Origin of the sequence: Edaphobacter sp. (assembly GCF_028283685.1) — a bacterium.
GTDB lineage: Bacteria > Acidobacteriota > Terriglobia > Terriglobales > Acidobacteriaceae > Edaphobacter.
The window spans coordinates 230,686-346,028 of record NZ_JAPWKF010000001.1 but is presented as its reverse complement, the minus strand read 5'-3'; the positions used below and the strand labels follow the sequence as shown (position 1 = coordinate 346,028).

Annotated in this window: 77 protein-coding genes, 1 tRNA gene and 2 pseudogenes (2 of these 80 only partly in view); 36 read left to right on the top strand and 44 right to left on the bottom strand. The window is 57.3% G+C overall.

Annotated elements, in window-relative coordinates; translation table 11 throughout:
* A protein-coding gene (locus PW789_RS01390) for a tagaturonate epimerase family protein (protein WP_299370485.1) crosses the window boundary here: on the bottom strand, positions 1 to 256 show its beginning. Its footprint begins 1,001 nt before the window's first position; the window shows 256 of its 1,257 coding nt (coding positions 1-256); its start codon is at positions 254 to 256; its stop codon lies off the left edge, out of view.
* A gap of 153 nt (positions 257 to 409) precedes the next feature.
* Complete coding sequence (locus PW789_RS01385; RefSeq protein WP_299370483.1) at positions 410 to 1,684, bottom strand: lactate racemase domain-containing protein; 1,275 nt, start codon at positions 1,682 to 1,684, stop codon at positions 410 to 412.
* 59 nt (positions 1,685 to 1,743) lie between these two features.
* Between PW789_RS01385 and PW789_RS01380 the strand changes: the two genes are divergently transcribed.
* A complete protein-coding gene (locus PW789_RS01380) occupies positions 1,744 to 2,490 on the top strand; it encodes a dienelactone hydrolase family protein (protein WP_299370481.1) in 747 nt (248 codons plus the stop codon).
* A gap of 66 nt (positions 2,491 to 2,556) precedes the next feature.
* Here PW789_RS01380 and uxaC read toward each other — a convergent pair whose 3' ends face one another.
* On the bottom strand, positions 2,557 to 3,954 hold the full coding sequence (uxaC, locus tag PW789_RS01375) for a glucuronate isomerase (protein WP_299370479.1): 1,398 nt from the start codon (positions 3,952 to 3,954) through the stop codon (positions 2,557 to 2,559).
* Positions 3,955 to 4,165: 211 nt separating this feature from the next.
* On the opposite strand from uxaC, the gene PW789_RS01370 reads away from it, so the two are divergent.
* The 4 genes from PW789_RS01370 to phoU all read left to right on the top strand — a co-directional run bounded on the left by PW789_RS01370 (position 4,166) and on the right by phoU (position 12,662).
* On the top strand, positions 4,166 to 6,289 hold the full coding sequence (locus PW789_RS01370; protein ID WP_299370477.1) for a glycoside hydrolase family 20 zincin-like fold domain-containing protein: 2,124 nt from the start codon (positions 4,166 to 4,168) through the stop codon (positions 6,287 to 6,289).
* Between the two features lie 125 nt (positions 6,290 to 6,414).
* Positions 6,415 to 7,569 (top strand): N-acetylglucosamine-6-phosphate deacetylase, encoded by a 1,155-nt coding sequence (gene nagA, locus PW789_RS01365; RefSeq protein WP_299370475.1) that lies wholly within the window; start codon positions 6,415 to 6,417, stop codon positions 7,567 to 7,569.
* Positions 7,570 to 7,659: 90 nt separating this feature from the next.
* Positions 7,660 to 11,874, top strand: coding sequence for a sodium/solute symporter (locus PW789_RS01360; RefSeq protein ID WP_299370473.1), 4,215 nt, complete (start codon positions 7,660 to 7,662; stop codon positions 11,872 to 11,874).
* A gap of 113 nt (positions 11,875 to 11,987) precedes the next feature.
* Positions 11,988 to 12,662: a phosphate signaling complex protein PhoU gene (phoU, locus tag PW789_RS01355; protein WP_299370471.1), complete on the top strand. Its 675-nt coding sequence runs from the start codon at positions 11,988 to 11,990 to the stop codon at positions 12,660 to 12,662.
* Positions 12,663 to 12,666: 4 nt separating this feature from the next.
* Here the strand turns inward: phoU and PW789_RS01350 are convergent, their stop codons facing one another.
* Complete coding sequence (locus tag PW789_RS01350; RefSeq protein ID WP_299370469.1) at positions 12,667 to 13,338, bottom strand: SGNH/GDSL hydrolase family protein; 672 nt, start codon at positions 13,336 to 13,338, stop codon at positions 12,667 to 12,669.
* Positions 13,339 to 13,654: 316 nt separating this feature from the next.
* Between PW789_RS01350 and PW789_RS01345 the strand changes: the two genes are divergently transcribed.
* The 3 genes from PW789_RS01345 (at position 13,655) to cobA (ending at position 17,176) form a co-directional block, all read left to right on the top strand.
* Positions 13,655 to 15,379: a nitrite/sulfite reductase gene (locus PW789_RS01345; RefSeq protein WP_299370467.1), complete on the top strand. Its 1,725-nt coding sequence runs from the start codon at positions 13,655 to 13,657 to the stop codon at positions 15,377 to 15,379.
* A 373-nt stretch (positions 15,380 to 15,752) separates the two neighbouring features.
* Positions 15,753 to 16,394 carry a bifunctional precorrin-2 dehydrogenase/sirohydrochlorin ferrochelatase gene (locus PW789_RS01340; protein ID WP_299370465.1) on the top strand — a complete coding sequence of 214 codons (642 nt, stop codon included), beginning with the start codon at positions 15,753 to 15,755 and terminating at the stop codon, positions 16,392 to 16,394.
* Positions 16,391 to 17,176, top strand: coding sequence for a uroporphyrinogen-III C-methyltransferase (cobA, locus tag PW789_RS01335; RefSeq protein ID WP_299370463.1), 786 nt, complete (start codon positions 16,391 to 16,393; stop codon positions 17,174 to 17,176). Before PW789_RS01340 ends, cobA begins: the two co-directional genes overlap by 4 nt.
* On the opposite strand, the gene PW789_RS01330 is transcribed toward cobA, so the two are convergent.
* Positions 17,163 to 18,200 (bottom strand): alpha/beta fold hydrolase, encoded by a 1,038-nt coding sequence (locus PW789_RS01330; protein WP_299370461.1) that lies wholly within the window; start codon positions 18,198 to 18,200, stop codon positions 17,163 to 17,165. The two genes, cobA and PW789_RS01330, sit on opposite strands and share 14 nt — an antisense overlap.
* A gap of 180 nt (positions 18,201 to 18,380) precedes the next feature.
* On the opposite strand from PW789_RS01330, the gene PW789_RS01325 reads away from it, so the two are divergent.
* Entirely contained in the window at positions 18,381 to 18,896 is a 516-nt protein-coding gene (locus tag PW789_RS01325; protein WP_299370459.1) for a TlpA disulfide reductase family protein, read from the top strand.
* A 30-nt stretch (positions 18,897 to 18,926) separates the two neighbouring features.
* On the opposite strand, the gene PW789_RS01320 is transcribed toward PW789_RS01325, so the two are convergent.
* The gene (locus PW789_RS01320; RefSeq protein WP_299370457.1) at positions 18,927 to 20,225 is read right to left on the bottom strand and encodes an MFS transporter; all 1,299 of its coding nucleotides are present in this window, start codon (positions 20,223 to 20,225) and stop codon (positions 18,927 to 18,929) included.
* A 188-nt stretch (positions 20,226 to 20,413) separates the two neighbouring features.
* Here PW789_RS01320 and PW789_RS01315 point away from each other — a divergent pair, with 188 nt between their 5' ends.
* A complete protein-coding gene (locus PW789_RS01315) occupies positions 20,414 to 20,998 on the top strand; it encodes a YceI family protein (protein WP_299370455.1) in 585 nt (194 codons plus the stop codon).
* Between the two features lie 70 nt (positions 20,999 to 21,068).
* On the opposite strand, the gene PW789_RS01310 is transcribed toward PW789_RS01315, so the two are convergent.
* Together PW789_RS01310 and PW789_RS01305 are read right to left on the bottom strand one after the other, a co-directional pair.
* Entirely contained in the window at positions 21,069 to 21,851 is a 783-nt protein-coding gene (locus PW789_RS01310; RefSeq protein WP_299370453.1) for a response regulator transcription factor, read from the bottom strand.
* A gap of 3 nt (positions 21,852 to 21,854) precedes the next feature.
* Entirely contained in the window at positions 21,855 to 22,181 is a 327-nt protein-coding gene (locus PW789_RS01305) for a PilZ domain-containing protein (RefSeq protein WP_299370451.1), read from the bottom strand.
* A gap of 296 nt (positions 22,182 to 22,477) precedes the next feature.
* On the opposite strand from PW789_RS01305, the gene rpsP reads away from it, so the two are divergent.
* The 3 genes from rpsP (at position 22,478) to rimM (ending at position 23,946) form a co-directional block, all read left to right on the top strand.
* Complete coding sequence (rpsP, locus tag PW789_RS01300; RefSeq protein WP_299370449.1) at positions 22,478 to 22,717, top strand: 30S ribosomal protein S16; 240 nt, start codon at positions 22,478 to 22,480, stop codon at positions 22,715 to 22,717.
* A gap of 272 nt (positions 22,718 to 22,989) precedes the next feature.
* The gene (locus PW789_RS01295; protein ID WP_299370447.1) at positions 22,990 to 23,292 is read left to right on the top strand and encodes a KH domain-containing protein; all 303 of its coding nucleotides are present in this window, start codon (positions 22,990 to 22,992) and stop codon (positions 23,290 to 23,292) included.
* A 48-nt stretch (positions 23,293 to 23,340) separates the two neighbouring features.
* Positions 23,341 to 23,946 carry a ribosome maturation factor RimM gene (gene rimM / locus PW789_RS01290; RefSeq protein WP_299370445.1) on the top strand — a complete coding sequence of 202 codons (606 nt, stop codon included), beginning with the start codon at positions 23,341 to 23,343 and terminating at the stop codon, positions 23,944 to 23,946.
* Here rimM and PW789_RS01285 read toward each other — a convergent pair.
* Positions 23,921 to 24,841, bottom strand: coding sequence for a hypothetical protein (locus tag PW789_RS01285; protein WP_299370443.1), 921 nt, complete (start codon positions 24,839 to 24,841; stop codon positions 23,921 to 23,923). The two genes, rimM and PW789_RS01285, sit on opposite strands and share 26 nt — an antisense overlap.
* A 176-nt stretch (positions 24,842 to 25,017) precedes the next feature.
* Between PW789_RS01285 and trmD the strand changes: the two genes are divergently transcribed.
* From trmD to PW789_RS01255, 6 genes are all read left to right on the top strand, one after another.
* Positions 25,018 to 25,839 (top strand): tRNA (guanosine(37)-N1)-methyltransferase TrmD, encoded by an 822-nt coding sequence (trmD, locus tag PW789_RS01280; RefSeq protein ID WP_299370441.1) that lies wholly within the window; start codon positions 25,018 to 25,020, stop codon positions 25,837 to 25,839.
* Between the two features lie 77 nt (positions 25,840 to 25,916).
* Positions 25,917 to 26,273 carry a 50S ribosomal protein L19 gene (rplS, locus tag PW789_RS01275; RefSeq protein WP_367182457.1) on the top strand — a complete coding sequence of 119 codons (357 nt, stop codon included), beginning with the start codon at positions 25,917 to 25,919 and terminating at the stop codon, positions 26,271 to 26,273.
* A gap of 90 nt (positions 26,274 to 26,363) precedes the next feature.
* Positions 26,364 to 27,137 (top strand): ribonuclease HII, encoded by a 774-nt coding sequence (locus PW789_RS01270; RefSeq protein ID WP_299370439.1) that lies wholly within the window; start codon positions 26,364 to 26,366, stop codon positions 27,135 to 27,137.
* Positions 27,137 to 27,850: a PIG-L family deacetylase gene (locus PW789_RS01265; RefSeq protein ID WP_299371578.1), complete on the top strand. Its 714-nt coding sequence runs from the start codon at positions 27,137 to 27,139 to the stop codon at positions 27,848 to 27,850. Before PW789_RS01270 ends, PW789_RS01265 begins: the two co-directional genes overlap by 1 nt.
* Entirely contained in the window at positions 27,847 to 28,455 is a 609-nt protein-coding gene (pdxH, locus tag PW789_RS01260) for a pyridoxamine 5'-phosphate oxidase (RefSeq protein WP_299370437.1), read from the top strand. Before PW789_RS01265 ends, pdxH begins: the two co-directional genes overlap by 4 nt.
* 82 nt (positions 28,456 to 28,537) lie before the next feature.
* Positions 28,538 to 29,734, top strand: coding sequence for a Gfo/Idh/MocA family oxidoreductase (locus PW789_RS01255; RefSeq protein WP_299370435.1), 1,197 nt, complete (start codon positions 28,538 to 28,540; stop codon positions 29,732 to 29,734).
* A 62-nt stretch (positions 29,735 to 29,796) separates the two neighbouring features.
* On the opposite strand, the gene PW789_RS01250 is transcribed toward PW789_RS01255, so the two are convergent.
* Both PW789_RS01250 and msrP read right to left on the bottom strand, forming a co-directional pair.
* Positions 29,797 to 30,501 carry a sulfite oxidase heme-binding subunit YedZ gene (locus PW789_RS01250; protein WP_299370433.1) on the bottom strand — a complete coding sequence of 235 codons (705 nt, stop codon included), beginning with the start codon at positions 30,499 to 30,501 and terminating at the stop codon, positions 29,797 to 29,799.
* 5 nt (positions 30,502 to 30,506) lie between these two features.
* The gene (gene msrP, locus PW789_RS01245; protein WP_299370431.1) at positions 30,507 to 31,496 is read right to left on the bottom strand and encodes a protein-methionine-sulfoxide reductase catalytic subunit MsrP; all 990 of its coding nucleotides are present in this window, start codon (positions 31,494 to 31,496) and stop codon (positions 30,507 to 30,509) included.
* A gap of 148 nt (positions 31,497 to 31,644) precedes the next feature.
* Here msrP and PW789_RS01240 point away from each other — a divergent pair, with 148 nt between their 5' ends.
* The 3 genes from PW789_RS01240 (at position 31,645) to ligD (ending at position 36,282) form a co-directional block, all read left to right on the top strand.
* Positions 31,645 to 32,415, top strand: a complete 771-nt coding sequence (locus PW789_RS01240; protein WP_367182456.1) for a 2-keto-4-pentenoate hydratase — start codon at positions 31,645 to 31,647, stop codon at positions 32,413 to 32,415.
* 191 nt (positions 32,416 to 32,606) lie between these two features.
* A complete protein-coding gene (locus tag PW789_RS01235; RefSeq protein ID WP_367182455.1) occupies positions 32,607 to 33,548 on the top strand; it encodes a Ku protein in 942 nt (313 codons plus the stop codon).
* A 28-nt stretch (positions 33,549 to 33,576) separates the two neighbouring features.
* Positions 33,577 to 36,282: a DNA ligase D gene (ligD, locus tag PW789_RS01230; RefSeq protein WP_299370429.1), complete on the top strand. Its 2,706-nt coding sequence runs from the start codon at positions 33,577 to 33,579 to the stop codon at positions 36,280 to 36,282.
* Positions 36,283 to 36,300: 18 nt separating this feature from the next.
* On the opposite strand, the gene PW789_RS01225 is transcribed toward ligD, so the two are convergent.
* The 8 genes from PW789_RS01225 to PW789_RS01190 form a co-directional block, all read right to left on the bottom strand.
* Positions 36,301 to 36,978, bottom strand: coding sequence for a queuosine precursor transporter (locus PW789_RS01225; protein WP_299370427.1), 678 nt, complete (start codon positions 36,976 to 36,978; stop codon positions 36,301 to 36,303).
* 42 nt (positions 36,979 to 37,020) lie between these two features.
* Positions 37,021 to 37,098: transfer RNA gene (locus tag PW789_RS01220), tRNA-Glu, on the bottom strand.
* Positions 37,099 to 37,216: 118 nt separating this feature from the next.
* On the bottom strand, positions 37,217 to 40,390 hold the full coding sequence (locus PW789_RS01215) for an efflux RND transporter permease subunit (RefSeq protein ID WP_299370425.1): 3,174 nt from the start codon (positions 40,388 to 40,390) through the stop codon (positions 37,217 to 37,219).
* A 32-nt stretch (positions 40,391 to 40,422) separates the two neighbouring features.
* Positions 40,423 to 41,640, bottom strand: coding sequence for an efflux RND transporter periplasmic adaptor subunit (locus PW789_RS01210; RefSeq protein WP_299370423.1), 1,218 nt, complete (start codon positions 41,638 to 41,640; stop codon positions 40,423 to 40,425).
* A 15-nt stretch (positions 41,641 to 41,655) separates the two neighbouring features.
* Positions 41,656 to 42,972 carry a TolC family protein gene (locus PW789_RS01205; RefSeq protein ID WP_299370421.1) on the bottom strand — a complete coding sequence of 439 codons (1,317 nt, stop codon included), beginning with the start codon at positions 42,970 to 42,972 and terminating at the stop codon, positions 41,656 to 41,658.
* The gene (locus tag PW789_RS01200; protein WP_299370419.1) at positions 42,972 to 43,331 is read right to left on the bottom strand and encodes a DUF190 domain-containing protein; all 360 of its coding nucleotides are present in this window, start codon (positions 43,329 to 43,331) and stop codon (positions 42,972 to 42,974) included. The genes PW789_RS01205 and PW789_RS01200 overlap by 1 nt, the downstream gene beginning before the upstream one ends.
* Positions 43,332 to 43,352: 21 nt before the next feature.
* On the bottom strand, positions 43,353 to 44,135 hold the full coding sequence (locus PW789_RS01195; RefSeq protein WP_299370417.1) for a hypothetical protein: 783 nt from the start codon (positions 44,133 to 44,135) through the stop codon (positions 43,353 to 43,355).
* 346 nt (positions 44,136 to 44,481) lie between these two features.
* Positions 44,482 to 44,757, bottom strand: a complete 276-nt coding sequence (locus tag PW789_RS01190; RefSeq protein WP_299370415.1) for a hypothetical protein — start codon at positions 44,755 to 44,757, stop codon at positions 44,482 to 44,484.
* A gap of 33 nt (positions 44,758 to 44,790) precedes the next feature.
* Between PW789_RS01190 and PW789_RS01185 the strand changes: the two genes are divergently transcribed.
* A complete protein-coding gene (locus PW789_RS01185; protein WP_299370413.1) occupies positions 44,791 to 45,126 on the top strand; it encodes a hypothetical protein in 336 nt (111 codons plus the stop codon).
* Positions 45,127 to 45,290: 164 nt separating this feature from the next.
* A complete protein-coding gene (locus PW789_RS01180) occupies positions 45,291 to 47,987 on the top strand; it encodes a glycosyl hydrolase (protein ID WP_299370411.1) in 2,697 nt (898 codons plus the stop codon).
* On the opposite strand, the gene PW789_RS01175 is transcribed toward PW789_RS01180, so the two are convergent.
* Both PW789_RS01175 and PW789_RS01170 read right to left on the bottom strand, forming a co-directional pair.
* A complete protein-coding gene (locus tag PW789_RS01175; protein ID WP_299370409.1) occupies positions 47,974 to 48,567 on the bottom strand; it encodes an acyltransferase in 594 nt (197 codons plus the stop codon). The genes PW789_RS01180 and PW789_RS01175 overlap by 14 nt on opposite strands.
* Positions 48,568 to 48,576: 9 nt before the next feature.
* Entirely contained in the window at positions 48,577 to 49,584 is a 1,008-nt protein-coding gene (locus PW789_RS01170) for a glycosyltransferase family 2 protein (RefSeq protein WP_299370407.1), read from the bottom strand.
* A gap of 245 nt (positions 49,585 to 49,829) precedes the next feature.
* Between PW789_RS01170 and PW789_RS01165 the strand changes: the two genes are divergently transcribed.
* The 5 genes and pseudogenes from PW789_RS01165 to PW789_RS01145 all read left to right on the top strand — a co-directional run bounded on the left by PW789_RS01165 (position 49,830) and on the right by PW789_RS01145 (position 65,749).
* Positions 49,830 to 51,074, top strand: a complete 1,245-nt coding sequence (locus PW789_RS01165) for a glycosyltransferase family 4 protein (RefSeq protein WP_299370405.1) — start codon at positions 49,830 to 49,832, stop codon at positions 51,072 to 51,074.
* Positions 51,075 to 51,745: 671 nt separating this feature from the next.
* Positions 51,746 to 53,746, top strand: coding sequence for an amino acid adenylation domain-containing protein (locus PW789_RS01160; protein WP_299370403.1), 2,001 nt, complete (start codon positions 51,746 to 51,748; stop codon positions 53,744 to 53,746).
* Entirely contained in the window at positions 53,743 to 61,857 is an 8,115-nt protein-coding gene (locus tag PW789_RS01155; RefSeq protein WP_299370401.1) for a non-ribosomal peptide synthetase/type I polyketide synthase, read from the top strand. Before PW789_RS01160 ends, PW789_RS01155 begins: the two co-directional genes overlap by 4 nt.
* Positions 61,854 to 63,172: pseudogene (locus PW789_RS20020) on the top strand (condensation domain-containing protein); the annotation flags it as partial. The gene PW789_RS01155 and the pseudogene PW789_RS20020, both read left to right, overlap by 4 nt.
* Positions 63,173 to 63,265: 93 nt before the next feature.
* A complete protein-coding gene (locus PW789_RS01145) occupies positions 63,266 to 65,749 on the top strand; it encodes an alpha/beta fold hydrolase (RefSeq protein ID WP_367182471.1) in 2,484 nt (827 codons plus the stop codon).
* Here PW789_RS01145 and PW789_RS01140 read toward each other — a convergent pair.
* Positions 65,700 to 66,872, bottom strand: coding sequence for a hypothetical protein (locus PW789_RS01140; protein ID WP_299370397.1), 1,173 nt, complete (start codon positions 66,870 to 66,872; stop codon positions 65,700 to 65,702). The genes PW789_RS01145 and PW789_RS01140 overlap by 50 nt on opposite strands.
* Positions 66,873 to 67,388: 516 nt before the next feature.
* Here PW789_RS01140 and PW789_RS01135 point away from each other — a divergent pair.
* Both PW789_RS01135 and PW789_RS01130 read left to right on the top strand, forming a co-directional pair.
* Positions 67,389 to 68,585 carry a SpoIIE family protein phosphatase gene (locus PW789_RS01135; protein WP_299370395.1) on the top strand — a complete coding sequence of 399 codons (1,197 nt, stop codon included), beginning with the start codon at positions 67,389 to 67,391 and terminating at the stop codon, positions 68,583 to 68,585.
* Between the two features lie 61 nt (positions 68,586 to 68,646).
* The gene (locus tag PW789_RS01130; RefSeq protein ID WP_299370393.1) at positions 68,647 to 69,102 is read left to right on the top strand and encodes an ATP-binding protein; all 456 of its coding nucleotides are present in this window, start codon (positions 68,647 to 68,649) and stop codon (positions 69,100 to 69,102) included.
* A gap of 9 nt (positions 69,103 to 69,111) precedes the next feature.
* On the opposite strand, the gene PW789_RS01125 is transcribed toward PW789_RS01130, so the two are convergent.
* Genes PW789_RS01125 through PW789_RS01115 form a run of 3 tightly spaced genes read right to left on the bottom strand, consistent with a single transcriptional unit; the run spans position 69,112 to position 72,857 of the window.
* Positions 69,112 to 70,608, bottom strand: coding sequence for an NDP-sugar synthase (locus PW789_RS01125; protein WP_299370390.1), 1,497 nt, complete (start codon positions 70,606 to 70,608; stop codon positions 69,112 to 69,114).
* Positions 70,605 to 72,044: a WecB/TagA/CpsF family glycosyltransferase gene (locus PW789_RS01120; protein ID WP_299370388.1), complete on the bottom strand. Its 1,440-nt coding sequence runs from the start codon at positions 72,042 to 72,044 to the stop codon at positions 70,605 to 70,607. Before PW789_RS01120 ends, PW789_RS01125 begins: the two co-directional genes overlap by 4 nt.
* A 3-nt stretch (positions 72,045 to 72,047) precedes the next feature.
* The gene (locus tag PW789_RS01115; RefSeq protein ID WP_299370386.1) at positions 72,048 to 72,857 is read right to left on the bottom strand and encodes a sugar transferase; all 810 of its coding nucleotides are present in this window, start codon (positions 72,855 to 72,857) and stop codon (positions 72,048 to 72,050) included.
* 376 nt (positions 72,858 to 73,233) lie between these two features.
* Between PW789_RS01115 and PW789_RS20015 the strand changes: the two genes are divergently transcribed.
* From PW789_RS20015 to PW789_RS01100, 3 genes are all read left to right on the top strand, one after another.
* Complete coding sequence (locus PW789_RS20015; RefSeq protein ID WP_367182454.1) at positions 73,234 to 73,575, top strand: STAS domain-containing protein; 342 nt, start codon at positions 73,234 to 73,236, stop codon at positions 73,573 to 73,575.
* Between the two features lie 495 nt (positions 73,576 to 74,070).
* On the top strand, positions 74,071 to 74,877 hold the full coding sequence (locus tag PW789_RS01105; protein WP_299370382.1) for a glycosyltransferase family 4 protein: 807 nt from the start codon (positions 74,071 to 74,073) through the stop codon (positions 74,875 to 74,877).
* On the top strand, positions 74,874 to 76,097 hold the full coding sequence (locus PW789_RS01100; RefSeq protein WP_299370380.1) for a glycosyltransferase family 2 protein: 1,224 nt from the start codon (positions 74,874 to 74,876) through the stop codon (positions 76,095 to 76,097). Before PW789_RS01105 ends, PW789_RS01100 begins: the two co-directional genes overlap by 4 nt.
* Before the next feature lie 22 nt (positions 76,098 to 76,119).
* On the opposite strand, the gene PW789_RS01095 is transcribed toward PW789_RS01100, so the two are convergent.
* From PW789_RS01095 to PW789_RS01045, 11 genes and pseudogenes are all read right to left on the bottom strand, one after another.
* Entirely contained in the window at positions 76,120 to 77,145 is a 1,026-nt protein-coding gene (locus PW789_RS01095; protein WP_299370378.1) for a glycosyltransferase, read from the bottom strand.
* Positions 77,142 to 77,681, bottom strand: coding sequence for a serine O-acetyltransferase (locus PW789_RS01090; protein ID WP_299370376.1), 540 nt, complete (start codon positions 77,679 to 77,681; stop codon positions 77,142 to 77,144). The genes PW789_RS01095 and PW789_RS01090 overlap by 4 nt, the downstream gene beginning before the upstream one ends.
* A gap of 90 nt (positions 77,682 to 77,771) precedes the next feature.
* A complete protein-coding gene (locus tag PW789_RS01085) occupies positions 77,772 to 78,749 on the bottom strand; it encodes a polysaccharide biosynthesis/export family protein (RefSeq protein WP_299370374.1) in 978 nt (325 codons plus the stop codon).
* A 176-nt stretch (positions 78,750 to 78,925) separates the two neighbouring features.
* Entirely contained in the window at positions 78,926 to 79,678 is a 753-nt protein-coding gene (locus PW789_RS01080) for a 4'-phosphopantetheinyl transferase superfamily protein (protein WP_299370372.1), read from the bottom strand.
* A gap of 166 nt (positions 79,679 to 79,844) precedes the next feature.
* The gene (locus PW789_RS01075; RefSeq protein WP_299370370.1) at positions 79,845 to 81,074 is read right to left on the bottom strand and encodes a glycosyltransferase family 39 protein; all 1,230 of its coding nucleotides are present in this window, start codon (positions 81,072 to 81,074) and stop codon (positions 79,845 to 79,847) included.
* A gap of 36 nt (positions 81,075 to 81,110) precedes the next feature.
* Positions 81,111 to 81,896: an alpha/beta fold hydrolase gene (locus PW789_RS01070; protein ID WP_299370368.1), complete on the bottom strand. Its 786-nt coding sequence runs from the start codon at positions 81,894 to 81,896 to the stop codon at positions 81,111 to 81,113.
* A 44-nt stretch (positions 81,897 to 81,940) separates the two neighbouring features.
* Positions 81,941 to 84,793, bottom strand: a complete 2,853-nt coding sequence (locus tag PW789_RS01065; RefSeq protein WP_299370366.1) for an amino acid adenylation domain-containing protein — start codon at positions 84,791 to 84,793, stop codon at positions 81,941 to 81,943.
* Between the two features lie 60 nt (positions 84,794 to 84,853).
* On the bottom strand, positions 84,854 to 86,242 hold the full coding sequence (locus PW789_RS01060; RefSeq protein WP_299370364.1) for a condensation domain-containing protein: 1,389 nt from the start codon (positions 86,240 to 86,242) through the stop codon (positions 84,854 to 84,856).
* A gap of 25 nt (positions 86,243 to 86,267) precedes the next feature.
* Positions 86,268 to 93,041 carry an SDR family NAD(P)-dependent oxidoreductase gene (locus tag PW789_RS01055; protein WP_299370362.1) on the bottom strand — a complete coding sequence of 2,258 codons (6,774 nt, stop codon included), beginning with the start codon at positions 93,039 to 93,041 and terminating at the stop codon, positions 86,268 to 86,270.
* A gap of 90 nt (positions 93,042 to 93,131) precedes the next feature.
* Positions 93,132 to 93,788: pseudogene (locus PW789_RS20010) on the bottom strand (polyketide synthase); the annotation flags it as partial.
* Positions 93,789 to 94,039: 251 nt separating this feature from the next.
* Positions 94,040 to 96,232: a hypothetical protein gene (locus tag PW789_RS01045; RefSeq protein ID WP_299370358.1), complete on the bottom strand. Its 2,193-nt coding sequence runs from the start codon at positions 96,230 to 96,232 to the stop codon at positions 94,040 to 94,042.
* Positions 96,233 to 96,635: 403 nt separating this feature from the next.
* On the opposite strand from PW789_RS01045, the gene PW789_RS01040 reads away from it, so the two are divergent.
* On the top strand, positions 96,636 to 98,006 hold the full coding sequence (locus tag PW789_RS01040) for an O-antigen ligase family protein (RefSeq protein WP_299370356.1): 1,371 nt from the start codon (positions 96,636 to 96,638) through the stop codon (positions 98,004 to 98,006).
* Between the two features lie 17 nt (positions 98,007 to 98,023).
* On the opposite strand, the gene PW789_RS01035 is transcribed toward PW789_RS01040, so the two are convergent.
* The 8 genes from PW789_RS01035 to PW789_RS01000 form a co-directional block, all read right to left on the bottom strand.
* Positions 98,024 to 99,379 carry an oligosaccharide flippase family protein gene (locus tag PW789_RS01035; protein WP_299370354.1) on the bottom strand — a complete coding sequence of 452 codons (1,356 nt, stop codon included), beginning with the start codon at positions 99,377 to 99,379 and terminating at the stop codon, positions 98,024 to 98,026.
* Between the two features lie 216 nt (positions 99,380 to 99,595).
* Positions 99,596 to 101,548 carry a carbohydrate binding domain-containing protein gene (locus PW789_RS01030; protein WP_299370352.1) on the bottom strand — a complete coding sequence of 651 codons (1,953 nt, stop codon included), beginning with the start codon at positions 101,546 to 101,548 and terminating at the stop codon, positions 99,596 to 99,598.
* A gap of 14 nt (positions 101,549 to 101,562) precedes the next feature.
* Positions 101,563 to 102,357, bottom strand: coding sequence for a hypothetical protein (locus PW789_RS01025; protein WP_299370350.1), 795 nt, complete (start codon positions 102,355 to 102,357; stop codon positions 101,563 to 101,565).
* Positions 102,358 to 102,463: 106 nt separating this feature from the next.
* Positions 102,464 to 107,695 carry a hypothetical protein gene (locus PW789_RS01020; RefSeq protein ID WP_299370348.1) on the bottom strand — a complete coding sequence of 1,744 codons (5,232 nt, stop codon included), beginning with the start codon at positions 107,693 to 107,695 and terminating at the stop codon, positions 102,464 to 102,466.
* Between the two features lie 223 nt (positions 107,696 to 107,918).
* On the bottom strand, positions 107,919 to 108,188 hold the full coding sequence (locus PW789_RS01015; protein ID WP_299370346.1) for a hypothetical protein: 270 nt from the start codon (positions 108,186 to 108,188) through the stop codon (positions 107,919 to 107,921).
* Positions 108,189 to 108,727: 539 nt separating this feature from the next.
* Positions 108,728 to 110,173, bottom strand: coding sequence for an efflux transporter outer membrane subunit (locus tag PW789_RS01010; protein WP_299370344.1), 1,446 nt, complete (start codon positions 110,171 to 110,173; stop codon positions 108,728 to 108,730).
* Positions 110,174 to 110,217: 44 nt separating this feature from the next.
* A complete protein-coding gene (locus PW789_RS01005) occupies positions 110,218 to 111,480 on the bottom strand; it encodes an efflux RND transporter periplasmic adaptor subunit (protein WP_299370342.1) in 1,263 nt (420 codons plus the stop codon).
* Positions 111,477 to 114,668: an efflux RND transporter permease subunit gene (locus PW789_RS01000; RefSeq protein WP_299370340.1), complete on the bottom strand. Its 3,192-nt coding sequence runs from the start codon at positions 114,666 to 114,668 to the stop codon at positions 111,477 to 111,479. Before PW789_RS01000 ends, PW789_RS01005 begins: the two co-directional genes overlap by 4 nt.
* A 136-nt stretch (positions 114,669 to 114,804) precedes the next feature.
* On the opposite strand from PW789_RS01000, the gene PW789_RS00995 reads away from it, so the two are divergent.
* On the top strand, positions 114,805 to 115,343 hold the 5' portion of the coding sequence (locus tag PW789_RS00995) for a LysR substrate-binding domain-containing protein (protein ID WP_299370338.1). It continues 373 nt past the right edge of the window; the window shows 539 of its 912 coding nt (coding positions 1-539); its start codon is at positions 114,805 to 114,807; its stop codon lies off the right edge, out of view.

Here is a 115,343-nt window from a genome sequence, read left to right as displayed (position 1 = left end):
TCGCCAGCGTAATGTGGTCGGCGTCCAGAAAGTACGGCTTCGTCCAACCCAGCTCCTTGATCGCCGCGTCCACCGCCTCGCGCGTCTGCACCGGCTCGCTGCCGATGATATTGTGCTCGCGGTTGGACTTGTTCCACACCGGTGAGATCTCGACACCCGCCTTGGCCGCCAGGATCGACGCCGCCAGCTGCGCCTTTGCCTGGTGCGCGAAGCGATCACCCGTGCCAACAGAAAATCTAGAGAGCTGCACTGCCATACCTGTCACCTGTTCTTTCGTGTTTGCCGCGTAAAATGGTCCAACCAATTCGCACTCAACAGCATACCCAACGCTTTAAGTTCGCGCAAATAACAAAACATCCACGGCAGAGTCGATACCGTGGATGTTCCTTACTCGTTACCGGTTCAGAGGCTAATCCTTGAACCTGCCGCTGTACGCCCAAAGGCCCAGCCCGGGATTCGAGATGTAGAAGATCTCCTCGCCGTCGACCGTGTTCCAGCCGTCCTTCAGCGTCTCAGGGTTGTACTTTGCCGTGTACTCGGCCAGGTCGCCGTACTCGAAGTGAACGCCCTCGATCTCCTCGCGCGTCAGATGCCCCGGGCAGTAGCGGATTGTGAATCGCCCCTCGCTTGAGCCGTGAATCAGGTGGGCGGCAGCACTCAGGTTTCCCGCCAGCGCCGGATCTTCCTTCACATACTCCAGTGTCTTCGGTGTGCCGCAATACCCATACTTGCGGATCAGCACATCGATGGCGGAGTCCTCGCCGAACTCATGCACCGCAGGTGCCAGAACAATCAGCTCGGCATCGTCTGCGAGTGCCATGCGCGTGCGATACACGCTCTTGTTTCCCAGCCAGGTCGAGCGGAACTCATGCGGGTCGAGAAACACCACTGCTTTGTGGATCTCGCGGTCCAGCATCTGGAAGTTGACCTTCAGCGCCAGCGCCGCCGCCAGCTCGAAGCACTCCACGTCATCGCCGATGTAGAGCCCGCGCAACACCAGCTTCCCTTCTGCGTTCTTGCCCACCACCGTCTGCACGTAGATGATCGGCAGCTCCTTGGCGAAGTGGTCGCTGGCATAGTTCAGCACCTTGCGAACCGGCGTATCCGCGCGTCCCATCATGCGTTCCATGCCATACACCGCGCCCAGGAAGTGCGAGCGATGAATGCCGATCGAGCCGCCCGTGCCCACAAAGATGTTCTTGTTGTAGTTCGCCATGCCGACGACCTCGTGCGGCACCACCTGTCCGATCGACAGGATCAGGTCATGGCCACCGTCACGCAGCAGCTTGTTCACCTGAGCGGGCCAGCCGTAATCGACCTTGCCCTCCGACACCTCGTAGAGAAACTCCCCCGGAACCTCGCCCAGCGTCACCACATCGTTGCGCCAGTCGTGAACCCGAAAGATCTCCCGCGGCGTCTCGCCGAACATCGTTGCGATCTCCGCGTCCGTCATGCCCTTATGCGTACCCAGGGCCGGAAGCACATCCGTCATCTGATCGCCGTAGTACTGCCACGCAAGCTCGGTAATCACTCCCGCCTTCGAGTGAAACCGCGTAAAGTCCGGCGGCACCGCGAGGACTTTGTTCTTCTGGCCCAGCGCATCCAGCGCGGAGAAGAGATTGGCGCGAAGTTCTTCGGCCGACATCTCGGTGGTCGGACTTCCAGCAGCAAAGTAGAGGCTCATGTCACGCCATTTTACGCTGTCATGCAAAATGCCTAAGCTGAGATTCAGGAGAAATCAGCATGAATCAACAGGAACTCAAGCTCGCGATGCCCGACGGCATCACCGATGCCGTCCTCTACACCTCCGACGATGGCAAGCCGCTCCCCGGCGTTCTCTTCATCCCCGATGTCTGGAGCCTTCGCGACACGATGGACCAGATGGCCTCGCGCGTCGCCGCCGAAGGCTACACCGTGCTCCTGCCCAATCCCTTCTACCGCACCAGTCCCCCGCCGGTCTTCCCCTTCAAGCGCGAGGACGCCACCCAGGAACAGGTCATGCAGCGTATCGGCGAGCTCGCTGCTCCCCTCACGCCACAAGCCATCGCCGCCGACACCGGCACCTACGTCGACTTCCTCACCTCGCAGTCCACTACTGCCCCCGTAGGCATAGGCATCGTCGGACTCTGCATGGGCGGCATGATCGCCTTCCACGCCGCAGCCGCACGCCCCGACAAGATCAGTGCCGCAGCCTCCTTCCACGGCGGTGGACTCTATAAAGCCGACAACCCGGCCAGCCCGCACCTCGGCCTGCACAAGATCAAGGCCCGCCTCTACTTCGGCCACGCCTTTGAGGACAAGAGTATGAACGCCGACGCCATCACCGAGCTGGTCAAGGCGCTCAAAGACTGGGGCGGACACTTCGAGAGCGAGATCTACGAAGGAGCCCGTCACGGCTGGACCGTGCCCGATAATCCCTCCTACAACCAGCCCCAGGCCGAGCGTGCCTATCAGAAGCTCATCGCCCTCTTCAAAGAAGAGCTCGTCTGAATCCGCCTTCATCGCAAGAAGAAGGGCGTGGCCAGAGCCACGCCCTCTTGCTTTTCGTGACATGCGCTATAGCTTGTAAGCCTTCTTCACCAGGTTCACCGTCAGGTCCTGCACCACCTCGAAGGCCTCGTCCTCATCCAGCCGGTGTTCGGCGACCATCCTTCCCAGGAAAGCGCAGTCGACACGCCGCGCCACGTCATGCCGCGACGGAATCGACAGGAACGCCCGCGTATCGTCGTTGAAGCCGACCGTGTTGTAGAAGCCCGCCGTCTCCGTCGCCGTCTCACGGAAGCGCATCATGCCCTCCGGCGAATCGTGGAACCACCACGGCGGCCCCAGCCGCAGCACCGGATAGTGCCCCGCCAGAGGAGCCAGCTCGCGCGAGAACGTCGACTCATCCAGCGTGAACAGGATCAGATTGAACTTCGTCGAGTTGCCATACTTCGAAAGCAGTGGCCGCAGCGAACGCACATACTCCGTCGGCGACGGGATATCCGCGCCCTTGTCGCGCCCGAACTTCTCGTACACCTGCTTGTTGTGGTTGCGGATGCTCCCCGGATGAATCTGCATCGTCAGGCCGTCATCGTTCGACATGCCCGCCATCTCCGTCAGCATCTGCGCCTGGAACAGCTGCTGCTCTTCGGGATTCGACTTGCCGGACAGAATCCTCTGGTACAGAGCCTCTGCCGCACCCGGATCAAGGTCCGCCGTCATCGCCGTCAGGTGGCCGTGATCGGTCGCCGTCGCACCCAGCGAGATAAAGTAGTCGCGCCGCTTGCGTAGAGCATTCAGGTAGCCCTTGTAGCTCACGATGCTCTCATGCGTCATCGCTCCCAGATTTTCGATGTTCTGGATAAACCCCTTGAACTCGGCATCGATCACGGAGTCCGGACGGAACGTCGGCAGCACCCGCCCCTTCCATCCCGACTCGCGGATCGCAATGTGATGCTCCAGCGAATCCAGCGGCGAGTCCGTCGTCGAGAGCACCTCGATGTTGAACTTCTCAAACAGCGCCCTTGGCCGGAACTCCGGCGTCTCCAGCTTCTTTGAGAGGATCTCGTAGTATTCATCCGCGTTCTCGGGCGTCAGGCGATCCTTCAGACCGAAGTTCTCCTGCATCGCGTAGTCGAACCACAGGCGCGTCGGCGTTCCCCGGAACAGGTAGTAGTGCTTCGCGAAGATCCGCCACACCTCGCGCGGATCGGCCTGCTGCTTCCCATTGTTCTGCGGAATCCCCAGCGACTCCAGCGTGATGCCCTGTGAATACAACATGCGGAAGATGTAATGGTCCGGCTGGATGAACAGCGCCGCCGGGTTGGGAAACGCCTCATCCTTCGCGAACCACGCCGGATCGGTGTGACCGTGGGGAGAGATGAGGGGTAGGTCGCGCACCGTATCGTAGAGCTTCTCCGCGATCGCGCGCGCCGTCGGTTCAGAGGGAAACAACCGCATAGGATCAAGCATGCAACACCTCGATGTGTAGACCAAACCATGTCGAACAACACAAAAAACTGGGTCTTGCCGAGCGTCGAACGCGAATAGGTTTCGACTCCGAACAAAACGTGACCAAAGAAGCCTAACAAAGAAATGCAAAATTGGTCGACCACTTGCCGGGCAGGTCGCCCGGCACCTCACCCGTCGCCCGATCCCAACCCCTTGGTTTACCGTAAGGACTATGCGTTGCTTTCGCGTCGTCTCCCTGCTGCTTGCGGCCCTGCCTGCCACTGTCTATTCGCAGTCCCTCAAACTCATCCCGGTTCCCCGGGAGGTTCGCGCCGGTGCCGTCCAGCCCCTGACGCAGGGCATCCAGCTCCTCTGCGCCTCTCCCTGCTCCGCGGAAGACAGCTTCGCCATCGACGACTTCAAGGAAGCGCTCGCCACCCGCGGCATCGCCATCAACCCAGCCTCTCCCGTCAACATCCTCGTGGCGCACTACGGCTCGGCGAACTCACGCTCCATCCTGACCGAAGCCTCCTCCGGGAAGGCCACCACCGACTTCCCTGCCGAGATGAAGGCCGAAGGCTACGCCATCATCCCCGACGGCAAGGGACTCGCGCTGACGGCAGCCAGTGACAGCGGCATCTTCTACGCCCTGCAAACCGTCAAGCAGATGATCGTCGGCAACGGAACCTCCGCCGTCCTCACCACGGCTACCATCCGCGACTGGCCGGCGATGCGCTATCGCGGCCTCTCCGACGATCTCTCCCGCGGCCCCTTCCCCACCTTTGAGTTTCAGAAGAAGCAGATCCGCATCTTCGCCGCCTACAAGATCAACATCTACTCGCCCTACTTCGAACACACCATGCAGTACAGCGGCCATCCGCTGATGGCGCCTCCCGGCGGCAGCCTTAGCCAGGCGCAGGCCCGCGAGCTGGTCGCTTACGCGGCGAAATATCACATCACCGTCATCCCCGAGCAGGAGGCCTTCGGCCATCTCCACTACCTGCTCAACTGGGAGCAGTACTCGCCCATCGCCGAGACGCCGCACGGCCACGTCCTCGCTCCGGCTCAGGCTGATGGCCAGAAGCTCACGCACGACATGTTCGCCGAACTGGCCGCGGTCTATCCCGGACCCTTCCTGCACCTCGGTGCCGACGAGACCGTTGAACTCGGCAAGGGACAGACCAAGGCCGACGTCGACGCCAAGGGGCTGGGCAAGGTCTACATCGACTACCTCGTCAAGATCGTCGACGACCTCAAGCCGCTCAACCGCAAGCTCCTCTTCTGGGGCGACATCGCCTACAAGGAGCCCGACCTCCTCAAACAGGTTCCTGATTCCTTCAAGAAGGCCACCATCGCCGTGCCGTGGGAGTACAACCCGCAGCCCAAAGGCTTCACCCGCTACATCAAGCCCTTCACCGATGCTGGCTATGAGACCTGGGTCGCTCCCGGCATCAACAACTGGTCGCGCGTCTATCCCAACTGGAACAACGCCTTCTCCAACATCCAGCAGTTCACCCTCGACGGTCAGAAGCTCGGCGCCACCGGCCAGCTCAACACCATCTGGAACGATGATGGCGAAGCGCTCGTCAACGCCGACTGGTATGGCATCCTCTTCGGCGCTGAAGCCGCATGGCACCAGGGTGAGGCCTCCGTTCCCACCTTCGAGTCCAGCTTCGGTCAGGTCTTCCACGGCGACACCACCGGCAAAATCGACGACGCGCAGCGCGAGATCATGGCCGCCCATCAGCTGCTGAAGGACTCGCCCTACCAGGTCGACGCCCAGGACCTCCTCTTCTGGCAGGACCCCTGGAACGCAGACGGACAGCGTATCGCCGGCATGATCCGCCCCATACTGCCCGAGCTGCGCCGCCACGCCGAGCGCGCCCTCGTCCTTGTCGCCGAGGCTCGCAACGCCAATCCCAGCCTGCGCGAGCAGGACGCACTCGATGTGCTCGATCTTGGCGCCCGCCGCATGGATCTCATCGGCCTCAAGTTCCAGATCGCCGACGAGATCGCCGCCAGCTATGCCCAGGCCTTTGCCCTGCAGTCCTCGAAGAACAAGGACGACCGGATCGAGGTCTCCCGCCAACTGAACTCCATCAACGGAGTCAACGGCCGCCTGCAGGACCTTCGCAACAACTACTCCCTGCTGCGCGATCTCTATGAGCAGGCATGGCTCAGGAGCAACCGCCCCTACTTCCTCCGCAACAACCTCGAGCGCTACGACTTCACCATCCAGCTCTGGCTCAGCCGCATCGACCGCATGCGCATCGCCCAGCGCCAGTGGACCAACGCGCAGACCGTCTCCCCGGCTTCCGATCTTGGAATTCCGGCTCCCTTCGTTCCCGCCCACTGAGCCACTCTCCGCGCTGCCAATCCCCGCGGCGCGGAGAGTAGTCTAGACACAGGCATTCGCTGAAATCGCGCGCATCCAGTTCAAGCGCAGTCCAAATCGGACAGAAGAGACAAGAGAACGCAATCATGTACCAGACCCTCCCTGCACGTCGTCTCATCACCGCCACCGAAGTCATCGAGTCGCCCGTCATCACCATCGACAACGAGGGCCTCATCGCCGCCATCGAGCCGAACGCCGCCCCCGCAGGTGAGCAGGCCATCCTGACCGCGACCTTCCTCGACGTGCACACTCACGGCGGTGCCAACCACGACGTCATGGAGGGCACGCCGCAGGCGATCGCTGCCGTCAGTCATCATCACGCAGTCCACGGTGTTGGCCACTACCTGCCCACCACCGTCACCGCGCCGATCGACACGACCCTCCGCTCGCTTGAAGGCATCGCCAACGCCATCGAAGCCCCTCAAGACCTTCACACGGCCCGGCCCATCGGTATCCATCTCGAAGGCCCCTTCATCTCGCACGCCAAGCGCGGCGTCCATCCGCCTGCCGATATTCTTCCGCCCGACATCGCTCTCTTTGACCGCTTCCAGCAGGCCGCCCGCGGACACATCAAGCTGATCACTATCGCACCCGAGATCCCCGGCGCCCTCGACCTCATCCGCCACTGCACCGCGCGGGGCGTCCGCGTCAGCATCGGCCACACCAACGCCGTTGCCTCCGAGGCACGCGCAGGCATCGAGGCCGGAGCTCGCTCCGCCACCCACACCTACAACGCCATGCGTCCCCTCGATCACCGCGAGCCCGGCGTCCTCGGCGAGGTCCTCGACGACGACAACCTCTTCGCCGAGCTCATCTGCGACGGCATCCACGTCGCGCCCGAGCTCGTCCGCCTCTGGCTCAAGGCCAAGGGCGTTCATCGCGCTCTCCTCGTCACCGACAGCATGGCCGCCGCCGGCATGCCCGAAGGCAACTACACCCTCGGCACCTTCCCCGTGACGGTCACCAACGGCCGCGCCCTCGCCACCGAAGACCTCGCCAACGGCAAGGAGACCCTCGCCGGAAGCGTCCTCACCCTCGGCCGAGCCGTCGAAAACCTGCAGCAGTTTACCGGCGCACCGCTGGAGATCGCCTCGCGACTCGCCTCCCGCAACCCCGCCGCCATGCTCGGACTCGAAGCCACCACTGCCGCAGTCGCTCCCGGACTTCCGGCCAACTTCAACGTCTTCGACGCCTCCGGCAAGCTCCAGAAGACCCTGCTGCACGGAGTTGCCGTTCTCTAAGGCGCATCCTCAACAAACACCGCGAGCATACTGGTAGTAAATGGCTTCCACCGTTACAGGACGCCCCTTCCACGCTATACACTCGCTACCATGCCCTTTGCCGCGACCGCTTCGCATCTGCACGCCTTTGACCTAGCCCTGATCGTCGCCTATCTGGCCGGCATCACTCTCTTCGGCCTGCGCTTTGGCGGCAAGAAGGAGGCAGGCGGCGGCAAATCGCTCAAGAGCTACTTTCTCGCCGACCGCAGCGCACCCTGGTGGGCCATCGCTCTCTCCATCGTCTCCGCCGAGACCAGCACCCTCACCATCATCAGCGTCCCAGGCGTCGCCTTCACCGGCGACTTCGGCTTCCTCCAGATCGTCCTCGGCTACATGGTCGGCCGTGTCCTCGTCGCCGCCCTCTTCCTCCCCCGCTACTTTCAGGGCGAGATGCTCACCGCCTACCAGCTCATCGACCAGCGCTTCGGCCATACGCTCCACAAAGTCACCGCAGGCCTCTTCCTCATCACCCGTTGCGCCGCCGAGGGTGTTCGCGTCTTCGCCGTCTCCATCGTCGTCGCCATCGCCATCGGCACCGGCGACGTGCTCTCCATCGCCATCATCTCGCTGCTCACCCTGCTCTACACCTTCGAAGGCGGCATGACCGCGGTCATCTGGACCGACGTCGTTCAGATGTTCCTCTACATCGCAGGCACCATCGTTGCCATCATCACCCTGGGCACTCACGTCCCCGGCGGTTGGAGCCACATCCACGCTGCCGCCTCAGCCGCAGGCAAACTCAACCTGTTCGACTTCGCCTTCAACCTCACCCAGACCTACACCTTCTGGGCCGGTCTGCTCGGCGGAAGCTTCCTCACCATGGCCTCCCACGGCACCGACCAGCTGATGGTCCAGCGCCTCCTCGCCGGAAAGAACCTCGCCGAATCCCGGCTTGCGCTCCTCTCCTCCGGTGTCGTCATCCTGGTGCAGTTCACCCTCTTCCTGCTCATCGGTGCGGGCCTCTGGGTCTTCTACGGAACAGCGCCCGCAAGCGGCATCGCCCCGGACCGTCTCTTCCCCTCCTTCATCGTCTCCGAGATGCCGACCGGAATCGCCGGGCTTCTGGTCGCCGCCATCCTCGCCGCCGCCATGTCCAACCTCTCGGCTGCGCTCAACTCTCTCTCTTCCACCACCGTGGTCGACTTCTACATGCATTGGCGGCCTGACGCCGACGAGCGCGAGCGCATGATGATCTCGCGTTCCTCCACCGTCATCTGGGCGCTGGTTCTCTTCGCCATCGCCGTCTACAGCATCAAGGTTGGCGGCAAGGGCCATGTCGTCGAGATCGGCCTCTCCATCGCCTCCGTCGCCTACGGCTCGATGCTGGGCGTCTTCCTCCTTGGAACCCTCACGCGACGCGCCACACAGGGCGGCGCCATCATCGGCCTCATCGCCGGATTTGCGCTCAACGTCGCGCTCTGGCTGCAGACCGAGCCCATCCATCTCTCCAATCTCCCCCTCATCGGCGACATGACGATCCCTCGCGTCGCCTGGACCTGGTACGTCCTCATCGGCTCGATTCTGACCTTCGCCGTGGGCTACCTTGCGAGTCTCCTTATGCCGAAATCGACAAAGTCTACTGGCGCGAAGATCGCAACTGCCGCCATCGTCATCTCTCTCTTTGCCTTGTCGTCCCGTGGCCAGGCAGAAGATTCTGTCTTCCTCTCTGCCGCCTCGCATCAATCCCGGGCAACAGCGCCGGCGCCTGACTTCTCGCAGATCACCACGCTCGTCGATAACGCCATCGCGCAGCACAAGCTGCCTGGAGCCGTGATCGTCGTCGGTCACGACGGCAAGGTCCTCTTCCATCAGGCCTACGGCAACCGCAAGATCGAGGGTGAGCCCAGCCCCGACGGCTCTACTGCCGCAGAGCCCATGACCGAAGACACCGTCTTCGACATGGCCTCGCTCACCAAGTGTCTCGCCACAACCACAGCCATGATGCAGCTCTACGACGAGGGCAAATATCAGTTCGACGATCCCGTCGCAAAGTACCTCCCCGAGTTTGCTGCCAACGGCAAAGAGCACGTCACCATCCGCGAACTGCTGACGCACTACTCCGGCCTCGCACCCGACGTCTCCCTCAAAGATCCCTGGGGCCTCACCGCACCCGACAAGGCCGAAGGCATCAAACGCGCCATGGAGTCGTCTCTCGCAGGCACGCCCGGAACGAAGTTCGTCTACTCCGACATCAACTTCATCACCCTCGGCGCCCTCGTCGAGAAGCTCTCCGGCCAGCCCCTCGACGTCTACGCGCAGGAACACGTCTTCAAGCCGCTCGGCATGATGTCGACCTCCTTCCATCCCTTCGACAAGACCTGCGGTCCGGTCTCTCGCATCGGTGCCGCCGTCTATCCCGGGCCAGTCCCGCGCACCGCTATCCACATGGTCTGCCCCGCGCATACCTGGAGCCCCAACGTCGTCATCCCCGAGACCGCGCCCACCGCTCACGACGACGAATCCAAAGACAACCCCTCCGCCAATCCCGACTACGACCACCTCCTCCGCGGCACCGTCCACGATCCCACCACGCGCCGCATGGGCGGAGTCGCCGGGCACGCAGGCGTCTTTTCGACGGCCCACGATGTCTCGCTCTTTGCCGATGCCCTGCTCGAAAAGCTCGTACACAACAAGGGTCCGTTCCCGGTCAAGCAGTCCACGCTTGAGCTGATGTCCAGGCCCGAGCAGCCCGCCACCGCTGAGGACACCGCCACCATCTACACCGCTGACCTCAAGCCCACCAAGGGCGTTGCTCTGCGCGGCTTCGGCTGGGACATTAACACAGCCTTCTCCCGTCCGCGTGGCTCCGTCTTTCCTACCGCCGGGGCTGGGAATGTAGCCAGCTTCGGCCACACCGGCTTCACCGGCACCACCCTCTGGATGGACCCCGGCTCCGACACCTACGTCGTCCTGCTCTCCAACGCCGTACATCCTCACGTCGGCGCGGGTTCAGTGCTTGCGTTACGCGCAGACGTCGCCACCGCCGCAGCAAAGGCGCTTCATCTCTACGGCACCACTCCGCCGGTAAAGGTTCTCACCGGCATCGACGTCCTCGAAGCTACCCACTATACGGACCTCGCCGAAGCCGAAAAGCGGCACGGAGGTCACCTCCGCCTCGGAATCCTCACCAATCAGTGCGGCGTCGACGCCCACGGCCATCGCACCATCGACCTGCTCGCCACCGAGGCACCCAAAGCTGTCCCCGGCGTCGAACTCAAAGCCATCTTCTCTCCAGAGCATGGACTCTTCGGCACCAAAGACGAGATGGGCATCTCCGGCGAGGTCGACCCTGCGACTCACATCACCGTCACCTCTCTTTATGGAGCGAAGGCCGATTCGCGCCATCCCACCCATGACCAGCTCAAGGACCTCGACGCTGTCGTCGTCGATCTGCAGGACGCCGGCGTCCGCTTCTACACCTACGAGGCCCAGACCGGCTACTTCATCGAGGCTGCCGCCGCTGAAAAGAAGCTCGGCCACAACCTCGAGATCATCGTCCTCGACCGCCCCAACCTCATCGGCGGCGTCGCCGTGCAGGGGCCCGTCTCCGACCCCAACCGCGACTCCTACGTCAACTACATGCAGATGCCGATCCGTCACGGCATGACACTCGGTGAACTGGCTCGCTACATCAACAACGAGCGCCGCATCTCGAGCCCGACCTCGCCCAACATGCAGGTCCCGCTCGGCGCTCTCGTCACCGTGATCAAGATGCAGAACTGGCAGCGCAGCATGTACTACGACGACACCGGCCTGCCCTGGATCAACCCCAGCCCCAACCTGCGCTCCGTCGGCGCCGCCACGCTCTACCCCGGCGTCGAGCTTCTCCAGCACACCAACGTCTCCGTCGGCCGCGGAACCCCGATGCCCTTCGAGAACATCGCCGCACCTTTCTTCAACGCGTCTGAGCTCGCCGCCGCGCTTACCGCGCGCAACATCCCCGGCGTCACCTTCTCCGCCTCCACCGTCACCATCGAAGAAGACGCAAACCACTCTCCCTACCATGGCCAGACTATCCCCGCCGTCCACCTCACGCTGACCGACCGCAGCGTCCTCGACTCACCCGCCATGGGCGTCGAGCTGATGTCCGCCATCCGCCGCCTCTACCCGCGTCAGCTCAATCTCGACCGCGGCGACAGCCTCCTGCTCAGCGTCAACAGCATGCTCGCCATCAAGAACGGCGACGATCCGCGCACCATCGTCAAATCCTGGCAGCAGGATCTCGATGCCTTCAAGGCGCGCCGCGCGAATTACCTGCTCTACTGAACCGTCCTTCCACGAAAGACGTACCGTATTCCGCAACAACGTTTCACAAATTCATCACACTGGCGCTATCTCTGCGTCACAATAGAAGACCAACAGCCAAAGGAGGTCGCCCGATGCCGCGTATTCACTTTCATCAGCAGCTGCTGACGCTCAAAGACAAGCTTCTCGCCATGGCTGCGCTCTCGCAGCAGGCACTCTCGCTGGCCCTGGAGGCCTATCTCACCGGCGATCTCTCGCTCTGTGATCACGTCGCCGTCATCGAAGCAGCCATCAACGCCGCCGAGAGCGATGTCGACGAATTCGCTTACGACCTGCTCGCCAAGGAGCAGCCCATGGCCATCGACCTCCGATTCATCCTCGCCGTCATCAAGATCAACGGCGACCTCGAGCGCATCGGCGACCAGGCCGCCAACATCGCCCAGCGCACCAAGACCCTCTCGCAGGTTCCGCTCATCGAGCTCCCCATCGACATCCCCGATATGGGAGAGAAGGTCGGCGTCATGATCCGCCGTGCCGTCCAGTCCCTGCTCGAAGCCGACGCCCGCATGGCCGAAGAGGTCCTCGCCATGGACGACGAGGTCGACACCATCAATCGCACCATAGCCGCAGACATGGTCGATATCATGCAGAGCCAGCCCGGGATCAGCGAACAGGCCCTCAACGCCATCATCGTCTCCCGCAACCTCGAGCGCTCCGCCGACCACGCCACCAACATCGCCGAAGACGTCATCTTCTGGGTGCGCGGCTCCGACGTCCGCCACAAGTACTCCCTCGCCGGCGCAGAGTAAGCCGCTATTTTAGCGGTAGCAGCTTCTCGATTGATCCCGCCACCTGCTCCCCCTGGATCGCCGCCCCCGCTGACGTGAAGTGCACATCGTCGGCGTGCAGGTCCTGGTGTCCCAGCATCAGCGCATGCTGATCGTCCACCGGAATCCCCTCGGCCTTCACCTGCTCGGCGGCGATCGCATTCCGTGCGTCGATCCGCGCATTCGTCGCGCCGCCGTCCTTGTCCTTCCGCACCGGCGTCACCGTCGCCCACACCAGCTTCGCCCCGGGAGCACCTGTCTTCACCGCGGCAACCAGCTCCGGAAAATATCTTCTGAACTCCGCCTCGCTGTAGCCCCAGCCATGCATGCCGTTGTTGAAGTGCACCACGGCAAACTTCACGCTCATCATCTTGAAGTACTCCGCCAGCTGCGGCTTCAACCGCTCATCGCCCACCGAGCACGACGTCGCGAAGTAATACACATTCGCCTTCCCCTCCAGATCCTTGGCCGTAGCCGCATAGTAGGCGCGTGTAATGGAGTCGCCCACCAGCAGCACATTCGCCAGCGCCGCATCAGGCTTCTCCGGACGATCCGTATACGTCCACTCGATCTTTTCCGTCACGCTATGCCGCGCATTCTCCGCAAACCCATGAATCGCAAGCCCCAACACAATCCCAACCAGCACCAATCGCTTCAATCCTGCCTCCTGGACTCATCGACCTCGCGGCCATCATCGCACTCGCGGCCATCATACTTCGGTTCAGCAGGATGCAGGCTTAGCCTTGACGTTCCCCGCGGTGGCGATTAGCCTTTAAGCATGGTTTACAAGTACGCCAACTCGCTCGACTGTCGCATGTGTTGTTGCGGCCGGGTGTTTGGTGTCTCTGCCTTTCTTCTGCGCTAAGTGCAGGAATCATCAAGGCAAGCCAGCCAAATGACCCCACTCCCGAATGAGTGGGTTTTTCTTTATCGCCACAAACTAATCTCCGTTTCGGAAAAGGATCCGCACCACGATGTCCACCACACCGGCCGCCACCCCCAAAGAGACCAAAGCCCAGCGTTCTGAACGCCTGAAGATCGCCAAGAATCCCTGGGAGGCATGGGACGAGGTCCGCGAATTCGCACGTAACGGACGCGATAACGTTCTTCCCGAGTGGACCGGTCTCTACTTCAAGTGGTGGGGCGTCTACACCCAGGGTGACGGCAAAGGGGTCACCGGCGGCGTTGGCGGCGAAGGCAAGGAGAGCGAGTACTTCATGATGCGCATCGGCATGCCCAACGGCCTGCTCACTGCCCATCAGACCCGTGTTATCGGCGAACTGGCCAAGAAGTACGCCAACAATCTCGCCGACATCACCACGCGTCAGAACATCCAGTTCCACTGGCTCACCATCGGTGGTCTCGTCGATGTCGTCGACGCCCTCACCGCAATTGGACTCTCCCCCAAGGGTGCCTGCGGCGACGTCGTGCGTAACGTCACCGGCTGCCCCATCGCCGGTCTCGACCACACCGAGCTCCTCGACGCCTCACCGCTCGCTCTCGAGATCGCGCATCTTCTGACCGCGAATCCAGAGTTCTACAACCTGCCGCGCAAGTTCAAGATCACCGTCACCGGCTGCCCCGTCTGGTGCTCCTTCCCCGAGATCAACGACGTCGCCCTCACCGCCATCAAGCGTACCGTCGATGGCAAGGACGAGATCGGCTACACCCTCCGCGTCGGCGGCGGCCTCTCCACCGAGCCGCACATCGCCGAGCGCATCCCGGCCTTCATCCCGCAGTCCAAGGCCATTGAGGTCGTCACCGCCGTCGTCCGCATCTTCAAGGAGCAGACCGACCTCCGCGAGAACCGCACCCGCGCCCGCATCAAATACCTCTTCATGAAGCACGGCTGGACACCCGAGTCCATGCTCGCCGCCATCGAGGAGAAGCTCGGCTACAAGCTCGACCCCAGCCCGCTCTCCATGGAAGCGCTTCCCGCCGACATCTACCGCGACCACGTCGGCATCACGCCGCAGCGTCAGCCCGGCCTCTCCGCCGTCGGCGCCACCGTCATCAACGGACGTCTCTCCGGCGACGACCTCATCAAGCTCGCCGATCTGTCGGAGAAGTACGGCGACGGCCACCTCCGCGCCACCATCGGCCAGAACATCCTCATCGTCAACGTACCCGACCGCGAGACCGCAGCCCTCGTCCTCGAACTCGGCACCCTCGGCCTGCACGTCGATAGCTCCGCCTTCTTCCGCGGTGCCATCGCCTGCACCGGCACCGAGTTCTGCAAGCTCGCCATCGCCGAGACCAAGGCCTTCAACAAGTGGCTCGTCGCCGAGCTGGAAGACCGCCTGCCCGCCTTCGACCAGCAGATCCGCATCCACGTCACCGGCTGCACCAACTCCTGCGGCCAAAGCTGGATCGCCGACATCGGCCTCGAAGGCAAGAAGATGAAGAAGGACGGCCAGATGGTCGACGCCTTCTACTTCTGCGTCGGCGGCTCCGTCGGCAAGTACGCCGGTATCGCCCGCCAGATCGGCTACCGCGCCGCCGCCGAGGACTGCCCCGACGCCATCGCTCGCCTTCTGCGCGGCTATCTCGATCTGCGCGAGCCCGGCGAAGACCTGCGCAGCTACTTCAGCCGCACCGACAACGCCACGCTTCTGGCCCATCTGGCAGGCGAGGTCGTCGAACCGGTCGAGCGTGACGCTCCTCCCGTCGGCGCCGGTCGTCTCGCCCTCGGAGAATAACCTGTCTTAAGCTGTCTGCGGATCGTCGAGAATCAACCGACATCCGCAGGCGGTCTTGAGAATCCGCTGTCAACCCGCAGATGGAGTCATGTCGCTTGTATTCAACAACCTGCCGCGCGCCGATAAGATAGAGCATTCCTGCTACTCTTAAGTTGGTCGTCCTTGTATCCCATGACCGATGGCGCTGGTTGAAGGTAGCTCATGAAAGAAACGCGAAAGATGATTGATCTGGAATGCTTTAGGCGCGAACAGGCGTAAGACATTAGCTTCCTGTATCACCCATTGGTAACCGCGCCAATATCGCCATTGTTTTGAAGATTTTGCGCAAATATGTACCGGGTACCCTCCCGGTGACCTGATCCCGGAGCCATCGATGTCGTTGTTCCCCATCTTCCTCAAGCTGACCAATCGCCCCTGCGTCGTCATCGGTGCCGGTCATCTCGCCGAGTCGAAGATCGCATCCCTCCGCGCTGCCGACGCCAGCGTCACAGTGATCGCGCCTCGCGCAAACGAGGTCATCTCCGAGCTGGCTGCCAACGGCGAGATCACCCTCGATCGCCGCCCGTACCGGCAGGGCGACCTCGCCGGAGCCTTCCTCGTCGTTGCGGCCACCGACGATCCCGCCGTTAACCGCGCCGTCTTCGCCGAAGCCACCGCAACCGGCGTCCTCTGCAACGCCGTCGACGACCCACCCTTCTGCGACTTCTACTTCCCTTCCATCGTCCGTCGCGGCGATCTTCAGATCGCCATCTCGACCGCCGGAAACTCGCCTGCTCTGGCCCAGCAGCTGCGCAAAGACCTGAACGAACAGCTGCCGCTCGACCTCGGCGAATGGCTCGCCGATCTCGGTAATCTTCGCCGCGAGGTCGTCGCCGCAGAACCCCTCAACGAGCAGCGCCGCCTCATCCTGCACGAGCTCGCCCAGCGTCAGGTCTGCGCCTACGATCAGTGCCCGTCGCGCCTGCTCGCCCGCGAGCACGCCCTCACGAACCCGCAGCAAACGGAGAAGCCGTGATCTCGATCCCCGATGCCGCTGCCGGTCACGTCTATCTCGTCGGCGCTGGACCCGGTGACCCGGCGCTGCTGACACTTCGCGCCGCTCATCTTCTCAAGACTGCCGACGTCATCCTTCCCGACGACCTCGTCTCTGACGAGATTCTCTCGCTCGCCAGCCCGACCGCGAACATCATCTCCGTCGGCAAGCGCTGCGGCCAGCCACGCATCACGCAGGCCGGCATCCACGAACTTCTTCTGGAACACGCCAGCGCCGGAAGCTCCGTAATTCGCCTCAAATCCGGCGACCCGCTCATCTTCGGTCGCGCAGGCGAAGAGATCGCCTTCCTACGCGAACATCGCATTCCCTTCGAGATCGTCTCCGGCATCACCACGGCCTTCGCCGTAGCCGCCTCGCTCGAGGCCACGCTCACCGATCGCACCCGCGCCTCCAAGCTGATCCTGGCCACCGCGCATCACGCAGCCGGCAAGGTTGCACTTACGCCAAGCTGGTCCGGTGCCTTTCCGGAAGAAGCGACGCTGGTCATCTACATGCCCGGCCGCGACTTTGAAGCCCTCGCCGCCGATCTCATCGCCTCCGGCATCGCTCCGGGAACGCCAGCAACTGCCGTCTCCCGCGCCTCCACCTCGGAGGAGCAGGTTCACGTCGCCACGCTCGAAACCCTGCGTAGCAGCGATGTCGGCCCAGCCCCAGTGATCCTGCTGGTGGGGCCTGACGTCGACAAAGATGCCGTTCGAGCAATTGCTGAGCGCCGCGCGAATCTGGCCGCTATGGCTGATTGAGGAAGCGCTCGACCCTCTCACGCACGCCATCGGCATCGCAGTCCATGATCAGGTGAGCGCACTGTCCCTCCGAAACATAAAGCTCCGCCCCCGGAGCAGCCTTCGCCCACGCGATACCGGGCGCTGGCGTCACCATCCGATCTTCCGCCCCCACAATCACAAGAAACTTGACCGGCGTCGCGCGCGCGACTTCTTCAAGAGATTTTCCTGCCAGCAGATCATGCAGAATAATCGCCTTCGCCTGCCAGATGCGGTCGTTGGCGTCCTGTCGCTGCGGCCGCTCAATCTTCTTGAGCCACGCGTCATATTCGCTGCGCGTCGCTTCACCATTGCGGAAGCGCGGCGTCGTCAGCATCTGATAGCCGATCTCGTTGGCCAGCTTCAGCGGCGGCTCCGTGGTGTAATTGCCGCCTTCATACGCTGGGTCCGATTCGATGGCGTCGATCACGATCTGCTTGGACAAGTGATCGAAGTTGGTGGTCTGTGGCGAGCCGACGATCGGCGCTGCACGATCCACGAACTGCGGATAGAGAATGCTCCAGGCAAAGGTCTGGTGTCCGCCCATTGAGAGGCCGAGCACTGCGTGAACATGTTTGACCTTCAGCACTTCAGTCAGGACGCGATGTTGTGCGCGGACCGCGTCAGCCAGCGTAAACACCGGAAAAGCGCGTCCATGTTGGCCCTTGCTATTCGATGGCGAGGACGAGACACCGTCGCCGAAGGCATCGAATGCTACGCCGAAGAACTTTGTGGTATCGACGAGGCGAGAGCGGCCAGGCTTGTCTCCAAACAGATTGGCGAGGTCTTCGCTGCGGCCGTTGAGCCACGTAGGAACGACAACGACGTTGGTGCGATCGGCGTTGAGCGTTCCGAAGGTTCGGTAGCCTACTCTGCAGTCGAGAATGGTTCCGCCACTTTCCAGCGGGCACGTTCCCAGTTCAGCGATCTTCTGTTCCCCATCGGCGGCCCAACCCATGCCATGCAGCGCCGACATAAAAAACACCAGCAGCCAAAAGCGTTTCATGAGTCGAGGATACACAGAACAAACGAGAGTTTCGTTTGCTTTTCAGGGGACTTCCGTGACAAGCCTCAACGCGCAGGCAGGATTGTGCCGCCCGAGGCAACGGATCTGAAGGAGTGATCCACGAGCAGTAAACTGAAAGTGCAGCAGCAGCTCTGGAATAGATGGAAGAGGACAGTGAAGATGAATCGTTCGATGCGTACCGCAGGTCTTGCCTTGATCCTCAGCCTTCCTTTCGCGTTGCCTGCTTTCGCACAGTCAGCGAAGAAGGCTCCGGCCGCTGGCAAGCTGGCGCCGGACTTTGCGCGCAAGGGTCTCGATGGTCAGCCGGTTCATCTCTCTGCGTATCGAGGGAAGGTTGTGCTGCTCAATTTCTGGGCGACGTGGTGCGGACCGTGCATGGCCGAGATGCCGAAGTTCTCTTCATGGCAGACGAAGTACAGCGCTCGCGGCCTGCAGGTGGTCGGCATCTCGATGGATGACGACCGCGCTCCGGTTGACAAGGTCTATCGCAGGCTCAAGATTGCTTACCCTTCGGTCATGGGCGATGACCAGCTCGGAGGGCTGTATGGCGGTGCTGTTGGGCTTCCCATCAGCTACCTGATCGGCACAGACGGCAAGGTGCTGGCGCGTTATCAGGGAGCCACCAATCTAGATCAGATGGAAGCGCAGATCGCCAAGGCTCTTCCGAAGAGCTAAGCCATCTCCGCACGCACATGATCTTCATTGTTATGGAAGACTCTTCTCCGCGACTGACGCGGTAGTCTCTGCTTGGGACCAGTCCTCTCCGCGCGCTTCACGCCCGAGGCTCGTAACGATTGCGATGGCAATGGCGCCCAGTACGACGGTCCATGTCATCACCGTTGTGAGGATGCCGCCATAGTAGCGCTGTGCCAGCGCGGCCTGAAAGACTCCGTTGCGCGAGGAACACAGGTTACCCAACTGATAGGCGAAGCCGGGAAAGACGGCGCGCACTGGCCCTGGTGAGAGTTCGTTGAGGTGAGCGGGGATGATGCCGAAGGCCCCCTGCACGGCAAACTGCATCAAAAAGCCCCCCAGCGCCAGCATGGGGATGGTGTGAGACCAGGCCCAGAGCGGGATCATGGGGATCGCTGCGAGCGCGGAGAGAACAATCATCCGCTTGCGGCCAAACTTCTCGGAGAGCGCGCCGCAGATGATGCCGCCAAGCAGCGCGCCGATGTTGGCAATGACGATAATCAGACCGACATTCCCGGATGCCAGTCCGTGATCCTTCTCAAGCAACGTGGGATAGAGGTCCTGTGTGCCGTGGCTGAACGAGTTGAAGGCTGTCATCAGCACAACGAGAAAGAGGAAGCTGGGAAGGTAGGCCTTGAAGTGGGCGAACTTGATCGCGCTCGACTGAGAGCCTTCAGCGCGACGACGCTTTTCGGCCTCCAGCCAGATGGGAGATTCCTCGATCTTGAACTGCATATAGAAGGCGAGTAATGCCGGCAGCGCGCCGATCATGAACATGACACGCCATCCGGTGAACATTCCGGTTCCATGCAGATGCGAGAAGAGCAGACCGTAGAGGGCGGCTGCCAGCAGGTTTCCTACAACATAGCCCTCCTGCAGGACGCCGGAGAAGAACCCTCGTCCGGTCGAGGGCAGCGTCTCCAATGCGAGCGCTGCACCGACGCCCCACTCGCCTCCCATCGCAATGCCGAAGAGCGCTCGGCAGAGGAGAAAGATGGGAAGTGAAGGCGCGAAGGCGGAGGCGAGTTCGAAGACGGAGAACGAGATGATGTTGACGATGAGCGTGGGACGGCGCCCGTAACGCTCTGCCATCAGGCCAAAGATCAGCGCTCCGACTGGCCGCATGACCAGCGTGAAGAAGATGGCCTCCGCGACCTCCTTGATGCCGACGTGGAAGTCTGCGGCAATGGCTTTGAGGCATACGGTCAACAGAAAGAAATCGAAGGCATCGAGGGTCCAGCCGAGAAAGCAAGCAGCGAAGGTATTACGCTGCGCCGATGTCAGGCGCTTGAACTCACTAAGAAAAGCCATATCGCGAGATGCTAGCACCTGTCTTGCGAGCTGTGCTGCTGAATCGATCTCTCAGAGGTAGAACGCGAATCGTTTCCAGTTTTAGATGGCGCCACCGGAGGGGTGCCGCTAAATTTATATGCATCGTTTAGTTCTGGCGACCCATCATATACGTGTTACAACACGCTCTACTCTATCGAGGAACGAATATGCGCAATCGACTTTTTATGGCCCTGACCCTTGCTACGGCAAGCTTTGCTGCCACATCGGCACTGGCACAAACCACTACCTGGGCCATTGATCCTGCCCACTCGAGCATTAACTTCGAGGTTCGCCACATGGGCGTGTCGAACGTACATGGATCGCTGGGCGACGTCACCGGCACCTTGCTCTACAACGAGAAGGACATCACCAAGTCCAACGTGGAGGCCAGCGCGTCGACGCCGACGGTTTCGACGGGCGTGGAGAAGCGCGATACGCATTTGAAGTCGGCCGATTTCTTCGATGTGGAGAAGTTCCCCAAGCTGACCTTCAAGTCGACCAGCCTCTCGAATGCTGACGGCAAGCTGACGTTGACGGGCGATCTGACCCTGAACGGGGTCACGAAGAGTGTAACCCTGGACGTTGACGGTCCTGCACCGCCGCAGACCGATCAGAAAGGCGTGACGCGCAGCGGCTTCTCGGCGACCGGCAAGCTGAAGCGCAGCGATTACGGCTTCGGTTCCAAGTTTCCGTCTGCTGTTGTCGGTGACGACATCAAGTTCTCGATCGACGTCGAAGTGGACAAGAAGTAAGTCCGTTATTTGAGCAAAGAAGAAGGAGCCCTGATGGGCTCCTTCTTTCGCTTTAAAGCTTGGCGAGGGCTTACATCTTGGCCCGCAGCGGTTGCGTGGGCTCTGTCTGCTGCAGCAGAGCGCTCTCCGCGTCGGTGGTGTACTTCTTCAGAAGTTCGTGATGGAGGCAGTAGAGGGCAAGCTCTAGGCGGTCGGAGACGCCGAGCTTGTCATAGACCTTGCGCAGGTAGTTTTTGATGACCTGCTCCGTAGTCCCGATCTGGTAAGCGATCTCCTTGTTGCGCATCCCGCGGGTGATGCAGCTGATGATGGCCAGCTCCTTCTTGGAGAGCTTGGGCTGCACCTTTGGATTGGTCAGAGTGGTGGCCTGGGCGCGGTAGGCCTCGATCACCCAGCTGATGGACTGGTTGTCGATCCAGGTCTCGCCCTCGGCGATCTTGCGGACGCACTTGACCAGCAGGTCGGGTGAGATGGAGCGCGGCACGACGCCGCGGACGCCCCGGCGGTAGAGTTCGACGGTATTGGACTCGTCGGCCTCCGTCACCTGAACGATCAGCTTGGCGTCAGGGGCAATGCGGACGAGCTCGGGGATAGCGTCGATGGTGCCGGCGACGAGGGCGCCTTCGAGCACCACGACATCGGTGGGATAGCGCTGCAGTGCGGCCTGAAGATTGCCGAGGGTTTCGACCTGGGCGACGACACGAATATCGTCTTCCAGAGCAAAGACCTTTCGCATACCAACGCGATAAATTGCCTGTGAGTCTGCCAGAATGACACGAATACCAGGCGCCGTGGCGTCTTCTTCGTGGTTCTCCTCCGGTTCGCGAGACTGATCAAAGTGAACAACCGTCATAGCTCAAGCCTTTAAAAAGTATTCGTCAATCATCGCCGCCGCCATCTTCTGCCCCTCCCTGGAGCAGTGCCGGACGATACGGCCGATACAGTGAATGGTGACATCGGTATCCGAGCCCATGATCGCGGAAGGCATGGCAATCGTGAACTCAATCCTGCTGTTGATCTCAGGCTGGACGTCGCAGGTGAACAGGAGGCCATTCGCTGAGATGTTTTCAGTCACCGCATGCAGTTCCCCCTCTGGGGTCTGAATGGTAAGGGGTAACTTCATGGGAAAACGTACGGCCGTACGGACTGGATTCTCTCCGTTAGCTTTTTGCACCTGGGGCACGGATGCGGCTCCTGTCTCCGACGAACATGTCCGGCAAATACGGATCTGTCAACAGGAGTCTACCGCACAAGGTAACCTGTAAGAAGATTTTTCCTGTGACTGGTTGCGGTTACGAGTAGCCGGGTACCGAGGCTGCCGCCAAGAGCAGGAATTTGGCACGAGCTCAGCATTGCGAAATACCTCATTTTCAGGCATACTTAGGTGTTGGATCCTACGGGAACATGCACTTAGATGGGCACGTTTTGCAATAAGGGATACCCGAGAAATCATAGTTCTGAGAGGCTTTGCCTGTGTTAATGATCCGTCTGGCGCGCGTTGGAGCGCGTAAGCAGCCCCACTACCGCATTGTTGTCATCGAGAAGGACCGCGCCCGTAATGGCCGTTCGGTTGAAGTCGTCGGCACCTACAATCCCCGCACCAACCCTGCCAGCGTCGAGCTGAAGCGTGATCGCATCGATTACTGGACCAGCAAGGGCGCCCAGCTGTCCGACCGCGTCGGAAAGCTTCTTGCCACCCCTGCCCCGGCTGCTGCTTAAGTTACCTCCGATGTATCTTTGGGACCCGATTTATGGTTCCCAAAGATATGTTCCATCTCCAGGTTCATCGTATTGCATCGATAGGGATCTCGCGTAAACTCTCCCTATTGTTTTTGTGGTGCCCGAAATGCTGCACGATCAAGCGTTGCAACATTCGGCTTCGCGATTTTGCTGGGCCGCGCTCGATTTGCACATCCTGAAAGTTCTCGCAATCGACGAGGCAAAAGGTTTGAGCAGAAGCCCCGCATTGTGTGACCCAGGAGGTGTGTACGATGACCCAGCCAAGTTCCGTGGCGGGTGGTGGAGATGACAGTACAGGCGAGATGACGGCGCTCGTAGTCGAGATTGCCAAGGCTCTGGTTGACTCGCCTGAAAGTGTCATAGTCGAAGCAATTAATGAAGGTGAATCAACGGTGATCCGTTTGAGGGTGGCTCCTACGGATATCGGCAAGGTTATTGGAAAACAGGGACGTACTGCTCGTTCGTTGCGCACGATTCTGGCTGCTGCAAGCATGAAGCTCCGGCGCCGCTTTGCCTTAGACATAGTTGAGGACCATTCCAGCCAGCAGGGGTGAGGTTCGGCCTCCCCTCTGCTTCATTCTTCGCTTACGACTTTCCCAAAAATGACATCGCGCTCAAACTCGTGGACTGTACTGGCTCGGCTGCTTCGCCCCCAGGGCCGCAAAGGTGAAATCCTTGCCGATCTGCTGACCGACTTCCCCGAGAGCATTGCAGGACGAACAGGTTTGTTTCTTATTCCTGAAAACTTCGCGGGTAGCAGCGAGGAAGTCCGGAGCATCCAGGTGCTGTCGTCCTGGCTTCCGGTAGGCCGTAATCGTGGGCGCGTTGTGCTTCAACTGGAAGGCATCGATTCGATCCATGCGGCAGAGATTCTGGCCGGCCTGGATCTTGCTGTCCTGGAAGAAGAACGTATCGCGCTGAACGACGATGCTTCGTATGTCAGCGATTTGGTCGGATGCGAGGTCTTTGACGGCGATCAGCGAATTGGAACTGTAGCCGATATCCAGTTCCCCGCTTCATCGACGGGCATTCGGCTGGAAGATATTCCTTCGCTCCTCGAAGTGCGCTCAGAGAGCGATCAGGAGATCCTTATTCCTTTTGTGAAGGCGTACCTTGTGTCGCTCGACCTTCCGGGGCGCCGCATTGCACTTCGGCTTCCCCCTGGCCTGGTCGAGGTGAATGCTATCGGCCGCCAAAGCGATAAGTAGCACCAATCGAGATGATGGGGTAGACGGGAATATCGGAGAGCCTCCGATTGATCTTGGCGATCTCGTCCTGCAAACTTGCCTGGGCTTCCGGGTTGTCGGCAAAGGTGAAGCACCCTTCCGGATTACAGGCAGTTCCGTTGAGATTTATATTGATCTGCGCCGATCCGCTATATGCCACGCCAAGTTCGACCGGCATGGTGAAGCGGCTGTCCCTGTGTCCGATGAGGTTGTACCCGAAGGCCACCATGGGCCCGACGGTGTGATGAAATTTAGCCTGGGCATCTCCAGCAACAGGATCATCCACGCTGTTGATGAAGTTGTTGTCGCCCAGGCTGAAATTGCCACCAGGCGGAACGGTCAGATGGGCTTTAGCGCTGTTGCCGAAGAAAAGTATCCCTGGGCTGATGCGGAAAGTATGTCGGGCAGATGGGTAATAGTCTAAGCTAACGCTTCCCGAATGGAGATCAAAGCGTGTGCTGTAGTGCACGCCGTCGACGTCGAACCCATAGCTCAATCCTATGTAATTGAACTGTCCTCGTAAACCGAGGTGACGCGAAAGCGGAGTGGCAACATCGACGCCTGCTCCAAGGGAGGTCGCTTTCAGGCCAACCTGCCAGTAGGAGAACGGACCGACCTTCTCGTAAAGAACTACTTTGGGAGCGGGTTTGCCTGAGACCGGGGGCTGCGATTCCCTATCGTTGTCCGTATCCGGACTGGCGATGGAAGAGGAGTAGCTAATGAGTTGTGCTACCGGAGCGGCATGGGGCGTATAGATAGAATTGATGTGGTTCGAAGGCCACAGGGGAGTTGTCCTTTGTTGCGCTCCGAGAGTAGAAGCTCCAAGGAACAGGCCGATCAGTATGCCCCTCTGAAAGACGTGCTTATCCTTTATCATCAATATTTTGGACCTTTATCTCTGGAGTGAGGATTGTGAATCCGGTTTGTCGATCTGTCGATCTTTTGAAAGGCTAAAGCATTCTGGATGTGAAATACGCTGCACCTCCCGGTCCATTCTGGTGAGTTGGGATGCAACTTTTGTGTAGCGGTTACCTCAACACGATTATTTTGACTATGCGTTTCGACATTATTACGATTTTCCCCGATTTTTATAAAAGCACTTTCGAGTACGGCATCCTTGGCCGCGCTCGAAAGACCGGCCTGGTAGAGCTGGCGACGCACGATCTGCGCAGCTTTACGCATGACCGTCACCGGACAGTCGATGACCGGCCATTCGGGGGTGGCGAAGGTATGGTATTGAAACCACAGCCGATCTTCGAAGCCGCACGCGCGATTGGCGTTCAGCCGAAAGACCAGCGGGATGCGGCGAAGGAGACGGTTATTCTCCTTTCGGCGCAGGGTCGACCGTTTACGCAGGCGGTTGCGCAGGAGCTGTCCTCGGTGGAGCGGGTGGTCATGATCTGTGGCCGGTATGAGGGAGTCGATGAGCGTGTGAACCAGTCGCTCTGCGACCGGGAGATCTCGATCGGAGACTATGTGATCTCGGGCGGCGAACTTGCTGCAGCGGTGATCGTCGATGCCGTGGTGAGGTTGCTGCCGGGAGCTCTGGGGCATCCCGACTCTTCGAGATTCGAGAGCTTTGGCTCAGAAGAAACAGATAATAAATACGATAGTGATGGATCCCCACGAACCACGCATGGATCGGGCGGGATTCTTGACTATCCGCATTACACGCGTCCGTCCGATTTTGAGGGATCAGAGGTGCCTGAGGTCCTTCAGGGCGGCAATCACGACGCCATTCGCGCCTGGCGCAGGATGATGGCGCTTGAAAAGACACTGGAGAACCGGCCGGAGCTTCTGGAGAAGGCGCGCTTGAGTCCCGAGGACCGGAAGGTGCTGGAGAAGCTGAAACGAATGCGTGAGGAGGCATCCTGATCTACAACAGTTCGCTAACAGAAAATGTTGTATCTGGTGTAAACTGAAACCTCTGAGTTCAGAACAGGAAAGTCGTTATGTCAATTCATCCCATCATGCAGAAACTGGCCGCCAAGCTTGAGCGGACAGACATTCCAAGTTTCGCTCCCGGTGACACGGTTCGTGTCCAGGTTAAGATTCGTGAAGGCGAGAAAGAGCGCCTGCAGGCTTTCGAAGGCATGGTTATCGCATGCCGCAAGGGACCCCAGGGTACCTTTACTGTTCGCAAGATGAGCTTCGGCCAGGGCGTGGAGCGTATCTTCCCTTACAACTCGAAGGTTGTCGACAAGGTCGAGAAGGTTCGTTCGTACCAGGTTCGTCGTGCGAAACTGTTTTACCTGCGCGGTCTGCGCGGTAAGGCTGCTCGTCTGCGCGAAGTTGAGCGCGCCAAGTAAGCCAACCGACTCTTACATTTCCACAAAGTCCATGTCCTTCGGGGCATGGACTTTTTACGTGTGCGAGGCGATACACTTCATGCATACCGTATGGCTTCAGCAACTCCATCCATTCGCTCCAAGAAAAACGTCGTCAAAGCTGCAGCCGCAAAGCAGCGGATGCTCAAGCAACTGATCTGCAGCGATGCCCCGGAGCAGGCCCTGCGTCACTGTGGCTTTCTCATGATCGCCGGCGTGGACGAGGTTGGACGCGGTGCCCTCTTCGGCCCTGTAGTTGCCGCGGCTGTGATCTTGCCGGAGACGGCAGGTGGCCTGGCCTCCGCGGGACTCAAAGACTCCAAACAGCTGCCGCGCGAGGATCGTGAGCGCCTGGATGTGAGTATCCGTAGCATGGCGCTTGCTGTGAGCGTTGCCGAAGTCGACGCGGAGACGATCGATCGGGTCAACATTTACCAGGCGACGCGCATGGCGATGCTTGCGGCGGTTCAGGGCCTCGATGTTGTGCCCGACCACCTGCTGATCGATGCCATGCGAATCGATCATCCCTGTCAGCAGACGAAGTTGATTTATGGCGATTCCCTGAGCCTGTCGATTGCCGCGGCCTCCGTGGTCGCGAAGGTGCATCGCGATGCGCTGATGCGCGAGCTTGATGTAGAGCATCCCGGTTATGGGCTTGCGTCACATAAGGGCTATGGAACTCCTGCTCACCGGAAGGCGCTGCTGGTGCAGGGACCGTCGATGCTGCATCGTAGGAGCTTTGCCCCGGTCCGTGCGGTGGATCGTAATGCAGAGCTTGAGGATCTTGTAGCCGGGGAGCTGTTTGAATCGGAGCCGGAGGAGGAGTTGGTTTGGCCCATCGACTGATGTGCGTCGTGGCACATCCTGACGACGAGTGTTACGCCTTTGGAGGTGCGCTGGCCCTGGCAGCAGAGCGAGGAGTCGAGACGTATGTTGTCTGCATGACAGACGGGCAGGCGGCACGGCACCGAGGCAAGAGTAGTTCGGGGTCAGATCTGGGTAGAATGCGTCGAGCTGAGTTTGCGGCTTCGTGCAGCGTGCTGGGTGTAACGCAGCACGAATGTCTCGACTACCAGGATGCCGAGATGACTGGTGTGCCTTTTCTTGAAGCCGCAGGAAGACTTGTAGAACGGATACGGCGGTTTCGCCCCAATGTCGTCGTCACCTTTGGTGGGGATGGTGGCATGAACTCTCATCCGGATCACATGATGGTGTCGTTTCTGACGACTGCAGCGTTCCACTGGGCCGCGCAGGAGAAGCGGTTTCCTGAGACGGGGCCTACGTTTCGAGTCGACAGGCTCTTTCATGTGACGACAGATTACTTTTTGCCGGAGCGTCAGCAGCCGATGCCGCTTCCCTGGTCGGCTGTGCTGGACATTCGCACTGTACGGGAGAAGAAGAACGAGGCGTTTCGCCAGCATGTCTCACAGGCTCCGCTCATGGAGTCCACGCTAAGTTTCTTTGAACAGCATGGCGGCCGGGAGCTGTACGCGTTGATTGCAGCCAACAAGGCACAGCCATCAAAGCAGATGACGGATCTGTTTGAAGGATTGCAGTGATCAACTCTATAGATTTCGCAGAGATCGAAGCTGCAAGTGACCCGCTGGTTGTATTTGAGCAATGGATGCGGGATGCGACACGCAGCGAGCTAAACGATCCCAATGCCGCCGCACTGGCTACGGCAGATCAGGATGGAGCGCCAAGCGTGCGGATGGTACTGATCAAAGAAGTCGATGAACGCGGCTTCTGCTTCTTTACCAACGCGGAGAGCCGCAAAGGCTTGCAGCTGGCAGTGAATCCACGTGGAGCGCTGTGCTTTCACTGGAAGAGCCTCACGCGTCAGGTCCGCGTGGAGGGGGCTGTGGTTGAGCTGCCGCCAGCGGATGCCGATGCCTATTTCCATACGCGATCGCGCGTGAGCCAGCTTGGGGCAGCGGTGTCGCGTCAGAGCCGTCCGCTGGAGAGCCGAAAGGAGCTGGAGGATAGCGTGGCGCAGTATGGCGCGGAGCATCCTGACGTGGTGCCACGTCCACAATGGTGGAGGGGGTACGCGCTGCAGCCTGAGCGTATTGAATTCTGGCTGGCCGGCGATGACCGGTTACACGACCGTATTGTGTTCACGCGCAGCGGCACAGAATGGGCTCGGCAAAGGCTCTTTCCATAGAGATCGCTACATCTCCTGAAGCCAAAGCTACCTGAGTGTTGATATAGTTCGCAGTGCAACAGAATTGCCTCAGGAGATGAACATGGCGGCGGATGGCTTTGGGCGCAGGGATTTTTTGCGAGCGGTAGGTTCGGCGGGTTTGATGGCGGGAATTCCTGCCTTTGGGGAGATCAATCCCTCACATGTAACGTATGAAGTCGCAGCGCCGGATCCTGGGGCTGACGAAAAGCCCAAGCACTCCATCAAGTTCGCCGTCTGCGGCATGAGCCATGACCATATCTACGGCATGGTTGGAGCGATTCAGCGTGGTGGCGGCGTGCTGGTGGCGGCCTACGGCGCGGAGCCGGACAAGCTGGCAAACTTCAAGAAGAGGTTTCCCGATGTGAAGATCGCCTCTTCCGAAGATGAGATTCTCAACGATTCTTCGATCCAGCTGGTTCTGAGCTCGACGATCCCGAACGAGCGCGCTCCGCTGGGCGTCCGCGCCATGAAGCATGGCAAGGACTACCTGAGCGATAAGCCAGGGGCGACGTCGCTTGCCCAGATTGAAGAGATTCGCAAGACGATTGCCGAGACGAAGCGGATCTACGGCATTCTGTACAGCGAGCGGTTTGAGGTGAAAGGCGCGGTGAAGGCTGGCGAGCTGGTGAAGAGCGGCGCCATCGGCCGGGTCATTCAGACAATCAATATCGCTCCACACCAGATCGTTCAGCATGGTGTCGATCCCTATGCCGGTGGTGCGGGAGGACGACCTGAGTGGTTCTGGGAGCCGGAGCGCTATGGCGGCATCCTGACGGATATCGGCTCTCACCAGGTCGACCAGTTTCTCTACTACACGGGGTCGACGCAGGCAGAGGTCGTGGCATCGCAGGTGTCTAACGTCAACCACCCGCAGAAGCCGAAATTCCAGGACTTCGGCGACATGATGCTGCGTGGCGACCGCGGATTTGGCTATGTCCGGCTGGACTGGTTCACGCCGGATGGCCTGGGAACGTGGGGAGATGGACGGCTCTTTATCCTGGGCACCGAAGGCTATATCGAAGTGCGGAAATATACGGATGTGGCACGCAGCAAGCAAGGCAACAATCTCTATATCGTGGACAAGAATCAGGCACGTTATATCGATTGCAACGATGTGACGCTTCCCTTCGGCCCGCAGTTTGTGGCGGACATAGTGAACCGCACTCACATCGCGCAGGATCAGACGCAATGCCTGTTGGCGGCGGAGTTGGTGGTGCGAGCGCAGATGAAGGCGCAGCATGTGACGTTGAAGAGCTAACCAGCAAAGGTTGAGTTGCAGCGAATTGAGCGGCCCCGGCAAAGATGCTGGGGCCGTTTTCGTTACCTCGCGGCTACTACTTTTGTCGTCGAGACAGACCGCTTCTTGAGAAGGACGTATCCCACGCGCGCCAGCAGAAGAACCGCCAGGATTGCCGTGTCTTTCCATGGGCTGAGGACGCCGGTCTTAACGAGCCACCAATAGTGGATCACTGCGGCGGCAGCGGCAAGATAGACAAACCGATGCAGGCGCTGCCAGTTCTTGCCGCCCATTGCTCTCATGATGGCAGCGGGCGATGTTGCGGCCAGCGCGAGGAGAATGAGCCATGCCAGGAAGCCGACCTGGACGAAGCGCCGCTTCATGACATCGTCCCAGATATAGGGCCATACCTGGCGGAACTGTTCGAAGATGACCGCGGGGTGGCCAGCTCGTAGACCATCCAGGACCGCGACAACGTCGTACCCGGAGAAGAGAAAGAGATACGTTGCCAGATGCAGCGTCGCATAGAAGAAAGCGTAGAGGCCAATCAGGCGACGAAAGCGGATGAGCCAGGAGATGCGGACGGAGATTCTGCGAATTGGCGTGATCGCCAGCGAGGCCAGCAGAATCCAAAGCGCCCAATTCCCTGTGAAGTGGGTGATGAAGTTAATGGGATCGGAGTTGAGAGCCAGTGCGCCGGAGCTATAAAAGCGATACAGCGACAGGAGCGGAAGCAGGCAGAGGATATGCGTGACTGCCTTGAGGAGAATGATGGTCTGCTTCTGCATTGTGATCAGTAGTAGCGCTTGAGGTCCATTCCATTGTAGAGGCCCGCCACCTGATCGGCGTATCCGTTGAACATCTGTGTCGGGATGTAGTGCGGTAGTAACGAGTTGTCGATGCGGCGCTCACGCGCCTGTGTCCAGCGGGGATGGTCGACCTTGGGATTCACGTTGGAGTAGAAGCCATACTCCGAGGAGTTGATCTCGTTCCAGGTGGTGTGGGGCTGCTTGTCTGTGAAGTGAAATCGAACGATCGACTTGGCGTTCTTAAAGCCGTACTTCCAGGGCATGACGACCCGGATGGGCGCGCCGTTCTGGTTGGGCAACACCTTGCCATAGCAGCCGAAGGTAAGAAGTGCGAGAGGATTCATCGCTTCGTCGAGCCTCAGGCCCTCGCTGTACGGCCAGTCATAGCCAAAGGGCAGGTCGGGCATCTGCTTCTTATCGACAAGGGTGACAAACTGAACGAACTTGGCGCTGGGCAGCGGTTCGCAGAGATTGATGAACTCGGAGAGCGAATAACCATCCCAGGGGATGACCATCGACCAGGCTTCGACGCAGCGGTGGCGATAGATTCTCGACTCTAACGGACGGTGCTTGAGAATCGTGTCGATGTCGAGCGTCTTCTGCGTTTTGACCATGCCAGTTACCTGAACGGTCCAGGGACGGGTCTTCAGTGTGCCGGCGTGTTTGGCCGGATCGCTCTTATCCGTGCCGAATTCGTAGTAATTATTGAAGCTGGTTGCCTTGGCGTAGGGCGTCTGATTCTCGGAGGTATTGAACTTTCCTGGGGTTGAGGTCAGGGTCTGGGCATGGACGGTGTCGGGAGATGTGAAGTAGCTGGAGAGGCGTGATGCGGCTGCGATTCCAAGTCCAACTGCAGAGGCGCCCCCTGCAATCAAAAGCCGACGCTGCTTCCGAAACCCTTCAAAGGATGATTCGGACGTGATATCGGCTGACTTTATCTCGGGATCGTATCCTCTTGCGTAATTCCGCTGCATTGTGACTTCCCTTCTGTGTCCCGCGCGCCTCACTCGTATGCGGCACTCTATTGGATAGAGTAGAGGAGCAAAAGGTAACGAGGTCTTTCTATCGTTCCTAAAAAGCGTGAGTTGCACAACAAGGCACGATAGGAGCACACTGTTCGGCATGATGACTGGAGCGCGTGAAAAAGACCTGATTGAAGCTGCTGACCTCCTCCTTGACGCAAGAAGGACCGGCAATCCCATTGCCGACCTGCCGAAAGGGCTGCAACCGACCTCGTTGGAGGAAGCCTACTTTGTGCAGGACCGTATGTCGTGGGCATTCGAGGAGATCGGCGGATGGAAGATCGGAGCCGCGTCTGCTGAGGCAATGCCGTCGTTCGCCCCGATGCCTCGTGCCTGGATCTCCTGCAGTGGATGTGAGCTGAGAGGCGCAACACATCGTTACCGCGGCCTGGAGGCCGAGATTGCCTTTCTGATGGGTGCTGATCTTCCGCCGCGCCAGTCACCCTATTCGATGAGCGAGGTTGTAGCTGCCATTGCCAGCATGCATCCGGCGATTGAAGTACTGGAGACGGGGCTGGTCGATCCTGCAGCCGCCAGCAAATTTTCGGGAGCTGCGGACATGGCCCTGCATGGCGGTTTTGTTTATGGCGCAGCGGTGCCGAACTGGCAGCAGATCGACTTTGGCAAGGAATCCGTCACACTTGTAGTCGACGGTGCTGTCCGCGTCGAACGTACAGGCTCTAATACTGCTGGCAACCTGATGCGGCTTCTCCCCTGGCTGGCTAATGAGGGTTCGTTGCGTACAGAGGGACTGAAAAAAGGAGATTGGATTACAACCGGCAGCTGGACTGGCAACACGCTGGCCTCTGCGGGCTCAACAGCGGAGGCTCGGTTCAGCACGGCAGGACTGGTAGCGGCCCGATTCTCTTGAGTTCCTGTTACCACCTGGCAAACACTACATGACGGGTTGAATGTGGGAGGGCCCCACCCTGGTGGGGTTCTTCTGATTGTTCCAAAAACCTTCTGGAATACAGGCATCGATAGCGATAAATTGGGGCTTCATAGTAAAGAAGGTGTCGTTGCAGCTTGTTGATTGCTCTTCTATTGAGCGGATAAAGGCGGATGATCGATATGGCACGTCCTTACTGGTCCGGACAGGTTCAAATCTCACTGGTGTCGTTTGGCGTCAAGCTGTTTGTCGCGACAGAAGCAAAGAGCGAGATCCGCTTTCATCAGATTAGCCGTAGCACAGGGGAGCGGGTGCGTCATCAGAAGGTTCTCTCCAGCGCGCTGGAAGACAGCCCCAATGAAGCAGCGAACCCTGTTGCAAAGGATGAGATTGTAAAAGGCTACGAGTATCGCAAGGGCGAATACGTCATCATTGAGCCAAAAGAGCTTGAGCAATTACGCGTGCCTTCAAAGCACGCTATCTCAGTAACTCAGTTTGTCGACATGAGCGAGTTGAGCCCAGAGTATCTCGAGAAGCCCTATTTCCTGGTGCCGGAAGACGATGTTCAGGCCGAAGCATTTGCAGTGGTTCGGGCGGCTCTGAAGAAGACGAAGAAGGCGGCTCTCGGAAAGATTGCCTTTAGCGGAAGAGAGCATATCTTCGCCATTGCAGCGGCCGAAAACGACGACCTGGGAGGCATGATGGGCTACGTCATGCGATATCAGGAAGAGCTGCGAGATCCTGCCGAGTATTTCAAAGAGATCAAGAAAGTTCCGGTCAATGAAGACTCGCTCCAGCTCGCGATGGAGTTGATTGCACGCAAGTCGTCACCATTCAAAGCCTCGGAGTTCAAGGATGGCTATGAAGCAGCGGTACGCGAACTGGTCGAAGCAAAGGTGAAGCATGTGGCAGTGCCGCAGGAAGAAGAAACGCCACGTCGTGCGCAGGTTGTCAATCTGATGGATGCTCTGCGAAAGAGCGTGGGCGAAGAAGAAAGCGGCGCTGTTGTTGCAAAGAAGCCATCTGGCTCCGTTAAAGCATCAAAGTCGGAGACGAAGCGCGGCATCTCCCTTGTGAAGGCGGGTAAGGCATCCGGCAAGCGGCGTTCCGCATAGCTTCGCATCCTGAGCGGAGTGAAGCGTGATGGCACCGTCAAAATCGTCTGGTCCTAAAGAGGGATCGTCCACGCCGAAGGTGAAACGCAAGCCGATCCGTAAAGCAAAGAATGCGAAGGAGCTCGTCGACGATCAGTTAGCCAGGTACCGCTCCATGCGGGACTTTGCAATTACTGACGAGCCCAGCGGAGACGCGGAAGCAAATGGCCGTGGCACCCTTCCCTTCTGTGTGCAGAAACACGAGGCGTCTCACCTGCACTACGACTTCAGGCTAGCGTGGAATGGCGTTCTGAAGAGCTGGGCGGTCGCCAAAGGCCCCAGCTACTTCACGGGGGATAAACGGCTCGCTGTTCAGGTAGAAGACCATCCCCTGGAGTATGGGGGATTCGAAGGCGTGATTCCAAAGGGCCAATACGGTGGCGGCACCGTGATGCTTTGGGACCAGGGGTCGTGGGAGCCCCAGGCAGAGTACAGCGATGTGGAAGCCGGTCTGCGAGATGGCAGTCTGAAGTTTGTTCTCCATGGAGAGCGGCTCAAAGGCAAGTGGGCGCTGATCCGCATGAAATCAAAGGCTAAGGGCACGAAGAGCAACTGGCTGCTTATCAAAGAGCACGATTCATATGAGCGCAGCGAAGACGTCACTCCAGTCACGGAGGCACAGCTCACAAGCGTTGTAACAAAGCGGACCATGAAGGAGATCGCCAGCAACGAAGATCATGTCTGGCAATCTGCCAAGGGAGCAGCGACCAAGCCAAAGGCAAGCATGAGACAGGCAAAGGGGAAGGTTGATGTACTCCCAGCTCTGAAAGAGCAATTTGAAGCGCTCGCTTATGAAGAACCTCCTCTCTTCATTCCTCCCCAGCTGGCAGTGATCGCAGAGGTACCACCTTCCAGCGAAGGCTGGCTGCACGAGCTCAAACTGGATGGCTATCGCATCCAGGCAAGAAAGTCCGGCGATCGTGTAGCCATGCTCACGAGGACAGGGCTTGACTGGACTCACCGTATGCCTGCGATCTCTAACGAGATCGCTGCACTCCCGGCAGAGGATGTAACTCTGGACGGCGAATTGGTTGTACTCAGCGAGAACGGCACAACAAGCTTCGCCGATCTTCAGGCTGCTATGCAGGAAGGTGCGGCTGGTGACCTCAGCTACTTCGCATTCGATCTTTTACACCTGAACGGAAGGAGGGTGAGAGATCTAAAGCTTGTCGAACGCAAGGAGTTGCTCGCGGATCTACTAAAGCGATCAGAGGTGAATCGCATCCTCTTCAGCGAACACCTTGAGCGCGGTGGAGAGAAGCTTCTGCTCGAGGCCTGCAAGCTGCATGCAGAAGGGATCGTCTCAAAGAAGTCCGCTAGTGTTTATCTCTCGGGACGCAGCAACGACTGGATCAAGACCAAGTGTCTTCACGAACAGGAGTTTGTGGTGGGAGGCTTCACGCTTCCCACAAATCATATTCATGGAATTGGCGCTCTCCTGCTGGGGTATTACCGCGATGGTGCTCTCATCTACGCTGGGCGCACTGGCACGGGGTTTACGCAAAAGACGCACCGACTGCTGCGTGATGCGTTAGATCGATTACGGCAATCGAAATGCCCTTTTGAGGCGATAGGCGTTGAAGCGCGAAAGGGTGCACATTGGGTCAGTCCCGGCCTCGTCGTTCAAGTGCGCTTCGCAACCTGGACGGGAGACGGCCTTGTCCGTCAGGCAGCTTTTCTGGGTATTCGTGAAGACAAACAGGCCAAGGATGTTGTTCGTGAAGAGGAGTCATCATCGTATGGCGCGAGAAAAGGTCGAAGCGGCATGAAGTCAAGTTCTTTGCCCGCGGCGAAGAAAGCTCCTCAACCTAAGACGCCCGACCGGGCACGCACCACCGTTCGCCTGACTCATCCAGAGAAAGTACTCGATGCAAGCTCCGGCCTCACGAAGCAGATGCTGTCGGATTATTACCGCGCTATCGCGCCTTATCTGTTAGCGGAGATTATCGATCGGCCGGTAAGCCTTGTGCGCTGTCCCGACGGCATTGGGAATGGATCGTTCTTCCAGAAGCATCGGAATGCGATGCTCCCAGCCGAAGTGAAGCAAGTGGACGTGCCGGATAAGAAGACAGGAAAGATTGAGCCCTACATCACGATCGATAGTGTTGAGGGGCTTACCAGCCTCGCGCAGATCAGCGTGCTGGAGATACATCCCTGGGGTTCGCGCAATGAACATCTCGAACATCCGGACCGCCTCATCTTCGATCTTGATCCGGACGAGGCTTTGACCTGGCAGGATCTTCGGGAGGCGGCTGAACTCGTTCATGATCGCCTTGATCGAGTGGACCTGAAAAGCTTCGTCAAGACCACCGGCGGCAAAGGATTGCACGTGGTATGCCCGATAGCGCCGGATAAGTCATGGGAACCTGTGAAGACATTTGCGCATACCTTTGTATCCGCCATCGAAAAAGAATTTCCTCAACGCTACCTGACGAAGATGAACAAGGCCGCGAGAAAAGGAAAGATCTATCTTGATTACCTGCGCAATGAACGAGGAGCGACTTCAGTAGCTGCCTACTCTCCACGCGGGCGCGAAGGGGCGCCCGTGTCGCTTCCTCTTAGCTGGAAGGAATTGAAAACAGCGAACAGGATGCCTGTGTTCAACGTGGCGGAGTATGAGTCATGGAAGACCAGGCTCAAGAAAAATCCATGGAAGGCCATCGACACCATAAAGCAACGTCTGCCAGATACTTGATCGATGAACGCAGGAATGCTAAAAGGCGAAGGGATTGAAATTTTCGTCCCTGTCAAAGGTATCGGTCTTCTCGGCTCGCTTGAGCGAATTGACCACCAGATATGTCATCGGGGTCGCAAGAACCTCGTAGGTGACCTTCAGAAAATAGCCCGTCACGATCATGTTTAGAAGTGTCGAGAAGGTGACGGTTCCACCGAAAGTAAGAGTAATCACCAGCGTGGTGTCGACTGCCTGACCGACGATGGTCGATCCGATTGTGCGAGTCCAAAGTTTTTCGCCATTCGTGAAAAGCTTTAGGCGAGCCATTGTGTACGAATTGGCAAACTCGCCGGCCAGGAATGCGATGAGGCTTGCGGCCAGGATTCGGGGGATAAATCCGAAGACGATCGAGAATGCCTCCTGGTGATGCCATCCAGGAGCAGGGGGCAGGGCGATCGTAATCGTCGCCATCAGATAGAGCAGGGCCGTTCCGAAGAAGCCGAGCCATATGGCCCGCCTTGAAGCTGCGAAGCCGTAGACCTCTGTGAACACATCGGAAAAAATGTAGGTGATTGGGAAGAGCAGGACGGCGCCGCTGACGGCAAAAGGGCCAATCATGCAAACCTTCTGCGCTACCAGATTTGACACAAGAAGAATGACCACAAAAGCTGTTGTCAGTGCATCGAGATATTTATATCGGGGGCTGATGGCAGACATAGTTCCCAAGACGGACGGTTTCTCTTGAGTAGTGAAAGCTATTGGCGTCCCCGACGGGATTCGAACCCGTGTTATCGCCGTGAAAGGGCGGTGTCCTGGGCCGGGCTAGACGACGGGGACGCTGAAGAGAAGTGCGAAAATCCAAGATTATCGCACTTCTCAACGCTATCAATATCGCTTTTCCCTGTCAAAGAAATCGAAAGGATGACTTGTCGAGTCATCACTCTGATGGCTTGCATCAAGCGTGAGCAACTGAGTTGCCGGCCTTGTTCTTATAGACGAGAAAGAATCCTGCAGGCACGAGGAAGACCGTCAGAACGACGGAGACGGTCAGTCCTCCAATAAGCGCCTGTGCCAGCGGGGCATATGCTTCACTTCCCTCACCTAGTTTGAGCGCCATCGGCAGCAGGCCGATGAGCGTGGCGAGAGACGTCATCAAGATTGGGCGCAGACGCACGCGGCAGGATGTTGTGATAGCCTCGCGAACTTCCATCCCTTCCTTCATCAGGTGATGTGCGAACTCCACGATCAGAATGCTATTGGAGAGTGCGATGCCGGCGAGCATGACAACTCCCATCAGCGACATAACGTTCAATGTCGTCCCCCACAAGAGCAGAGCTACGATCACGCCGGTGATGCCAGGGGGCAACGCCAGAAGAATGATGAAGGGATCTATGAAAGAGCGGAACTGCGCTACAAGGATCAAAAAGAGAAGCAGCACCGAAAGCATAAGACCGATAGCAAAGCTCTTGAACGAAGCGTTCATCGAATTCACGCTTCCGGTGAGTGAGATTTTGATTCCCGGGGTAGCGGGAGTTGCTGCAATCACCTTATTGATCTCGTCGGTGATGCGATTGAGGCTCTCCTCCTGAGGACGTACATAGACATCGACAAATCTACGAATCTGCGTGTGGTCCATCTCCGTCGGGGCCTTGAATTGTTCAATGTTTGCGACCATGTCCAGACGCGTCGGCCTTGAGATGTTCGTTCCATGCAAAGGTATTGCCTTGAGATCTTCGATGGACTTGACCTGGCCCTCTTTATATTGAACGGTGAGGAAGTAGTTGTTACCACTCTTGGGGTCGATCCAGATGCTGGGAGCGATCATTTGATTCGAGGTGAGAGCCGTAATGATGTTGGAGACAACTTCCTTTTCGGTCAGACCTAGTTGGCTTGCTCTGGTGCGGTCGATAGCGATGCGAAGCGACGGGTAGTCAATGTCCTGCGGAATGTAGACGTCTGCGACACCGTGAATGCGCTGCACCTTCGCGGCGATGGACTGCGCAAGATTATAGTCAGCAGTCATATCGTTGCCGGCGACACGAATGTCGATTGGAGCGGGAGCTCCCATGTTCAAGACTCCATCGACGAGACTGCCGCTGGAGAAGAAGGTCTGCAGTTCAGGCATCTGGTTTGCCAGAGCCGCCTTCACCTTGTCGATGTAGGTGTAGCTGCTCACCGAGTGGTCTTCGGAGAGTGCTACCTGAGTGAAACCGGTGTGCATGGCCGAGTTTGGAGTAAAGAGAGCCGAAAATCCAGGATCCACTCCGATATTGGTTACCGTCAGCCCCATGTCGTGCTTGGAGACGATACCGCGCACGATGCTCTCAATCTTTGCAGCCTCGGCCTCGGTATCAACCAGCTTTGTGCCGGATGGTGCCTTGAAGTTGATCACAAACTGACCGGCATCGGTGCGTGGAAAGAAGGAGAGACCCAGCAGAGGAAACAGCAGAAGGCTCAGGAGGAAGATAACTGCAGAACCAGCGAGGACCGCCCGTGGGGCTTCGAGCACTTTCTGCACGAGCCTGTCGTAGCGATGCAGTAATACGTCAAAGCCTGCAGCAAACCGCTCATTGAATCGGGCTCCAAAGCTGCGCTTCCTGCCGGGTGCCGCGGATATAACAACCTCATCTTCCGCAGATTCATGAACCAGCTCACCGTGTGGACTTTTGATAAAGCGTGCGCAGAAGAGTGGAACTACGGTGAGTGCGACAAAATACGAGGCGAACAGGGAGATCACGACTGCAAGGGCGAGAGCCGAGAAGAGAAACCGGCTGACACCGTAGAGCATTGTGACCGGAAAGAAGACGACGACCGTGGTAAGTGTACCGGCCAGTACTGGAAGTGCAACCTCCTGACCACCCTTCTCGGCAGCGACTACAGGTGGTTCTCCTCCCTCAAGGTGACGGAAGATGTTCTCAAGCACTACGACGGAGTTATCGATGAGGCGAGACAATGCCAGCGCAAGACCACCGAGCACCATGCTGTTGATAGAGCTGCCGCTAAGTTTGAGCACGAAAAATGTTGTCAGCAGGGACAGCGGGATCGAGAAGAAGACGGCTAGCGTGGCACGCATACTTCCGAGAAAGACGAGAATCATCAGGCAGGTCAGGAAGAGTCCGACGCCGCCTTCGTGAACCAGTGTCTCGATTGCTGTTTTGACGAAGCGAGATTGATCGAAGACGACGGTCGTCTTCAGTGAGGCGGGCACGTCGTACAGATTCTTCAGCGTGGAGCGAACACCGTCCACAATTGCGATTGTGTTGGAATCCGTGCCGGCCTTGAAGATTGGAAGGTACACCGCGCGCTGACCGTTGACGCGAACAATGTTGAACTGACGGCTGAAGGAATCCTGCGCAACAGCTACATCGCCTACGCGCACAGGAGACTGGCCTTCCATCTTCAACGGCACTTGTGAGATGTCAGCCGCAGCACCCAGCATCGAATTGGTATAGAGGTCATAGTCGTTGCGCCCGATCTCCACATCGCCAGCGGGTAAGATCACGTTGGCTTCGTTGATCTTTCGTACAACGTCCATAGGACTCAACTGATTGGCTTCAAGCTTGTAGGGATCGGCATACAGCATGATCTGCCGCCAACGTCCGCCGAACGGTTGCGGTACAGATGCGCCGTTCACGCTGGCGAGCTGGTTGCGGACGAAGTTCTGTCCAAGGTCCTTCAGCTTGCTCTCATCAAGACCGGAGCCCGCAAGCGTGACGAGGGACACGGGGATACTTGCCGCATCCTGCTTCAGGATGATGGGAGGATACGTGCCTGGCGGCATGTCGCGAAGATCGCTCATCGCGAGTGATGAGATTGATGAGGCATCTGCGTCCGGATCTGTACCGGCTCGAAAATAAACCTTGATGAGACTCACACCCGGTAGAGAGCGTGACTCCATATGGTCGATCCCACTGGCAAGTGTGAATTGACGCTCCAGATGGTATGTGATGTTTGTCTCAATTTGAGCTGGAGGCATGCCCGAATAGAAGGTTGCGACAGCAACAACAGGCAGGTTTACCGCCGGAAACATGTCAACCGGCATGTCTGAAGCACTCACCGTGCCCAGAATCATCATGACCAGGCACAGGACAACAATCAAATAGGGGTTTCGAATGGAAAATCCCGACATCTATCCTCGCTCTTTTTCTACAGGCGGAGTGCTTAGCTGTGTGCTGACTCGTTTTCGTACGTTGCGGGGCTGGCTTTTACCTTCTCTCCTTCAGAGAGGCCGGTATGGCGGCCAACGATCACCTGATCTCCGATGGTCAACCCTGTGAGGACTTCAAGTCGTGTGGAGGTTTGCAGCCCCGTTGTGACCTGGACAACGTGCACCACGCCATCACGGACGACATAGGCCTGTTCCACACTCGTACCGAGCCCATCAATCGCATCGATAGGCACACTCATGACATTGGGCCGCTCTGCAAGATGCAAGTGAACCTGTGCGTACATGCCGGGAATCAGACTGCCATCCGTATTAGGCACGTCCACCTGCGTATCCATAGTCCGTGTCGCCATCTGTACCGCACCTGCGAAGCGAGAGATTTTGCCATGGAACGTGCGGTTTGGATTGGAGACCGTGACATCGACTGTCTGACCATCCTTGATTTCGGCGACAGATGTAACGGGGACAGGAAGTGTAAGCCGGAGGAGGTCGTATTGTGCAAGACGGACAACAGGCATTGCCTGCGATTGAGAGGCGATGCCCGCCTGAATCATTGATCCCGTGCTCGCGTACCGCTTCGTGATGATGCCGTTGAAGGGAGCGCGAATCGTCGCATATTGCATCATGGCTCCGGCGCGATCGTATTCCGAATCTGCTGCGACCTTTGACTCCTGCGCCGCTCGAAGGCCAGCTTTCGCACTGGCAAGCTGTGCGGTCGCTTCGGCATCATGGGACAGTGCTACATCGACATCCTGACGAGGCACCAGGCCTTTATTTTTTGAGGCAACTTCCTGAATGCGCTGAAAGGATAGATGTGCGATGTTTGCTCCGGCTTCAGCGCGGTGAACGCCCGCTTCCGCAGTAACAACATTTGCTTCAGCAGCAGCAACGCCTGCCTTAGCCTTCTGGAGTTCGTCCTGAATTTCAGGAACTTCAAGAATCGCCAGTACGTCACCGGTCTTTACGTGCGTTCCGATATCGACGTGAATGGTGCGGACGTATCCAGCGACCTTGGCCATGACATCTACATCCTGAAATGGCTCAAACTCTGCAGACAGGACGATGTTGTTCTGCAACGTTGCAGGGCCCACCGTAGCTATCGGCACGATGGGAGATTCTTCGACTGGTGGTGCGCTTGATTTGCAGGAAGTCAGAAGGCAGGCACTCGAAACAGTTATAAAACCGAGGGCCAGTACACGTCCTTTGTTCGTCATTACGAGATGGTCCTTTCAGTTCAGGAGTCCTGCCGCGAAGTCCAGCTCCGTGCGGCGTGACAGATAGGTGTAGTTGGCATCGGCAGCCGTAATCTCAGCAGAGGTCTCATTAACCTGCGCTTCATTCAGTTCAACGATGCTTCCCAGGCCAGCGTCATATCGAGCTTGCGCAAGACGAAGCGCTTCTTTTGTCTGCGCAACAAGCCTGCCGGTCACTTCAAGGCTCTTGAAGGCTTCGTTGGCTCTCTGCCAGCTGTTGCGAACCTGTTCGGTGACTTCCAGATGCAATTGCTGTACATCCTTCGCGCGAGCATCTGCTTCGAGTTCAGCTTCTGCACGCCGAGCGCCGAAGAGGCCGCCATTGAATATCGGGATATTCAGGTTGAAGCCCGCGGCCGCGTAGTTATCCTGCAGCGTGTGGTCGTGGTAAGGAATCTGACCGGCTGCCCCGATGATACCCAGCGTCGGATAGCTCAGGCGCTTCTCTGCCTTTGCAAACTGTTGTGCAGCATGCTCCTGGGCCACGGCACCGTTCAGGTCGGCACGTTGTGCTTGTGCGTCCGCGAGGAGTGATTCCGGATCGGGGGGAAGAGTTTCAGGAGACGACGGCTCGGCAAGAGGCGATGTGATCTGCTGCGTACTTCCCATGGAGGTAGCCAGCCTGGAGCGCTGCTGCGCGACAAGGCTTTGTGCCTGGACGACAGCAAGATCGGCCTGACTGGCAAGCACCTCGGCGAAGTTTACGTCGACCGTAGACTTCAACTCACTTTGAGCCAAAGCATTTAACTGTCGAGCAACAAGGTGACGATTGCTTTGAGCGGCCATCGCGGCTCGAAGCACGGCTTCGGCTCCGAGCACCTGATAGTAGGCGCTACGCACGTTGAGTCTGACCTGAGCCCTGGTCAGGGTCGCAAGATCCTCCTGGGCCTGCGCTGAGGATCGGCTGCTGCCTACCAGGGCGCTCGTGCGGCCAAAGTCCGTGACCAGCTGAGTAAGATTGCCACCATAAGCGAAGCGGTCGGAGACAGCGGATGTCGTGATGTTTCCCACTGCGGTCGCAGTGCCTGTGTCTGCTGCACGAGCACCTGTTGCACTAAAGCCGACGGTCGGAAAGTAGGCCGAACGTGCCTGGCGAACGCGTTCTTGGATTGCTTTGGCTCTCAGTTGTGCGGCCAACATGCGAGGCTGGTTCGCTAACGCTGTGGCCTCCGCCTGCGCGAGAGGTAGAGGAGCTTCCGTTGACTGCGTCTCCGGGGTCTGCGCTTGCAGACTGACCCCGCCGAGAGAAAACACAAGGATAGAAAATACTGCAATCGTATTCCTGCAATTCATCAGGCGAGTACCTTCTCTCTGCCTGCGACGCTCTTCAGAATCTGGGTAGGATGCGCTTCAACCAATCCATCGGTGACCATCTCAAGAAGCAACGGAAGAATAACCTCTACTTTCTCGGGTGTGTCGATGAAGTAGAGCAACGTAGGGAGATGTAATCCCGTGACATCTCCCTCATCTGCTTTGTGCAGTCTTCGATTGGAGCCAAATCCCGCATAAGCATGAAGAACCGTAGCTCCTCCGATGCCAACATCACTCTCTTGCAGCAGCTTTAAAAGCTCTTCCTGAAGAAAGCCTGCACCTGCTGCTGTGTCTCGATTGATGTGGATGGTGACTTTGACAGCCGGTCCTACTGGCAACATGTATCCCTCACGATCAACCTGCTACTTGCTAGCGATGCTCTCAGGCATAACTTCCAGAAGAGCGGTGGTGTTGCGCCAGATCTGAGGATTCGAGCGTGTCGACGACAGTTCGATACGGGAAGAGTCGACATTGCCGGAGGACAAGAGCGACATACCGTAGAAGCCATAGAGGCCGCAGGCCGAGGCCGAGAAGATCGCTACAGGCTGCTCGGTATCGCCGGCATCGCAAGCCACAGCATCACGCGAATTTGCCAGCAGATGCGCGAATGCGCCTCCGTGCTTGTTGTAGCCCACGACATCGCCATCCTGATTGCGAATCTCACTTTGGGAGGGCGTCAACTGATCGCCGCCAACCTGTGTAGTTGTCGAGAGTGAATCGAGATCGGTCGATTTCGGCTCGGATGCCTGCCTGCTGGTCAGCGGATCTGCCATGGCGCGTAGTGTCACGTTTAGCGGAACCTGAGTTCCCTGCACTTCCAGAGAATCGATCTGAATCCGCAATGTACCGGCGGCCTGCTTCGCATAAGGGGTTTTGTCATATTCGAATGCCGCGGCTTGAACAACATGCCCCAGCACAATCGCACCGGACGGAACGACGCGACCGTCAGCAAGATGGACCGGCTGCATCGTCCTGGCCTTGACTGTATCCCCGGCCTTTGCGTGAGCGGCGCTTACCGTTGCCGTGAAGGTAATCGGCAGCGTTGCGTGGGCCGGGAGTTGAGCGGCTCCTGTCGATGCATGACCCTGCGCTGAAAGAACGCTTACCGCGGCAAGGAAAAAGGGCGTAATGCGAAGAAATGACATATGATCTCCTCCAACAACACCTGAAGTTGATCACTTTCCTCCCTTACAGAATCTTGACATTTCTCTTACAAATGCGCGGCGACCGCATCGAGTCTCCTCTCTGTCTTCGCGGATGTAGTTGTGGAAGATGTCGACGCGGTATGCCTCGATCCGCGTGGAGATATGCGTCGTTCCTGTGGCGCGAATGGCTGCGTCATCCATGAGAGCAAAGTGAATCTGATGATTCAGCCATAACGTGCCATCCGTGGATCATCGCATGGGATGGTAGACCACGGCCGGAACTTGACGGTCGCGTAAGTGATGCGCTCGGCTACGACACCGGCATCGGAGAAAAGCTTGACCAGACTCAGGTGCGCAACCCGGGAAGATGATCGGGATGAAGAGCTGTCGTTTGATCTCGCGGCGCCAGGCAGCATTGCGCTCTTTGCTTTGGAGTCAGTTCCCAGCCCGGCTTCGTGTAGCGGAGCCTTGAAGCGGCGCCAGGCAGCATTGCGCTTTCCTGAAAGTACTGATTTGGCCGGATGTCACCGCCGCCACCAGCGGTGACCTGTCCTCGGAGCAAGGCCGTGACGGTCAGGGCGCAAATCAACGTAATTGAAGGCAAGAATGCTGATTTCTTCATGGGATGAGATGCTCCACAGCAGAGGGCGCCAGAATGCTGACAGCTTCTTTAGATGAAACGCAGAACGAGGATACGGTGAGAACACGGGCTGGACTGCAAGGCTGGCTCGGTTGGGGCGTTGGCGTCGACTACCGGTATTCCAACCGTGCAGGCCCCTGGAATGCCAAGAAGAAGAATGATCGCGGGAGCAGGGGCGGCTTCCGACCAGAATGGTCCTGTTGCCACCATAAAAGCTTTTTCACAGGCCACTCCGTGGGCAAAAATGGTGTGACCAATATGGCGCGTTGTTTTGACTTTTCCCGATGGTCGGAAATTCTATCAATTTCAGGAAAATCATCAATTATCAGTAATTTTCAAGCGAATATCTGAGTTCTTCTTTATAGAGTCAACTGCCGTTCTGCGCGATTCCTGATGGCCCCAAGGCCCGGATCTGACGGGAGTGGTCCAAACACTATTCGATTTACATGGTGCTTTGGCATTAATATGGTTTGCGACCTTGGAAAGGGGTGGGTGTTTCCTCGGAAACCATCGGTATGCGTCTATCTTCGATTTGTTCAACTCTCTTCGTATGCGGCCTGACGGGCGCCAGCCTTGCACAATCCAAACCTGCAATTGACTGCAATCAGTCTTCGTCGATCAACCGCTGCCTGCTATCCGTCATGCACACGCCTCCGGCCAATGCCCGCCCGATGGTGCGCTGGTGGTGGTTTGGCGTTGCAGCTGATAAAGCCGAGATTCTGAAAGAGCTGCAACAGATGAAGGCTGATGATATCGGCGGCGTCGAGTTGGCCTTTGTCTATCCGCAGATTGTGAATGATCCCTCGAAGGGAATTCACAATGACCCTTTTCTAAGTCCTGAGATGCTGGAAAATGTTCGCTATGCTCAGGAGCAGGCGCGCCTGCTTGGCATACGGGTTGACGTAACCCTGGGTTCGGGTTGGCCGTATGGTGGTCCTGCAACGACGTTGGATGAGGCGGCCCATCGCCTGAGAGTGATGGAGATTCCCCTGCCCAAGGGGGTCGCCGAGCTGCCTAAGGTTAAGCTGGCTGCTGGCGAAAGCATCGTATCTGTTTCCGTGGTCAATGGAGCGCCTCATGAATGGGACGCGGCCAGTGCTGTGTTGATTCGTCCGGTTACGGCTCCCCTTCCCGCCTCCGGGAAGGATCGCGTGGCGCTTTTCTTTATTGATTCGCACACCAGGCAGGTCGTTAAAAGAGCTTCCGTGGGAGCCGAAGGCTGGGTTCTGGACCCATTTCAGCGCAAGGCCGTCGAGACCCACCTCGATGCAGTTGGCGGGCCGCTCGTCCGCGCGTTTGGGAAGACTCCTCCCTATGCGATCTTCTCCGATTCGCTGGAAGCCTACGGCGCGGATTGGACGCCGAATCTACCGCAGGAGTTCATGACACGGAGAGGCTACGATCTGCTGCCACACCTGCCAGAGTTAGTCGCTGGAGGCACGCCTCAGGCCGATGCGATCCGTCATGACTGGGGGAAGACGCTGACGGAGTTGGTCGAGCAGAACTATCTCATCCCGATCAACACCTGGGCGAAGGAGCACCATACCCAATTCCGGTCGCAGACTTATGGCGAACCGGCAGTCACACTCTCCAGCCAGAGGCTGGTTGCGCTTGCTGAAGGAGAGGGTCCTTACTGGCGGCAGTTCAATACGCTTCGCTGGGCGGCCTCCGGAAATCACCTGTACGGGCAGAACATTACCTCAGCCGAGACCTTCACCTGGCTGCACTCCCCGGTCTTTCGTGCGACACCGCTGGATATGAAGGCGGAGGCGGACCTCCACTTTATCGTTGGTACAAATCAGATCATCGGACACGGCTGGCCTTATTCAGCGCCGCAGGCAGGTGAGCCAGGCTGGTCTCTTTATGCAGCCGCAGTCTTCAACGATCACAATCCGTGGCATCCCGTCATGCCTGACGTCGCTGGATATATTCAGCGCGTGAGCGCCCTGATGCGAATGGGGCGGCCGGCGAACCAGGTGGCCTTGCTGCTTCCAGTGGACGACGCTTGGGCCGGATTTACTCCCGGACATGTCAGCGTCACCGCCACTCTAGCAAAGACGCTATCGCCCGAGGTGATCACAGCCATCCTGGATGCTGGCTACAACTTCGACTTTATCGATGCGGAGGCGATCCAGCGGGTCGGCATTCACTATCCAATTCTCGTTGTTCCGGCGACCCATCGCATGTCGCTGGCCACGCTGCAGAGCCTCGAAAGCTACGTCGCAAAGGGTGGCAAGGTGATCAGCGTTGGGGATGAGCCATCGCTGTCGACCGACGGAAAGGCGTTGCCTGAGATCACGCAGCTCTCACAGAAGCTCTTTGAGGTACAGAAGCAGACGCATGTAAGCGAGGCATCAGAGCTGGGAGACGCCCTGCACCACGCCGCGGCTCCTGACCTGACGTTGAGCACAAAGCAGCCCGAGATTGGTTTTATCAGAAGACATCTGGAGAAAGCCGACATCTACTTCGTCGCAAACACCAGCAATCAAACGGTCAGCTCTGAAGTCAGCTTCGGATCGAAGTTTTCGCACGCCGTGGTTATCGATCCCACATCCAACACAACCGCAGAGGCCAGCAAGGAGAAGTTCACGCTCAAGCTTGCGCCTTACGAGTCGCGCATCTTTATCCTGTCCAACGATGCCGGCATCAAGTCGCCTGCGCCGTTGCCCTCAGTAGAGCTCGTCGATCTTTCGCATGACTGGAAGGTTGACTTCACCAGTCTTACGACCTCGAAGAGCATGCAGAGCCTGGAGGATTGGACCTCCAGCAGCGATACGGAACACTACTCCGGCGAAGCAGTCTATCGGCGCACGTTTGATCTGAAGACCAAGAGGAAGAAGTCTGTCTATCTCTCGATTGAGGGAGGACACCCTGTCGACTCCTATACGGCGAAGAGTCATCCAGGCACGCAGGCCTGGTACGAAGGCCCGGTTCGCGAGGCGGCTCAGGTTGTGGTTAATGGCCATCTCGCTGGTGCCCTGTGGCACCCGCCCTATCAACTCGATATCAGCAGCTACCTCAAGCCGGGCGTAAACCAGATCGAGCTGCATGTGTTCAATACCGCGATCAACGCCTGGTCGGCCCAGCCTCCTCACGATTACAAACCACTGATCAAGGAGTACGGGGATCGCTTCCAGATGCAGGATATGGATAAGGTGCGTCCAGTCTCATCGGGAATCCTCGGAACCATCAGGCTGGTTACGGTTCCGTAACCAGCTGCCGGATAGGTTTGGCTGGAACTCCTGCGACGATGGCCCCAGCCGGCACATCTTTTGTCACGACGGCGTTGGCGCCCACCGTTGCGCCATCGCCGATAGTGACTCCTCCAAGGATGGTCACTCCCCTGCCGATCCATACCTCGGAGCCGATAACGATGGGCTTGGCGGTATGACCCGCGTCACGCATAGGAACGCCTTCTCGTCGGGCGTGATTGGCATCGCGAATGCTCGAGTATTCACCGATCATGGTTCCCTCCCCGATGGTGATTCCTGCCATGGCAACGAGGTGTACGCCACGCGAAAAAACAACACTATGACCGATGGCGATCGAGGCCTGCTCCTGCGTCTCCAGGTGAAGATCGGGATAGATCAGAACATCGCGGCCAAACCTCACGGAACGCGTTCCATAAACCCAGACGCGGCCGAGCACAACAACGGAGGGCGGCAGCGGATTGCGCAGCTGGGCGGCAAGAGATGCGTGCGACCATAGACGACGGGACGACTCATGCAATCCGGCAGAGAGTCGTAAGAGTTTTTTGAGTGGGAGGACCAGCAGTGATTTAAGGCCGGGCATAGGCGGAGATTACCACGGGCGTGGGGGAGAGACTCGGCCGCCCTGCGTATCCTTCCACGCCTGGTTCATCAGGGAGATCAGCACACGGTAATCCTCCCCTCGCTGCTTGCGTACCGAGGCGCGACTCCAGCGATTCCTGGCTACGGTGAGCCGGTACATCGCCAGTTCGCTCCACTTCGCCATGTACACCTGGGGGCCGTGATGCTTCCGGTAATAGAGGAGTGTGCTCCGCATGCGCCACATGACCACCTGTGCCGTCATGGAGGAAAATTCGAGCTTCTTCTTCAACTGCCGCGATGATTCCCCACCGATATGAACGACGATGATGTCGGGCCAGTACCAGACGCTGAAGCCAGCCTGCTTGATCCGTCTGCATAGATCGACCTCTTCGTAGTAGAGAAAGAAGGCGGGGTCGAAGAGCCCTGTCTTTGCCAGGGCGGATGGCCGAATGATCGAGAAGGCGCCGGGCACCCAATCCACGGAGGCAGGCTCATCGTCGTTGGCCCAGGTGCGGTCGAAGTGGCCGAAGAAACGTGACTTCGGAAACTTGCCGGCGAGACCAGTGAGCACTACGAGATCGTGAACGATGGAATGAAACGAGCGGGACGAAGGCTGCCACGATCCATCCCGGCCGATCAGACGAGAGCCACCCAGGCCGCAGTCCGGCTGGGCATCCATGTGCTCGATTGCCCTCTTCAGGGCACCTTCCTGAAAGAAGGCATCCGAGTTGAGCAGTACGTAGTATCGGCCTGATGCCTGCTGCAAGGCGATGTTATTCGCCGCTCCGAAGCCAAGATTGATATCGCTCTCAAGCAGCTTGACCTGTGAAAAGCACTCCCGGACCATCTGCGTAGAGCCGTCATGGGAGTTGTTGTCGACAACGAAGATCTCGATGGAGAGACCTGTCGACTCGCGGATCACCGATTCAAGACACTCGCGCAAAATCTGTCGCGTATTAAACGAGACGATAATGATGGACGCATCAAAACCTAAGCCCTCTGGAGCCTTTGTCAGCACAGTATGTTCAGTATACGAAGAAGATTTTGAATCATTCGAATATCTTTTGTGTTACTTAGGGCACATCGGCTCGTTGATACGATTGCTGCGGAGACCGCGCGTTCCTGCTGCCCTTCTAGACGACAATTGCCTGAAATGGTCTACACGCCAACTCTAAAAAAGTGCGGCTGGTATTCTCAGATTTACCTGACAGGCATTCGAGTTCAGGTCTTCTGCTCTTATATCTTCCCTTGAGGTCTTTCTGCATGACTGCTGCGGCACCGGCCAGCACTTCCAACCAGGTGGATGTGATTCTGATCGCCCCGAATGTCTCCGAACAGATGGGTGGCGAAGCGATCAAGGCCCTTCAGATTTATCTGGAGTTGAAGCGGCAGGGCGTGCGAGTTCACCAGATCACACATGTGCGGGTCCGCAAGGAGCTGGAGAAGAGCTTCCCGGATATGCAGGTCACCTATACGCCCGATACAAAGCTGCAGGAGATGCTGCACCGCGGCAAGCTCTTTGAGCAACTGCTGAACCTGGACTTCCTTCTCTCGGCGACAAAGGCTGCCGAGCAGTTGCTCAGGCAGAATCCTGACGCCTTGGTGCACTTCACCTCACCGGTCTCCCCCGTACTTCCTTACCCGAGCCTGCATAATGCCAAGGTTGTTATCGGCCCGGTCAACGGGAACATCCATTATCCGGTGGGCTTTCGCGAGCGCGAAAGAGCCGCCTACAAGATCCGCCGCTGGCTGCATCCCGCGATGCAGTTCCTTCATCGCATGACCTTTCGCGGCAAGCAGAATGCTGATGCCGTCCTGGTCTCGGGTGGGGAGCGATCCTTTGCCTCATTAAGGATGGCCGGCTGCCGCGATGAGAGGCTGCTGCCTTCCATCGACAGCGGCGTGTTGGATCGTCTCTATGATCAGCCGCGCATCGAGCATCACGGAGAGAATCTGCGTTTCTTCCATAACGGACGTCTTGTGGAACACAAGGGGACTGATCTTATCGTCCGTAGCCTACTCAAGACAAAGCGCCGAATTGTGCTGGACATTATCGGGCGCGGACCGGAGCTTGGAAACCTCAGAGCCCTGGTGGATGAGTTGAAGCTGAAGGATCGCGTGAACTTCATTGAGTGGGTCCCCGATCACAGCAAGCTCTCCGAGATGCTTCGGCAATACCGCGCCTTCGTCTTCCCCAGTCTTGCCGAAGCCAACGGTATCGTCGTCCAGGAGGCGATGGTGCAAGGGCTTCCCGTAATCGCCTGCGACTGGGGAGGGCCATCTCTGCTCGTCACTCCGGAGACCGGCATCCTGATCGATCCCAAGGGCGAACAGTATGTCATCGACCATCTGGCTGCTTCCATGGACCAGCTGGCAGGCGATCCCGAGCTGGCGGAGAGCATGTCCGTCCATGCAAGGGAGCGCGCCCTTCGTGACGGGTATCTTTGGTCAGGGGTAATCAAAAACTGGAGGAAGGTCTACTCCAAGGTAACTTTGCGCTCAATCTGAATGCCTCGATCACCATCAACAGTGGCAATGTTTTTATTGATTTAGGTTAGATGGCGATCTAAGTCTTGATAAGTTGTCTATCGAGAACCAGATGGATAGAGGCTGGGAACGGCGCAGGGTTACCAGAGTGTCCATGAGCCTTATCTCTTTCTATTGCCTCACTTATATTTCGCTCCTCCCTTCATGTTTTGCTGTGGTAGAGTGGCCACATCAAATGGATTTATGCTTCTGAGTTTCTCAGTGATCTTTGCTTTCCGACGAGCTATAAGGCTTTGAAGGAAGTGAGCTTCGGCAGGTAACCTGCAGGATCGAACGCTGTGAATCTCAGCGGTTCCACTTAGCCGATTGAAGGCTGGCGGAACCGGAAACTATATGGGCCCACAACATTGCGGTACTGATTCTTTTTGCCTTTGGTCCTTTGGAAAAGTTCCATACAGTCAGACAATTCACATTGCTTACTGCAGATTTAGCTTCATCCAGAGGCAGGACAGCGTTTGGCAGGTCAAGCGTTCCACCAAACGTCTTGGCGGATATCGATTCGAACATCGTATGGCGCAGCAACACCAGCAGATACGAGGCGATGTAATGCTACAACGCAAGAGTTATACGCTCCACGTGCAGATCTGTGACAGGATCGTCCGAAGGGGCACTACTTTCTGGATACGGCACCTATGGCAACATCGACGAGACCTTCTGACGACCTGACAATTTCCGAGGATCCCATCCTCGTACTGCGCAATGACGATATTTCCCTGCTGCAACGGGCTCAGGCGGGAGATTCACTCCTTGCGCTATTTGACCGTGCAAGACAGGCCTACCCGGACCGGATTGCGGCCACATACGAATCGTCCTGCCTCACGTATCAGGAGCTAAATCGCTCTGCCAATCAGATGGCCTTTGAGCTGCGAGCCAGGGGTGTTCAGCGCGGCGACATCGTAGCAATCTATCTCGACCGCTCAATCACGATGATTGCGGCCATGCTGGGAGTTCTCAAACTGGGTGCGGCCTACCTGCCGATCGACCCGGGGTATCCCAAAGCCCGGGTTCAGCAAACTCTTGAGGATGCTAACCCTTCGGTTCTGGTGACCAGCAATCGGTTGGCAGCGGAGCTTGCTGGCATTCAGGCAACCATCTTTTCCGTGGAGACCCTGTCCGCCGACACCCCTGAACTTGTGCTGGAAGAACTTCCGACGGCACAGGACATCGCGTATCTGATGTATACCTCGGGCTCGACCGGCAAGCCGAAAGGCGTTCTCGTCACCCATGACAATGTCGTGCGTCTGATGACCGCGACCGATGCTTGGTTCCACTTCCAGCAGGACGATGTCTGGACGATGTTTCACTCCTTCGCGTTCGACTTCTCGGTATGGGAGATCTGGGGGCCACTCACGACAGGTGGAAGGCTGGTGATTGTTCCGTTTACCACAAGCCGCTCGCCAGAGGATTTTTATAAGCTGCTTTCTGATGAGAAGGTGACGGTGTTGAATCAGACCCCATCTGCCTTCTCCCTGCTCTGCCAAATCGAAGACGGCGGTACGGTTCTTCCGTTGGCGCTGCGCAAGGTCGTCTTCGGCGGTGAGGCGCTTTCGTTCCGGTCTCTGCGGGGATGGTTTGAGCGTCACGGCGATCAGTCACCGCAACTCATCAATATGTATGGGATCACGGAGACGACGGTCCACGTCACGTATCGCGTAGTCCGTGAGGCCGATACCAAGGGAGACCCTGAGAGCCTCATTGGTGTTCCCATCCCCGACCTGCAGATTTATCTCTTGAATGCCAAGATGCAGCCCGTTGCAGAGAGCGAGATCGGTGAGATCTGCGTTGGCGGCAGGGGCGTTGCACGGGGTTACCTGAATCGTGCGGAGCTGACTGCCGAACGGTTCGTCGCAGACCCGTTCAAAGCTGGAGGAATGCTTTATCGTTCCGGTGACCTGGCCCGGCGGAGGCATGACGGTGAGCTGGTCTACCTTGGTCGTGGCGATAACCAGGTCAAGATCAATGGATTTCGTATTGAGCTCGGCGAAGTTGAGGCTGCGATCAGCGACTACCCGGGGATGCAGCAGGTATCTGTCATGGCTCATAGCGCGGAGGATGGAAGACAGAGATTGGCTGCCTATTTTGTCTTCTCCGGTGGAACGCCACCCGTAGCTAGAGAGTTGAGTGGCTTTCTAGCAAATCGTCTGCCTCCGCAGATGATGCCTGCCTTCTATATTCCTCTGCCGTCGATCCCGCTGACCGGGAATGGCAAGGTCGATCGGGCGGCTCTCCCGAAACCTGAGACCGGGTCGCACGCCTCCCTCATCAACTCAGCCGCTACGGAGGCCCAGGCCAAGGGTAGCCCCATGGAAGAGCAGGTTGCAGCTATCTGGCGCGGCGTGCTGGGTGCGGCAGAGGTGGGTTTCGAAGACAACTTCTTCGATATCGGCGGAACGTCGGTTCTGCTGGTTTCTGTAAGGGCACAACTGCAGCAAAAGCTGGCCCGCACCATCCCTGTGACCTGGCTGTTTGAATTCACCACCGTACGAGGACTTGCCGGGAAGCTGGCCGAAGCCGAAGGGGCAGCCGGTAAGACCACGGCAACAACTCCGGCGCTCAGTGCCGCCCAGGAGCAGGCAAGGCGTCAACGGGAGGCCTTTGCGAGAATGAAGGCCGCGAAAGGTTCGATCCGATGAATCCGCTCGACGAGAAGGTGCCGGAATACGATTTGACCGAGCCCGTGCTGGACGGCATTGCCATCATCGGCATGTCTGGTCGATTTCCTGGAGCCAACAGCGTTGCGGAGTTCTGGAGGAATCAGCTTGCAGGCGTCGAAGCGATCTCCCACTTTCGACTGGAAGAGCTTGAACTGGAAGGCTCCCGTGAGTCCGTGGAGCGGCCAAACTACATTCGCTCCCGCTCAATCCTGAGGGATATCGAACAGTTCGATGCCGAGTTCTTTGGCATCCTGCCCAAGGATGCCCTGGTGATGGATCCGCAACACCGCCTCTTTCTGGAGTGCTGCTCTGAAGCCTTCGAAGACGCCGGCCACGATCCATTTCAGTATCCGGGGTCAATTGGAGTGATTGCCGGATCGAGCTACGGCAGCTACTTTCTATCGCAGCTCTGCAGGCAACCTGGTTTTCCTGAGAACTTTCTGGATAACTACCAGATCGGCAACTACTCCAGCATGATGGGCAACCAGCCCGAGTTTTTGCCGACGCGAGTCGCTTACAAATTCAATCTTCGCGGCCCCAGCTATGCCATTCAGACAGCATGCTCCACGTCGCTTCTGGCCGTTTGTCAGGCCTGCCAGAGTCTGCTGACTTATCAGAGCGACATGATGCTGGCTGGAGGCGTTTCGATCACGTTGCCGCAGAAGCGTGGCTATGTTTACGTAGAAGGCGGCATGGGCTCAGCGGATGGCCACTGCAAGCCGTTCGATGATGATGCCCAGGGTACGGTCTTTGGCAGCGGCGTCGGTGTGGTTCTGTTGAAGAGACTGGAAGATGCGATCAGCGATGGCGATCATGTCTATGCAGTCATTCGAGGCTTTGGGGTAAACAACGATGGCGCCGGCAAGATCGGCTACACGGCGCCTAGCGTCGAGGGTCAGGCAAACGTCATTACCATGGCGCAACAGGCAGCCGGAGTCGATGCACGCACGATCGAATACGTTGAAGCTCACGGTACGGCAACTCCTCTCGGAGATCCGATCGAACTGGCTGCGCTCACGAAGGCCTTCCGCACCAGTACCGAGGAAAGCGGCTTCTGCACCATCGGAACCGCGAAGGCGAACGTCGGACATCTTGATATTGCGGCAGGAATAACCGGGCTGATTCATGCCACCCAGGTCGTCCAACATGGACAGTTCCCCCCGACGTTGCACTTCAAGAAGCCCACAGAGAAGTTCGACTTTGCGTCCAGCCCGTTCCGCGTCACGGCATCCGGCGGCTCCTGGGTAAGTGACGGTCCCCGACGCGCAGCCGTCAGCGCCTTTGGCGTCGGTGGCACCAATGCACACCTGATCCTGGAGCAGGCTCCGCAGCAGCAGCCCAGTCCTTCCGATAGACGGTTCCAGCTTCTCTCTCTCTCGGCGAGATCACCGGAGGCTTTGGGCGCTGCCGCAAGGAATCTTGCAGACTATCTCGAAAGCAATCGAGAGACTCCTCTTTCCGATGCTGCTTATACGCTTCACCTGGGGCGCCGTGCCTTTGATCATCGCCTGGCGGTCACAGCCGATACGATCGACGCTGCGGTTACGGCGTTGGCTGCGTCTTCGAAGCTCCGTCCAAACCGCGAGAAGCGAGCTGGCAAGAGTAAGGCTGCGTACATGTTCCCCGGCCAAGGATCGCAGCACTCCAATATGGGCCGCGAGCTCTACCGCAGTGAGCCTGTCTTCCGCGATGCCTTCGATACCTGCGCGCGGATACTCCTGGCCGAAGAGGTTGATCTGATTGGCGGCCTCTTTCAGGATGATGACGGCAAGAGCAGTTTTGATACCACGCAGACATACTTTGCTCAGCCCGCTATCTTCGCCATCGAGTACGCGCTGTCGCAGTTGTGGATCTCATGGGGTGTTATACCCGAGGCCATGATCGGCCATAGCATCGGTGAGTTTGTCGCGGCCTGCCTTGCAGAGGTCCTTTCGCTCGAGGATGCACTTCACCTGGTGGCAATTCGCGGACGATTGATGCAGAGCCTTCCTGCGGGAGAGATGCTCAGTGTTCGCTTGGGAGAATCCGAGACCTCGGCACTCCTTGCGGAGGGACTGGATATTGCTGCGGCAAATGCGCCTTCCCTCTGTGTTGTCTCTGGACCATCCGATGTCATGGCCAGCCTGCAAGCGACACTGAGCAGCCGCGAGGTCGCTCATCGCAAGCTCTATACCTCGCATGCATTTCATTCGTCGATGATGGAACCCATCCTCGACGAATTTCGGCGCGAGGTCGAAAAGGTTTCACTTTCCGCCCCAACGATACGGTATGTCTCATGTGTCACGGGAGACTGGATCACCCATTCGCAGGCAACGAGTCCTGCTTACTGGACCGAGCACATTCGCAAGACGGTCCGTTTCTCTCAAGGTATCTCGACCCTGCTGGAGTTGCCGGATGTTGCCTTGCTGGAGGTTGGTCCCGGCTCGGCTCTGGCCACGCTGGCTCGCCAACACGTAGCTTCATCCGCGCCATGTCTTATCGTCTCGTCCTTGAGCGATGGAAATACGGAGCACACGGAAGACTTTGTACTGCTGCAAGCGGTCGGAGCGCTCTGGTCCCGTGGCGTGGATGTCTCCTGGGAGCGCTTCTATCAGTACGAGAGACGTCTTCGCGTCTCCCTGCCGACCTATCCGTTTGAAAGAAAAAGATTCTGGTTCAACGACACGCAACGCAGCACACGGGATGCTGCGGATATACAAGCACAAGAAGTCAACTTCAATGCGAAGAACGAGATCGATCTGGAAAAGATTATGGAGGAGAGTTTAAAGATGAGCACGACCACCACTCCTGGCAACAAAGTCCCGCGAAGCAGTTTTCTCTGCGGTGTCATCGCGGAGATCTTTGAAGAACTTTCCGGCCTGACCATCTCGGAAGCAGAGCAGGATGCCTCGTTTCTTGAGCTGGGCTTCGATTCCCTCTTTCTGACCCAGGCATCCCAGGCTCTCCAGAGCAAATTCGGCATCAAGATTACCTTCCGCCAACTCCTTGGCGATGTCTCCTCTCTAACGGCACTCGCAGCTTTTGTTGATCAGCAGCTCCCCGCCGGCTCGTTTGAGAGTCCTGCGGAGACTGCTGCGGAGATTCCGATGGAAAAGACAGGCTCCCAGATTGCAGCTTCTGCAAGCGTCGCTCAGCCAGCTTTGGCGCAACCGGCTTATCTGATCAACCCTGCTCCCTTGACCTCTGGCGGCAGCGGTCTAGAACAGCTGATGCGCGATCAACTGCAGGTGATGAATCAGCTCTTCTCTCAGCAGATGGCTGTGCTTCAGGGAGTTGCTGTGCAACCAGCGGCTGTTATGCCTTCTTCAGCGCAGGCTCCAGCAGGCACGGTTTCTGTTGCAGCGCCTGCGGTCCCGTCCGCCGCAACTGCAGCTGCATCGGGTCCCGCGCCAAAAGACGCGCACGTGGAACTGAAGGGCTATACCCCATTCAAGCCGTTGCAGAAGAGCGTCTCAGGCGAGATGACGCCACGGCAGATTGAGCACATCAGCAAGCTGACCGCGTTCTATAACAAGCGCACCGCGACCTCGAAGCAGAAGACCCAGGAGAGCCGGCCCTATCTTGCCGACCCGCGCGTCGTCGCGGGCTTCCGTGTGCAGTGGAAAGAGCTGATCTACCCGATCATTACGAGCAGCTCCAAGGGCTCCCGCCTCTGGGATCTCGACGGCAATGAGTATGTCGATATCCTGAACGGCTTCGGACCGATCATGCTGGGGCATCGTCCTGACTTTGTCGAAGAGGCCATCAACAAGCAGCTGCATGAAGGCTTCGAGATCGGACCCCAGACGATTCTCGCAGGTGAGGTTGCCAAGGCGCTCTGCGAGATGACGGGCAACGAGCGAGCGACGTTCTGCAATACCGGTTCAGAAGCTGTGATGGCAGCTATGAGACTTGCCCGTACCCTATCCGGAAAGAGCAAGGTGGTCTTCTTCGCTGGCGACTATCACGGTATGTTCGACGAGGTGCTCGTCAAGGGATTCAAGCGCGGAGGCTTACCTCAGTCCGCGCCAATCGCGCCCGGAATTCCGCGTGAGTCCGTCTCCAACATGGTGGTCTTGGACTATGGTACGGACGACTCACTGGAATGGATCCGTTCGCACGCCCAGGAGCTTGCGGCCGTGCTGGTTGAACCGGTGCAGAGCCGCCATCCGAATCTTCAGCCTATCGAGTTCCTCAAAGAGATCAGAAGGATTACCGAGCAGAACGATGTCTGCCTGATCTTTGATGAGGTAGTCACCGGTTTCCGCTCTCATCCGGGCGGATGCCAGGCGCTCTTTGGCATTCGTGCTGATCTTGCGACGTACGGCAAGGTACTGGCAGGCGGCATGCCGATGGGTGTGCTCGCTGGGAAAGCCCGTTATATGGATGCCCTGGACGGCGGCATGTGGCAGTATGGCGATGATTCGTTCCCCGAGGTCGGTGTGACCTTCTTTGCGGGAACCTTCGTGCGACACCCTCTCGCCATGGCCGCGTGCGCCGCGGTGTTGAAGCACCTGAAGGAGCAGGGACCGGAGCTTCAGCAGAGACTGACCACGCGGACAGCAGCACTGATTGCCCGGCTGAATACCTTGCTGACCGAGAATGAGCTTCCCATTCATATCGAGACCTTCGCCAGCTTCTTCTACTTCAGTTTCCCAAGTGATTATCGTTTCAGCAGCATCTTCTATACTCACTTGCGATCGAAGGGGATCTATCTTCTCGAAGGTTTCCCCTGCTTCCTGACGACGGAACACAGCGACGAGGACATGGAGCGGGTCTATCGCGCCTTCAAGGAGACGATCGCGGAGATGCAGGCCGGGGAGCTGCTTCCCTTGCCGTCAAGTGTGCTCTCAGCCGCCGTTGAAGCCATCGTCGAGACCGCGGCGAGTGCTCCAATTACTGAGTCGCAGATGGAAATTCTGCTCTCTGCACAGCTCTCTTCCGAGGCAAACTGCAGCTTCAACGAGTCGTTCACGCTCTATCTTGAAGGCGACCTCAATCAGAGGATCTTGGAAGACTCTCTGACGAACATCCTCTCTCGCTACGAGGCGCTTCGAGCGACGTTCGATCCTAATGCCGGAATACAAAACTTCTCCGCGCCAGCGCCGGTCGCTCTGCCACGGCTCGACCTGTCGGCTTTCGCCGAGTCAGAGCGCGCCGAAAAGCTCCACGCGTTTCTCGAGGAGGACTCGAGGACGCCGTTCGATCTGCTGAACGGCCCACTCGTGCGAATGACTCTGATTCGACTGTCGCCCACGCAGCATGCCCTGGCCTTCACCGGGCATCATGCTGTCTGCGATGGATGGAGCATCAACGTCATCCTCGACGAACTCTCAAGGACATACAGCGCGCGAGTCGCCGGCAAGGCTCCTCAACTGGACCCCGTGATGCCCTTCAGCGAGTATGCACGCAACCAGGAGAAGCATTTCGCTGGGGTCGAGGGTGCAGAGGTGGAGTCATATTGGATCAAGAAGTTTGAGGTTCTTCCTCCTCTTCTCGATCTGCCTCTTGACCATGCACGTCCTGCAATGAAGAGCTTTGAGGGGGCGACCTTCTCTCGCAAGATCGACCTGCAGACACTCAAGGATCTCAAGAAGGCAGGGGCACAGCACAAGTGCACCCTGTTCGTAACGCTACTGAGTGGCTTCGGTGCTCTGCTGTCTCGGCTGACCAACCAGGACGATATCGTGATCGGAGTTCCTGCAGCTGGACAATCCCTGGTGGAAGATCGGACGCTGGTGGGACATTGCGTCAACTTCGTCCCGATGCGCACGCTTCCCTCCGAAGGCATCTCGACAGCAGGGTTTCTGGACCAGGTTCGAAAGACTGTTTTCGATGCATACGACCATCAGAACTATACGTTCGGCCGTCTCGTGCGAAAGCTGGCAATCCCGCGAGATCCGAGTCGCCTGCCATTGCTGGAGGTCCAGTTCAACCTCGAAAAGATCGGGGGGGATCTCAACTTTGGCGGACTGAAAGTCTCCGTTGAGCCAAATCCCAAGAGCTTCGTCAACTTCGATCTGTTCGTGAATGCGGTGGAAGGCAGCGACGGTCTCACGCTTCATGTCGACTACAACACCAATCTTATCGACCAGGACACGCTGGCCCTTTGGCTGGATGCCTACGAGATGCTGATACGGGGAATTGCCGCCGACGCCTCGCAGCCGCTTGCCCATCTACCGCTGCTTACGATTCGCGAGCGTGACCGCGCGTTGTTTTCCTTCAACCAGACGGAATCCTCGTATCCAACAAATCTTTGCGTGCACCAACTGTTTGAGCAGCAGGCTGCAAAGACCCCCAACACTCGTGCCTTGCGGTTTGAAGATCAGCTGCTGACCTATGGCCAGCTCAACGAGAGAGTGAATCGGCTGGCGCGTTACCTGCTGACGCATGGCGTCAAGGCGGGAGATGTCGTCGGTATCTACATGGAACGGTCCGTGGCCATGGTGGTCTCGCTGTTAGCCACCTGGAAGGCGGGAGCCTGTTACGTTCCCCTCGATCCCACCTTCCCAGCCGAGCGGCTGAAGATGGTCTTCGAAGACATCGTGAACCCGACCGTTCTGACCCAGACCGCGATCGCAAACGATCTGCCTGCCGGTAATGCACGTGTGTTGAAGGTTGATGAGCTCTGGCCGGAGATCGAGCTCGAAGACGCCGGCAATTTGAACCTTGCGAACGATCCCGCAGCAGTGGCTTATGTCATCTATACCTCCGGGTCGACCGGTCGTCCGAAGGGTGTTGAGGTCACTCAGACCAACGTGGTCAATCTTCTCTGCTCCATGGAGAAGATTCCCGGTATGACATCCAAGGATGTTCTGGTGGCTGTCACCACCATATCGTTCGATATCGCGGCACTGGAGATCTATCTTCCTCTCGTATGCGGCGCAGAGCTTATTCTTGCCAGCCGCGCAGTGGCCAGCGATGGCAACCAGCTTCTAAAGCTGCTGACGGATGCACACGCCACCATCATGCAGGCAACGCCCATTACCTTCCGGCTCCTTCTGGCTGCAGGATGGACGGGCACTCCGGCTATCACCGCATGGTGTGGCGGAGAAGCCATGCCGCGAGATCTTGCCAACCAGCTTCTTGAGCGAGGCATTCCGCTCTGGAATATGTACGGTCCGACGGAGACGACTATCTGGTCAGCGACCAATCGGGTCATCGCGGAGGATGCTCCGGTTCCGGTGGGTCTTCCGATCGCCAATACGCAGTTTTATGTCCTGGATACCCTGCAACAGCTACTGCCTCTGGGAGTTCCGGGAGAGCTGTATATCGGCGGTGCAGGCGTTGCGAAGGGTTATTACAAGCGCCCAGACCTGACGGCATCCCGCTTTGTTGCCGATCCGTTCAGCGAGAAGGCCGGAGCTCGTATCTATCGCACGGGTGACATGGTCCGTCGGACGAGAAATGGCCAACTGGAGTTCCTGGGAAGGGCCGACGGCCAGATCAAATTGCGCGGCTTCCGTATTGAGCTCGGTGAGATTGAGACAATCCTTTCAACACATCCCTCCGTTGGCCAGGGGGTCGTTCTACTCCGCGAAGATGTCCCAGGCGATAAACGTCTTGTAGCCTACATCATCCCGCAATCCGATGCCCCGGTGGAGACAGACGCTCTTCGCCGCCACCTGATGGGCAAGCTGCCGGATTACATGGTTCCGGCTGCCTTCATCAGCCTGCCTTCGTTTCCTCTTACGGCAAATGGAAAGATCGACCGAAAGGCGCTTCCCGTCCCTGCCTGGGCATCCATGGCGCAGTCTTCGGGGTATGTGGCTCCGAGCACGCCGCAGGAAGAGAGCTTTGCAAGGATATGGGCAGACGTACTGCATCTCGACCAGGTCGGTATCGCGGACAGCATCTTTGAACTTGGAGGCGACTCGCTACACGTCTTCCAGATCGCTGCTCGAGCGAACCAGGCGGGGATCGATGTCAAGCCACGGCAGATTCTGCAGCATCGCACGATCACGGCCATCCTGAGCGACCTCACCAAGTCTGCCGCAGCACCAAAACTGGCACCTCTGACTCCGGTTTCCCGCGCTAAATATAGAATCGTGCAACCAGGCGTTCCCGGCCAGCCCGAACCGGTTGATCCAGGAGGCCGCGGCAACCGATGAGCACGGAGGTCACTGTTCGAGAGGACGTGCAGATCGTAACGCAGTCCGAGGAGTACTTCGCATTTCCTTTGACTCCAGGTCAGAGGACGATGCTTCCAGCGCCGCTGGAAAGTACCCCTGACTCTCGTTTTAACGGCGCCTTTCGGATGAATCTCGCTGGCCCGATCGATCTCGTGTTGCTGGAGCGTTCGCTTCAGGAGATAGCGAACCGTCACGAAGCTTTGAGAACAGTCTTCCGCAGCGTTGACGGCGAAGTCATGCAGATCATTCTTCCGCATGGCTCTACGACGTTAGACGTGTTCGACTTCACTACTCTTACAGAACAGCAACAGGTCGAGCAGATCGATGCTGTCTGCCTGCGCGAGGCACAGGCGAATTTCAACCTGACGCTTCATCCTCCAGTTCGTACGGTACTACTCCGTCTGTCGAGCGGCCGGTCGATGCTTGTGCTTACAATCCACCAGATTATCGGTGACGGATGGTCCATCGGAATCTGGATGGAGGAGCTCGCACGAATCTACACGGCGTTCGCTGCCGGACTGCAGAATCCACTCCCTCCGCTGGATTTCCAGTTTGGAGATTATGTCGTCTGGCAACAGGAGATGACGGAACGCCCGGAGATCAAGGAGCAGCTCACCTATTGGAAGAATCGCCTGACAGGTGCGCAGCAGATCAAGATTGAGCCGGACTTTGAAGCACCTGCGCAGATGTCGATCCAGAGCGATATTCTCTCCGCAATGCTGCCGGGCGATCTTTCGCAGGGGCTTCGTCAACTCGCCCAGAGCAGGGTACAACGTTTTTCGTGGTGACCACAGCCGCATGTCTGGCTCTGTTGTTTCGCTACACCGGTAAGTCCGATATCAGCCTGCGGACCCCGTTGGCGGGTCGAACGAGGATGGAGTTTGAAAGTATCTTCGGTCAGTTCGTGAACCAGGTGCTGATTCGGGCCGAGGTGCATCGCGCGATGACCTTCAGTGATCTCTTGGAACGCGTCCGTGAGCGCGTGTGGGAGGCTCTCGCGAACCAGGATGTTCCGTTCGACACGGTCATCTCTGAGGTTGCAGGTGCTGAGGCTAACTCCAATCAGCTCTTCCTGCTCAACTTTGTCTGCCAGAAGGAATATGGGCGCGGCGGTCCTTTTCAGTTCAAGCTAGGCGACGCCGATCTGACAACTCTTCCATCCAAGTCGCAGGGCGCACTTTACGATCTGAATTTTTTTCTGGTGGAACGTGAGGCGGGCTGGCGGCTTTCTCTGGAGTACAAGACCGACCTGTACTCTCGCAGCACGGCAGAGAGTCTGCACGGACACTTCATCGAGTTGCTCCGCCATGTCGCTTCCAATCCGCAACAGCTGATTGCGGAGATCCCTCTTTCTCCTGCGGATGCGCTTTCCAGCCGCTTGCCGGAGATGGAGACGAATGTTGCCGTCTCTGATAGCAACACCGAAGAGATGGGATTGCAGGCGATTCCTGCCAGCTACGCGCAGGAACGCTTCTGGACGCTTTCGCAGGTGGATGCCGCAAACCCTACATTTCATATGCCTGTCAGCCTGCGGATTACGGGCAGGCTTTCTTCCTCGGTGCTGGAGCAAAGCTTTCGTCTTCTGATTGAACGCCACGAGACGCTTCGGACCAGCTTTGCGGAGATCAACGGCGAGCTGATGCAGGTCATCCACGATGTGGCTCCGTTCCACCTGAATGTGATTCCAATGGAGGACCTTGCCGAGCAGGAAGGCGAGGCTCTGCTGGAGAACAACCTCAGGAGTCTTCTGGAGCAGCCGTTCGATCTGTCCCAGCTACCACTCTTCCATGCGGCTCTTTACCATCTGAGTCCCGCAGAGCACATTCTGGCTCTCAGCATCCACCATGCGATCTCGGACGCCTGGTCGATCCAGGTCTTTCAGCGTGAGCTTTGGACAGCCTACGAAGCGCTGCAGAAACAAGGAGCATTCTGCTTTGAGCCCTTGCAGCTTCAGTATGGTGATTTCTCTGTCTGGCAGAGGGAGTCGGCGGAGTCGGAGGCCACACAGCAGCACCTCCAGTATTGGATGAAGTCGCTCGGAGGTCAGCTGCCTGTCCTCGACTTCCCTACGGACCACGCACCGAACCAGCTCGCAGTCGCTAAGAGTTCCCTGGAGACACGGTTGCTCCCTCAGGAGTTATCCGCTGCGTTGAAGCAGATTGCACAGGCAAACAGTACGACGCTCTATGTGGCTACGCTTGCCTGCTTCAGTATGCTGCTGCATCAGGCGACACAGGCCGGGGATATGATCGTGGGCTCTCCTGTAGTGAACCGGAGACTGGAGACAGAGCCGCTGATTGGTCCGTTTGCCGGACCGGTCGCTCTCCGGCTTAGGCTGACCGGCGACCCTACGCTCCAGGAAGTTCTGGCAATGGTCCGAGAGACCACCGTTGAATCGCTGGGCCACGCCGAAGTTCCATTCGAGATGCTTCTGGAGAGGCTGTCCATACGCGCTTCCGGCGGAAGAAGCCCTCTCTTCCAGTTCTACTTCTTCTGCCAGCCCGCCTTCCTTCAAGCGCGGGAGCTTGATGGACTCACGATCACTCCCCTGCCGACGCGAAGTCTAGGACTTCCGTTCGAGATGCAGCTTGCCGTGATCGAGCGAAAGGAAGGCGTTCGCGCACAGCTGGAATACAACGCCAACCTGTTCGATGCGTCCACAATCCGGCAATGGCTGGAGTACTATCAAACACTTCTGTCAGCCCTGGTTACGGCCCCATCGCAGCGGCTCAGCCAGCTCCCGCCACCGCCTCATGTGTCATCGGGCAATGGAGCGGAAGGCTCCGTCATCGAGTTGTTGGCCGCAGCAGCGCAGATGGAGCCTCAGCAGACGGTAGCGCTCGCTGAGGAGACTCCGGTAGTCAACGATGAGGTGACGAGAGATCTCACGCGGGTATGGGAATCTTCGCTGAATCTCAAAGACGTTGGACCCCACGATGATTTCTTTGCGCTTGGTGGCAGATCCCTCGTTGCAGCCCGCTTGATCGCCAGAATCAATAAGCAATATGGACTGAAGCTGGGACTGGCAACGCTGTTCAGCTGCCCCACGATTGCCCAGCTATCTGCACAGATTCGAGGACGACTGAATCCTCAGCTGCCGTCCTCGATCGTCGCTGTCCAGTCGGGTGGTTCGAAGGCTCCTCTATTCATGATTCATGGAGTGGGAGGAAACGTCCTCAACTTCTACGATCTCTCCAGAAGCCTCGGCGCGGACCAGCCAGTCTACGGAATTGAAGCGCAGTCTCTGCAGCAGGATGCCACTCCGCTGACCAGTCTTGAAGAGCTTGCCGCGTATTACGTGGACGAGGTGCGCAAGATTCAGCCATCCGGACCGTATCACTTCCTTGGATACTCTTACGGCGGTTTTGTCGCTTTTGAGATGGCTCGGCAGCTGCAGATAGCAGGCGAAAAAGTCTCTCTTGTCGGGATGCTGGACACTCCCGTATGGCGTCACACTGTTCGAGAAGAAAATGGCACGCTGGCGACGGCTGCAAGGCAGCTCGCCGCCGTCTGGTCACCGTTCTTCCACCGCCTGCGCCCCCTTACTCCAATGGAGCTCTTCGATGCAGTGAAGAGCACGATCCTTCGCACTCTCTATACCTTTGCGATAGACCGTGGGAAGGTCATCCCAACAAGACTGCGGAGCGTTTATCACATCAATTCCTTTGCCGCAGTGAACTACGTCCCGAAGAAGTTAGAGGGAGCCGTAACCCTCCTGAGAGCCTCACGCGAAAAAGGCCCTCGCGATCTTGGCTGGGGGCGATTTACCTCGCAGCCGGCGCGCATCTTTGAGATACCGGGAGCCCATCTTCAGGTTCTCTCTAACGAGAACCTGCCACGCGTGGTGGAAAGCCTCCAGGAGTGCCTGTAGGAACGGATTGGGCAGGTCGTTTCCATTGCAGGAACTGCACTTCTTTGAACGGACTGACGTCTCCTGATTGAAGCAATGGGGACGCTTGTCCTCTCAGTGTCTGATCAAAGAATGCGAGCGAGTACCGGCGCACAATGGTCTGCATTTCGCGGGTATTGATCGGTCCCGTATGCGTGATTCGCCGTATGGGCGAGATCATTGGCTGATCGGTAAAGTCATCGTGCATCGCGCCCTGGATAATCAGTTGATAGCCGCCTGCCTGTTCCATCGCATGGTGAATGATGGCGTCGTCCTTCACATCCAACTCGGCTTCAACGCGGAGGGCTGGGATGGCGGAGTGGAGATCTTCCAGCTTCGGGCCAGGGTCTTGCTCAAACATAAACATCATGGACTTCGAAGCGGGCCAGTTCTCGACGCCGTTGAACGTCCAGCCATCCATGTTGATCGCGGAACGGACCCGCGGATCGACCTCGCAAAGACGCATTGCAGCGGCTCCGCCAAACGAGTGCCCGATCGATCCGACAAGATTGAAGTTCAATCGCCTGTACCAGACACTTGCTGGGGTCAGGCTCTCAGCCTGCAGCCGGTTCAGGACGAAGATTTCATCACCAGTCCACTTCTCCAGCTCCATATTCCAGAGCGCCTCGGTGCGCTCCGAGGATGCCGTGCCCACGTCGATAATGGGCGATCCGCGAATCTCATCGACGGTCCTTCCATCCGGGAAGGTGACGCGCCCTGCGTTGTAAGGATGGTCGATGCTGACGACGACATATCCGTGGCTCGCCAGCTCCTCCGTAAGGAAGGTGTCCTGAACCCGCGTTCCGCCCCAACCGTGTCCGAAGATCACGATGGGAAACGGCAGATCACTCTGAGCAAGCGGGGCATCTTGACGGGAGTTCGTCTTCAGGACGGCCTGATACGTCTGTCTAAGCCTGCTATCGGACCATTGCCGGTATCGCGCCAGGGGCTTTCCTGAAGGGCTTGCCGGATACCATAGCTGCACCATCAGCTCCCTGCTGGCTGAGCCATGAGGGTTGGCATCCTCCTTCCGGCTATCGTCGCGCATGTACACGATGCGGGTGCCGACCGGGTACTGGCCCGTGGGCTTCGGCAGAGAAAACATGGGGACCGCATACGACAGGCCACAGCCGATCGCTGCAAGGATGACAACTGTGGCTGTCAGTTTTAATGCCGGTCGGTCAGAGTGCTGAGACCTAACCGTCCCATAGAGCAGCAGAAGAAGACCAAGATAGACAGGAATCAGCTGCCAGTGAGCCCCTTCAACGAACAGATGCACCGCAAAGAGGGCCAGGCATGCTGAGATAAGCGCCCATCTGGTCCTGCGATGTTGCGTCAGCGGCCAGATCAAAGCAGCAAGCAACAATGCCCCAGTCAAGGCAACTTCGAATGGCCGCATCCATACCTCAGAATAAATTGAGCGTGTCGAATGGCTGATATTCTACACAGGCCAGCTGATACCTGTAGGCAAGAAACCGTAAGCTATCGAGAAGCCTAATTCTGTGAGATGTAACGCCAAAACTCGCTGCCCGAACTGCTCTGCTCCCATCCGCGCGGGCGGAGTTCTGTTTGAGGGCAATCTCACGCACTTCAGACACGTGCCCTCATTGGTGGTCAAAGAATGAATGTTCTGGTCGTTGAAGAAGATCTCAATACACAGAATATGCTCCTCGGCTGGCTTAAAGACTGGGGTCACCAGGTCACGACCGCAAAGGACGGAGCGGAAGCAAAGCTGCTACTGCAAAACGACGGATATGAGCTGCTGTTGAGCGACTGGACCTTGCCCGGCCTGGATGCCCTGGAGCTCTGCCGTGAGATACGAGAACGGCCAGGCAGCCACTACTGTTACATCATCCTCTACACGCTCAAGGCAGGCGAGATCGACTTTGTGGCCGGGATGGACGCCGGCGCGGACGACTTCGTCAGCATTCCGCTTGAGGCAGGCCGGCTAAGAGTGAGAATTCGTGCAGCGGAGCGAATTCTTACGCTGAGGCAGGAGCTTGCGGAACAGAACGCAAGCTTGAATCGTCTGAACGAGAAGCTGGGCACCGCCTATCGCACGATCCAGTCCGATCTGCAGGCGGCCTCAGCGCTCCAGGCCGGGCTCATGCCGACGATCTTCGATGTGCACCCCTGCTTTCGCCTGGATTGGCTGGTCATCCCCAGCAGCTTCCTCGCCGGGGATAACCTGAACTACTTCATGATGCAGGATCGGTATCTCGTCTTCTACCACCTGGACGTCGCAGGACATGGCATCCCATCGGCCCTGTTATCTGTCACCCTGAATCACCTGCTCTCCCCGCAACCGGGGAGTCCCATGGTGCGGTTTGATCCACAGTTGGAATTGAAGAGAATTGTCCCCCCGATCGATGTCGTCGGAGAGCTGAACCGGCGCTTTCAGCCCCAGGGAGACGGTTATTTCACCATGATCTATGGTGTTCTGGACACGCAGACATGCGAAGTGCGTTTCTGCCAGGCAGGACATCCTATCCCGCTACAGTGCAATCAGCGGGGAGAGGTTGTTACGGTCGGAGAAGGTGGCTTCCCTGTCGGACTATGGCCGGACATGACTTATGAGGAGACGACGACTGTCCTTCCCGCAGGAGAGCGCCTTCTGCTCTATTCTGATGGCGTACTGGAATGCACGAATCCAGAGGGCGTAGCCTACTCTCTTGATCAGCTCAAACAGCAATTGAGCGCGAGTATGGAAGTATCTCCGAAGGCAGCCTTGGAACTGATACAACGCGATCTTGAACGATGGTGTGAAGGAAATAGTTTCCCAGATGACGTCTCTATGCTAATTATCGAGAGTAAGTAATACACTTCGGTAACCGGGGCTCGTCACGATGATTAAGTTCTCGCCGCTTAGGGAGTCCGGCTTGCAAGACCAGGAAAGATACTCCATCTCGTTTCGCATCGAGAGCAGCCTGGACCAGATCAGCCTGGTGCGTGCCGCTATGTCTGGAGTCTTTCATCATCTGGGCGTGATAGAAGCAGACATCTTCTCCCTTGAACTTGCGGTCTCGGAGATCATCAACAACATCATTGAGCATGGATATGGTGGAGCGCTGGATCATGCAATTGACGTCCAGGTGACTATCGCAGGAAGTCTCATCGAGATCAAGCTGAAGGACAACGCAACTCCCTTCCCTGAGGATCAGCTCCACCGCCTGCAGGGAGATCCTCCCATTCTGGAGGAGTCGACCGAGGATTGGCCCATGCGGGGCCACGGCCTGCAGATCGTGCGTCAGATCGTCGATACCCTGGATATCCGCTCAGACGAACAGGGCAATTGCATGAAGCTCACCAAGCAGGTCACGCGACTCGATCGATAGGATCGGGAATCAGGCAGGAACGATCAGCCGCAAAAAATACTTCCCCGCAAGTTTGAGGTTGTACAGGGTACCTCTGCGCACGCTGTAGTATGCGTCAGCAAGGTAGCATTGCGTCTCGTCAGTCGGATCGCTCATCGCAAGGGAAGCTTCTGTAATTAGGCCGGTTGGACCCGACAGATAGAGATCACGCCACTCGGAAGGCAGGGCCGCGACTTCCTGCGGCGATCGCGGTGGAAGCCCGACAAAGCTGATATCGCGGCGAATGACGGACATCAAGCCCGGGAGGAATTGCCGGGTGAATGCAGACCAGCCTGCAGGAATTGGCGTGTTCCAGGCATCTTCGCCAAAGCATAGAAGCTTGAATTGATCGAACGGAGTGACGTGGTTAGGGGAATGCTTAAGAGCTGAGATTCGAACCAGCTTCTTTTGCGTCAGAATTCCGTAAAAGATCGCGGCCAACAGGGTGATTGGCAGAAACAGGATCGACAGGCAGAAAGCGATCAGCGACTGCGGCACGCTCGTTAACCAACTCCGCTGGCTTCGTCGCTTCAAACCTCCCAGCAGGAAGCCCTCCATGATGTTGACGCTGGTCCCCAGGCGCACATTGATCAGCAGATTGTGGTCTACGATGGCGGTATCGAGTTCGAGGCGTTCTCCGATATAGCTGCCAGCGGTTACAAGGGAGTTCTCAATCGAAGTGTTCGTATCGACGATACATTCCCCTTCCAGAACGGCGTTTGGCCCTACCCTCACACCGCGATTCAGACGGGTGTTGGGCCCGATGTAGACCGGAGCCACAAGACTTGCTGTCGGATGCACCACGACGTTTCGGGAGACCCAGACTCCAGGCTCCCTCTCCACACCGCTCAAAGTCATTCCATCAAGCCGACGTTCCAGGAGGAGAGTCTGCGACTTCAGGAGGGCTTCAGGCGAAGAGGCATCCAGCCATTGCGGGACCTGAACGGCATCGACGTCTGGGCTGGCAGCCATTTCGTCGATCCTGCGGTTCAGTTCCTGGACCGTTAGCTTCGACATGGCCTCGGCGTAAGGACCTGACGGGAAGGCTGCTGCTCCCATCCAATGCCATTGTTGTTGCGGCGAGCCGTCCCCGGATCCATTCTCGGAGAGACCGAGGAAGACGACAGGCTTACCCCGGTCTGCCTTCAGGTTGTCTACAAAGGGATATGACAACGCGTGGATCAAGATCCACGGCTCTTCCTTCAGCTCCGGAATGATCTTCAGGGAGCGATACGGGTACTCCTGCTGCGACACCAGGTGGTAGCGGAACCTGCAACCCCACCGATCGCCATTTCCGAGCAGTGCCTCCACCGCTTCGGGGGCGTGGTCCACGATCATCTCGATCTTCGTAATCTTCTGCGCGACGAGAGCCTCGACAACATGCTGGAGCAGCGGCCGATCCCCGAGAGGCAACAACGCCAGAGAGCGCCTCTCATCCAGTCCGTGCATGGCGGAAGAGTGTCCTGGTACAACGATGACACCAATCATGGTGTGACGCCTCCTACGCGCGACGAGTCTTTAGCGTGAATGCGCTCCAATACAACGCGATACAGAAAGACCGCGTTCCCGACAAAGTAGCGCCGCCACATCCGGCGTGGCTCCTGCCAGAAACGATAAAGCCATTCCATCCCAAGCTCCCGGATCCATACGGGTGCTCGTGAAATTCTTCCGGAATAGAAGTCGAGCAATCCTCCGACCCCAATCACAGCTCCTGCGCCAAGCTCATGCTTGTGTTCGGCGATCCACTTCTCTTGTCGCGGCGCTCCAAATGCAATCAGGACAATGTTCGCGCCAGAGTCCGCGACAGCCTGGATGACGCCGGGCTCCTCCTCTGCGGAGAAATAGCCGTGACGGCAGCCTGCGATCTTCAGACGTGGATATCGCTGCACGATCCATTCCGCGGCAGCTTCTGGAATGCCGGAACGCCCGCCGAGGAGATACATGCCCGCTCCCGCAGCCTCGGCAGAGGCGCAAAGAAACGGCAGCATATCGGTTCCGTTGATATTCTCCCGGACATTCTGGTTCAGGATCGTTCCTGCCAGGCGAACTCCGATGCCATCAGCCAGAACGAGCTGCGACTGGGCCAGGACGGACTTATACGCTTCGTCAGAAAAGGCGATGTTGACACAGTCCGCATTCACAAAAGCTATCTGTGAGGCAGGCCTGACCATCGACATCGCCACAATCTGCGCTGAGGCCTCCGACATCGTCAGATTGTTGATGGTGACACCGAGGAACTTCAGCTTTGGCGGCGCCATGCTGGCTCCGCCGCCAAAGAGCATTACGGGCAGCGCGCGTGCGGCGATGCCAAAGTCTCCACGGATGGAGCTGGTCTCGACATATTCCAGATCGAGATCGATCTCTCTGGTGTAGCCGATATTGGCCCGTTTGCGCAGCCACCAGAGACTCCGGAGGCCGGGACGCAGATTGTAGCGTTTCCAGGCAGTGCGCTCGTCTCCAACCGACTCATCGAGCGCAATGGCACGCGGACCGATGAACGACATGTCTCCGCGCAGCACATTCAGCAGTGAGGGCCAGTTGCGGAACGTCTTCAGCCATGCGAGCCGGGAGTCGCTCGGAAAATGGAACTCATATCGCCCGAACTGCGTCGCCCATCGACCACGACGGGGGCTGGTCTGCAGACCGCCTCCTGAGAGTTTGGACAAAACCAGAACTGCCAGAAACAAAGGGCTGAGCAGGATGAACAGGAGAGAAGACAGGACGATGTCCCCCAGGCGATGGAGGGCCTCCGCCATCCAGATAGCGACCTGCCATCGTGCGGTGCGGCGAAACTGTGCACGGCGGCGATGACGAATTCCTCCTTCGGAGAAATCATCCGCCAAGCGCTCTAGCAGCGCCTCGCGCTCAGTCATCCCTGATGGGTGGCTACTCGCATGTGGCAGCCCCTGTCGTTCAAAAGACATGATTCAATACGCCCCACGTCCTGTGAGAATGGCAGGAATTGTTTTGAGAAGCAGCATCATATCGAGACGAAGGCTATGACTATCAATATATTGCGCGTCTAATCTCACCTGCTGCTCGAAGGGAAGCTCGCTGCGTCCACTCACCTGCCAGATGCAGGTGAGTCCCGGCTTGACTTCAAGCCTCCTCCGATCGCTGACGGAATAGCGGACGACTTCACTGGGGACCGGGGGACGAGGTCCCACGAGCGACATATCTCCCTGGAGAACACACCACAATTGTGGCAGTTCATCGAGGCTTAGTTTTCTCATCATCCGGCCGATTGAGGTCACACGGGGATCCCGCTTCATCTTGAAGGTGATTCCTTCATTTCCGTGCTGATTGGCCTCTGCAAGGGTGTGCTTCTGCCTGTCCGCATCCTGCACCATGGATCGAATCTTGGGAAAGCGAAATTCCCTTCCCCACAGCCCTACCCGGGTCTGCCAAAACAATGCAGGGCCGCCGTCCTGGAGACGAACCAGGGCGAACAGGAGCAGCAGGAAGGGAGACAGGAACAAAAGAGCCAGCAACGAGACCACGATATCCAAGGCGCGCTTTAAAAATTTAGTGCCGTTAACAATAAGAGCCCAGCTGAACATCTTGAAGAAGGCTCGGAGGGTCTTCAGGCGGCTGGAGGTATAACCAGCATCGCCGTATCCACGGTAGAGCTGGTCGATTAGTATCTTCCGTCCGAAATCGACGTGTAGCCTCGTGGCGCTCACGCAAGCTTCCTCCTGCGGGCGACCGTCACAGACCATCACGTGCTTGTGGTTCACACATCCTCCCACGAACTCTCACAGCGTAAAGCCACAGCGAGAAAAACGCCGTACAGCGTTTGTGGGATATGAGACCAAGCCCATCTGACCAAAGACTTAGAACCAAAGCTGTAGGGGCAGAGACAGTACCTCATCGAACGCAAAGACCAAAAAAACCAACAGTTATTTGCGATGAAGTATACTACGCGGCCTTGCGGAAACAAGCGGTTTCTTGCTTCCTGGAAGAACCGCCGGGAGCGCAGCCCATGGATCGAAAAAGAGAACTGCTTTCGAGGAACAAAGTCGTTATCATACATCTGAAACTGACTCGGACTGCACGAGATCGGAAGACGACAGGTGAAGAGCCGGGCGTCGAGTCGGTATATTCTGGAGCTAGATGATGCAGGTTCTGAGTTCGGAAAAAGAAGGCGTCCTGGTTGGCAAAGTAGACGCCAAAGCTCTTGATGCGAGCAATGTCAAGGCTTTCAAAGACGCGATCAAACCGCTTCTGACGCAGGGAGCCAAGCTGGTTCTCGATCTTTCCAGGGTCGAATTTATTGACAGCAGCGGACTGGGCGCCCTGGTCTCCTGCCTACGACAGGCACACGCGGATGGTGGAGAGATCAAGCTCTCCGGTTTGAGCAAACCAGCCAGAGCCCTCTTCGAACTGGTCCGAATGCACCGTGTCTTCGAGGTCTTCAACAATTCGGATGAAGCCGTCCTTTCCTACTCCTCCTAACCTGTTCTCCTGCTGAAAACGGCACATGCCTCTTATGCTCTCTGCCTCCAAGATCAGGGTCAAATGACCAGCCAGCCATCGCTTCGGATTGGATACCTGATCAGCAAATACCCGGCAGTATCTCACACGTTTATTCTTCGTGAGATCGCGGCGCTGCGTGCCCGCGGCATTGAGATCGACGTGGCATCGATTAATGATGCCGACGATCCTTCCAGGATGACCGAAGCCGAACGATCCGAGGCGCAGAAGACCTTTTACGTAAAGCGTGCCGGTGCGGGTGGCGCCCTCAGAGCCATCCTGGGTTTGACCTGCCGTCACCCGCTCCGATTTGCCTCTGGCCTGGCCGCCGCCCTTCGACTGAGCGGGCTCGATCTCAAACGCTCGATACTCTGCCTCTTCTATCTGGCTGAAGCGTGCATCCTCGCGGACTGGATGAAGAAACGAACACTTTCCCATCTCCACGTGCACTTCGCGACGCCTGCCGCGACCGTCGCCATGCTGCTCACGGAGATCTCGCCGATCTCGTTTTCGATGATGGTTCACGGTCCGGATGAGTTCTACGATGTCTCGGACTACTACCTGACGGAGAAGATCTCCGCCGCTCTATTTGTCGTCTGCATCAGCCACTTCGCGCAAAGCCAACTGATGAAACTCTCCTCCGGTGATCAATGGTCAAAGTTCGATGTCGCACGACTTGGGGTCGACACCTCGCATTTTGCCCCTCGAGTCAGACCGGCCATGCCGGACAGAGTGGAGATCTTATGCGTGGGACGGCTTGTCGCAGCCAAAGGCCAGCGTATCCTGATTTCCGCGGCAGAGCAGCTCAGGCTGCAGGGACGCTCATTTTGTCTGCGTTTTATTGGGGATGGACCTGACCGGCATCAGCTGGAAGCACTGGTGACGGAGAAGAGCCTGTCCGATTGCATTCGCTTCGAGGGATCCATCAATCAGGATGCGATTCTTGCTTTCTACCTCAATGCAGATATCTTTGCTCTCGCAAGCTTTGCCGAAGGCATTCCAGTCGTGCTGATGGAGGCAATGTCCATGGAGATTCCATGTGTTTCGACTTCTATTAATGGAATCCCGGAGCTCATCCATGACGGATGTGACGGTTTGCTGGTCGCGCCTTCGGATGTAGAAGGCTTTACCGCTGCCCTGGCTCGACTTATGGACGACGCTGCTCTCAGGGTTCAGTTGGGCAAGGCTGGCCGCACGCAGGTTCTTGGCAAGTACGAGATTCATGCAAATGCGGACCTGCTCGCAGAGGTCTTTCGGAACAGGCTAGGACGGGTTACCTCATGATCGGGATTACACGCACCCTTTGGATCTCCGCCGGAACCGCCGCTGCCTTACTGTCACTTCCCGGATCGCTTGAGTTGCTCTTGCTGACCGTCGCTGCCTTATTCCCTGCTCGGCGACATCGTTCTACAAATGATTTGCCGTCACCATGGAAGGTAGCGGTCATTGTCCCAGCGCACAACGAGGCGACCGGTATCGCAGCCTGCGTTGAAAGCCTGCGAGGTGCGGCAGCCGCAGACATGCTCGTCGATCTGTACGTGATCGCCGATAACTGCACGGATCAGACGGCGGAGATCGCCTCCAAAGCTGGCGCAAAGGTGCTTGTGAGGACCAACGCCACTGAGCGCGGAAAGGGTTACGCTCTTCATCACGCCTTCACGACGCTTGAATCATTGGGATACGACTGCTTTCTGATCGTAGACGCCGATACGGAGGTGGCGCCTGGATTTATTACCGAAGCTGCAGGCACCATGCGTGGCGGCGCGCAGGCCGTCCAGGTTCGCTACCTTGTCAGCAATCTGGAGGCGAGTACTCGAACCCGCCTGATGGGGCTAGCACTGCGGGCGTTCAATGTCGTACGTCCGCTGGGCCGGGATCAGTTGGGCCTGTCGGCAGGAATTCTTGGAAATGGGTTTGGCCTCACGGCAGAGACCCTTCGATCTGTTCCCTACCTGGCTTCCTCTGTGGTGGAAGATCTCGAGTATCATCTCGCGCTTGTGCGGTCCGGGCGACGAGTGGCCTTTGTAAATACGACAACGGTATTTGGCGAGATGCCGGTCCAGGGCAAAGGGGTGAAGACGCAGCGGTCTCGGTGGGAGGGTGGTCGCCTGAGGATGCTACTGGAGAAGAGCCCGGAATTAGCCATGAACGTGCTTCATGGCCAATGGCGCATGCTTGAGCCGCTCCTTGAGTTGCTCCTGCTGCCTCTGGCATTTCATGTAACTCTTCTGGCTATTGCTGTGTCGACGCCTGCAATCCTTGCGCGCTCTCTTGGAGCAGCTGGGATCTTGATCGTTGCGCTCCATCTACTAGCGGCCATCCTTGTAGGTGGCGGTACCTGGCATGACGCTGGAACCCTTTTCGTGGCTCCGTTCTACGTTCTGTGGAAGTTGATGATGATCCCTGCAACGCTGCGAAACGCGCGGTCGAAACATGCATGGGTGCGCACGAGTCGCAATGCTGAGTTAGCCTCGGAGAGCGATACGATTCCTCCCGCGCAGTAGGCCTTGTTCCGGGAACAGCTCCCTAGGACTGCTTATACTCCACCAGCATGGCCCTTTTCCCGCGGCGATGATTGATCCAGTACTGCATCTGACCGACAAATATGGGAATCTGCTGCAGATGAGAGTGCACCCCATATAGCGCCAGAGCGATCGTGTCGTTCGATTTCCAGCGAGCTTTCCATGCAGAACGCAGGGCACCTGCTGCCATGAAAAAGACGAGTATCCCGATGGGCCAGAGATGATGTATCCATAGAGCGGTAATGGCGCTGATAACTGTAATGCCGCTCCACATAATGGCACGATTTCTATTGCGCTTCGACTCTCCCGTCCAGAAGGCCTGCTCCGTGTCTCGATAACGCTCCGAGACCTCTGCGTACGCGTGACCTGCGCGCGCGGAACGCTTCCAGTACTGACGCCAGTGATGGATTGCCAGATCGTGGCCCGTCATCGGTCGATCGACGTGCAGTATCCTGAAGCCCAACGAAGAGATCCGACGGCACAACTCTGGCTCCTCGCCAGCAATGAGAGTCTCGTCGAACCCTTCGACCTTCGCAAGAACTTCACGAAGGAACAGAGCATCGCCACCGCAATACAATGTCCAGCCGGGAGCGTAAACCCAATCGAGATCGAGGGTGCGGATATAGATGGAGCTTTTGGGGTAGAGCTCTCTCCTGTGTCCCCAGACGACAGCAACTTCTTGGTTCTGAAACTCAGAGAGCGAATCGACAACAAACCGAGGATGGAGGACGGTGTCGCCATCCAGAAAGAGAACAATATCGCCGACAGCCGCTCGCCAGCCGGCATTGCGTCCCAACGCGGCGGAGGGACGTTCCGGCTTCAGGACTATCGCCTGGGCTCCCATCGACCGCGCCAGCTCTGTGCTCCCATCCGTTGAGCCCGAGTCAACGTAGATGACCTCCGTCTCAAATCCCGTTCGATCCATGGCAAAGACAGACGACAGGCAACGGCGCAGACGTTCTCCTTCGTTGCGGCCGATGACGACGACAGAGACCTTAAGCGGCTTGCCAGCTTGTAGTTCTGTTTTCATAGCGTGTGATGGCTGATCGCCGTCTCAACTTCCTTGGGTTTTCGCTGGATAATACGTGCGGGAATGCCGACCGCGATGGAATTGGATGGAACGTCTGTGAGGACGACGGCATTTGCACCGATCGCCACATCGTCTCCAATGCGAATCGGTCCGAGCAACTTGGCTCCCGCTCCGATATCGACCCGGTCTCCGAGATGCGGCGAACCACGCACCCCGCGATTACGGAGTCCCACCGTCACGCCGTTCCGGATGACACAATCATCGCCAAACCTGGCATCCCCGCTGACGACGATCCCGCCGATGTGCTCAATCACAAAGCGACGGCCGATCATGGCTTCGCAGGGTAGTTCCATTCCCAGCAGCATCTCCGAAAAGAACTTCATCCCCTTGTAGAGAAATGAGAGCGGCATACGAAGCAGACGCAGAGAAACGCTGTACCGCCACCGGCCAAATCGGTAGATGAGGAGCACCCAGAATCCATGACGGCTCCATTGGCGATTGTGCGTCTGCCAGTCCTCACGGATATTCTCAAACACCGTCTCTCTCCCCAGGCTCACAGAAATCAACCATCCCTGCGGGCAAATTCTCGCTGGGATCATTCAGCTTGCAGTTCTGCTCTCATATCGCTAGTGGAGCAATGCTCCCACCGTGAAGAGACTCACCAGGGGTGACAGTGTCTGGAATGTGTACCCAGCCTTGTTGAAGCCGCTCTCAGGGATATAAACGATATCTCCGGACTGAAGGGTCAGGTCAAGCGGCTTCGGGCTGAGGATGTCCTTGTACGCAATCAGCTGTGTCTTCCCAGGAGATTTCTCTGTTCCCCGATGAATGACCTGGATTGTGGGACTGCGACCAGCCTTTTCGGTGACGCCTCCCGCCATCGCCAGTATCTGCGGCAACGTCGACTTGCTGTCCAGCCTTTGCGTACCGGGCTTAGTCACCATCCCCATCACGGAGACATATTTATCCGGTCCGGGAACAAAGACGACATCGTCTCTCTTGAGGCGCATATTCGCCAGCGGACTTCCTTCTTCCAGAAGGCTCTTCAACTGAACCGTGACCATCGTGGCATTTCCGCGATAGATCATGCATTCCTCCGGAACGCCCATGGGCAGAGCCGAGTTCACTCCAGCAGATGCTCCGGCACCCGAAGAGGCTCCTCCCATCGGCGATGGAGCCTGAAGCTGTCCTCCTCGCGAGATCACTTCCAATAGCGTGGGCGTCGTATCGAACGTCAAAAGTCCTGGATGCTCCACCGCCCCAAGCAGAAGGATGTGATTGGAGGAGTAATGATCCACGCCAACAGAGACCGTCACGCCGGAATAATAAGTGCTCAAGGCCGTTTGAATATCCGCCGCCGCCTGCTCCCGGGTCTTGTCAGCCACCATCACCGAACCAACAACAGGAAGCGTGATTTTCCCATCCGGACCGACGATATGCTTGCTCGTCAGTTCGGGACGGCCGATCACCTCGACCGTGATCTCATCGCCACGGCCCAACTGATACGGCTGATCCGCAGGCCCTTCAAAGGCCTTCAGCAGAGCAATCGGATTCTGCTTCAACTCCGGAGCCGGGGCCGGAGTGTCCTGGCCAAAACAGGTCACGGACGCCTGCATTAGGGATGCCATGAGCAGGAACTGTCCAACACCAGATTTTGCCAGTCTCATTACCATTCAACTTGCTCCAAGGATTCAAGGTTCAACTTCATCATAGGCGAACCGACATGCCCGAGGACTTCATATCTGCCAGCTACAGCCCACGAATGGGTCAGCATCTTCCTTCACTTGTACAGGAGGGGCCTGAGCACAGAAAGAGGAAAATCATACATTCGGATACGACAATTGGGTGACACAACGGCTATCGCTCCGGCAATACGATCTTCAACCGTTATGTCGCTCAAAAAGAAACACTTACCGTCGACTCCGACCTTCACCCAGCGTTCGACCTCGCCTGTGACATCCAGCGCTGTCAGTTCGATCGAGAGTCCTTGTCCTTCAGCCTTCACCCAGGCTTCCTTGCGAGTCCACAACTGATAGAACGCTCTCCTCTTTTCTTCGATCGAGGGGAGAGATGACCACCATGCGGTCTCCGCAGGGCCAAGGACGGACGGCAGCAGTGCGTCGATATCGGTTGTGCGACCCAGGAATTCAATGTCGATGCCAACATAACTCTGAGAGGAGATGGCGATCAGAATCAGGCCATGCGAATGGGAAACATTGAACGAAATCGATGCTGCCCTGTCCCCTTCCAGCACGGGTTTTCCAAAGCTGTCTTCTCTTAATTTAAGCGAGGCAGGATCTACACCGGTTGCGTGACCGAGGAGAAGGCGCAGGCAAGTTCGGCCGATGACGAACTCTGCACGAACCCTCCCCGGCAATCTTCGCTGCGCGCGAGCCTGTTCCTCTGGAGAGAGAATTGGAGAGATGGCGGATAAAAGTGCATCATCGTCACCAAGGTCTATGCGCCAGAGATGAACCTCATCCGGGTTCAATGGAGGGAGTGACTCTACGATGTTCCAATCCGCCAAGGTCATCAGAGCGAAGACCACATCCTTGATTCAGTGACCTGAACAATCACGAGATAAGAATACTTGAGTGACCGGCTTCGTCGGTTACCGTTGCCTGAAGACAGGCTTGCGACAGCTTCAGATCGATGCTGTGGACAGGTGTCTTCCAGCCATGGATCGTTTCACTAAATCGCTAAGCCGCCAGATGATCTGCTGCCTCCTGCCGCTCGCCCGGAGAAAGCTTCTCTTTCATCACCAGGAATCCAGCCACGGAAAACTCTGCCAGCAACGGGTCGCACGGAAAACGAAACCGTGGCTTGGCAATCGTGGCAGCCGAGCTGGCGATGACAAGAAGCAGGGCCGCTGTTGTCAGCCACGACAGAGGATTTCGATAGCAAACCACCAGTCCGACAACAGAAAGCAAAACGACCGGCAACATGATCCAACCCACCAGATGTGCCAGAAGACCGGAGTGAAGTCCCTGGGTGCGAGGATTTCCAACGGAGTCGAAGACGACAATCGCACGCTCAACAACCAGCTCTCCCCAATGAGCAGGATGCTGCTTAATCCAGCTGACGGCGGCATCACGATACTTGCCGTCGAGGGCCGTCTCGGACATCGTCGATTCATCGAACAGGTGCGGATCAACCCAGTTGCCAGACATCGGTGTTGCACCGTCGTTCGCGCCAAGGTAGAGGTTGTAGCCGCCGTTCGTCGCTACGGTGAACTGTCCCATCGCATGCTGATTCCGCGACATCCAGATAACGGTAGGAAGCATTCCCAAGACACCAACGATGAGCGCCGATCGATACGATCGGCGCAGCAGCAGGATACCGGCAGCGATTGCTCCCAGCGGCGCGAATGTCGTCGTCGCAGCGCCGGCGATTCCAAAGGCTAAGCCTGCGCCGACCGCAGCACCGGCACGATTCTTCTCCATGGCAATGCTGCATAACCAGACGGCGACTGTCAGCGCTACGGCTGTCAGCACGGTAGGGTACAGCGTGGATGAGGCATACGCCAAGGCCGGATGCAGGGTCGCAATTGCCGCCCCAATGTTCGAAGCGGCAACGCTGAGGCCAAGTAGCCTGCCCACTCTGAAGCAGACAAACGGAACGACCAGCAGCAGAAGAGCCTCAAACAGCTTGACGTAAAGATCATTGTCGCCAAAGAGCCGGAACAGACCGGCGATCACGAATGGCTGTGCCGGCGGCCGGTATGCTGTCGGATGAATGCCGTCCTTGATGAATCCCAGGCCGTGCTCGATCGAGATGCCGATGTTCTTGTAGTCGATCTCATCGGCAAAGACTTCGGTTTTATACTTATGCGTCACCAGAATAAGCGCCAGCCGAATAATGACGGCGAACACAGCGATTCCTGGCAAGAACCAGCGGCTCTGTACGATTGCGTAAACTTTGCGATTCATCTGCTCGTTATCCTTGCCAAATGCATTGCAGCGCGCCTACATGTGGGTCATACGGTCCAATGTGGTGAGTCTATCGTGCAGCATGCTGAGGAGTGGCTTTCTTGCTTCACCGGAAAGATAAAAGTGCCCTCCGGGATAGGTCTTCAACTCGAAAGGCCCGCTTGTATGCTCTTTCCACGCTTCCAGCCCATCCATCCAGACGCTGGTATCCTCTGTCCCCGCAGTCACAAGCACCGGGCAGTTGAGGGCCGGCTTTGAGTCATACCGGTAAGTCTCTATGAGCCGAAGATCGGCGCGTAGAATGGGGAGATAGAAGTCGAGCATCTCCTGATCCTCAAGCACTTCTCGCGGGAGGCCGCCATATCGAGCCTCCAATGCAGCGAGAAAGCGGTCATGAGCAAGCCCATGCAGCGGTTTGGCAGACAGCTCTAAATGTGGAGCCACCCTCCCTGAAAGAAAAAGTCCAACCGGCTCCGGCGCGCCGCGCTCACGCAGGGCCTGTGCCAGCTCATAGGCAAGAACCGCCCCCATACTGTGTCCGAAGATTGCATACGGTATATCGCAGTCCGCGAGGAGCATCTCACTCATCTCCTGCACCAGCAGGCGGCTATTTGAGTATGGACTCTCTCGCAGACGCATCTCCCTTCCCGGCAGCCTGACGGGACAGAGCTCGACGGAGGGAGGCATCTCCCGCTTCCACGTTTGATAGGCAGATGCCCCCGCCCCGGCATGTGGAAGACAGAACAACCGCAGAGTGGCGCCCTGCACCCGATCACGAGAAGAGATCCACCTCTCCCTTGTGCCATATTCACCAGCAGTCATAGGATCGGGGCTCCATGAAAAAGATCAGTACTATTTCGCTGCGGTTAGTGAAGAGCATATCCCCTCACAAGATTGTTCTTCCGTTCAATCTCTGCCGCAAGGAGTCGAACTGTCGGCGCTTTGAAGAGTACGGAAAGTACCATCGAAATCTTCAAGTGCCGTTCGATCTCATTGAAGATCTGAAACGCTAGAAGAGAGTGACCGCCAAGCGCAAAAAAGTCATCGTCGACACCGATTGAGGTGAGCTTAAAGTTCCGCTCCCAGATAGCGATCAACTTTTGTTCCAGCTCGCTGAGAACCTTCGTCGAAGTATCCGGCTTTGGCGCCGAGACCGGCCTCTGCTTAAGCGCATTCCTGTCGATCTTGCCGTTCAGTGTAAGAGGCAGAGCCTCGAGGAACACGATCTCCCTCACCACCATGTGCGATGGAAGAAACTTCTGTTGAAAGTCAATCAGATCGGAAGAATGTAAAGGGGCTGAAGTCATCGTCACGAATGCAACGAGCCCATCAGTCCCCCCCGGCAGCGCACGAAGCACAACGGCAGCATCTCGAACGCGAGGATGCTGCTGCAGTGTCGCTTCAATCTCTCCCGGCTCCACCCGGAAGCCCCGGATCTTAATCTGGCTATCCAGTCTTCCGAGATATTCGATGTTGCCATCCGCTCGAAAGCGGCCGAGATCTCCGGTGGCATACAGCTTATCCGTCCACGCGAGATGATCGACCTTGATAAACCGTTCTCGTGTCAGCATAGGCTTGTACAGATATTCACGAGCCACGCCTTCGCCGCCTATATAAATCTGTCCGGGGACATCCGGTGGAACAGGCTGCTGCTCAGCGTCGAGGATAAAGATCTTCGTATTGGCGAGCGGCTTCCCGATCGTACCAAGCGACATCCGATCACGTAGCGCGTAGGTGGAATACGTCGTCGTCTCCGTCGGCCCATACAAATCAAAAACTCGAATGTTAGCTCCGCATTCTCGAATCTGATCCACCAGGCTCTGGGGCAGAGGCTCTCCTGCGAGACAGACGCACCTAACCGAAGCGGGAATTATCTCGGAGACCAACAGCGCCGACATCGCACTGGGCACGGTGTTCAGGAGGCTGGGTCTGGTCTGGGCACCGAGCCTTGGTAGCTCCAGGAAATCCGCAGCCAGAATCACGCTCCCACCGGTACTCAGCGGGAGGAATATTTCAAAGATTGAGAGATCAAAGCAGATCGAGGTTGCCGCGAAGACTCGTGCAAGTTCATCGGCAGAGAACACCGTCGAAGCCCATGTCAGCAGGGACACCGTACTATGATGCTCAATGGCGACACCTTTCGGTCGACCGGTTGAACCTGAGGTGTAGATGACGTAGGCAAGATCGTCTGGCTCGACTTCGGCCGAAGGGTTGGTCGACGGCATCGTGCTTATCGTCGCCTCATCCATATCGACACGCATGATCTGCCGCTCGTTGATCGACATGACCTCTCGAATCTTCTTGTCCGTGATGACCAGGGCAGCGTGGCTATCGGCTAGCATCGCCTCCAGCCTCTGGGCCGGATACAAAGGATCGAGGGGTAGATAGGCACAGCCAGCCTTTAGCACAGCCAGCATGGCGACAATCATATGGACGGATCGCTCCATGCAAATACCGAGACATGCCTCGCGCGGAATTTTCTTCGCCAAAAGAAAATGTGCCATCTGATTAGCTAACCTGTTGAGCTCCGCATAGGTGACGGTCTTATCCCCGTCAATCACAGCAACCGAGTCAGCAGACAGCTCGACCGCGCGCTCAAAAAGCCCATGTATTGACGCATGGGATGGCAGGTGCATCTCGGTCCGATTCCAGTCGACCAGCATCCGCTCTCTTCGTTCTGCGCCAAGGATACAGAGCTTCGAGACCCGCTCTTCCGGAGACGCGGCGATCGATTCGAGGAGGGCAATATAGCTCTCGACAAAAGAGCTCAGACGATCTGCCGAAAACAACTCTTCCTGGTATCGGATATGCCCCTGCAAGCCACTGCTCATCTCGCGATCCATAAAGATGACGAGATCATACGCAAGCGAATCGGCGCCATTATCGATGAGCGCGGTTCCATGACCATTGGAGAAGTCGCAACCAAAGAGGATCTGAAACAAGGGATGAGCATTCGGAGTCGTCGCGATAGGCAGCATCTCCAGCAGTCGGTCCAAAGGAAGCGTGCTGTGCGAATAATCCTCATTCACTGAGGATCGAACAGCGTCCAGCAGCTCCAGAAAAGTGCTGGACGTGGAGAGCCGAAAGCGTAAAGGGATTAGGTTCTCGATCTTATCCTCAAGAATCGGATCCCCTTTTCGCTGCTTCCGCAAAACAGGCAAGCCGACACAGAAGTCTGGCTGCCCGGTGTAACGATAGATCAGTAAAAGGAATGCACCAGCCAGCAGGGTTTCAAGAGAGGTCTCCCTGCTCATGGCCAGGTTACGGAGAATTACGGTGGTCTTCGATGGCAGATGAAAAGGGAGCGTACTCGTCTTTGCGGCGAAAGCTTCTGGTCTTGGCTTGCTGAAAGGCAGCTCAAGAAATCCAGAGATACCCTCCAGATGAGTCTTCCAATATTGCAGATGCTGCGTCCATTGCCCCGCCGGGCTGATGCGCTGTCGAGCGCGTACACCAAGATCGCTTCTACGAAGATTACCTACAGAAGAGGGGCCCTGACTCAAGAGTGCAATCAGCCCAGCCTTACGCCGCTTGAGTTCTTCGCGCAGTTCATCATGGAGCGCGCCGGCAACGGCATTGACCCGCAATTGCCCGTCTTCCGCGTGAAGCTTGATATCTTTTGCGGTGAGCAACTCGAGAAAAGCAGCGTCATCCAATCGCGAAAGACTTTCTGCAGAGTCTGGCTGGCTGCTGAAGCTCTCCATTGGATCGAAATCCATCCTTCTCTTTCAGTGGTTTATCTGCAACAAACATGCGGCTAAGGAAGTGAGACGGCGGTCCTAGATCACCCACTCTTGGCGATCCTCTTCAGGGCAGTCTCCAGCAACCACTATCGCATGTTCCCGTCCATTGATCGACAAAAGATTTTCTGCGGGCGTGTTTGGAGAATGCAGTACGGACTTACATATCTCATGTAAAAACGACATCAGATAATTGGCCTCAGAACCATGAACTATATTCGGATTCACCGCGACGCGGACCTGCATCTGTTCCGACGGCAATTCCGTCACATGCAGACTGATTGGGCTCGCCTCGGTTGCAGCGACCGTTCCCGAGCGAATCGGCATCCCTTCATCAAGCGAATCATTTCGGATGCGCTCCGACGGAATGTAAGACAGGACCAGGTCAAATAGCCTCGCCCGACCCGCGCGAAACAGCCCTAATGCACGAGCAAGATGGTCAACCGGAAAGCGCTGGTGGCGCAGGTCTTGATCGATCTGGAAGCCCCATCTGCGCGCAGTCTGGGCAAAGCTCTCGCTCCCCTTGAAGGCGAACTGTACTGGAAGCACACCGGAGAACATCCCCAGCGACTGCCAGTTCGAAGGCTCCCGGCGATGAAGCGCTATCCCCGCAACCAGATCAGTTACTCCGTAGCGATTTGAAACGACCAGGGCGAAGAGCACAAAAAGCAAGCGATACGAGCTTATCGAATATGTATCTGCCAAGGTATTCAGGTCAATCCATTGCTGCCCCTCTATCATCCAGTCGCTGTAGAAGTGCTCGTGCGTTACAGCATCCGTGGTCGATCTTTCAACAATGAGCACAGGGGGCAAAGGATGGAATCGTCGTGTCCAGTAGTCCAGATCCGCGCGATAGATATCCGATGCGAGGTATTTCACGTCTGAAGCAATGACTTCCTCATAGGAGGAACGTGCCGCAAGCGTGCCGGGGACATCTTCAGACAAGGAAAGATAGGCCTCTGTCCAATGACGCATGGTCATCGACGCGCTGACGGAGTCGGCAATCAGATGGTGAAACCTCCACAGCAAAAAAGTAAACTGCCCTTCAGAATCTCGAATCAGCGTGATGCAGAAGAGTGGATGATCTCCCAATGGCATCGGCGATGCGAAGTCTGCCGTCATGTACTGCTGGAAGGCTCTGTCTGGGTCGTCTGAGGCTGCAACTATAGATGTCACGAACGGAGCTTCCATGGATTCGTCTATCCATTGTCTCGGCTCATGCTCGTCCACGCGCAGTCTTAGCGCATTATGACGAGCCATGACAAGCGACATGGCCTGACGAGCAAGATGATCATCTAGCTCGCCTTCTATGCGCGCCCAACCACCAAGCTGAAGCGCAGCACCTGGGTTAAGCTTCGACTCAAGCCAAATCGATTGCTGCGCCAGGCTAAGTTCCAGCCACTTCCGATCTGGTCTCTCTTCCCTCATATCCGGGCCCACCGCATCCTGTTCTCTATCCCTTCAGGCCTGCAGTAATCGCCGTCTCCTCTCCACGGGCAATGGGCGCTTCTGTGCGCTCGTTGCCCATGACACGAAGGGCAAAGTCAGCGATGGCGTAAACACTTCCCGCACTCAACACCTGCATCACCGACACTGGTTTTTCGACATCGTGCTCGACGAGAAGAGCAAGTTCCACCGCCATCAACGAGTCGAGTCCCAAATCCGCCAACGGCTGCTCCGGATCAATCTGCTGCATGCCCATTCCAAGTACCTTGGCCGCATGCTCTCGGACAACTTCCACGATAAGGCTGCGCTTTTCCGACATCGGAACCTGCTGCAACCTGTTAGCAAGAGTCTCCATCGAGCTGAGCGATGACGCTGCAGCCGGAGTGATGATGGGATAAAAGCGCGGAACCAGCGTGCCAGGAAGAACCCTTCCCAACTTCTGGAGATCAAAGCGCGCAACACACATACGTGTGACTCCAGCAGCGGTCAGCCTTCCCAGCTCCGATAAAGCTTCTTCGGATGGCGTTGCGTCCATTCCGGTACGCGTGCGCAGCATCTCCGCGACATTTTCGTGGCGGGTGAGGAAACCAACATCCTTGATCGCTCCCCAGCCAACCGCCAGTGCGGGCAGTCCCAGTGATTGACGATGCTGAGCCAGGGCATCCAGATAGAAGTTGGCGGCAACGTAAGCGCCCTGTCCAGGATTCCCAACGACAGTGCTTGACGAAGAATAAAGAACAAACATCTCAATCGGATCGTTGAGCGTTGCCAGGTGAAGATTCCATGCGCCAGCGATCTTGGGAGTAAGCACCCGGGAGAGCAGCGCAGGGTTGATCTGAAGAACAGGAGCGTCCTCAATGACGGCCGCGGAGTGAATCACGCCCGCAATCGGAGGCATCGTGGCGCGCACCTCATGAAGCGCCTCAGATATGATCTCGAAGTTGGCGATATCCATCGCCAGCGTCTTTACCTGAACACCGCTGCGCTGCAACAGCGCAACTCCCTGCTTCGCTTCTTCTGTGACCGCACCGCGCCGACCAATAAGAACAAGCGACGTCGCCCCTTGCTCCGCAAGCCATTTCGCCGTTGCCAGGCCAAAGCCTCCAAGGCCGCCGGTCACGAGGTAGGTTGCATCTTTCCGGATGATCGATTGCGTACGAACAACCGGTAGAGTATCTGCGCTGTCGAGCTCCATGGAGAGGATCAGCTTCCCTACATGACGGGACTGCTGCATGGCGCGAAATGCCTCCGATGCTCTCGAGATCGGAATCTGCTCGAACGGCAGGGGCTTCAAAGCACCCGACGCGAAATGCTCCATCACCGCATGGAAGAGAGAACGAGCCAGTCCGCGCCGCTGCACAAGCAGCGTATCGGCATCAATGGCGAAATAGCTCAGATTCTTGCGGAAAGGACGAAGCCCAAGATGCGTGTTGTCGTACAGGTCTCGCTTCCCTATCTCAAGGAATCGGCCGAACGGCTTCAGGCACTTCAGGCTGCGAGTAATCGCTTCACCAGCCAGGGAGTTGAGAACAACATCGACACCATCTCCGGTAAGGCGCATCACCTCATCGGCAAACTCAAGAGAGCGCGAGTTGAGAACGTGATCGACGCCGAGCATCTCCAACATGCGTCGCTTCCGTTCCGAACCGGCGGTTCCAATGATTCTCGCGCCCCTAAGTTTTGCAACCTGGATGGCAGCAAGGCCGACACCGCCAGCTGCGCCATGAATCAGAACGATCTCGTTCGGCTGCAACTGCGCCAGATGATCCAAGGCATAGTAAGCCGTCAGAAACGCAGTGGGAATCGTCGAGGCCTCGGGATACGGCATCCCATCAGGAATCAGGCTCACAGAATCGCTATCGGTGGTGACAAAGCCTGCGAAGGAGGACGACGCGAATGCAACGACCCTGTCGCCTACCTTTACATTGCCGACATCACTGCCCACCTGAACGATCTCGCCGGCGCACTCCATACCGATTGTTGGTCCGGAGAACCCCTCTTCGACGGCCTCCTCCGGCAACATGCCCATTGTCCAGAGAACATCTCGAAAGTTGAGGCCAGCAGCCTTCACTGCAATTTCGACCTGTCCCGGACCGGGCTTTCGCCGCGCCACTGCCCTCAGATAAAGAGAATCGAGCCCACCCTGCGGAACAAAATCCAAAACAAAACTTTCCGTATGCCCTCTATCGCCAGAGTTGGGATGGCGGGACTGCTCCGACAAGGTCACAACGCGATCACGATTGACGAACCGAAATCCATCTGCGAGCTGAACTTCTGTCTCATCATCGCGCTGGAGCAATTCCCTGGCCAGCAAGTGTGCTCGTTGACTCACAGCAAGAGTATCGGAGGGGCAATCGACTAAATGGCAGGAGAGCCCGTGATGCTCATTGCCAATAACCCTTCCTAGTCCCCAGATCGGAGCCTGCGCCGGATCAGCAGGACCACCGCCGAACGCTCCCCTTAGGACTCCACGCGTCACAATCGTCAACTGTGTGGTGTGATCCTGCCTCGTTGTCTCGATCACCCTGACCGCGTCGAGCACATGAGCGCAGCGCGCGGATTCCGAAGCCACCAGCTTGTCTGCCGTAAGGTCTGCAAGAGAAGGAGCAGCGATATAAATAACGTGATCATAAGGACCCGAGCGCGTCCAGATCTTCTGCATCTCGTTGTTTTGGCCGCCGTCGCTTAGCCTTACGAGATAAGTCTCCACCTCGCAGCCGTTGGCGCGCAGCTCATCAACAAGTTCTCCCTGAAAGAGCCGCTCGTCCTGATCATGATCATCTTCAAAAATCGTCAGAATTTTGCTCGCCGACACATCAGTAAATTCACGTGGGATCGAAGCCATCTCCGAAACACGATTATCGCGTTGCGCCAAAACAATAGCCTGACGAGGCTCGCATGGGGCAGCACAGGCCTCTTCATCGGAGAGAATCACGCTCGAAGCAAATCCCTCTGCTTCTATAAACTTCTTCCACGACACAAAGCCTTGCGCATGGCCGGTTACTTCACTTGCATCATGTGGCGTACGCAGTGAACGCAGGAACATCAGATCTGATGCCGGCGTGCGCTGCACTTCTGTGAGCATCACATAACCGCCAGCAGCCAGCAGGCGATGTATCTGCTTGAGGAGCGTTGCCGGAGATGCCAAGGCACGAAATATTCCTGAAACAATAACAAGATCAAAGTAATCTTCGCTCAGCCCTTGCGCCGTAAGATCCTGTTCGGGATCAATCGTCATGTAGCGTGCGGAAGAATAATCTTTCAGTCGCTGCTCAGCGCGCCCTAACAGTGCCTCAGAGGCATCAGTCAACACATAATCTGTTCGTCCGATAGGAAGCACGGGCAACAGCCATGCCGTCAGAGCACCATCCTTCCCATTCAATTCCAGGACACGAACAGGCCGATGCGATGGCCAGGAGGCAACAATTTTTTGTACGGCCGCTCGTGCGATCTCGCTGTACACAAGCTGGAAGGGGGCAAATTCAAAAGCAGGTTCTGCGATCTTTGCAGTGTTGAAGTCGCTGTCCATCGAGGTGCGCCGCAGTGATTCTGCGGTGCGGCTGAGTTGCAGCAACTCCGACTGATAGCGTGGATGATCCTGAAACAGCTCTTTCCATAATGCATCTGCAGCAGGAAGAATCTCAGTTCCCCTCTTCCAGCCCTGGCCCTGCTTGAAGACAACATCATGATCGGCTGCAAGCTTGATTAGCGATTCCATCCGTTGCAGATCTTCAGAGCTTCCGACACTGCTGATCAGGCTCGACGCATCAAACTCGGTCTGCGTGCCGCGAAGATCATCGATCACCTCTGCGACAAAAGCTCTCGCTAACAGGTCGAAGCGAGGCTGAATTTCGCTGTAGTACGAGCGGCAATCATGGCGGAGAATGATCTGCGCAAGATCATCTTTCAGCATCTCCTTCACCGCATGGGGCTCGGGAAGAGCTGCTGGAAGAATCAGGCTTCGGTATCCCGGATCGATGGTCCAAGACTCCGCGATCAGTGGCGTTGTACTACCAGCGTTGAAATTTGCCTTCTGACTGCGTGACTCCTCGATCAGTAGCAGCAGATTGCCTGCCGCATCGACCAGGTGGAAATCAGCCACTACTGTTCGTTCACTTTCGTGTCGGATTATCAGATGGCAGACAAACGACTCAGGCAATGTCCCATAACTGATGATCCTGCCGAACGAGACAGGAAGCACTGCCGTATCACGCCGATCGCGCTGTGCGACCAGAGAGATCAGCATTTGGAAGCAGGAGTCCAGTAGCGCGGGGTGTGCCCGGTATTGTGAGAGATTCGGATCTACCGTCAGAGGAAGTCTGATCGTAGCAACGGCCTCCTGATACGGTGAATCGACCGGGCTCATCAGGAGTCTGTCCACGCCCTGAAAATCTGAACCGTAGTCCAATCCGCGACGAGAGCACTCCAGATAATGGGCTTCGGAATCGAGCTGCGTCGTCATCCTTGGCAAGAGACCATCGAGATCGACCTTCAGACCCAGCGGCGTTGATTCATTCGCTCCAATTCTTCCTCTCGCGTGCCGTACCCATTCACTGGAGTATTGCTCTTGCCGCGATCGCACTTCGAATATTCCTGTTGCGTTGTCCACGGATATCTGGACAAGTGGGTCGATTTGCTCAGATATCGCCAACGGACGCTGGATAACAATGTCCTCCAGCATCAACGTAGCTCCAGGGGAGACACGCTCTGCTGCAGCAAATGCCATCTGGATATAACCGGCAGCAGGAAAGACTACGGATCGCTGAACGACATGATCCTTGAGATACGGAATTCGATGAAGATCGAATGTGTTCTCCCATATCCCTTCGCCAGTCGTCATCCGATAGCCGAGCAACGGATGATCGCGATGCGTTGGATGATGGATATCCGGCAGAATGACGCTGCCACGCCAGTGCGGAAGTCTTTGCCATGGATACTGCGGCAGCTCCGGAATCCCTGCCGACCGTTGGAAGACAGCAGAGACATCGACGGCACCGTGGGCATAACAGGCGCAAATTGCAGTCCACAGATTTCCGGTTTCTGGCTCGGGGCCTCTCGGCCCTGGACGACGCAGCGTCTGCAAGGAGACGACCGTGTGATCAAGCACCTTGGCCGTTTGTTGCACATACTCTTTTAGAACCGGGTGCGGACCCACCTCAAGAAAGACACCGCTGTGGCGTTCTTGAACAAGGTCGGCAATCGCCTCGCGAAACTCGACCCGCTCCCGGACATTCCGATACCAGTAAGAGGCATCGAGAGCAGCACCGTCAACTTCAGTTCCGGATACCGTTGAAATAAACGGAATTCTGGACGTCCGGGGTCGCAACGTCTGCAAGGACTCCAGCAGCTCCGTGCGTATAGACTCCATGGATCGTGAGTGGAAGGCGTAGTTCAGCGGCAACAGCCTGGCGAACTTCCCTCTCTCTGTCAGCAGTTGAACGACGAGGTCCATGACCGCGACGTCTCCAGCGACCGTAACAGCATCAGGAGCGTTCTCCGCCGCTAGTTCGATCCAACCTCCCACCTCATCGATAAGCTCGAACGCCTCGCGAGCGCTGATTCCCAGCGCAGCCATGCGTCCCCCTCCAGCGGTCTTCGACTGGGACAAGCTGCGAAAATAGATAACGTTGACTGCATCTTCGAGCGTCAACGCACCTGAAACATATGCTGCCGCAACCTCTCCGACACTGTGTCCAACGACCGCTGCTGGAACAATTCCCTCTTGCCGCAGAGCGCTAGTCAAGCCAACCTGCAGAGCAAAGAGCAATGGCTGGGCGAATTCCGTAAGCGCAACGCGGCTCTCCGACTGAGGCTTGCGCATCTCGTCGAGGAGCGACCAACCAGCGAGTGGATGAAAGATCTGATCGATCTCGTCGATGGCAGCGCGAAAGACTGCGCTCTCTACCAGCAGCTCGCGCCCCATCCCCCACCACTGGGGCCCGTTTCCGGAGTACACCAATGTAAGCGGAACTACCGATGCGGGGCTGCTCCCCTGGGCAAGACCGCGAACCGCCTTGCCTGCCAGGAAGTGCTCCAGCTGCTCTGCGGCTTCGAGCGCGCTCTTTGCAGACACAGCCAGACGATACCGCTGCAGCGAACGAGAGTTAGCGACAGCTGCACAGATGGCAGACCAGCGCGATTCCGTCTTATTTCGGAGAAATGCAGCATACTGTTCAGCAACTGCCGCTAGAGCTGCCTGTGAATGGCCGGAGAGCAGCAGGATATCTGGCGTGCTCTTCTCAGGCTGCGCATGCTTGTCTTCCTCTGCTGGCGCAGGGCAATATTCTTCGAGAACAAGGTGAGCATTCGTGCCGCCAAAGCCAAAGGAGTTGACTCCCACGATGACGGATCGATCCGATGCAGGAATGGGAGTAGCGCCCGCAACGACATCGAGCTTCCAACCCTCGAAGTCAATCTTTGGGTTGGGCGTCTCGAAGTGCAGGTTGCCCGGAATCGTATGATGGCGAAGCGACAGCAGGACCTTGATGAGACCGGCAATCCCCGATGCCGCTTCCAAATGTCCAATATTCGACTTGACCGAACCGATCTTGCAAAAAGAGCCATCTTCGCGAGGTGCTCCCAGAACACGACCCAGAGCACCGCATTCAATCGGATCTCCTACGGTGGTACCTGTACCGTGCGCCTCGACGTAAAAGACATCCTCTGCCTTCAATCCGCACTGCGCATAAACCTTGCGAAGCAGGCGCTCTTGAGCATCTCCATTCGGCATCGACAGGCCCAGGGTCCTGCCGTCGGAATTCACTCCGCTGCCGAGGATCACTCCAAGGATGCGGTCGCCGTCACGCTCCGCCGCGGCCAGCGGCTTCAGCAGAACAAGCCCTCCCCCTTCGGAGCGGACATAGCCGTCTCCGCTAGCATCGAAGCTCTTACAGCGTCCGGTCGGTGACAGCATCGAGGCCTTGGAAAAACCGATCCAGGGCCGCACATGCACCAGCAGATTTACACCTCCTGCAAGAGCAGAAGAGCACTCTCCCGCCAACATGCTCATACATGCCTGGTGGACGCACACCAGGCTCGAAGAGCATGCCGTATCCAGCGCGACGCTGGGACCATGCAGATCAAAGTTGTACGAGATGCGATTTGCCGCGATGCTCAGGGAGCTTCCGGTATTCGAATATGCATCTGGCCCCTGTGGACCTACGAGGTGTGCATAGTCATTGCCGGAGATGCCAATGAAGACACCCATGTCGCTGCCCGCCTGGCCGCGAGGCGATAGATTCGCATCCTCCATTGCCTCCCAGGCCAGCTCAAGCAACAAACGATGTTGCGGGTCGACCTGTCGCGCCTCTTTTGGAGAGATGCCGAAAAACTCGGCATCGAACGCGTCGATTCGATCAAGGAATCCGCCTGCCCGCGTATAGACACGTTCTTCACGCTGATGGTCAGGATGATGCCATCCAAGATCCCATCGATCTCCCGTTGCCTCGCCGACGCCATCCCTGCCGGAGTGCAACAACTCCCAAAGCTCCGCGGGTGAGTTTGCGCCGCCCGGAAAACGCCCACTCATGCCGATGATGGCGATCTCACGGCCGGTATGACGACCTCGAGCGCCTTGCGATTTGGTCACCATGGAGCTGGAGGATTCGTTGGACGTGAAGGCCTGATCTGATCTCATCGACAAGGGATTATCTCTCTGTTCAAGTTGCCACAAAACAACTAAGGATCAAGCGCTCTACGGATAAAGAGAATCTGTCGCGAACACTTTCGAAAAATCTCAGTAGCATCATCTGCATGCGTGATGCGTTAGTCTTCGCTTATCTACAACTCCGATGAAGCCTTATCTGTCTTATCGGAATAGATCTCGTCGTACACTTTGAGCGGATAGGTATCACGCATGGTCGAGGCGTCTGTCCTGCCCTTCGCCGTCGGTCGTCGTCCTTCCACGCTGCGCACCATGGCAATAAAGCCATCATCTGCGTGCTGCAGACTCATGTCGTTGAGCACCGTTGCAACGCCGGCGACGTTCAAACGCTGCATCACCGCCAGCGTCTCCGTCAGATCATCTTTTGTGCTGAGCGCGGAACCTACGATTACGACCGTGATGTCTGCTAGCCTTGCAGCGAACTCCGCTTCGGTCGAGGTACTCAACGGCAGGGCTTCGATAAACAACAGATCGACGTTCTGCTTCAGCCTTTCGATGTTCTCTGCGACGAAACTCTCACGGCGAGGGCGTGTCAGTTGCGATTCACCAGAACGCGCGAGGCGCGTCTCCGTGGCGCGGCTCTCTGAGAGTCGAAGATGCTCCCAACTCTCTTCCCCATCGTCATCCGAGTCAGAGGCAAGCGACAGGCGCTGCAACGCAGAGGATGCCTTCATGATCAGAGTTCGATAGCCAAGCTTATCCATCTTCGCCGCGAGATTCGTTAGAAGACCCTCGATCTCGATATGTGGAGATGCTGCAGTAAAAACATAGGTGCGCGCCCCGCTCGTGGAGTGAGCCTGATCGAGACCGGCCACGAGCCGAAGCATGAATTCGTCCAGCACCCGGGGATCAACCTCATTGACTTTTGGAAGCACCGCCATCGGGGGGAAACCCAACGTCTTCTCTACATCGTTCCCAACATAAACATGAGGATCGAGCTTAAGCCGTATCCATGATGCAAAAAGCCCTAAGATGATTGCGAGTGGCAACGACGCGCCCAGGATAATGAGTTTCTTACTCGGGATCGGTTTCAGCGGCACCTCTGCGGGGAGCAGCAGGTGGACCAGTCCAGTCGACTGGTTTTCCAGTCGAATTGCAGCAATGGCGTTCTCCACTTCAGTCAGCTGATCCTGCAGACGCGAGATCTGCGCTGCTATATCTGCTGCCTGCTGAAGCTTCGGCGTCGCACCAGTCGCAATCGATGTCTGTTGCGAGAGCTGCGAATCGAGACGAGAGACGATGTCTGCCGTTCTCGCAGATTCGAGCTTCAACTTTTCCTGCAACTGCAAGGCAGCCTTCTCGCGCAGCTGACCGGTCATACTGTCGAGCGACTGATCCAGTCGCTGTAGTTCTTCCTGGTCTTGCTGATAAAGAGGGTTCTTTGTTGTCAGGCCCGCCATCTCTCCAACGATTTTGCTTCTGCGGGCGGCTATGGATTGCTTCAGCATTGCCAGCCCGGGATCATTTGAGATCAGCTCGCTGGAGGCGGCCTTCAGGGCAGCGGCAGAGTCCGGTCCATGACTGATGACCGAGGCTAATTGAGCCTCCGCAATTGCATGGGCGCTGCGAGCCGAAGCCAGCTGCGTGCGAAGCTCACCCAGCTGAGCGTCATACGGATTGCCGTTATCGCCTGCAGTATCTGCCACGCCCAGCGATGTGCTCAATCCCGCCTGGCTCTGACGGCCGGAGACTAACAGCGTTTGAAGCCTTTTCTGTTCATTCAGAAGGACTTCCAGCTGCTGCTGTGTCTGTGCCAGTTCATCCACCCGCTCCTTGCGAATGTATGCATTCGTAACCGCATTCACAACGTTGGCGATGCCGTAGGGATTCCCTCCACTCAGCGCGATCGAAAGCTGGTAGCTCCCCATCTCTCGCTCTACTTTCAGATCGTGCTGTAAGCGGGTGATAGCAGACTGCTCTGACTCTCCGGGCCGCGTCCACATTCCAGGGGCAACGGATTTCAACGCATCCGCAAGGATGTCGGAGCGGACGATCGTCTGAAGCTGCTGTTGAATATAGGTGTCGTATCGCGTCGGATCGTAGGTTCCGCCCGTTGCATCGGTAATCAGCTTCGCCTTGGCCGGCTGCACATAGATCAGCGAAGAGGTCTCATAATAAGGCGCTCGCTGCAGGCCGAAGGTAAGCAGCAGAGCGAACACGATAGCGCCAACTGTAATCGCGATGGTGCGGTACATTCTGACGCTGCGCGTCAGATCACGCTTGAGCTGTTTGAGTTGCTGAGAAGGAGGCACATCGGCGTCGGTCTGTTGTGACGACTCCGGCGATGGCTTAAAGATGACCGGATTCATGAAACTCCTTCAATGGCCTCTGCGAACTGTGACATGGCGTCCTGCGGGATCGCCATCTGAACTCCACCATTCACAGCCGACAGCGCCGGATGGTGTGGCATGGTATTCGCAATAGGATAAACCGCCCCTGAATATCAACTATTCCTCTTAAGCGTTAGCTCATCGTTTCCGGTCGGGCAAACTGCGCACAGCCTCCCGGCTCCAGAGAGCGCTCCGGGGGCTGTATAAGCGGGAACATTTGCAGAATCGTAGGCAATCATACCAAAACCATCTTGTATGTCATCCTGTTTCTCACGGTAGATCAAGGCTTTCGCTTTTTTGTCTTCATCCTGGGGCATCTCTCCCTATACTGGAGAGGCCTGCCCGCGAACGCCGGGCAATAGGCCGCCAGCCGACGATCCTCATGGAGTTCGCCACACTCATTCCGGGCATCCTTTGTATCCTTGTCATGCTTCGCGGCAAGACCCCGGCGGCACTTCTGAACGTCTTTCTACCGGTCCTCCTTCTCGTCCCTGTCGATTACTACCTCACCGTCCGCCCCATCCCCCCCATCAACATGATCATTGCCGTCATGCTCCCGCTTGGCGCGGGGATGCTGGTTTATGACATCGGACGCTGGAAGCTAACCCGTATCGACCTCTGGGTTCTTCTGTTTTTCTTTAGCAGGGGTTACACCGAATATGCTACCGGCCAGACAAGCGCGGCAATTCTCTCCTATTTCACCGTGCTGGCCACGGGCGTCATTCCCTATATGGTCGGCAAGCTGCTGATCGAGCAGAATGGTATCCGGGTAAAGTTTGTAACCCGTTTCGTTCAGCTTCTCTTCATCGGCTGCCCGATCGCCTGGTATGAGTACGTCAGAAAGTCCAATGCCTTCCAATATTTCTGGAGCCACTTTTATCCAGGGCAATGGTCCGGGTGGGTCACCTCCGTGCGATGGGGCTTCGGTAGGGTCGCCGGCCCATTTTCGCAATCCGAGCTTGCCGGCATGGTCTACTTTGCAGGACTCATCTTTACCATCTGGCTGGGCTACCGCAAGTACAAAGTCCGCAACGATATCGCCAGCTCTTCAAAAAGCCCTCTGAAGAATCCCAGGCTGGTTCTTTGTGTCATAGGCTTCACCCTGCTAACGACCCAGGCACGCGGTCCATGGCTTGGAACCATCCTTGCCATGTGCATAGCATGGGTCGGCCTGAGTAAAGTCCCCAAGCGCCGTGCGGCTCTTGTCCTCGCCCTTGGGATAATCGTTGGCATACCCGGCTACTATGCGGCAAGAAACTATGCCTCTGGCCCCAGAACTGACTATGGAAGCGAAAAAGAGACGGCGCAGTATCGCGCTCAACTGATCGATAACTACCTGCCGATCGCACAGGCTGGCGGTGCCTGGGGATGGGGCGCCATGGGATACCCGCACATCGGTGGTCAGGCGTCCATCGACAACGAGTATCTCCTGGTCTATCTCGGTGGGGGATATGTCGGGCTAGGCTCGCTCCTTCTCATCGTCGCCGAAACCATCCTTGTCCTTATCCGGCAGGCGTTTAAGACAAGATCTGTGCGGGACCGCCACTTCATCTTCTCTCTGCTGGGAATCTTTATGGGAATAGCCTTCACCCTCACCACCGTCTTCCTCGGAGCCCAGAACTACGAACTCTTCTTCCTGATCGTGGGATGGGCGCAGTCCATCAAGGCGATCACGCGGTCGGAGATGCTCCCGGAACGAGCGGAGGCCTACAACATGCTCAACCAGCCTCTGAACATGCGCGTCTATACCTGAAAACCTGAAACTTCGATTTACAACTTGTACCGCAGGAACATGCAGCCGCCGAGGATGGCGAGAAAGATTGCCGTCATCTGCAGATCCTGGCGGAGCGGACGTACGCCTTCACGTGTTGTTCCCGTCTGAATAACCAGATAGAGCGGAAGATCCCCGGCGGCAATGGCAATCACAGCTCCAAACAAGCCCCAGAAGTGGAAGGCCAGCGGAAGTCCGACCAGCATGGCCACGCAATATGCCGCGTTGCCTGCTGCGTTATATCTCGGCTTTCCCAGGGAAAACAGGACAGGCGCGGTCGTTTGATACAGCAGCGTATGCCAAAGTCCAAGGGCGAGGATCGGGATCATCCAGGCGGCGTCCTGGTAGCGCTTATCGTACAGATGCGTGATGATGAGGTGACCCCACGTAACCATGATCGAAAGCAGACCCGCTCCAACGAGAAGAATAAAAAAACGATAGTGCAGGAACTTCGCCCGAAACTCCGGCATTGGCATATGAACCATCTTCGAGACGAACGGATAAGCAACACGATTACTAAGTGCCAGAATGATTGCTCGAGGAATATCGGAGAGCGAGTAGGCAAGGCCGTAGATTCCCAGTACTGCAAACGGAACCAGTCGGGCCAAAATGAGTCGATCGGCCTGTGACGCAAAGAAGAAAAACGCCGTGCCGATCATGATCCATTTCCCGAAGTGGACGATGTTGTGGACGGAATTCTTATCCCACCGGAAGCTGTTTTTGATGCCGGGAGCGATCGCGGGAATATGGCTCAGGATGAGGCGATAGATCGTCGAAATAACCTGTCCGGCAATGATCGCCCAGACAGAAGGCCAGTAATAGGCCCAGATGATCGTCACAATCAAAGAAACGACTGCCATGCTGCCGTCAATGAAGAAGAGACGACGAACGCCAAGATGTCTTGCGAGCGACAGCAGATTCGTGCTGTTGAAACTGCCGATGAGAGTACTCAGTGCAAGAACTGGAAGCAGGACCGTAAGATGGGAGTCCCTGTAGTATCTGGACATCGGCCAGCTGAGAACTAATGCAGCGACCATCAGCACAACACCACGAATTATCTGAATCGTCCACGCGGTGTTAAGAAAATCCGGCTCGTCTCCATGAGGCGACTGAATGACGCTCGGCGCCAGTCCAATGTCTGAAAGAAGGTTGATCCCGACGATCAGCGTCGTCAGAAGTGTCATCTCGCCGAAGTAGGCCGGAGCCAGCAGCCTCGTCAGCACAAGACTGCTGACGACACGAAGCCCCATACCCGAACCGTACTCGAGGATCGACCAGAAGGAGGCCCTCAGGGCCTTCTTTTCAAGGACACGCTGTACGCCGGGTGCATCTTCCGTCACAATCTCTGAACCCACCGTGGCATATCCCTTTTATGTGCTGGAAATAGCTTCCAGTTTACTCACATGCCAGCTGTTAATCGAGAAGCATGTCTTCTCACCATAACGTGCTTGCAAGGCAAGCGATATAACACTTCGGTACCGTTTAGTACCTCCTGAAAAGGAATAAAAAAGCCGGGCAGCGATAGGAAAATCTCTTCCCTATCACTGCCCGGCCAAAGAAATCGGCAATAGCTATTGCTGCCAGGTAAATACAGTCATCGAGTATGCCGGCAGCGAATACTGTGTCGACGGCTGGAAGTTAGAGATTGCTGTCGTCGTGATATTCACCGTCGAATTGGTCTCGTTCGTGTCCGTAATGTTGGCCGACGTTAGCTGTCCAACCGTTACCGCTCCGGTCGGCGCGTTGACTCCTGTGAAGGTAATCGGACGAGCTGTCGTACGGCTAAGGTTGAAGACGATCACGCTCCGTTTGTTGGCTCCATCACTGAAGGCAAAGCTCTGGATCTCATGAGCTCCGTTTAGCTGGATGGAATCGTTCGTGCTCAGCGGTTGCACCCAGGTCGGGTTTGCCCCCGAAGCTGTCGCCTGCAGCATCGTCGGCAGGATCGCGGTGTTCGCCAATTGCTCCGCCAGGTAGGTAGGACGACGCAGATTAGTCTGGCCGCCCATGTCAATGACCGATCCGAACAGAGGCGTCGTCTCCGCAGCCCCCGTCGAAGTGTTGGTGAAGCTGTTCGTATATCCAGGAAGCGCCCAAAGATTCTGCGTCGTAATTCCCAGGTCACGCACCATGAGCAACATGTGGTCGGCGACGGTGAGACCCGCTCCCACAGATGCAGCAGCTCCGTTCAACGTCGCTTGATTTGCCGTTCCAGAGAGCGTGCTCAGGTTGACTTCATACACCACGAGCTTCGTATTTCCGCTTTTGGCATACTGCCCATTCTGATACATCGTTCCGGTCGACACGCTGTCCTGCATCTCCGGCTGCGCAAACATGGGGCCGAAGATTGCTTCGTTTGAAGACGTATCGTTCAGAGTGTAATAGAGATATGGCGCAACAGAAACGGAGTCGAAGTTTGAGCTGCTCGCCATCTCCTGGCTGTTCCACCACGGGACATCTGCCCATCCTCCCATTACCAGATCAAAGCTTGAGGCGTTGTAGTAAGGAGAGCTCTTCGCCGCACCAAAGACCGTCGCAACACGATTGCCATAGGCTACCGGATCATTGATCGCCGATCCCGGGAAGGTACCCCAGTTCCACTGCTCGTTACCAAGTTCCAGGTGAATAACCGGGAAGACCGATGTCCAAGGTGCTGCCTGTCCCATCGCTGTACGCTTGGCACCATAGGTCGTCGACGAATCTCCAGCAAGGTACTCTATCAAATTCTGCATCTCTGTCGGAGAGGCCGCAGCCGGAATGTTGTAGTACGGCTCAGCACCCACCGTCTGACACAACTGCAGGAACTCGTGCAGACCCAGCGCCACGTCATCGTATTCACTGGCGCCATTTGCGCCTGCACGCTGACGGGCAAAGGCCGGAGCGATGATGTTATCGATCGTAGATCCCGTGTTGGAGCCATCGTTGTAGCGTAGAACCCCGGGATTGAGCGTCTTCAACGTGTCGACCACCTCGTCACGGAATGGCGTCGGATTCGAACTTGTGACGGTAACTGGCGTCACGCTTACGTCATCCAGCAAGACGCTCGCGCCGCTCACGGCAAACTGAAGCTTGGCTGGTCCAATAGCTGTTCCAGTCTCATTTGCCGTGAAGGTGTAGGTGTAGTCCTGCCAACCCGAAGTCAGCGTCACCGTCTGGTTCACATAGACGAGATTGCTGCTGGCGAGATTACGCATAAAGCTCAAACCAACCTGGTTGGTTCCGCCAACGCCCTTGGCTTTGAAGGTGATCTGATACTGCCCCTTCATCTGTACGAAGGAACGAGTCGTGTAGCTGTCGAAGTACGAAGCCACGGTAGCGGATTGCCCCGATCCTGCAGCCGTTACGCGAAGTGCCTGCGTTCCCGGCGTCTCTGCGGAAAGATCCGAGTACTCGGCTGTCAACGTCGCGCCACCGGAGGTGCTCGTCCACCATCCCGCTTGCGGATTTCCAGGGAACTTCATGTGGATGATGACAAAATCACCCACCTTAGGAGCCGCGGACGGCGCCGCAAAGTTGATGGTCACACCAGCGACATTTTCTACCCGACACCGCGGTGCTCGAGGTCACTGTACCGGTCATGCCCTTCGCGCCACCATAGATGAACTCGAAGGTCGCCCCCTGGGCGAAGTTCGCCGGCCATTGAGACCACTGAGTGCGCGTCGGTGCAGCTGGTTGTTGTCACCGCAGTGCACTTCAAGATCGACTGCCAGATCTCGCCCTCGAATCCCGGGTTGCGGAAGACAAGGTTGCGCAGCATCTGACTGGAATCATAGAAGGCCTGACCCGCTATGTTCATGCCAAGGCGCTTCACGCCGCTCTGCGAAACTGTCGTGCCGATATCAATATTGGTAGCCGATCCCGTGGTTCCTCCCGTGACCGTAATCGTCACTGAGGCCGTCGCCGTGTTGTAGTTTGCCGTATCTGTAGGTGTAAACGTCACAGAAAGTGGGTTCGTCCCCGCACTGAGAGAGACACCCAGCAGTGGGTTATACAGAAACGTGCCCGGAACCGATGCCGTCGCATTCAGCTGAAGCACCGAGAGCAGCGTCCCCAGAGAGATCGGAGCCGGGGTCGGCCATGTAATTGTCGGTGTCGCTTTATTGATCACTAACGTCACAGAAGCTGTCTGAGTGCTCTGTGTCTTGTCGGTTGGAGTAAACGTTGCCGTCAGCTTTTGCGTACCGGCAGACAGCACCGCGCCAGCTGCGGGGCTGTAGGTGAAGGTGCCCGCAGTGGTCGACGATGCATTCAGTTGCGTCGAAGAAAGCGCTGTACCGTAGGTGATCGCTGCCGGCGTCGCCCAGGTGATCGCCGGTGCTCCGGCATTGACCACGAGAGATACCGTCGCCGTGGCCGAGTTGTAATTGGCCGTATCGGTCGGCGTGAAGGTCGTCCTCAGAGTAACCGTTCCTGCCGCAGGAGCCGTTCCCGCAGCCGGGCTATAGGCAAAGGTCCCAGGAACAGAGGCTGTCGCATTCAGCTGTGTCGTTGAGAGGGCTGTACCAGCAGAGATCGCTGCATGGTACAGCCCAGGTGATTGCAGGAGTCGCCTTGTTCACCACAAGCGTCACCGATGCCGTCTGAGCGTTCTGCGTCTTGTCCGTCGGTGTAAACGTGACAGTCAGCTTCTGCGATCCGGCAGAAAGGACGGTTCCACTAGCCGGGCTGTAAGTGAATGTGCCTGCAGCCGAAGCAGTAGCATTCAGCTGGGCATTCGAAAGAGCCGTGCCGTAGGTGATCGCTGCCGGTGCTATCCAGGTGATTGTCGGCGTCGACGCGTTGACCAGCAATGAAACACTTGCCGTGTTCGAGTTGTAGTTGGCCGTATCTGTTGGCGTAAACGTCGCTCTCAGATTCGTCGTCCCCGCCGAGAGTGTTGTACCTGCCGCCGGGCTATAGGCAAATATTCCAGGCACCGATGCCGTCGCATTCAGCTGGGCCGCCGAGAGCAAAGTCCCCTCAGAGACTGCAGCTGGTGTCGTCCATGTGATCGTGGGCGTCGCCTTATTAACCACCAACGTTACCGATGCTGTCTGCGCGCTCAATGTCTTATCGGTGGGCGTAAAGGTCGCGGACAACGTTTGCGTACCTGCCGTCAAAACAGTTCCAAGAGCCGGACTGTAGCTGAACTGTCCAACGACCGAAGCTCTCGCATTCAACTGCGCCGTCGAGAGAGACGTGCCATACGTAATGGCTGCCGGTGTTGCCCAGGTAATCGTCGGCGCTGCCGCATTGACGACAAGTGAGACGCTTGCCGTATTCGTGTTGTAGTTAGCGTTGTCCGTCGGCGTGAAGGCTGCCGTCAGTCCAACCGTTCCTGCCGCTGGAGTCGTTCCCGCTGCGGGACTGTAGACAAACGTTCCCGGAACCGATGCCGTCGCATTCAACTGGGCCACTGAGAGGGCCGTTCCTGCGGTGATCGCTGCGGGTGTCGCCCAGATGATTGTCGGGGTTACCTTGTTCACAGCCAATGCCACCGAGGCGGTTGCCGTCGTGTAGGAAGGATCTGACGGCGTAAACATCACGGTCAGCGCCTGATTCCCTGCAGGCAGAATGGTGCCTGCTGCCGGGCTGTAACTGAATGTTCCTGGAACTGATGCCGTTGCATTCAGCTGGCCTGACGAGAGAGCCGTCCCGTACGTGATTGCAGATGGAGCTGCCCAGGTAATCACCGGCGTCGTCGGCCCCACCGGCCCCGACGGCGAGTTGACAAGCAGATTCACCGTCGCAGTCTGAACCTGGTAGTTAGTCGTGTCGCTTGGCGTAAAGCTCGCCTTCAAAACGGCGTTCCCGATCGGAAGCACCGTACCAGCCGCGGGTTGATACGTGAAAGTACCCGCAACAGAAGCCGTGGCATTCAGCTGGCTCGAAGAAAGCACCGTGCCATAGATAATCGCGGATGGCGTAGTCCAGGTGATCTCTGGCGTTGCCTTGTTCACCACCAGCGTCGAGGAAACGGTCTGGGGGGAATAGTTCGTCGTGTCCGCCGGGGTAAAGGTTGCCGTCAGCGTCTGCGTGCCTGCAGTCAGAACCGTACCAATCGACGGGCTGTAGGTAAACGTACCGGCAATCGACGACGTCGCATTCAACTGCGTTGCGGAGAGCTCTGTGCCATACGTAATGGCTGCCGGATTCGGCCAGTTGATTGAGACCGAACCGCCATTCACGCCGATGCTCACCGACTTCTGGGCGCTCGTATAGTTCTCCGCATCCGTCGGGGTAAACGTTACGCTCAGTGTCTGCGCGCCGGTGGTCAGCATGCTGCCTGCCGCAGGAGAGTAGACAAACGTTCCCGGAACGGAAGCTGTCGCATTCAGCTGACTGGAAGTCAGTTTCGTTCCGTAGCTGATCGAAGAAGGTGCCGTCCAATTGATCGTCGGCGTGGCCTTATTGACCGTAAGACTGACCGATGAAGTTTGAGTGGAATAGTTCGTCGTGTCGTCCGGCGTAAAGGTCACGCTCAACGCCTGCGTTCCTGCGTCCAGCGCGGTACCCTCTGCCGGGCTGTAAACGAACTTTCCGGAAACCGAAGACGTCGCATTCAGCTGCGCTGCAGAGAGAACAGTTCCATAAGTGATCGCCGACGGAGTTGCCCAGGTAAGCGTGGACTTGGCTCCCTCAACCTGCAAAGTCACCGTCTTCTTGACCGGCAGATAGTTTGCGGTATCGATGGGGGTGAAGCTGGTGGACAGCACCTGATTGCCAGCGCTAAGCACCGTTCCCGAAGCCGGGCTATACGTGAAGGAGCCGATGATTGGAGCGGCGGCATTCAACTGCGTCGCCGACAGCGCCGTCCCGAAGCTGACGGGCGAAGGCGTGTTCCATGTAATGACCGGACTTGCCTTGTCCACCTGCAGCGTAGCGCTCGCCGTCGAACCAGCGTAGTTCGTTGTGTCATTCGGTGTGAACGTCGCCGTCAATGCGTTCGTTCCCGCCGGAAGCTCGGTGCCTACCGCCGGGCTGTAGGTAAAGGTCCCGGCAACGGACGAAGACGCATTCAGCTGTGATGCCGATAACTTGGTACCGTAAACAATTGACGCCGGGGAGGCCCATGTAATTTGTGTGGCTGCCTTATTCACGACAAGCTTTACGCTCGTCGTCGCCGATGAGTAGGTCGTGGTATCGGTAGGCGTGAACGTCACGCTCAGCGGCTGGGTTCCGGCTGAAAGAACAGCTCCGATCGTCGGGCTATAGCTGAACGTGCCGGGTACCGATGCCGTGGCATTCAACTGAGTAGCAGTCAACGCCGTGCCATAGGCAATTGCAGCTGGTGTCGTCCATGAAATAGCAGGGGCCTGCTGTGACGCATTCGCAACCGTGACACTGATCGACTTCGTTGCCGTGCTGTAGTTGGTCGCATCCGTCGGCGCGAAAGACGTTGAAAGCATCTTTGTGCCAGCCGCCAGCATGGTGCCTGCCGATGGGGAATACGCAAACTTGCCGGGCACCGATGCTGTTGCATTCAGAGCCGTCGTCGACAGGACTGTTCCAGCCTTGAGAGATGCCGGGACGACCCAGTTGATCGAGGGCACCGCCTTGCTGACGACCAGACTCACTTTTGCGGTCTGCGTCGTATAGGTCTTATCCGACGGTGTGAACTTTACCTGGAGGGTCTGCGTTCCCGCAGTAAGAACCGTGCCGAGAGCTGGCGTATAGGCAAACGTTCCTGAAACAGACGCCTTCGCATTGAGCTGTGTCGCCGAAAGCGCCGTTCCATAGCTGATCGCAGCAGGTGTTGCCCAGGTGATCGTTGGAGTTGCAGCATTGACGAGCAGTGAAACACTCGCCCTGGTCGAGCCATAGTTGCTGCTATCGGTCGGATCAAATGATGCCACGAGCGTTGTCGTTCCGGCAGTTGGCGTCACTCCTGCCGCAGGGCTGTAGGTGAACGTTCCAGGAACAGAAGACGTTGCATTCAGCTGGGTCGACGACAAGGTCGTTCCGTACGTTATGGCCGCTGGGGTCGCCCAGGTGATTGCCGGCATCGCCTTATTGATCACCAGGCTGACAGAGGCCGTCTGTGCGCTGTAGGACTTGTCGGTCGGAGTAAAAGTCACCGACAATCTCTGAGTACCTGCGGACAAAACCGCACCTGCCGCAGGGCTGTAAGTGAAGGTTCCGGGAATCGAAGACGTCGCGTTCAGCTGCGCCGCGGAGAGTGCTGTTCCATAGGAGATAGCTGCGGGAGTTGCCCAGCTGACCGTTGGTGTTGAGGCATTCACCGCCAGCGAGACACTTGCAGTATTCCCGTTATAGTTGGCGGAATCGGTCGGTGTGAATGTCGCTCTCAGAACGGCTGCACCTGCAGACGGTATCGTTCCAGCGGTCGGGTTGTAGGTAAAGGTTCCGGCAACCGATGACCTCGCGTTTAGCTGTGCAGCCGAAAGCGCTGTTCCATAGCTGATGGATGCAGGAGTTGCCCAGGAGATCGTCGGCGTTGCCTTGCCGACAGACAAGGTAACGCTGACTGACTGGGCGGTGTAGTCCGTCGTGTCCGTTGGCGTAAACGTCGCGCTCAGCGTGTGAGCACCAGCAGGGAGAACCGTACCCGCGGCCGGGCTGTAGGAGAACGCTCCCGGTACGGAAGCCTTTGCACTCAACTGCGCCGCGGAAAGCGCGGTCCCGTAGCTGATCGCTGAAGGTGCGGCCCAGGTAACAGCCGCCGTGCCCTTATTTACAACCAGGTTCACCGTCGCAGACTTCGTCGAATAGTGCGTCGTATCCGTCGGCGTAAACGTCACCGAAAGAGTGTGAGTTCCTGACGAGAGAATTGTTCCAGTCGCCGGACTGTATGCAAAACTTCCGGCAACCGAGGCCGTTGCATTGAGCTGTGCCGCGGAAAGCGATGTCCCGTAACCGATCGCAGAAGGAGTTGCCCAGGTGACGCTCGGGGCAGTCAGCGTTGCGCCCGTTGAGCCCGTACCCGTGCTAATGCCAAACAGCTTCCAGTCGGTCGGGGCCGCAGAGAGAGTCGGCTGGAACGGCAGAACCGACGACAGCCGGTAGATTGCGTCTACGTTGTTCGTCGGGTTCAATGCGATATTCAAAATTGCCGCAACCGTGTTCGCGGGTGTAGCCGTTGTTCCGGGAGGCGTCGCCGCGGCAAACAGAGTCTTGCAGGCTGTCGAGGTGCTGGAGGCATTCACGCAGCTCGCCAGAGAGTCCGCGAGCGAGTTGAGCTTGGTGTACACCGCGCTCGAAGACAGTGCCGTACCAACAGTGAGATTTGCGATCGTGCCCGCCTGTGCGTAGGCATTGGCTAGATCCGCAGCATTACTGCTGGCTGCTGCAACGTCAAATGAACTCGGATTCATGTACTTCGCAAGCGCATAGACCGAGGCGATCGTCGTGATCTCGTTCACGTAGATCGGCGTCGCGGCCTTGATGTTGCTGCACGTTCCCAGATCCGTCATCAACGCGATGCTGCTGTTTGAGCCCGCCCCCGGATTCCCTCCCGTCGCCACCACGTAGACCTGGTCGCTCGCATTGACGCACTTAAAGGTTGCCGGTAAAGAAAAAGTGCCCGTGGCGTTCGTCGAAACCACTGACGATAAAAGCTTGGTCGCCGAGGTACCCGCCCCTTTCGTACTCGCCGCATAGACCTGAACCGTTGCGCCGGAGATCGGCTGCAAACCGCCCTGTACCGTTCCCTGTACCAGCAAAGAATCCACAACGGAACTCGATACAAGGCCGCTGCCGCATCCCGACAGAAGAATAGAAGCAACAACGGCACCTGCGGACAGAACCTGAGTAAGCAACTTGCGGGGAGAAAAGGTGTCTATCACTGTAAACTCACTGTTTCAGAACAATTGGGTTTTGGGCACACCTCACGCATCCGGTCTGGATGAACACAATGTTTCGTGACATGTGAGCTTTAGCTCGAGGTACGGATCTCTATCTGGATGCCAGGACGGAACGGGTTGTTTTACCCGTGATCACCATCAACTCTTCGGTGTAATCCATTGGGGTCCACTCCTCCACATCAGCTACCGCGGTGGAGGATTTTCTGAACGGAGCGGAGAGGCTTACCAGATCGTCGACGAGTGCCGACAACTCGCGCAGCAACTTACCCGACTGTGCGAGATCGTCTCGATCCATACGGAGAAACTTCGCTGCAGCAAACTCTGTTTCAGGCATCATCACTGGATTGTGGGCCGATTTCATGGGGCAACCTCTCGCATCGTAAGTACCAAGGGCCAACTGAGATGAGAAAAATACAACAAGGGTTCAAACGTTCAGAGTGCTGCTCTTGGCATCGACTCTATCGGCTAGGGATGGGGCAACCTATCCCACGAAAGTACAACCGGTGTTACGCAAACGTGAAACAGTAAACGAAACAATTCATTGCAAATACGGCCTATAAATGCGTCGTCGGGATGACCGAAGCGTCAGCGGTACCATCCTGATCTCGTCACAGCAACACACGACGAGTCGCTCAGCACAAAAGGGCCCGAGGGATATCTTTGACACGCTCAAACAAATGTCTTGAGTGTTCAAACAAAGTCATTGCAATCTACTGGCCAAACCAAGTAAATCCATACTGGCCATAGGTTGCCTGCTTTTTGGCGTTTTTTTGAAACTCCTTCAGACCAAGAAAAATAGGAATTTTTTACCAGGTTGGCGCAAATCTTGCGCCGTTTGAGGCAACGAAAATAGGCAGGGAGAGCGTATCTCCCTGCCTATTTATGCTGCCGTAATAAGTCTTACGGGTGCTGTGGAAGCTGATTGCTGTTCCAGCCCCCTCCGAGCGCCTTGACCAGGAGCACACTCGCCTCCAGGCGCCGGCGGGTGATATCGATATCATTGCGCTCGTTCTGCAGCAGTGACGTCTGCCATGTGATGACCTGCAGATAGGTGTCCACACCGCCCTCATAGCGCGTATTGAACAGGTCCAGGGATTGCTGAGCCGATGCCGTGGCCTGATGCTGCTGATCCGCTTCAATCTCCAGACGGTGCAGCGCATTCAGATTGTCTTCCACCTGCTGGAAGGCGGTCAGGGTCGTTTGCCTGTAGTTTGCAACAGCAGCGTCATACTGATCCAGCGTCATGTCCGAGGATGCTCTCCGCCGACCATGATCGTAGATCACCTGGGAAGCTGCTGGGCCTACCGCGAAGAATCGGCTTGGCCAGCTGAACCAGTCTGTCACTGAGGTCGCGCGGAATCCGGCACTGGCAGAGAGACCCAGCGTTGGGTAAAACGCCGCCTTCGCAATACCGATCTGCTCGTTCGCCGCCGCCATCCGACGCTCCTGGGCCGCGATATCCTGACGACGCTCGAGAAGCTGCGACGGCAGCATTCCGGGAATAGCCGGCAGCGCGGGTTTTTCCTGGGTCACCGGGCTGACCGCGAGCGACAGACTTGCCGGGGGCTTACCAACCAGCACGGCAATTGCATGCTCGAAGTCCGACCGTTGAATATCAACATCCGTTGCCTGCACTTGTGCGGTCTGCAGCAGGGTGCGCGCCTGGGTGACATCCGACAACGGCGCAGCTCCGCCGTTATAACGGTCCTCTGTCAGCTGAAGAGCGCTCTTGAACGCGAGCACGGTGTCGTCCAGAAGCTTTCTCTGAGCATCAGCCGAGCGTAGGTTGAAATAGTCGATCGCAAGCTCCGCATGCAGCGAGAGGCGGACGGTCTCCAGGTCGGCCGCTGAAGCCTGGGCCTGATCCGTCGCCTGCGTGATCGAGCGCCTGATCCGTCCCCAGACATCGGCCTCGTAGTTCAAATCAATGGGTAGAAGAAAATCGCCGGTTCCATCGACTGCGAGCGTTTTGTTGAAGTAGGGCTGATTCACCGAGTTGCGCACTCCGTTCATGCTCGGAGCGACGCTGATTGTCGGGGCCTTCGCCGCACGGTAATAGCGGATCGCGGCCCGCGAGGCCTGAAAGTTTGCCTCGGCCGCCTTCAGTGTTTGGTTCGCAGGGTCGATCTGCGTCTCGAGATTATTGAGCGCGGGATCATCGAACATGGTCCACCACTGCCCTTTGATCTGCGCATCTCCAGGCTGTGCAGACTTCCACCCTCCGACTTCTTTGAAGCTTGAGGGACCTTCCTCCTTGAACTCAGGAGCCAGCGGAGCCGCAGGCCGCGAATAATTCGGCCCCACGCGGCATCCCGACAGGGTTCCAGTGACTACCGTTGCTGCCAATGCCGCGACTGCGAATAAACCTGTTCGCCGATCTTGCTTCATTGTCATGGCCGTCCCTTCGCCGCCGCCGCCTGAGCGCGAACCTCCATCCCGCTTGTCAGCGAATCGGAGGGGTCGACGATGATCTGATCCGTGGGCGACAGTCCTGAGACCACCTGAACCGAGTTTCCATAATCATGTCCAATCGAAATCGGAACCAGTTGAACCCGTCCATCCTTCACCACGCCAACGCGAAGACCCTCAGAGCGGAATAGCAGCGTGTTGGAGGGGATGGTGAAGGTGTGGCTCTCCACAGGCAACTTGAAGTGAACAAACACATAGGCACCGGGGCGCAAAATTCCCTTGGAGTTATCGACGTCCACTTCGACATTCAGCGTCCGGGTGGCATGATCGATCGCGCTCGCGTTGCGGACAATCCGGCCGTTGATCTTCAGGCCAGGGCTGGAGTCCTGCGTGACGATCGCGTTATCTCCATCGTCGATCGAATCCGCATACACTTCAGGCACCGAGACATAAACGCGCAGCTTCTCAACCGCCGCAAGGTGGAATAATTCACGAGGGCTGGCCGAACCCGAGCCTGCTTGAATCAGGTCCCCGATATCCGTATTTCTTGCAGTGATAATGCCGTTGAAGGGAGCAATGATCCGTTCATAGCTCTGCAACTGCTCAAGCCTGCGCACATTGGCCTTGCTGGCATCGACAGCCGCCTGGGCAGCAATGTAATTGCTCTTCGCCTGGTCGGCTTCCTGCTGCGAGACAGCATGCTTTGCCAGCAGATTATCCCAGCGCTTGCTGGTCACGCCCGCCAGCTCCATGTTGGCCTGAATCCGTTCCAACTCGGCGCGCGACTGCATCAGTTGCTGATCGATCTCTGGCGTCTCGATCTCCGCCAGCAACTGGCCCTTGCGCACATGCGCACCGATGTCGAAGTACCACCTCTTCAGGTAGCCATCGGTACGGGAGTAAATCGGCGTGTCCGTGAACGCCTGCACATTGCCCGGCAGCGTCAGGTCCTGTGCATCCGCGCCGATGGACGGAGTGACGACGTGGACCGACATCACTGCAGCCTCCGCCGTCGATTGCTCAAGCGCCTTCTCACTCGAAGACCGCGAGCGGATGCCGTAAACGATTGCTCCGAGGACCACCAGCGCAAACAGCAGCATCAGCATCCTGCTGCTCCCCGGGCTCTCCACCTCATGGTCCTTGTTGAGAGAGGTGTGAGCTGGCACTACATCTCCTGGTACCGGATTCTTGTCTTCTGCGTTCATGTCCTTCTCCGCATGGCGATCTTCATGATGAACTGTCATGCATGCTCCTCAACGGTGTGTCCTGCCGCGGCTGCGGGCTTCTTCGCCCTTCCATGGATCAGCGCAAACACAGTAGGTACGAAAATCAGCGTGGCTATCGTCGCGCAGAACAGACCGCCGATCACGGCGCGTCCCAGAGGAGCATTCTGCTCACCGCCATCGCCCATGCCCAGCGCCATGGGAACCATGCCAATAATCATGGCCAGCGCCGTCATCAGAACGGGACGGAAGCGCGTTGTTCCGGCCTCAATGGCCGCCCGAATCCCATCTCCATGCTCCTCAAGTCGCGCCTTGGCAAATGAGATCACCAGAATACTGTTCGCCGTCGCGACGCCCATACACATGATCGATCCCATCAGCGCCGGCACAGACAATCGCGTATGCGTAAGGAAGAGGAACATCACGATTCCAGCCAGTGCGGCCGGCAGCGCCGTAATGATAATGAATGGGTCCACCCAGCTCTGGAAGTTCACGACGATCAGTAGATAAACCAGCAGAATCGAAAAGACCAGTCCGCCCAGCAGTCCGATGTAGGAGCTGCGCATCGTCTGGACCTGCCCCTTGAGGGAGACAAACGTGCCACGCGGAAGCGTCTTGCGACTGTCGGTAAGAATCTTCTCAATCTGCCTGCTGACTGCGCCAAGATCTCTTCCCTGCACATTGCCGTAGATATCGACGACGCGCCGGATGTTGTAGTGATTCATCACGGCCACTTCATGGCCGCGCTTCACAGACCCAATGTCTCCCAGGATCTCAGGCGTACTTGTTCCCATCGGTCCCGCGCCGCTGGTCGTCTTATTGATTGGAATGTTTTGCAGATCCTGCATCGAATCCATCTTGTATTGCGGGGTCTGCGCCACCAGGTTGTAGTTCACATGGTTCTTCCAGTTCAGGAAGAACATGGGTGTTACCTGGAAGCTGCCGCTAAGCGTATTCAGCACGCTCGTCGCAACATCACGCTCGGTATAACCGCCCTGCGACGCCTTTGTGCGGTCCACATCAAGCTGCAGTGTCGGATAATCGAACGGCTGTTGGATCCGAAGATCGACCAGGCCTGGTACCTGACGAAGCTTTGCGAGGATCTGGTCGGCATGCTGCTTACTCAGATCGACATCGTTGCCCTCAATCTGGATATCAATCGGAGCCGGTACGCCGAAGTTCAAAATCTGCGTCGTAATATCGGCAGGAAGTGTATAGAACGTCGCATTCGGAAAGCGACGCGGCAATTCTCGGCGCAGCGCCTCCACGTATCGTGCCGTAGGATGATGATCTTCCTTCAACGTGACAAAAATATCGCCATCTGCGGCATTCAGCGTTCCGTTGGTCAGATGCTGTGTATTCATCGAGCTGTAGGGCATGCCGATGTTATCGAGAATGTTGTCGATCTCAGATTTAGGTATCTCTCTGCGGATCTCATCCTCGACCAGATCGAAAAGACGCGCCGTCTCTTCAATACGCAAACCTGACGCGCCACGCACGTGCAACACGAACTGACCACTGTCCGTATCAGGGAAAAAGTCCTGTCCCAGGAACGGTGCCAGTAAAAATACGGCCAGGCAACCCACCATAAAACTGGGGACAAAGAGGCGGCGCTTGGAGACAAGTCCGCTCAGCAGACTATGGTAGCTATTGCGAAGACGCTCGAAGTTCCGCTCGAATCCCCGCTGAAAGCCCGCAAAGAAGCCCTTCTTCGCACTCTCATGATGCTCGTGCTCCTTCAACAGGTACATCGCAAGCGTCGGAACCAGGGTGCGGCTCAGAACATAGCTCGCAAGCATCGCAAAGACCACGGCCTCAGCCAGCGGAACAAACAGAAAGCGGGCGACACCGCTTAGAAAGAACATCGGCAGAAAAACAATACAAATACAAAGAGTTGAAACAAGTGCAGGAACCGCGATCTGCGCGGCACCCTCGAGAATCGCTTCGCGCAGCGGATAACCTTCTTCAAGGAATCGCTCGATATTCTCAATCGTCACCGTGGCGTCATCGACCAGGATTCCGACTGCCAGCGCGAGACCGCCCAGCGTCATCGTGTTGATCGTCTCGCCCAGAAGGCTCAGAACGATCACCGATGTCAGAATGGAGAGCGGAATCGAGATCGCGATAATAATCGTCGACCGCCAGCTACCCAGGAAGATCAGGATCATGATGGCGGTCAGCACCGCCGCAATGATCGCCTCGCGAATAACACCCTGCACCGCAGCCCGTACGAACACGCTCTGGTCGGAGAGCGGTGTGATGTTCAGTTCGGGAGGAAGGGTCAGTTTGACGCGGGGGATAAGCCTGCGGATACCACTTACAACATCCAGCGTGGAAGCGTTGCCGTTCTTCAGGACCGAGATCAGTACGCCGCGGCGTCCATCCTGCCGGACGATATTGGTCTGCACCTGAAAACCGTCGCTGACACTTGCCACATCGCGAAGAAAGATCGTCGTTCCGTTGACCTGCTTCATTGGAATCTTCGACAGCTCTTCCACCGTGCGCGGCGATCCGTTCGTACGAACGTCGTACTCCGACTGGCCGATCTTGATCGTTCCCGATGGCATGACGACGTTCTGCGACGCGACCGCATTCAACATGTCACCCGGAGCAATCCCCTTGGATTGCATCGCTGCCTGGTCCATATTGATGGTGATCTGCCGCTGCTTACCGCCATACGGCAGCGGAACGACCGATCCTGGAACCGTGATCAGTTGGGGACGGATGAAGTTTGTCGCATAGTCATTCAACTGTGACTCCGACAAACCTTCACCGGAGACGCCGAGCTGCAGAATCGGTACGCTCGATGCAGAAAAGTTGATGATCTGCGGAGGCAGAGTTCCGGGAGGAAGCTGGCGCAATTCATACTGCGAAGCCGCCGTTATCTGGGCATTCGCTGTATCGAGGGACGCACCGGGCTGCAGATAAACCTTGATGACGACAACGCCGTTATAAGTCGTCGACTCGATGTGCTCGATGTTGTCGACCAGCGTCGTAAGCGCCTTCTCATAAGGGGAAGTCAGCCGGCCCTCAAGCTCTTCAGGATTCAGTCCCGTATATTGCCAGCCGATCGAGACGACGGGAATATTAATATTGGGGAAGATATCTGTCGGCGTGCGCAGAATAACGACGGGCGCCGCAATGAGTATGAGAAGCGCGAGAACAATGAACGTATACGGCCTGTTCAGGGCCACCTTAACAATCCACATTTGGCGCCTTCTACCTTACCCTTCCGTCAAAAATCACAGGAATTTCTGATCACTATCTTAGTAGATACGCTTAATGGCCAAATGTCGCACAGTTAGTTCCGAAACGTATCATCGGAAAAACCGATAATATCAATCCATGGAACTTCGTCACCTGCGCTATCTCATTGCCGTGGCGGATCACGGCAGCTTCACAGGCGCGGCCCAGCGCGTTCACATTGCGCAGTCCGCTATCAGCGAGCAACTAGCAGATCTGGAACATGAACTGGGCATTCCGCTCTTCACCAGAACCTCGCGGAAAGCAACCTTCACTCCGGCCGGAAACCTCTTTGTCGAAGAGGCGCGACGCGTGCTCGCAGCTGCAGATCACGCGGTGGAAGTCGCTCAGCGGGCCCATCGCGGCAAGATGGGCGCACTTCGTATCGGCTTCTTCGGTGGAGCGACCGGCGTGAGCTTTCCCCGCCTCATCCGCCTCTTTCGCAAAAAGCATCCCGACGTGCAGCTCTCGCTGGCAGAGATGAACTCGAGTGAACAATGGCAGGCACTCATCAAAGGAGAGATTCATGTCGGCTTTACGCGCCGACTGGAGCCCGAATTTCGATCTGAACTCAAATCGGAACTCATCCAGCAGGACCCTATCGTCGCCGTTCTTCCCAAAAATCATCCGGCTGCAGCCAG

Excerpts from the sequence above, each read along its gene's own strand:
- PW789_RS01385 (WP_299370483.1), bottom strand. The coding sequence starts at position 1,684 with ATGAGCCTCTACTTTGCTGCTGGAAGTCCGACCACCGAGATGTCGGCC.
- PW789_RS01380 (WP_299370481.1), top strand. The coding sequence starts at position 1,744 with ATGAATCAACAGGAACTCAAGCTCGCGATGCCCGACGGCATCACCGAT.
- uxaC (WP_299370479.1), bottom strand. The coding sequence starts at position 3,954 with ATGCTTGATCCTATGCGGTTGTTTCCCTCTGAACCGACGGCGCGCGCG.
- PW789_RS01370 (WP_299370477.1), top strand. The coding sequence starts at position 4,166 with ATGCGTTGCTTTCGCGTCGTCTCCCTGCTGCTTGCGGCCCTGCCTGCC.
- nagA (WP_299370475.1), top strand. The coding sequence starts at position 6,415 with ATGTACCAGACCCTCCCTGCACGTCGTCTCATCACCGCCACCGAAGTC.
- PW789_RS01360 (WP_299370473.1), top strand. The coding sequence starts at position 7,660 with ATGCCCTTTGCCGCGACCGCTTCGCATCTGCACGCCTTTGACCTAGCC.
- phoU (WP_299370471.1), top strand. The coding sequence starts at position 11,988 with ATGCCGCGTATTCACTTTCATCAGCAGCTGCTGACGCTCAAAGACAAG.
- PW789_RS01345 (WP_299370467.1), top strand. The coding sequence starts at position 13,655 with ATGTCCACCACACCGGCCGCCACCCCCAAAGAGACCAAAGCCCAGCGT.
- PW789_RS01340 (WP_299370465.1), top strand. The coding sequence starts at position 15,753 with ATGTCGTTGTTCCCCATCTTCCTCAAGCTGACCAATCGCCCCTGCGTC.
- PW789_RS01330 (WP_299370461.1), bottom strand. The coding sequence starts at position 18,200 with ATGAAACGCTTTTGGCTGCTGGTGTTTTTTATGTCGGCGCTGCATGGC.
- PW789_RS01325 (WP_299370459.1), top strand. The coding sequence starts at position 18,381 with ATGAATCGTTCGATGCGTACCGCAGGTCTTGCCTTGATCCTCAGCCTT.
- PW789_RS01320 (WP_299370457.1), bottom strand. The coding sequence starts at position 20,225 with ATGGCTTTTCTTAGTGAGTTCAAGCGCCTGACATCGGCGCAGCGTAAT.
- PW789_RS01315 (WP_299370455.1), top strand. The coding sequence starts at position 20,414 with ATGCGCAATCGACTTTTTATGGCCCTGACCCTTGCTACGGCAAGCTTT.
- PW789_RS01310 (WP_299370453.1), bottom strand. The coding sequence starts at position 21,851 with ATGACGGTTGTTCACTTTGATCAGTCTCGCGAACCGGAGGAGAACCAC.
- rpsP (WP_299370449.1), top strand. The coding sequence starts at position 22,478 with ATGATCCGTCTGGCGCGCGTTGGAGCGCGTAAGCAGCCCCACTACCGC.
- PW789_RS01295 (WP_299370447.1), top strand. The coding sequence starts at position 22,990 with ATGACCCAGCCAAGTTCCGTGGCGGGTGGTGGAGATGACAGTACAGGC.
- rimM (WP_299370445.1), top strand. The coding sequence starts at position 23,341 with ATGACATCGCGCTCAAACTCGTGGACTGTACTGGCTCGGCTGCTTCGC.
- PW789_RS01285 (WP_299370443.1), bottom strand. The coding sequence starts at position 24,841 with ATGATAAAGGATAAGCACGTCTTTCAGAGGGGCATACTGATCGGCCTG.
- trmD (WP_299370441.1), top strand. The coding sequence starts at position 25,018 with ATGCGTTTCGACATTATTACGATTTTCCCCGATTTTTATAAAAGCACT.
- rplS (WP_367182457.1), top strand. The coding sequence starts at position 25,917 with ATGTCAATTCATCCCATCATGCAGAAACTGGCCGCCAAGCTTGAGCGG.
- PW789_RS01270 (WP_299370439.1), top strand. The coding sequence starts at position 26,364 with ATGGCTTCAGCAACTCCATCCATTCGCTCCAAGAAAAACGTCGTCAAA.
- PW789_RS01265 (WP_299371578.1), top strand. The coding sequence starts at position 27,137 with ATGTGCGTCGTGGCACATCCTGACGACGAGTGTTACGCCTTTGGAGGT.
- PW789_RS01255 (WP_299370435.1), top strand. The coding sequence starts at position 28,538 with ATGGCGGCGGATGGCTTTGGGCGCAGGGATTTTTTGCGAGCGGTAGGT.
- PW789_RS01250 (WP_299370433.1), bottom strand. The coding sequence starts at position 30,501 with ATGCAGAAGCAGACCATCATTCTCCTCAAGGCAGTCACGCATATCCTC.
- msrP (WP_299370431.1), bottom strand. The coding sequence starts at position 31,496 with ATGCAGCGGAATTACGCAAGAGGATACGATCCCGAGATAAAGTCAGCC.
- PW789_RS01240 (WP_367182456.1), top strand. The coding sequence starts at position 31,645 with ATGATGACTGGAGCGCGTGAAAAAGACCTGATTGAAGCTGCTGACCTC.
- PW789_RS01235 (WP_367182455.1), top strand. The coding sequence starts at position 32,607 with ATGATCGATATGGCACGTCCTTACTGGTCCGGACAGGTTCAAATCTCA.
- ligD (WP_299370429.1), top strand. The coding sequence starts at position 33,577 with ATGGCACCGTCAAAATCGTCTGGTCCTAAAGAGGGATCGTCCACGCCG.
- PW789_RS01225 (WP_299370427.1), bottom strand. The coding sequence starts at position 36,978 with ATGTCTGCCATCAGCCCCCGATATAAATATCTCGATGCACTGACAACA.
- PW789_RS01215 (WP_299370425.1), bottom strand. The coding sequence starts at position 40,390 with ATGTCGGGATTTTCCATTCGAAACCCCTATTTGATTGTTGTCCTGTGC.
- PW789_RS01210 (WP_299370423.1), bottom strand. The coding sequence starts at position 41,640 with ATGACGAACAAAGGACGTGTACTGGCCCTCGGTTTTATAACTGTTTCG.
- PW789_RS01205 (WP_299370421.1), bottom strand. The coding sequence starts at position 42,972 with ATGAATTGCAGGAATACGATTGCAGTATTTTCTATCCTTGTGTTTTCT.
- PW789_RS01200 (WP_299370419.1), bottom strand. The coding sequence starts at position 43,331 with ATGTTGCCAGTAGGACCGGCTGTCAAAGTCACCATCCACATCAATCGA.
- PW789_RS01195 (WP_299370417.1), bottom strand. The coding sequence starts at position 44,135 with ATGTCATTTCTTCGCATTACGCCCTTTTTCCTTGCCGCGGTAAGCGTT.
- PW789_RS01190 (WP_299370415.1), bottom strand. The coding sequence starts at position 44,757 with ATGAAGAAATCAGCATTCTTGCCTTCAATTACGTTGATTTGCGCCCTG.
- PW789_RS01185 (WP_299370413.1), top strand. The coding sequence starts at position 44,791 with ATGCTGACAGCTTCTTTAGATGAAACGCAGAACGAGGATACGGTGAGA.
- PW789_RS01180 (WP_299370411.1), top strand. The coding sequence starts at position 45,291 with ATGCGTCTATCTTCGATTTGTTCAACTCTCTTCGTATGCGGCCTGACG.
- PW789_RS01175 (WP_299370409.1), bottom strand. The coding sequence starts at position 48,567 with ATGCCCGGCCTTAAATCACTGCTGGTCCTCCCACTCAAAAAACTCTTA.
- PW789_RS01165 (WP_299370405.1), top strand. The coding sequence starts at position 49,830 with ATGACTGCTGCGGCACCGGCCAGCACTTCCAACCAGGTGGATGTGATT.
- PW789_RS01160 (WP_299370403.1), top strand. The coding sequence starts at position 51,746 with ATGGCAACATCGACGAGACCTTCTGACGACCTGACAATTTCCGAGGAT.
- PW789_RS01155 (WP_299370401.1), top strand. The coding sequence starts at position 53,743 with ATGAATCCGCTCGACGAGAAGGTGCCGGAATACGATTTGACCGAGCCC.
- PW789_RS01145 (WP_367182471.1), top strand. The coding sequence starts at position 63,266 with ATGGAGACGAATGTTGCCGTCTCTGATAGCAACACCGAAGAGATGGGA.
- PW789_RS01140 (WP_299370397.1), bottom strand. The coding sequence starts at position 66,872 with ATGTTTTCTCTGCCGAAGCCCACGGGCCAGTACCCGGTCGGCACCCGC.
- PW789_RS01135 (WP_299370395.1), top strand. The coding sequence starts at position 67,389 with ATGAATGTTCTGGTCGTTGAAGAAGATCTCAATACACAGAATATGCTC.
- PW789_RS01125 (WP_299370390.1), bottom strand. The coding sequence starts at position 70,608 with ATGATTGGTGTCATCGTTGTACCAGGACACTCTTCCGCCATGCACGGA.
- PW789_RS01120 (WP_299370388.1), bottom strand. The coding sequence starts at position 72,044 with ATGTCTTTTGAACGACAGGGGCTGCCACATGCGAGTAGCCACCCATCA.
- PW789_RS20015 (WP_367182454.1), top strand. The coding sequence starts at position 73,234 with ATGATGCAGGTTCTGAGTTCGGAAAAAGAAGGCGTCCTGGTTGGCAAA.
- PW789_RS01105 (WP_299370382.1), top strand. The coding sequence starts at position 74,071 with ATGCTGCTCACGGAGATCTCGCCGATCTCGTTTTCGATGATGGTTCAC.
- PW789_RS01100 (WP_299370380.1), top strand. The coding sequence starts at position 74,874 with ATGATCGGGATTACACGCACCCTTTGGATCTCCGCCGGAACCGCCGCT.
- PW789_RS01095 (WP_299370378.1), bottom strand. The coding sequence starts at position 77,145 with ATGAAAACAGAACTACAAGCTGGCAAGCCGCTTAAGGTCTCTGTCGTC.
- PW789_RS01080 (WP_299370372.1), bottom strand. The coding sequence starts at position 79,678 with ATGACCTTGGCGGATTGGAACATCGTAGAGTCACTCCCTCCATTGAAC.
- PW789_RS01075 (WP_299370370.1), bottom strand. The coding sequence starts at position 81,074 with ATGAATCGCAAAGTTTACGCAATCGTACAGAGCCGCTGGTTCTTGCCA.
- PW789_RS01070 (WP_299370368.1), bottom strand. The coding sequence starts at position 81,896 with ATGACTGCTGGTGAATATGGCACAAGGGAGAGGTGGATCTCTTCTCGT.
- PW789_RS01065 (WP_299370366.1), bottom strand. The coding sequence starts at position 84,793 with ATGGATTTCGATCCAATGGAGAGCTTCAGCAGCCAGCCAGACTCTGCA.
- PW789_RS01060 (WP_299370364.1), bottom strand. The coding sequence starts at position 86,242 with ATGAGGGAAGAGAGACCAGATCGGAAGTGGCTGGAACTTAGCCTGGCG.
- PW789_RS01045 (WP_299370358.1), bottom strand. The coding sequence starts at position 96,232 with ATGAATCCGGTCATCTTTAAGCCATCGCCGGAGTCGTCACAACAGACC.
- PW789_RS01040 (WP_299370356.1), top strand. The coding sequence starts at position 96,636 with ATGGAGTTCGCCACACTCATTCCGGGCATCCTTTGTATCCTTGTCATG.
- PW789_RS01015 (WP_299370346.1), bottom strand. The coding sequence starts at position 108,188 with ATGAAATCGGCCCACAATCCAGTGATGATGCCTGAAACAGAGTTTGCT.
- PW789_RS01005 (WP_299370342.1), bottom strand. The coding sequence starts at position 111,480 with ATGACAGTTCATCATGAAGATCGCCATGCGGAGAAGGACATGAACGCA.
- PW789_RS01000 (WP_299370340.1), bottom strand. The coding sequence starts at position 114,668 with ATGTGGATTGTTAAGGTGGCCCTGAACAGGCCGTATACGTTCATTGTT.